This is a genomic window from Lysinibacillus sp. NPDC097868, assembly GCF_044761135.1.
Lineage (GTDB): Bacteria > Bacillota > Bacilli > Bacillales_A > Planococcaceae > Lysinibacillus.
The window spans coordinates 1-115,343 of record NZ_JBIWBS010000006.1 but is presented as its reverse complement, the minus strand read 5'-3'; the positions used below and the strand labels follow the sequence as shown (position 1 = coordinate 115,343).

Annotated in this window: 103 protein-coding genes, 1 rRNA gene and 3 riboswitches (1 of these 107 running past the window's edge); of the genes, 25 read left to right on the top strand and 79 right to left on the bottom strand. The window is 36.9% G+C overall.

Annotated features, from left to right (window positions below):
- Both rlmD (ACIQXJ_RS22140) and ACIQXJ_RS22135 read left to right on the top strand, forming a co-directional pair.
- Positions 1-1,172: the 3' portion of a 23S rRNA (uracil(1939)-C(5))-methyltransferase RlmD gene (gene rlmD, locus ACIQXJ_RS22140; protein ID WP_403057728.1), read on the top strand. The gene continues 205 nt to the left of window position 1, outside the view; 1,172 of the gene's 1,377 nt are visible here — the last part of the coding sequence; its start codon lies beyond the left edge, outside the window; it ends in the stop codon at positions 1,170-1,172.
- Between the two features lie 402 nt (positions 1,173-1,574).
- Complete coding sequence (locus tag ACIQXJ_RS22135; RefSeq protein ID WP_403057725.1) at positions 1,575-1,772, top strand: hypothetical protein; 198 nt, start codon at positions 1,575-1,577, stop codon at positions 1,770-1,772.
- A gap of 202 nt (positions 1,773-1,974) precedes the next feature.
- Here the strand turns inward: ACIQXJ_RS22135 and ACIQXJ_RS22130 are convergent, their stop codons facing one another.
- A complete protein-coding gene (locus ACIQXJ_RS22130; protein WP_403057826.1) occupies positions 1,975-3,156 on the bottom strand; it encodes an MFS transporter in 1,182 nt (393 codons plus the stop codon).
- 368 nt (positions 3,157-3,524) lie between these two features.
- Between ACIQXJ_RS22130 and ACIQXJ_RS22125 the strand changes: the two genes are divergently transcribed.
- On the top strand, positions 3,525-3,710 hold the full coding sequence (locus tag ACIQXJ_RS22125; RefSeq protein WP_173479575.1) for an SE1561 family protein: 186 nt from the start codon (positions 3,525-3,527) through the stop codon (positions 3,708-3,710).
- 45 nt (positions 3,711-3,755) lie between these two features.
- On the opposite strand, the gene ACIQXJ_RS22120 is transcribed toward ACIQXJ_RS22125, so the two are convergent.
- On the bottom strand, positions 3,756-4,556 hold the full coding sequence (locus ACIQXJ_RS22120) for a YwqG family protein (protein ID WP_403057722.1): 801 nt from the start codon (positions 4,554-4,556) through the stop codon (positions 3,756-3,758).
- A gap of 226 nt (positions 4,557-4,782) precedes the next feature.
- Between ACIQXJ_RS22120 and ACIQXJ_RS22115 the strand changes: the two genes are divergently transcribed.
- Positions 4,783-6,324: a fumarate hydratase gene (locus tag ACIQXJ_RS22115; protein WP_403057719.1), complete on the top strand. Its 1,542-nt coding sequence runs from the start codon at positions 4,783-4,785 to the stop codon at positions 6,322-6,324.
- A gap of 345 nt (positions 6,325-6,669) precedes the next feature.
- Positions 6,670-8,574 carry a heavy metal translocating P-type ATPase gene (locus tag ACIQXJ_RS22110; protein WP_403057716.1) on the top strand — a complete coding sequence of 635 codons (1,905 nt, stop codon included), beginning with the start codon at positions 6,670-6,672 and terminating at the stop codon, positions 8,572-8,574.
- Positions 8,575-8,770: 196 nt separating this feature from the next.
- On the opposite strand, the gene ACIQXJ_RS22105 is transcribed toward ACIQXJ_RS22110, so the two are convergent.
- Together ACIQXJ_RS22105 and ACIQXJ_RS22100 are read right to left on the bottom strand one after the other, a co-directional pair.
- Positions 8,771-9,694, bottom strand: a complete 924-nt coding sequence (locus ACIQXJ_RS22105) for a YihY/virulence factor BrkB family protein (RefSeq protein WP_403057713.1) — start codon at positions 9,692-9,694, stop codon at positions 8,771-8,773.
- 24 nt (positions 9,695-9,718) lie between these two features.
- Positions 9,719-10,045 (bottom strand): YtxH domain-containing protein, encoded by a 327-nt coding sequence (locus ACIQXJ_RS22100; protein WP_403057710.1) that lies wholly within the window; start codon positions 10,043-10,045, stop codon positions 9,719-9,721.
- Between the two features lie 180 nt (positions 10,046-10,225).
- Between ACIQXJ_RS22100 and ACIQXJ_RS22095 the strand changes: the two genes are divergently transcribed.
- On the top strand, positions 10,226-10,447 hold the full coding sequence (locus ACIQXJ_RS22095; protein ID WP_340822324.1) for a DUF1128 domain-containing protein: 222 nt from the start codon (positions 10,226-10,228) through the stop codon (positions 10,445-10,447).
- A 66-nt stretch (positions 10,448-10,513) separates the two neighbouring features.
- On the opposite strand, the gene motB is transcribed toward ACIQXJ_RS22095, so the two are convergent.
- Both motB and motA read right to left on the bottom strand, forming a co-directional pair.
- Positions 10,514-11,290, bottom strand: a complete 777-nt coding sequence (motB, locus tag ACIQXJ_RS22090) for a flagellar motor protein MotB (RefSeq protein ID WP_403057707.1) — start codon at positions 11,288-11,290, stop codon at positions 10,514-10,516.
- Positions 11,274-12,077, bottom strand: coding sequence for a flagellar motor stator protein MotA (motA, locus tag ACIQXJ_RS22085; protein ID WP_340822322.1), 804 nt, complete (start codon positions 12,075-12,077; stop codon positions 11,274-11,276). Before motA ends, motB begins: the two co-directional genes overlap by 17 nt.
- Positions 12,078-12,275: 198 nt before the next feature.
- Between motA and ACIQXJ_RS22080 the strand changes: the two genes are divergently transcribed.
- From ACIQXJ_RS22080 to ACIQXJ_RS22070, 3 genes are all read left to right on the top strand, one after another.
- Entirely contained in the window at positions 12,276-13,511 is a 1,236-nt protein-coding gene (locus ACIQXJ_RS22080) for an aminopeptidase (protein ID WP_403057704.1), read from the top strand.
- A gap of 142 nt (positions 13,512-13,653) precedes the next feature.
- A complete protein-coding gene (locus ACIQXJ_RS22075) occupies positions 13,654-13,788 on the top strand; it encodes a hypothetical protein (RefSeq protein WP_401013685.1) in 135 nt (44 codons plus the stop codon).
- A gap of 181 nt (positions 13,789-13,969) precedes the next feature.
- A complete protein-coding gene (locus tag ACIQXJ_RS22070) occupies positions 13,970-14,530 on the top strand; it encodes a beta-class carbonic anhydrase (RefSeq protein ID WP_340822317.1) in 561 nt (186 codons plus the stop codon).
- Positions 14,531-14,650: 120 nt separating this feature from the next.
- On the opposite strand, the gene ACIQXJ_RS22065 is transcribed toward ACIQXJ_RS22070, so the two are convergent.
- Positions 14,651-15,727 (bottom strand): helix-turn-helix domain-containing protein, encoded by a 1,077-nt coding sequence (locus ACIQXJ_RS22065; RefSeq protein WP_403057701.1) that lies wholly within the window; start codon positions 15,725-15,727, stop codon positions 14,651-14,653.
- Positions 15,728-15,863: 136 nt separating this feature from the next.
- Between ACIQXJ_RS22065 and ACIQXJ_RS22060 the strand changes: the two genes are divergently transcribed.
- Entirely contained in the window at positions 15,864-16,613 is a 750-nt protein-coding gene (locus ACIQXJ_RS22060) for a class I SAM-dependent methyltransferase (protein WP_403057698.1), read from the top strand.
- Between the two features lie 302 nt (positions 16,614-16,915).
- Here ACIQXJ_RS22060 and ACIQXJ_RS22055 read toward each other — a convergent pair whose 3' ends face one another.
- A complete protein-coding gene (locus ACIQXJ_RS22055; protein WP_403057695.1) occupies positions 16,916-17,503 on the bottom strand; it encodes a GNAT family N-acetyltransferase in 588 nt (195 codons plus the stop codon).
- Between the two features lie 113 nt (positions 17,504-17,616).
- Positions 17,617-18,450, bottom strand: a complete 834-nt coding sequence (locus ACIQXJ_RS22050) for a polyphosphate kinase 2 family protein (protein WP_403057692.1) — start codon at positions 18,448-18,450, stop codon at positions 17,617-17,619.
- 207 nt (positions 18,451-18,657) lie between these two features.
- Here ACIQXJ_RS22050 and ACIQXJ_RS22045 point away from each other — a divergent pair, with 207 nt between their 5' ends.
- A complete protein-coding gene (locus tag ACIQXJ_RS22045; protein ID WP_403057689.1) occupies positions 18,658-19,371 on the top strand; it encodes a hypothetical protein in 714 nt (237 codons plus the stop codon).
- 47 nt (positions 19,372-19,418) lie between these two features.
- Here ACIQXJ_RS22045 and map read toward each other — a convergent pair whose 3' ends face one another.
- Together map and thiT are read right to left on the bottom strand one after the other, a co-directional pair.
- Positions 19,419-20,174, bottom strand: coding sequence for a type I methionyl aminopeptidase (gene map, locus ACIQXJ_RS22040; RefSeq protein ID WP_401013667.1), 756 nt, complete (start codon positions 20,172-20,174; stop codon positions 19,419-19,421).
- 255 nt (positions 20,175-20,429) lie between these two features.
- Positions 20,430-20,990 carry an energy-coupled thiamine transporter ThiT gene (thiT, locus tag ACIQXJ_RS22035; protein WP_403057686.1) on the bottom strand — a complete coding sequence of 187 codons (561 nt, stop codon included), beginning with the start codon at positions 20,988-20,990 and terminating at the stop codon, positions 20,430-20,432.
- A 121-nt stretch (positions 20,991-21,111) separates the two neighbouring features.
- A riboswitch (TPP riboswitch) is annotated at positions 21,112-21,219 on the bottom strand.
- A 128-nt stretch (positions 21,220-21,347) separates the two neighbouring features.
- Between thiT and ACIQXJ_RS22030 the strand changes: the two genes are divergently transcribed.
- Entirely contained in the window at positions 21,348-21,680 is a 333-nt protein-coding gene (locus ACIQXJ_RS22030) for a magnetosome magnetite crystal formation protein family (RefSeq protein ID WP_403057684.1), read from the top strand.
- A gap of 28 nt (positions 21,681-21,708) precedes the next feature.
- Positions 21,709-21,831: a hypothetical protein gene (locus ACIQXJ_RS22025; RefSeq protein WP_255639590.1), complete on the top strand. Its 123-nt coding sequence runs from the start codon at positions 21,709-21,711 to the stop codon at positions 21,829-21,831.
- Between the two features lie 181 nt (positions 21,832-22,012).
- Here ACIQXJ_RS22025 and ACIQXJ_RS22020 read toward each other — a convergent pair whose 3' ends face one another.
- From ACIQXJ_RS22020 to ACIQXJ_RS21980, 9 genes are all read right to left on the bottom strand, one after another.
- Entirely contained in the window at positions 22,013-25,093 is a 3,081-nt protein-coding gene (locus tag ACIQXJ_RS22020; RefSeq protein ID WP_403057682.1) for an AAA family ATPase, read from the bottom strand.
- The gene (locus ACIQXJ_RS22015; protein WP_403057679.1) at positions 25,090-26,247 is read right to left on the bottom strand and encodes an exonuclease SbcCD subunit D; all 1,158 of its coding nucleotides are present in this window, start codon (positions 26,245-26,247) and stop codon (positions 25,090-25,092) included. Before ACIQXJ_RS22015 ends, ACIQXJ_RS22020 begins: the two co-directional genes overlap by 4 nt.
- A gap of 697 nt (positions 26,248-26,944) precedes the next feature.
- The gene (locus ACIQXJ_RS22010) at positions 26,945-27,877 is read right to left on the bottom strand and encodes an SGNH/GDSL hydrolase family protein (RefSeq protein ID WP_403057676.1); all 933 of its coding nucleotides are present in this window, start codon (positions 27,875-27,877) and stop codon (positions 26,945-26,947) included.
- Positions 27,878-27,909: 32 nt separating this feature from the next.
- Entirely contained in the window at positions 27,910-29,139 is a 1,230-nt protein-coding gene (locus ACIQXJ_RS22005) for an aminopeptidase (RefSeq protein ID WP_403057673.1), read from the bottom strand.
- Position 29,140: 1 nt separating this feature from the next.
- Entirely contained in the window at positions 29,141-30,289 is a 1,149-nt protein-coding gene (locus ACIQXJ_RS22000) for a DEAD/DEAH box helicase (protein ID WP_403057670.1), read from the bottom strand.
- Positions 30,290-30,436: 147 nt separating this feature from the next.
- Entirely contained in the window at positions 30,437-31,138 is a 702-nt protein-coding gene (gene cuyB, locus ACIQXJ_RS21995; protein WP_403057667.1) for a cysteate racemase, read from the bottom strand.
- Positions 31,135-32,364 (bottom strand): carboxylate--amine ligase, encoded by a 1,230-nt coding sequence (locus ACIQXJ_RS21990; protein WP_403057664.1) that lies wholly within the window; start codon positions 32,362-32,364, stop codon positions 31,135-31,137. Before ACIQXJ_RS21990 ends, cuyB begins: the two co-directional genes overlap by 4 nt.
- Positions 32,365-32,466: 102 nt before the next feature.
- A complete protein-coding gene (locus ACIQXJ_RS21985; RefSeq protein ID WP_403057661.1) occupies positions 32,467-33,450 on the bottom strand; it encodes a C39 family peptidase in 984 nt (327 codons plus the stop codon).
- A 147-nt stretch (positions 33,451-33,597) separates the two neighbouring features.
- Entirely contained in the window at positions 33,598-35,094 is a 1,497-nt protein-coding gene (locus ACIQXJ_RS21980; protein ID WP_403057658.1) for a class I adenylate-forming enzyme family protein, read from the bottom strand.
- Between the two features lie 323 nt (positions 35,095-35,417).
- Here ACIQXJ_RS21980 and ACIQXJ_RS21975 point away from each other — a divergent pair, with 323 nt between their 5' ends.
- On the top strand, positions 35,418-36,029 hold the full coding sequence (locus ACIQXJ_RS21975) for a metallophosphoesterase family protein (RefSeq protein WP_403057823.1): 612 nt from the start codon (positions 35,418-35,420) through the stop codon (positions 36,027-36,029).
- Positions 36,030-36,666: 637 nt separating this feature from the next.
- On the opposite strand, the gene ACIQXJ_RS21970 is transcribed toward ACIQXJ_RS21975, so the two are convergent.
- The 5 genes from ACIQXJ_RS21970 to ACIQXJ_RS21950 all read right to left on the bottom strand — a co-directional run bounded on the left by ACIQXJ_RS21970 (position 36,667) and on the right by ACIQXJ_RS21950 (position 40,175).
- Positions 36,667-37,245 (bottom strand): DUF305 domain-containing protein, encoded by a 579-nt coding sequence (locus ACIQXJ_RS21970; protein WP_403057655.1) that lies wholly within the window; start codon positions 37,243-37,245, stop codon positions 36,667-36,669.
- Between the two features lie 94 nt (positions 37,246-37,339).
- A complete protein-coding gene (locus ACIQXJ_RS21965) occupies positions 37,340-37,522 on the bottom strand; it encodes a cysteine-rich CWC family protein (RefSeq protein WP_403057652.1) in 183 nt (60 codons plus the stop codon).
- A gap of 84 nt (positions 37,523-37,606) precedes the next feature.
- Positions 37,607-37,801 (bottom strand): gamma-type small acid-soluble spore protein, encoded by a 195-nt coding sequence (locus tag ACIQXJ_RS21960; RefSeq protein WP_403057820.1) that lies wholly within the window; start codon positions 37,799-37,801, stop codon positions 37,607-37,609.
- Between the two features lie 25 nt (positions 37,802-37,826).
- Positions 37,827-38,036 carry a hypothetical protein gene (locus ACIQXJ_RS21955; protein ID WP_403057643.1) on the bottom strand — a complete coding sequence of 70 codons (210 nt, stop codon included), beginning with the start codon at positions 38,034-38,036 and terminating at the stop codon, positions 37,827-37,829.
- A gap of 666 nt (positions 38,037-38,702) precedes the next feature.
- Positions 38,703-40,175, bottom strand: coding sequence for a helix-turn-helix domain-containing protein (locus ACIQXJ_RS21950; protein ID WP_403057649.1), 1,473 nt, complete (start codon positions 40,173-40,175; stop codon positions 38,703-38,705).
- Between the two features lie 422 nt (positions 40,176-40,597).
- On the opposite strand from ACIQXJ_RS21950, the gene ACIQXJ_RS21945 reads away from it, so the two are divergent.
- Positions 40,598-40,882: a hypothetical protein gene (locus ACIQXJ_RS21945; RefSeq protein WP_403057646.1), complete on the top strand. Its 285-nt coding sequence runs from the start codon at positions 40,598-40,600 to the stop codon at positions 40,880-40,882.
- Between the two features lie 985 nt (positions 40,883-41,867).
- Here ACIQXJ_RS21945 and ACIQXJ_RS21940 read toward each other — a convergent pair.
- Positions 41,868-42,077 (bottom strand): hypothetical protein, encoded by a 210-nt coding sequence (locus ACIQXJ_RS21940; protein WP_403057643.1) that lies wholly within the window; start codon positions 42,075-42,077, stop codon positions 41,868-41,870.
- A 43-nt stretch (positions 42,078-42,120) separates the two neighbouring features.
- The gene (locus tag ACIQXJ_RS21935) at positions 42,121-42,345 is read right to left on the bottom strand and encodes a hypothetical protein (RefSeq protein WP_401013811.1); all 225 of its coding nucleotides are present in this window, start codon (positions 42,343-42,345) and stop codon (positions 42,121-42,123) included.
- A gap of 160 nt (positions 42,346-42,505) precedes the next feature.
- Here ACIQXJ_RS21935 and ACIQXJ_RS21930 point away from each other — a divergent pair, with 160 nt between their 5' ends.
- Positions 42,506-44,179, top strand: coding sequence for a ribonuclease J (locus ACIQXJ_RS21930; protein ID WP_403057640.1), 1,674 nt, complete (start codon positions 42,506-42,508; stop codon positions 44,177-44,179).
- A 76-nt stretch (positions 44,180-44,255) separates the two neighbouring features.
- On the opposite strand, the gene ACIQXJ_RS21925 is transcribed toward ACIQXJ_RS21930, so the two are convergent.
- Positions 44,256-44,924 carry a restriction endonuclease subunit S domain-containing protein gene (locus tag ACIQXJ_RS21925; RefSeq protein WP_403057637.1) on the bottom strand — a complete coding sequence of 223 codons (669 nt, stop codon included), beginning with the start codon at positions 44,922-44,924 and terminating at the stop codon, positions 44,256-44,258.
- Positions 44,925-45,138: 214 nt separating this feature from the next.
- Here ACIQXJ_RS21925 and ACIQXJ_RS21920 point away from each other — a divergent pair, with 214 nt between their 5' ends.
- Entirely contained in the window at positions 45,139-45,528 is a 390-nt protein-coding gene (locus ACIQXJ_RS21920) for a helix-turn-helix domain-containing protein (protein ID WP_340822280.1), read from the top strand.
- A gap of 698 nt (positions 45,529-46,226) precedes the next feature.
- Here ACIQXJ_RS21920 and ACIQXJ_RS21915 read toward each other — a convergent pair.
- Positions 46,227-47,111 (bottom strand): radical SAM/SPASM domain-containing protein, encoded by an 885-nt coding sequence (locus tag ACIQXJ_RS21915; protein ID WP_403057634.1) that lies wholly within the window; start codon positions 47,109-47,111, stop codon positions 46,227-46,229.
- A gap of 206 nt (positions 47,112-47,317) precedes the next feature.
- On the opposite strand from ACIQXJ_RS21915, the gene ACIQXJ_RS21910 reads away from it, so the two are divergent.
- Positions 47,318-47,755 (top strand): hypothetical protein, encoded by a 438-nt coding sequence (locus ACIQXJ_RS21910; RefSeq protein ID WP_403057631.1) that lies wholly within the window; start codon positions 47,318-47,320, stop codon positions 47,753-47,755.
- A 69-nt stretch (positions 47,756-47,824) separates the two neighbouring features.
- Here ACIQXJ_RS21910 and ACIQXJ_RS21905 read toward each other — a convergent pair whose 3' ends face one another.
- The 3 genes from ACIQXJ_RS21905 to ACIQXJ_RS21895 form a co-directional block, all read right to left on the bottom strand.
- Positions 47,825-49,225, bottom strand: coding sequence for a SpoVR family protein (locus ACIQXJ_RS21905; protein WP_403057628.1), 1,401 nt, complete (start codon positions 49,223-49,225; stop codon positions 47,825-47,827).
- Positions 49,226-49,274: 49 nt separating this feature from the next.
- Positions 49,275-50,441 carry a sporulation protein YhbH gene (gene yhbH, locus ACIQXJ_RS21900; RefSeq protein WP_340822275.1) on the bottom strand — a complete coding sequence of 389 codons (1,167 nt, stop codon included), beginning with the start codon at positions 50,439-50,441 and terminating at the stop codon, positions 49,275-49,277.
- Between the two features lie 167 nt (positions 50,442-50,608).
- The gene (locus ACIQXJ_RS21895) at positions 50,609-52,504 is read right to left on the bottom strand and encodes a PrkA family serine protein kinase (RefSeq protein ID WP_401013808.1); all 1,896 of its coding nucleotides are present in this window, start codon (positions 52,502-52,504) and stop codon (positions 50,609-50,611) included.
- Positions 52,505-52,705: 201 nt separating this feature from the next.
- Here ACIQXJ_RS21895 and ACIQXJ_RS21890 point away from each other — a divergent pair, with 201 nt between their 5' ends.
- A complete protein-coding gene (locus tag ACIQXJ_RS21890; protein WP_403057625.1) occupies positions 52,706-53,701 on the top strand; it encodes a M23 family metallopeptidase in 996 nt (331 codons plus the stop codon).
- A 337-nt stretch (positions 53,702-54,038) separates the two neighbouring features.
- Positions 54,039-55,733, top strand: coding sequence for a methyl-accepting chemotaxis protein (locus tag ACIQXJ_RS21885; protein ID WP_403057622.1), 1,695 nt, complete (start codon positions 54,039-54,041; stop codon positions 55,731-55,733).
- Between the two features lie 44 nt (positions 55,734-55,777).
- On the opposite strand, the gene ACIQXJ_RS21880 is transcribed toward ACIQXJ_RS21885, so the two are convergent.
- From ACIQXJ_RS21880 to ACIQXJ_RS21870, 3 genes are all read right to left on the bottom strand, one after another.
- Positions 55,778-56,473, bottom strand: a complete 696-nt coding sequence (locus ACIQXJ_RS21880) for a hypothetical protein (protein WP_403057619.1) — start codon at positions 56,471-56,473, stop codon at positions 55,778-55,780.
- Positions 56,474-56,669: 196 nt separating this feature from the next.
- Positions 56,670-56,864 (bottom strand): hypothetical protein, encoded by a 195-nt coding sequence (locus ACIQXJ_RS21875; protein ID WP_401021872.1) that lies wholly within the window; start codon positions 56,862-56,864, stop codon positions 56,670-56,672.
- 153 nt (positions 56,865-57,017) lie between these two features.
- On the bottom strand, positions 57,018-57,518 hold the full coding sequence (locus tag ACIQXJ_RS21870; protein ID WP_403057616.1) for a YehS family protein: 501 nt from the start codon (positions 57,516-57,518) through the stop codon (positions 57,018-57,020).
- 192 nt (positions 57,519-57,710) lie between these two features.
- Between ACIQXJ_RS21870 and ACIQXJ_RS21865 the strand changes: the two genes are divergently transcribed.
- Positions 57,711-57,911, top strand: coding sequence for an alpha/beta-type small acid-soluble spore protein (locus tag ACIQXJ_RS21865; protein ID WP_401013582.1), 201 nt, complete (start codon positions 57,711-57,713; stop codon positions 57,909-57,911).
- Positions 57,912-58,333: 422 nt separating this feature from the next.
- Here the strand turns inward: ACIQXJ_RS21865 and ACIQXJ_RS21860 are convergent, their stop codons facing one another.
- From ACIQXJ_RS21860 to ACIQXJ_RS21830, 7 genes are all read right to left on the bottom strand, one after another.
- A complete protein-coding gene (locus tag ACIQXJ_RS21860; protein WP_403057613.1) occupies positions 58,334-59,575 on the bottom strand; it encodes an MFS transporter in 1,242 nt (413 codons plus the stop codon).
- 95 nt (positions 59,576-59,670) lie between these two features.
- On the bottom strand, positions 59,671-60,624 hold the full coding sequence (locus ACIQXJ_RS21855; protein WP_403057817.1) for a tRNA dihydrouridine synthase: 954 nt from the start codon (positions 60,622-60,624) through the stop codon (positions 59,671-59,673).
- Between the two features lie 446 nt (positions 60,625-61,070).
- Complete coding sequence (gene ltaS, locus ACIQXJ_RS21850; RefSeq protein WP_403057610.1) at positions 61,071-63,017, bottom strand: lipoteichoic acid synthase; 1,947 nt, start codon at positions 63,015-63,017, stop codon at positions 61,071-61,073.
- Positions 63,018-63,530: 513 nt separating this feature from the next.
- Positions 63,531-64,376, bottom strand: coding sequence for a methyl-accepting chemotaxis protein (locus ACIQXJ_RS21845; protein ID WP_403057607.1), 846 nt, complete (start codon positions 64,374-64,376; stop codon positions 63,531-63,533).
- A gap of 20 nt (positions 64,377-64,396) precedes the next feature.
- Positions 64,397-65,851: a benzaldehyde dehydrogenase gene (gene yfmT, locus ACIQXJ_RS21840; RefSeq protein ID WP_403057604.1), complete on the bottom strand. Its 1,455-nt coding sequence runs from the start codon at positions 65,849-65,851 to the stop codon at positions 64,397-64,399.
- A gap of 449 nt (positions 65,852-66,300) precedes the next feature.
- Positions 66,301-67,083 (bottom strand): SDR family oxidoreductase, encoded by a 783-nt coding sequence (locus tag ACIQXJ_RS21835; protein WP_402765601.1) that lies wholly within the window; start codon positions 67,081-67,083, stop codon positions 66,301-66,303.
- A 17-nt stretch (positions 67,084-67,100) separates the two neighbouring features.
- Positions 67,101-67,871, bottom strand: coding sequence for an SDR family NAD(P)-dependent oxidoreductase (locus tag ACIQXJ_RS21830; RefSeq protein WP_403057601.1), 771 nt, complete (start codon positions 67,869-67,871; stop codon positions 67,101-67,103).
- A gap of 140 nt (positions 67,872-68,011) precedes the next feature.
- Between ACIQXJ_RS21830 and ACIQXJ_RS21825 the strand changes: the two genes are divergently transcribed.
- Complete coding sequence (locus ACIQXJ_RS21825) at positions 68,012-68,605, top strand: TetR/AcrR family transcriptional regulator (protein WP_403057598.1); 594 nt, start codon at positions 68,012-68,014, stop codon at positions 68,603-68,605.
- 101 nt (positions 68,606-68,706) lie between these two features.
- Here ACIQXJ_RS21825 and ACIQXJ_RS21820 read toward each other — a convergent pair whose 3' ends face one another.
- Both ACIQXJ_RS21820 and ACIQXJ_RS21815 read right to left on the bottom strand, forming a co-directional pair.
- Positions 68,707-69,690: a bile acid:sodium symporter family protein gene (locus ACIQXJ_RS21820; protein ID WP_403057595.1), complete on the bottom strand. Its 984-nt coding sequence runs from the start codon at positions 69,688-69,690 to the stop codon at positions 68,707-68,709.
- 11 nt (positions 69,691-69,701) lie between these two features.
- Positions 69,702-71,087, bottom strand: coding sequence for an FAD-binding oxidoreductase (locus tag ACIQXJ_RS21815; RefSeq protein ID WP_403057592.1), 1,386 nt, complete (start codon positions 71,085-71,087; stop codon positions 69,702-69,704).
- 224 nt (positions 71,088-71,311) lie between these two features.
- Between ACIQXJ_RS21815 and ACIQXJ_RS21810 the strand changes: the two genes are divergently transcribed.
- Positions 71,312-72,022, top strand: coding sequence for a FadR/GntR family transcriptional regulator (locus ACIQXJ_RS21810; protein ID WP_403057590.1), 711 nt, complete (start codon positions 71,312-71,314; stop codon positions 72,020-72,022).
- Between the two features lie 106 nt (positions 72,023-72,128).
- Here the strand turns inward: ACIQXJ_RS21810 and ACIQXJ_RS21805 are convergent, their stop codons facing one another.
- Positions 72,129-73,211, bottom strand: a complete 1,083-nt coding sequence (locus ACIQXJ_RS21805) for a LuxR C-terminal-related transcriptional regulator (RefSeq protein WP_403057587.1) — start codon at positions 73,209-73,211, stop codon at positions 72,129-72,131.
- A 163-nt stretch (positions 73,212-73,374) separates the two neighbouring features.
- Between ACIQXJ_RS21805 and ACIQXJ_RS21800 the strand changes: the two genes are divergently transcribed.
- The gene (locus ACIQXJ_RS21800) at positions 73,375-74,268 is read left to right on the top strand and encodes a 3-hydroxyacyl-CoA dehydrogenase (RefSeq protein WP_403057584.1); all 894 of its coding nucleotides are present in this window, start codon (positions 73,375-73,377) and stop codon (positions 74,266-74,268) included.
- A gap of 158 nt (positions 74,269-74,426) precedes the next feature.
- On the opposite strand, the gene ACIQXJ_RS21795 is transcribed toward ACIQXJ_RS21800, so the two are convergent.
- The 20 genes from ACIQXJ_RS21795 to ACIQXJ_RS21700 all read right to left on the bottom strand — a co-directional run bounded on the left by ACIQXJ_RS21795 (position 74,427) and on the right by ACIQXJ_RS21700 (position 100,224).
- On the bottom strand, positions 74,427-75,770 hold the full coding sequence (locus ACIQXJ_RS21795) for an APC family permease (protein WP_403057581.1): 1,344 nt from the start codon (positions 75,768-75,770) through the stop codon (positions 74,427-74,429).
- A gap of 13 nt (positions 75,771-75,783) precedes the next feature.
- Entirely contained in the window at positions 75,784-76,500 is a 717-nt protein-coding gene (locus ACIQXJ_RS21790; protein ID WP_403057578.1) for a cysteine hydrolase family protein, read from the bottom strand.
- A gap of 160 nt (positions 76,501-76,660) precedes the next feature.
- A riboswitch (Lysine riboswitch) is annotated at positions 76,661-76,845 on the bottom strand.
- Positions 76,846-77,263: 418 nt separating this feature from the next.
- On the bottom strand, positions 77,264-78,472 hold the full coding sequence (locus ACIQXJ_RS21785; protein WP_403057575.1) for an MFS transporter: 1,209 nt from the start codon (positions 78,470-78,472) through the stop codon (positions 77,264-77,266).
- Between the two features lie 985 nt (positions 78,473-79,457).
- Positions 79,458-80,312: a malate synthase gene (locus tag ACIQXJ_RS21780; protein WP_403057572.1), complete on the bottom strand. Its 855-nt coding sequence runs from the start codon at positions 80,310-80,312 to the stop codon at positions 79,458-79,460.
- Between the two features lie 582 nt (positions 80,313-80,894).
- A complete protein-coding gene (gene rlmD / locus ACIQXJ_RS21775) occupies positions 80,895-82,259 on the bottom strand; it encodes a 23S rRNA (uracil(1939)-C(5))-methyltransferase RlmD (protein ID WP_403057570.1) in 1,365 nt (454 codons plus the stop codon).
- 210 nt (positions 82,260-82,469) lie between these two features.
- Positions 82,470-82,592 (bottom strand): cytochrome bd oxidase small subunit CydS family protein, encoded by a 123-nt coding sequence (cydS, locus tag ACIQXJ_RS21770; protein ID WP_403057567.1) that lies wholly within the window; start codon positions 82,590-82,592, stop codon positions 82,470-82,472.
- Positions 82,593-82,604: 12 nt separating this feature from the next.
- Positions 82,605-83,630 carry a cytochrome d ubiquinol oxidase subunit II gene (locus ACIQXJ_RS21765; protein ID WP_403057564.1) on the bottom strand — a complete coding sequence of 342 codons (1,026 nt, stop codon included), beginning with the start codon at positions 83,628-83,630 and terminating at the stop codon, positions 82,605-82,607.
- Positions 83,627-84,973 carry a cytochrome ubiquinol oxidase subunit I gene (locus tag ACIQXJ_RS21760; protein WP_403057561.1) on the bottom strand — a complete coding sequence of 449 codons (1,347 nt, stop codon included), beginning with the start codon at positions 84,971-84,973 and terminating at the stop codon, positions 83,627-83,629. Before ACIQXJ_RS21760 ends, ACIQXJ_RS21765 begins: the two co-directional genes overlap by 4 nt.
- A 355-nt stretch (positions 84,974-85,328) precedes the next feature.
- Positions 85,329-86,243: a diacylglycerol kinase gene (locus ACIQXJ_RS21755; RefSeq protein WP_401013524.1), complete on the bottom strand. Its 915-nt coding sequence runs from the start codon at positions 86,241-86,243 to the stop codon at positions 85,329-85,331.
- Between the two features lie 177 nt (positions 86,244-86,420).
- Complete coding sequence (locus ACIQXJ_RS21750; RefSeq protein WP_403057558.1) at positions 86,421-86,981, bottom strand: thioredoxin family protein; 561 nt, start codon at positions 86,979-86,981, stop codon at positions 86,421-86,423.
- A gap of 167 nt (positions 86,982-87,148) precedes the next feature.
- Positions 87,149-88,576 (bottom strand): Asp-tRNA(Asn)/Glu-tRNA(Gln) amidotransferase subunit GatB, encoded by a 1,428-nt coding sequence (gene gatB / locus ACIQXJ_RS21745; protein ID WP_403057555.1) that lies wholly within the window; start codon positions 88,574-88,576, stop codon positions 87,149-87,151.
- A 1-nt stretch (position 88,577) separates the two neighbouring features.
- On the bottom strand, positions 88,578-90,041 hold the full coding sequence (gatA, locus tag ACIQXJ_RS21740) for an Asp-tRNA(Asn)/Glu-tRNA(Gln) amidotransferase subunit GatA (RefSeq protein ID WP_401013515.1): 1,464 nt from the start codon (positions 90,039-90,041) through the stop codon (positions 88,578-88,580).
- Between the two features lie 24 nt (positions 90,042-90,065).
- The gene (gene gatC / locus ACIQXJ_RS21735) at positions 90,066-90,353 is read right to left on the bottom strand and encodes an Asp-tRNA(Asn)/Glu-tRNA(Gln) amidotransferase subunit GatC (protein WP_024364473.1); all 288 of its coding nucleotides are present in this window, start codon (positions 90,351-90,353) and stop codon (positions 90,066-90,068) included.
- 336 nt (positions 90,354-90,689) lie between these two features.
- Positions 90,690-91,826 carry a CamS family sex pheromone protein gene (locus tag ACIQXJ_RS21730; protein ID WP_403057552.1) on the bottom strand — a complete coding sequence of 379 codons (1,137 nt, stop codon included), beginning with the start codon at positions 91,824-91,826 and terminating at the stop codon, positions 90,690-90,692.
- Positions 91,827-91,933: 107 nt separating this feature from the next.
- The gene (gene ligA, locus ACIQXJ_RS21725; protein ID WP_403057549.1) at positions 91,934-93,931 is read right to left on the bottom strand and encodes an NAD-dependent DNA ligase LigA; all 1,998 of its coding nucleotides are present in this window, start codon (positions 93,929-93,931) and stop codon (positions 91,934-91,936) included.
- A gap of 14 nt (positions 93,932-93,945) precedes the next feature.
- On the bottom strand, positions 93,946-96,198 hold the full coding sequence (gene pcrA / locus ACIQXJ_RS21720) for a DNA helicase PcrA (RefSeq protein ID WP_403057546.1): 2,253 nt from the start codon (positions 96,196-96,198) through the stop codon (positions 93,946-93,948).
- A gap of 31 nt (positions 96,199-96,229) precedes the next feature.
- A complete protein-coding gene (gene pcrB / locus ACIQXJ_RS21715; protein ID WP_403057543.1) occupies positions 96,230-96,919 on the bottom strand; it encodes a heptaprenylglyceryl phosphate synthase in 690 nt (229 codons plus the stop codon).
- 108 nt (positions 96,920-97,027) lie between these two features.
- The gene (locus tag ACIQXJ_RS21710) at positions 97,028-97,348 is read right to left on the bottom strand and encodes a YerC/YecD family TrpR-related protein (RefSeq protein ID WP_004225717.1); all 321 of its coding nucleotides are present in this window, start codon (positions 97,346-97,348) and stop codon (positions 97,028-97,030) included.
- Positions 97,349-97,364: 16 nt separating this feature from the next.
- The gene (locus tag ACIQXJ_RS21705; RefSeq protein WP_403057540.1) at positions 97,365-98,417 is read right to left on the bottom strand and encodes a DUF3048 domain-containing protein; all 1,053 of its coding nucleotides are present in this window, start codon (positions 98,415-98,417) and stop codon (positions 97,365-97,367) included.
- An 85-nt stretch (positions 98,418-98,502) separates the two neighbouring features.
- A complete protein-coding gene (locus tag ACIQXJ_RS21700) occupies positions 98,503-100,224 on the bottom strand; it encodes an adenine deaminase C-terminal domain-containing protein (protein ID WP_403057537.1) in 1,722 nt (573 codons plus the stop codon).
- 311 nt (positions 100,225-100,535) lie between these two features.
- Here ACIQXJ_RS21700 and ACIQXJ_RS21695 point away from each other — a divergent pair, with 311 nt between their 5' ends.
- The gene (locus ACIQXJ_RS21695; protein WP_401013495.1) at positions 100,536-100,976 is read left to right on the top strand and encodes a hypothetical protein; all 441 of its coding nucleotides are present in this window, start codon (positions 100,536-100,538) and stop codon (positions 100,974-100,976) included.
- 92 nt (positions 100,977-101,068) lie between these two features.
- Here the strand turns inward: ACIQXJ_RS21695 and purD are convergent, their stop codons facing one another.
- The 14 genes from purD to rrf form a co-directional block, all read right to left on the bottom strand.
- Positions 101,069-102,325, bottom strand: coding sequence for a phosphoribosylamine--glycine ligase (gene purD, locus ACIQXJ_RS21690; protein WP_403057534.1), 1,257 nt, complete (start codon positions 102,323-102,325; stop codon positions 101,069-101,071).
- A gap of 262 nt (positions 102,326-102,587) precedes the next feature.
- Positions 102,588-104,114, bottom strand: coding sequence for a bifunctional phosphoribosylaminoimidazolecarboxamide formyltransferase/IMP cyclohydrolase (purH, locus tag ACIQXJ_RS21685; protein ID WP_403057531.1), 1,527 nt, complete (start codon positions 104,112-104,114; stop codon positions 102,588-102,590).
- Positions 104,115-104,299: 185 nt separating this feature from the next.
- Positions 104,300-104,869: a phosphoribosylglycinamide formyltransferase gene (gene purN, locus ACIQXJ_RS21680; RefSeq protein ID WP_403057528.1), complete on the bottom strand. Its 570-nt coding sequence runs from the start codon at positions 104,867-104,869 to the stop codon at positions 104,300-104,302.
- Entirely contained in the window at positions 104,869-105,924 is a 1,056-nt protein-coding gene (gene purM, locus ACIQXJ_RS21675) for a phosphoribosylformylglycinamidine cyclo-ligase (RefSeq protein ID WP_403057525.1), read from the bottom strand. Before purM ends, purN begins: the two co-directional genes overlap by 1 nt.
- Before the next feature lie 179 nt (positions 105,925-106,103).
- Positions 106,104-107,528: an amidophosphoribosyltransferase gene (purF, locus tag ACIQXJ_RS21670; protein ID WP_403057522.1), complete on the bottom strand. Its 1,425-nt coding sequence runs from the start codon at positions 107,526-107,528 to the stop codon at positions 106,104-106,106.
- Positions 107,504-109,738 carry a phosphoribosylformylglycinamidine synthase subunit PurL gene (gene purL / locus ACIQXJ_RS21665; protein ID WP_403057519.1) on the bottom strand — a complete coding sequence of 745 codons (2,235 nt, stop codon included), beginning with the start codon at positions 109,736-109,738 and terminating at the stop codon, positions 107,504-107,506. Before purL ends, purF begins: the two co-directional genes overlap by 25 nt.
- Positions 109,725-110,408 carry a phosphoribosylformylglycinamidine synthase subunit PurQ gene (gene purQ / locus ACIQXJ_RS21660; protein WP_340822209.1) on the bottom strand — a complete coding sequence of 228 codons (684 nt, stop codon included), beginning with the start codon at positions 110,406-110,408 and terminating at the stop codon, positions 109,725-109,727. Before purQ ends, purL begins: the two co-directional genes overlap by 14 nt.
- 2 nt (positions 110,409-110,410) lie before the next feature.
- Entirely contained in the window at positions 110,411-110,659 is a 249-nt protein-coding gene (gene purS, locus ACIQXJ_RS21655; RefSeq protein ID WP_024364458.1) for a phosphoribosylformylglycinamidine synthase subunit PurS, read from the bottom strand.
- Between the two features lie 2 nt (positions 110,660-110,661).
- Positions 110,662-111,372 (bottom strand): phosphoribosylaminoimidazolesuccinocarboxamide synthase, encoded by a 711-nt coding sequence (gene purC / locus ACIQXJ_RS21650; protein WP_403057516.1) that lies wholly within the window; start codon positions 111,370-111,372, stop codon positions 110,662-110,664.
- A 127-nt stretch (positions 111,373-111,499) separates the two neighbouring features.
- Positions 111,500-112,795 carry an adenylosuccinate lyase gene (gene purB / locus ACIQXJ_RS21645; RefSeq protein ID WP_403057513.1) on the bottom strand — a complete coding sequence of 432 codons (1,296 nt, stop codon included), beginning with the start codon at positions 112,793-112,795 and terminating at the stop codon, positions 111,500-111,502.
- Positions 112,796-112,808: 13 nt separating this feature from the next.
- Positions 112,809-113,933 (bottom strand): 5-(carboxyamino)imidazole ribonucleotide synthase, encoded by a 1,125-nt coding sequence (gene purK, locus ACIQXJ_RS21640; RefSeq protein ID WP_403057510.1) that lies wholly within the window; start codon positions 113,931-113,933, stop codon positions 112,809-112,811.
- Positions 113,930-114,418: a 5-(carboxyamino)imidazole ribonucleotide mutase gene (gene purE, locus ACIQXJ_RS21635; protein WP_401013469.1), complete on the bottom strand. Its 489-nt coding sequence runs from the start codon at positions 114,416-114,418 to the stop codon at positions 113,930-113,932. The genes purK and purE overlap by 4 nt, the downstream gene beginning before the upstream one ends.
- Positions 114,419-114,630: 212 nt before the next feature.
- Positions 114,631-114,729: riboswitch (purine riboswitch) on the bottom strand.
- Positions 114,730-114,820: 91 nt separating this feature from the next.
- Positions 114,821-115,015, bottom strand: coding sequence for an NETI motif-containing protein (locus ACIQXJ_RS21630; protein WP_401013466.1), 195 nt, complete (start codon positions 115,013-115,015; stop codon positions 114,821-114,823).
- A 233-nt stretch (positions 115,016-115,248) separates the two neighbouring features.
- Positions 115,249-115,343 (bottom strand): 5S ribosomal RNA (gene rrf / locus ACIQXJ_RS21625); the annotation flags it as partial.

Below are 115,343 nucleotides of genomic sequence, written 5' to 3'. Positions count from 1 at the left end.
CACAATTTCGTCAGGAAGCACCCTGCCCAGTTTACAATGAATGCGGTGGGTGCCAGCTTCAACATATGACATACGAAAAACAGCTTATAGAAAAACGGGATATCGTTATTCAAGCGTTAGAACGCTATGCTAAGCCATTAGCAGAAGCCGTTGAAGTTCGCAATACACTTGGTATGGACAACCCTTGGAATTATCGCAACAAAAGCCAATTCCAAGTACGCAAAGAAGGCAAACGTGTCTATGCCGGGCTTTTTGCAGAAGGCAGCAACAAACTACTGAATATTAATGATTGCCTTGTACAACATCCAATCACATCGAAAATTACTGTAGCGACACGTAAAATCTTACAAAAGCTAAATATTACGATTTACGATGGTCGTACGCTCGATGGTTTAGTGCGTACGATTGTTGTACGTACAGGGATTCGCACTGGTGAAACACAAGTCGTGCTTGTTACGACTCGTAAAGACATCCCTCACCTTGCTGAGCTTTTAACGCGTATTAAAAAAATCGATCCAAGTATCGTATCGATTGCACAAAACATTAATCGTGAAAAAACATCACTTATTTTTGGTGATGAGACGATTGTTCTTGATGGCAAGGAAACAATACATGAGGAACTAGGAGAATTGGCATTTGATCTATCTGCTCGTGCATTCTTCCAATTGAATCCAACACAAACTGTACATTTATACGATGAAATTAAAAAAGCAGCGGCATTAACGGGCAATGAAACCGTTGTTGATGCCTATTGTGGAGTTGGTACTATCGGTTTATGGCTGGCTGATAAAGCGAAAGAGGTTCGCGGTATGGACGTAATTCCAGAAAGCATTCAAGATGCACGAACAAACGCGCGCAACCATGGCTTTAAACATACGAAATATGCAGTCGGCACAGCTGAAAGTGTTTTAGCTAAATGGCGCAAAGAGGGCTTCACGCCTGATGTTATTACAGTAGATCCGCCACGTACAGGCCTTGCACCAGAATTTATCCGCACTGTCCTTAAGCTAAAACCGAAACGTTTTGTCTATACGTCTTGTAACCCATCTACATTAGCTAAAGATTTACAGGAATTATCAAAGCTTTATGATGTAGAATATATCCAACCAGTAGATATGTTCGCACAAACCGCACAAGTGGAATGTGTTGCTAAGCTTGTGTTAAGAAAATAAATTTGTTTTGGAGCATCTCAATTTTTTTTGAGATGCTCTATTATTTTAAATCAAAAAAGAGCTTCTTTCGTAGAATTCAGGTCTCCCACCAGAGAATCAACTCTCCTTTCCCGTTTAAAAAAAATGATTTAACGCCTTAAAACTGAATGCAACTTCAGAAGGTAGGTGTAGACTGCCGATAGTCTCTCCTCTAGGTTCCTAATCCTCTCCAGAAATCAATGCCACCACACTTTTCATTGAAAAAAACTTATCATCAAGCAGTTTTCCTAGATTATCGTATTCTCTCTACTATGTAATATAGTATTTTTTCGACCTCAAGCATTAAAAGTTCATATTACTTTCCTTGCATTTTATTTTTTAATAAGTCGAAATATTTACAAACAAAAAAGGAGGGTTATTCATATGGGAAATAAAATATCAAAATTGTTAGCATTGTTATTACTTTTAGTTTTTGCTTTCTTACCTAACACAGGATTTGCTCAAACTCAAGAATTCCTTAGTCAACAAGAAATTGATAGGTTATTAAACGACAATGATGTAATGTCACCCACACGTAGAGTTACTACTTTAGACGAGATGAATATAATAGAGAATTACTAGGCATGGCATTATAATCTAATTGCTTTTATGATTGCTTGTCTGTATAATGTATTTCTAGGTGCCAAACCTACGTGGCATGGACGGAACATCCGTGTCACACCGAAAAACGCCATTACAGCACGGATTTGCTGGGCGTTTTTTGTTTTATGAGCGGGAGATGAGCCCCGCTCTTTTATTTTGTATTTAAAAAGCGACCATGACATTAAACAGTCACTGATCGCTTATTTTTATTTTTCCCAAATACGAGTAGAACTGTCGCTACAGCTAGTAATAGAAGTGCTACAAGTAAAAGGAAGCTATAATTTTTTACAAATTCTAAATAAACTCCACCTAAAAACGGCCCTGTTAAACTACCGATACTTAGGGCAATACCACAAAGAAGGTTTCCGGTTGGTAGTAGCTCTTTAGGCGTTAAATCAGCCATATATGTAATACCAAGAGAAAACATCGAACCGACCAATGTACCTGCGAAGAAAAACGCGATGGCTACAGCCATTTGTGAGTGCTCTAAAAAACTAGCAATACTAAATAAAATAGCACCTCCAAATGATCCGAACATCAGTATATTCCGTCGTCCAATTTTATCGCCAAGTGAACCAAGTGGCACTTGCGTTAAAATGCCCCCAAATGTAAAGACTGATAAAATAATCGGAATCATGTCTACCTCAAAACCTATACGTAATGCGTATACTGGAAATAAGGCGTTTAATGAAGATTCTAAAAATCCGTAAACAAACGGACCTAAAAATGCTATCCATCCAAATACAATTGCCACCTTATAGCGATTCCATCCTCTTGCATTCATATCACCCGTTAAACGCTCTGGCTTTTCATTGCGTAAGAAGAATACAAATGACCAAGCAAATAAACACATAATCGATGACACAATAAACGGCAATGCTTCTGCAATTTGTATAAGCTGTACCATTAATGGCCCTACCGCAAAGCCCATGCTAAAGGACAAACCATAAATAGCCATACCTTTGCCTAAGCTTTTATGATCAGCTGTGCTCGTAATCCATGTTTGTGTAGCATAATGTAGCGCATGATCTCCGACACCTATTAGCAAACGTAACACAAACCAAAATGTGACACTTTTCCATAAAGGGAATATGATAAGTGATACAAAGACCAATGCCCCGCCGATTAAAATAATTGGTTTGTAGCCCCATTTTCGTAAAGGCTGTTCGATAAATGGTGAGATTAATAAAGTTCCTATGTATAGTCCCGTCGCATTTAAACCATTTAAAGCGGAGGATACACCATCACGCTCAAAAATAATGGAGATAAGCGGCAGTAGCATTCCTTGTGAAAATCCCGATATAGATACAATTAACACTAAAATAGTAAATCTTTTTTTGCTGTAATCTGAGAAGTAATTCATTTTTTCCTCCAACATCAAGTCTTCTTCCACATTACAGCATACCAAAAAGCCTTAGCGCTCACCACATGTGATTTTACGCTAAGGCCTAACTAACACTTATCTTCATTCAACTTGTATAAACACGAATTTCGGCTTTTTTATTTGACCGATTACTTGTTTAAACTCCCTCCTTTTCGAGTTAGAGTTCACCGTTTTGTACCATCAGCTCCTTTACTATTTCTTAAAATAACTTTAACATACAACATCAATATTGTAAATATTCTGTCTATTGATTTTTAAAAATAATCTCTAAGTCCTAGGTGTTACCCTAGGCATTGAAATTTAGTCCCAAATCAGCTACTATGTAAGGGACGAAATGAGGTGTATGCATGTCAAAGCCAATCACGGATAAAGAACAACAAGTGACTTACTTAAAAGAACGTCTTGAAATGTTTTTAGAAGTATTAGATGCCATCGACCCAGAAAAAACTGAATTACAAGATATTGATCGTTTAATTCAAATGATGGATGATTTAGAAGATAAAATGGAGCAATTCAACGCTCGTGAACAATAATAACAATGAAAAGCAAGCGAGCATATAAATTGCTCGCTTGCTTTTTTAATGACAATCCCAATTGTAAACAACCTTGCTAAAATCTTTATTTTTAAGTTCTTCCTCTGTAATGAAGAAATTGCAAACACCACAATCCCCCCACATAATATGATCTCCTTCACTATCTATTTGAAGTAACATCGTTGTTGAATCCGTATAATTACCGTATGCTCTAGGATCCTCCTGCGTAAAGAAAGGATAACCTCCAATTTTATGACCATCACCAGTTAATACATCATATAATACATCTGTCAGCTCTTCGTCTTCTTCAGCAGCTGTTTCGATGCTTGCATATATTTCATTGCTTCTAAAGTCATCCATAGATAAAGGTTCAAATTTTGCTTTAAAGGACAATGCCATTTCCTTATCTACTGGAAAATACAATTCTTCTTCCTGATTTTCTACAAATGAGAAATCTTGAATAAGCTGCGATTCATCCTTGACGATTGTATCGTGGAAAATAACTCGAAAACCATTTTGATTTTTCCCACTATCAAAATCCATTCCAAGTACGTCATCATAGCCATCAATATAAAATTGCAGTATCCCCTCGTTAGGGAAATGAGGTAAGTGCTTAGGTACATCCGCAAAATTAATTTGGGCTAAAAGCTTTAATGGTTGTTGTTCCGCGTTTTTTGGATATTCCATAGAAAGTGGAAAATACGGATTACCTGCAAACTTACTTTCAAATAAAGTCGTTTCCTTTTCATGGGTTTCAATTACAACAACAGGCTCCATTGTTCCTTCTATTATATTTCGAAATTGCTCAACTTCCTTTGGTAACTTCAACGATATTGTTTCAGACATGAAATATCCTCCTTAAAGTAAAGTTAATTCCATTTTAGAACAAACGTTCCTAATAATCAAATACTATTTTCTTTGAACATTTAAAGGTTAATGAATAAACATTACAAAATCTATAAAAATAATCGCTAATTCCTACCACAATTAGATGGACTCTTTTTTTCATTAGTGGAAAAGAGTATAATGTATCGTGGAAATAATCAATTTTTCATTGGGGGGCAATATCAAAATGAATCTTCAAACTTTGGAGAAAAGTCTTTACAATTTAATTACTGAAACATCAACAAACTTACCAAAAGATGTACGTCGCGCCATTAAAAAAGCTAAAGAAGCTGAAAATGCGGGTACTCGCGCAGCAATGAGTTTAGAAACAATCTCAAATAATATTATTATGGCAGAAGACAACGTATCACCAATCTGTCAAGATACTGGTCTACCAACATTTAAAATCTACACTCCAGTAGGTGTAAACCAATTAGAAATTAAAGAAGCTATTAAAAAAGCAATTAACGATACAACAGCTGATGCAAAATTACGTCCAAATGCCGTTGATTCTTTAACTGGTGCAAACAGTGGTAATAACCTTGGTGATGGTCTGCCAGTTATGAAATTCGAGCAATGGGAAAAAGATTATATTACGATTAAATTAATTCTTAAAGGTGGCGGCTGTGAAAACAAAAACATCCAGTATAGTCTACCATGTGAGCTAGAAGGTCTTGGCCGAGCTGGTCGCGATTTAGATGGTATCCGTAAATGTATTTTACACTCTGTTTATCAAGCACAAGGACAAGGCTGTTCTGCAGGCTTTATTGGTGTAGGTATCGGTGGCGATCGCTCTTCAGGGTATGATTTAGCAAAAGAGCAATTATTCCGTCATGTAGAAGATACAAATTCAAATCCTGATCTTGCAAAATTAGAAGAATATGTTGTGAAAACTGCAAACACTTTCGGTATCGGTACAATGGGCTTCGGCGGTGAAGCAACTTTACTTGGCTGTAAAATTGGTGTAATGCACCGTATTCCTGCTTCATTCTACGTATCAGTAGCATATAACTGCTGGGCATACCGTCGTATGGCAGTTGATATTAATCCTGAAACAGGCGAAATCATCAACTGGCACTACCAAGAAGGTGAAAAAATTACATTTAAAGAAGCTGAAGAAGTTGCTGCAACAACAGATGAAACGTTGACAAATGTAGTAGAGCTAACTGCTCCAATTACAGAAGAACAAATTCGTTCACTTAAAGTAGGAGACGTTGTATCTATTACTGGTCGTATGTACACTGGCCGTGATGCAATTCACCATCATTTAATGAGCCATGATGCACCAGTTGATCTTAATGGACAAGTTATTTATCACTGTGGTCCTGTAATGGCAAAAGACGAAGAAGGTAACTGGACAGTGAAAGCTGCTGGTCCAACTACTTCTATTCGTGAGGAGCCATATCAAGGCGATATTATGAAAAAATTCGGTATCCGTGCTGTAATTGGTAAAGGTGGTATGGGTCCAAAAACACTTGCTGCTTTAGGCGAACACGGCGGTGTATACTTGAATGCAATTGGCGGTGCTGCTCAATACTACGCAGACTGCATTAAAGGTGTAGATGGTGTAGACTTAATGGAATTCGGTATTCCTGAAGCTATGTGGCACTTAAATGTTGAAGGGTTCACAGCTGTAGTAACAATGGACTCTCACGGTAAATCGCTTCACGCTGATGTAGACAAATCTTCTCTAGAAAAACTTGCTCAACATGCAGAAAGAGTTTTCTAATCTAGAAGAACATTTTTAACTAAAGAGATTTATCTGTTACGTACACAAAATGTAAAGGCACAGAATATTCCTAGTGAATATACTGTGTCTTTTTCTGTTCTCAATACAATGTTCAGAATGGAAAAATCAACAATCAGTTTCTTGAACACATTATTATATTTAATTGATATCTTTCCTAGACCATGTCCTCTAAAAGTTATTGCTTTCATTTTCCAAAAACCTTTGTTATAATAATTCTAAATTAGAAAAGATATAATTGAAAGTGATTATCAACTACAACAATGTTTATGATTCCTTATTTTATAAGGGTTTTGATATTGATTTTCATTATCAGGGGGGATATTGATGGAATACTCTAATCGAGAAAATATAAGTTTAATTGAGAATATTAAGGTGCATGCTGAACTGATTGCTGCTGTTATGGCTGGATTATTTATTTTACTTGCATGGCGTTTAGATACAAATGATCAAACAACAGCTTCTATTCTCTTATATGTTGTTGCTTTTTGTGTAGGAGGATTTGCAAAAGCAAAAGAAGGCATTGAAGAAACGCTAGAAGAAAAAAAATTGAATGTAGAATTACTTATGATATTAGCCGCAGTCGGCTCTGCTGCTATTGGCTATTGGACAGAAGGCGCAATCCTTATTTTTATCTTTGCTGTCAGTGGTGCCCTTGAAACATATGCTATGAACAAGAGTCATCGCGAAATTTCTGCTCTTATGAATTTACAACCTGAAGAAGCTTGGCTAGTACGTGGTGGATTTGAACCGATGAAGGTTGCTGTCTCCACATTAAAAATTGGTGATCATCTACTTATTAAACCTGGTGAACGTGTGCCAGCAGACGGTATTATCTTTAAAGGACAGTCGTCTATCGATGAATCAGCTATTAGTGGCGAGCCACTACCTATAGCTAAATTTGAAGGTGACGAAGTATTTGCAGGAACAGTTAATTTAAATGGTGCAATTACGATGGAAATGACAAAACCAAATTCCGAAACTTTATTCCAAAAAATTATTATGCTTGTACAAAATGCTCAAAGCGAAAAATCGCCTTCTCAGCAATTCATCGAAAAATTCGAAGGCACATATGTAAAGTTTGTATTACTATCTGTAGCACTTATGATGTTTCTTCCCCACTTTTTACTTGGTTGGGATTGGACGACTACATTTTATCGAGCAATGGTGCTCTTAGTTGTTGCCTCCCCTTGTGCACTCGTTGCATCAATAATGCCGGCAACATTAGCAACGATTTCAAATGGCGCTAAAAATGGGGTGCTATTTAAAGGTGGCTTGCATTTAGAGCATCTAAGTGTATTACGTGCATTAGCTGTCGATAAAACAGGTACTCTTACACAAGGAAAACCAGTTGTTACAGAGTTTATCGTACGCGAAGGCTTAGATCGACAAGAAGCATTAGCTCTTCTTGCAGGTATTGAAGCACAGTCAAATCACCCATTAGCCCAAGCAATTACAAGCTACGCAAAAGCACAACTTATTTCACAGTTTGCGCAAGCAACAATTGAAGATATCCCTGGTTGGGGCATGAAGGGCTACATTAATGAAACAGAGTATCTTATCGGTAAACCTGATTTTGTAGGAGAGGATGAAGCCAATGCTTTTGCGAATAACGCATTAGCGAAGCTTACCTCAGAAGGTAAAACGGTAATTTTCATGCGTGACAAAGATGGTATTGTTGCACTTGCTGCGTTAAAAGATACAGTTCGTGATGAGGCGAAGAAAGCCGTCACATTATTAAAAGAATTGGGTATAGATGTCGTCATGCTTACTGGCGATAATGACAAAACAGCAAAAGTTATTGCGAAAGAAGCTGGCGTTACTGAATACGTTGCAGAGTGTCTTCCAGAAACAAAAGTTACTGAAATGAAACGCCTACTTAAACAGCATAACTTTGTAGGAATGGTTGGAGATGGCATTAATGACGCACCTGCATTAGCGACAGCTACTACTGGGATTGCAATGGGCGAAGGTACTGATGTTGCTTTGGAAACGGCAGACGTTGTGTTAATGAAAAATGACTTATCTAAAATTGCTTATGCAGTACGTTTATCTCGCAAAATGCAACGAATCGTCAAACAAAACATCTTCTTCTCTATTGGTATCATTGTTTTGTTAATTGCCTCTAACTTTTTACAAGCTGTTGATTTACCACTAGGTGTCATCGGACATGAAGGTAGTACAATTCTTGTAATATTAAATGGCTTACGAATGCTTAATAAAAATGTATAAAAAAAGGGTGGTCTCAAACTGAGACCACCCTTTCAATGTATAGACAAACCGTCGATTTCGTTCCATATAAAGTGCCTGGCACTCAAACAATTCTGAATTTTACGTTTTAGAAGCCGATATTATGCCCACGAAAATCAACGGCAGTTAACTGTAAAAAGAAGGGTGGTCTTCAATTGAGACCACCCTTTTTCTAAAGTTATTTAATAGCACCTTCAGCTTTTAGCAAGGCTCTTTTTTGCATTGTGGCATTTAACACACCACCAAAAATTAAAATCATCCCTGTAAAATACAGCCATAACATTAAAATAATAACGCCACCAATACTACCGTATGTAGCAGAATAGTTTCCAAAGTTACTTATATAAAAAGAAAAACCATATGTCACAACGAGCCATGCAAGCGTAGAAAATATTGCTCCTGGCCATACACCCATTATTTTCAATCGTGGGCTTGTATTCGGTACTAACCAATAAATTGCCATCAACACTAAAAAGATCAGTAATGGCGGCATTGACCAACGAATATTACGCCAAAGAGATTCAAACTCATCTTCAATGCTAACAATTGAAAACAAAAAATGCCCAATTTGCTGTCCAAAGACAGGTAATAGAAGAGCTACTGCAATGACAATAACTAAAGCAATAGTAAATACAAGTGAGAGCCCTCTGTCCACAAAACCTACTCTACCTTCCGTATCGTACGCTTTATTTAGAGCTCTTATTAACGCATTTATTCCTTTTGAAGCAGACCAGATCGTCCCTAGTACCCCGATGGATAATAAACTACTATTGCGATTAGTTAATACTTCTTTTAATGTACTTTCAATAAGCCTATATACTTCATCAGGCATTAGATTAACTAAAAACGAGTACACTTGCGTTGTCTCTAAGTTTAAATATGGCAATAGGGTAACAAGGAAAATTAATAGGGGGAAGAAAGAAAGTAAAAAGAAATAAGCAAGTTGTGCTCCAAGAGCTGATATTTCAACGCGTTGTATGCGAAGCATTAAATCTTGGATAAAGCCCTTCGATGTCATTACATCTACCGCATCTTCATTTGGTGAGAAAAACGCCTTAACCTCACCAATCGTTGAACGTATGGATGCTTTTCTCTTTTCCATTTAATCCCCTCCTTTTACTACAGCTTATTCTTTATCTGGCGAAGTGAAGGCTGATTTAGTATCGCTAATCATCCCTTGAATTGTAGAAGGCAATTCTTTAAACTCATCAACTTTCTCGGCTAGCGTGTTGACATTTTCTGATACGCTATCGCAAAGTACTTTTGCTGCTAACACCTTTTCTTCAATTAGGTCTTGCAGTTCACTGCGATGTGATGCGTAATAAGATACTGCTTCTTTCATTCTTTTTGTAGTAGCGACTGTTTTTTCTCGTGTAGTACGATCAAACATGCTTATTGCGGCTCCTACAGCTGCGCCTACGACGATAGATGCTAATAATTTACTTTGTCCCATATTATTTACCCCCTGCTTGTTTAATGTGTATTCCCTTTTTTAAAAATAACTAAACAGCTTATTGCACTTATTCTACCCAATAACAATGCATTTTTAAAGCAACGCCCAATTACAGTATTGACATTTTTTTTATTCAATGAAATGATATTGGCTAGGATTATGAAAGGTAGGTTTAATTGAATGGATTTATCAGTGCCGTCAAAAGAAAACGTTATTTATATGGTCGATCAAATGAAAGATAAGCTCCGCATGGTAAATGTAGATGCTATGAAATCTGAGAATTTTGATGAAGCAAATTATGAAGATTTAGTCTATCTGTACGAAATGGTTATGAAACGTGACACATTTAGCCCGAGTGAAATGCAGGCTATCGTTGCCGAATTAGGCTCTTTACGCAAATAATTGTTCAGCTCACTAAAAAAGCTATTAGCAAGGACATCGAGTCTATTGCTAATAGCATTTCTTTTATTACTGTGCGTTTTTCGCTGCAGAACCGTCTTCGGCAACAAGTGGTTGAATTAACACTTCCACACGACGATTTTTTGCGCGACCTTCAGCCGTATTGTTTGGTGCGATGGCTTTATATTCACCATATCCTTTTGCACTAAAATAAACCGGATCAAGATTTGAGTTACTATCCACTAAAATTTTCAAGAAATTCACTGCACGCATAACCGATAATTCCCAGTTCGAAGCAAATTCGGGACCTGTTTGAGGCACGTTATCAGTATGACCAGTAATGACAATACTACGAGCAGGATCGGATACTAATACACCTGCAAGTTCCTTAGCTATTGTATTATACTCTGGCTTAATGGTTGCTCTCCCTGGGTCGAACAAGATGCTATCTCGAATTGTTACTAGCAATCCCTCATCAGTCATTTCAGTTGCGAACTGACCTTCCATCTCATTGACTGCGATAAAATTATCTACACTATCTTTAATTTCAGCTAACTCCTGTTGATCCTTTAAATACGCTGAGTTTTGCTGTGGCTGTTGCGGTGTTTGGTCATTATTTGCATCAGGCGTTGGCAGTGGCGATGGCTGTTCTAAAAAGCTCGTACCACCATCAAAAACCTGATTAAATACTGCTGACATACGATCTAGCTTTTCTTGGTCAACTGAACTGGATGCAAAAAGTACGATAAATAACGCTAGTAATAACGTTAAAATATCTGCATACGGTACTAACCAAGACTCATCAACATGCTCTTCATGCTTCTTTTTCTTAGCTTTCTTTGCCAAGGCCGCCCGCCCCGCTTTCACCCGAAATTTGACGACGCTCTTCCATCGTTAAATAAGAAGATAATTTTTGTTCAATAACACGTGGAGCCTCCCCTTCTAATACAGAAAGGATTCCTTCAATCATCATACGTTTTTGTTTCACTTCAACTGCTGATTTACGCTTTAACTTGTTGGCAAATGGATGCCATAATACGTAACCTGTAAAGATACCTAATAATGTTGCCATGAAAGCAGCTGAAATGGCATGTCCTAACTTATCAATATCGTTCATATCTGCTAACGCTGCGATTAAGCCTACTACCGCACCGAGTACCCCTAATGTTGGGGCATATGTACCTGCTTGTGTAAAAATGGCTGCGCCACTTGTATGTCGGTCTTCCATCGCCTCTACTTCTTCCGTTAATACGTCACGGATATAATCTGCGTTTTGACCATCAATTGCTAATGTAAGACCATTTTTCAAAAATGGATCTTCAATTTCTGAAGCCTTACTTTCTAACGCTAACAAACCTTCACGGCGTGCTAAATCGGCCCATTGTGAAAACATCTTAATGATTTCAATATCATCCGCTAGTTTTGTTTCTTTAAAAAGAATTTTAAACAGCTTTGGCACCCGCTTTAATTCTTTCATTGGGAAAGCAATTGTTACAGCAGATATTGTACCGAAGATGATAATTAAAATAGCCGCTGGGTTATAAAAGGCACTTAAATTTACACCTTTTAATACCATCCCTGTTAACAGGGCGATAAACGCTAAAATTACCCCTACTACTGACGATAAATCCATTCTCGAACCTCCAAATCTTCTATCTTACTTATTTTCGTCCAATTTTCCATAATTTAAATAAAGATATTATATAGTATAAATGTATTTCACTAATTTTTCGATGAAATAAATGCTTTTTATTCACATTTCGACCATATTTGATTATATTGAATTAAGAATAATACACTAAATTGTCTATAATCGAGAGGGGTTAAGAATTTGTTATTATCATTTAACACAAAATTACTAAGATATGCCGAATTAGCTGTGAAAATAGGTGTAAATATCCAGAAAAATCAATACCTTTATATGAGTTGTTCGACCGATAACTTAAAATTAGCAGAAATAATTACTAAAATTGCCTATGAAAATGGTGCAAAACAGGTTTTTGTCGATTTATCGGATGATAGACTTGTTCGTACACGCTATGAAAAAGCACCAAAAGACTCATTTGATTTCTTCCCTCCATGGAAAATTCAAGAACGTGAATGGCTAGCTGAGCAAGGTGCAGCCTTTTTAAGTATCGTTTCACAAAATCCTGACCTTCTAAAGGATATAGATCACGAAAAAATTATGACTTTCCAAAAAGCCTCAGGTAAAGCACTAGTCAATTATTATAATATGATGCAGGCAGACAAATTTAGCTGGACAGTTATCGCTGCTCCTTCTAAACCTTGGGCAGCTAAAGTATTCCCACATCTACCAGAAGAACAACAAGTGGATGCCTTATGGGAAGCAATTTTTGCAGCAACACGCACAGACCAAGAACATCCTGTAAGTGCATGGGAAGCACACGATTTACAGCTACATAACAAAGCTGACTACTTAAATGGGAAACAATACAAATCCCTTCGCTATACAGCTCCAGGTACAGACTTAACGATTGAATTACCAGAAAAACATGTATGGACCGGTGGTAGTAGCGTCAATACACAAGGACAGACATTTATGGCCAATATGCCAACTGAGGAAGTTTTCACAGCACCTCTAAAGACAGGTGCTAATGGCTATGTATCAAGTACGAAGCCTTTAAGCTATGGCGGAAATATTATCGATAACTTTAAATTAACATTTAAAGATGGCCGTATTGTCGATATACAGGCTGAACAGGGGCAAGAGATTTTAGCGTCGCTAGTAGCGACAGACGAAGGTGCTCATTATCTTGGAGAAATAGCACTTGTTCCACATCAATCACCTATCTCGCAATCAGGGTTATTATTTTACAATACATTATTCGATGAAAATGCTTCTAACCATTTAGCAATAGGTAATGCCTACGCATTTTGTATTGATGGCGGCAAAGAAATGTCTTCGGAGGAACTACTGAAACATGGTCTGAATCAAAGTTTAACGCATGTTGACTTTATGATTGGCTCAGCTAATATGGATATTGATGGCATTGCAGCTGATGGTCAAATTGAACCGATTTTCCGCAATGGTAACTGGGCCTTTTAAGAAAATAGTCAGTACTATTAATATTATTCTAGGCTAGGTATCTTATGGATGTCATAAATTATCCTTACATTTTCCTAGCAACCTATTGTATAATTAGTATAGTTCTTATAGTAGATTATTTAAGTAGAGAGGAGCTTTTATTATGTTCATCACAACTGTACTTGGCTTTTCAGCCGTATTATTAATTTCTACAGGATTCTTCATCCACTACCTACAAGTTGGTTTAGATACTAAATCTTCAGTAACTATAGACCCACAACCAAAAGAAAAATATTAATCATATTAAAAACAGCTACTTTACGTAGCTGTTTTTTTGCATATATGGATTGCCTTATAATTCGCTAATTAACTAAGCAAACTTCTTTTTTTTTCATAAAATTGCATGAATATTGTTATTATTATTTGCATATTTACGTTTTTGCTCTAAAATATTTCTGTAGGGAAGGGAGCAAACTTTCATGACAATGTTAAATGATATTTTAAAGTTTAATGAAGATTTCGTTCAAGAAAAAAAATATGAGCCTTTTATTACAACTAAGTACCCAGATAAGCGTATCGTTGTTTTATCTTGTATGGACACTCGCCTTGTAGAACTATTACCAAAAGCGATGAACTTAAGAAACGGCGACGTAAAAATTGTAAAAAGTGCTGGTGCTTTAGTAAGTCACCCATTTGGTGCAGTAATGCGTAGTTTACTTGTTGCTGTTTATGAACTACAAGCTGATGAGGTGTATGTAGTTGGACATTATGACTGTGGTATGAGCGCAGTTGATCCAGATGCAATGCTTAGCAAAATGGTTAACCGAGGTATCAAACCAGAAACTATTAAGATGATGGAATACTCAGGTATTGATTTAAAAGACTTTTTACGTGGTTTCGGCGACGTAGCGACTAGCGTTAAGAAAAGCGTTGATACGATTCGTAATCACCCACTAATGGTACAAACTGTACCTGTTCATGGTTTAGTAATTGATCCGAATACTGGTCGACTTGATTTAATCGACGATGGTAGCAAATAATATACAAAATTAACTGAGCTTACTTATAGCTCACTGTTCTATTGGCAGACAATCATTCAATAAAAAAAAATGTGTCTATTGTATCGAAAGGTCGAACGATAGACACATTTTTTTGTTGCCCTATTTAATTTTATTTATAAGCTCTACATATTGTGTGTCACCATAGCCTACTGTTGGAAATAGAGCAAATAATTGCTTCAATAATTCGGTTGTTGGCACATCTTTATTTTTAGCAATAAATTTTACTACTGCATTATCTTCGTTTAGCATATCTAAATATATGCTGATTGCCTGATACATTACGGGTAGTACTTCGTTAGACGGCTTATTGTGGTTGACCAATACTTCGTTGTATACAGCATCATAATGTCCTAATTGAAGCTCAGTTTGATTAACTTTAAACTCGTCCTCCCTGAAACTATTTAAGAACACTTTCCCTTCATAGCCTGACTGTTCAAGATAAGACAATATAGTCAGAAGGTTCATTTGACAAAACATGTCTTCACCAAACCATAAAACGATACATTTATACTCTTTGTTAAAAAGACTCTCTAATGGTGCAATTACCTTCTGAATATAATTCTCTATAGAATCATGATGTCCGTCAGCTCGTTTGTTTATAAACGCTTTATTAAAAACTTGTGTAGTAGTGGCGTTTACACACATAGCTTCATTAAATGGAGCGTAATCGGAATCCCCCATTAGTCTATTATTCTTAAATTCCTCATACATCATTTGTCCGTTCAAAATGTTAAGTACGTCCCTCTCAAACAACTCCCTTTTCGTATTTTGTAACCGCTCTACCTCAACTTTTTGATTAACATTCATTCCATACCATTCTCCGTCTTTATTTATAGTGAGTTTAACAATTGACTGAACAGGCAACTTGTTAAGTTGATATTCTTTCGGGCTAATACCAAAAATAGTTTTAAAGGCTCTGCTATATGCTTCCTGTGAAGAATAATCGTACTCAAAGGCGATGTCAATTATCTTCCTGTTTTGCGTCAAATCTTCTGTAGATAAATACAATCTTCTTAGATGAATATACCGTCTTATACTTATACCTGTTACTTGGTGAAATTTAAAAGAGCAATAGTAAGGGGAGTAGCCCATGAAATTAGAAAGCTCATTTAATGAAAATTGATTTTTTAATTTACCTTCAATCCACTCAATCATAATTTGTATCTGTTCATCCATTTATTCACCCCCCAATAAAATTATAAGTAGCATCCATTTCTTTTATATGATATTTCTTGTGTTTTTTAAAAATAAATTAACTAAATTATGTATAATAATACTATAAATTGTAAAAATAATTTAGTTGGAGGAACATATGCAAACTTATCATTCTATTTCAGCAGAAGTTTATAATCTTGATAAACCAATTGGCAGTTCGTTTGGAGATGTTGAATACTATAGCCAAAGACTTTCTCATGTGAAAGGAAAAATATTAGAGCCAGCTGTTGGAACAGGCCGTATTTTAATTCCATTACTTGAGCAAGGATTGGCAATTGAAGGTTTCGATCTTTCCGAAGAAATGTTAGCGTACTGCCGAGACAATTTAAAGATGGCAAATAAAGAAGCAAACATCTTTCTAGCCAATATGGAGACCTTTAAGTCAGAACAACAATATGAAGCAATAATTATCCCAGCAGGAACATTTTTATTAATTGATGACGATGAAAAGGCTTTTCATATACTAACTAATTTTTATCATCATTTAAAATCAAATGGGAGATTAATAGTAGATTTATTTTTGCAACCCGATTTTAGTGAAGGTAGCTCACACTATCGAACGTTTACAAACAATCAATGCGAATTAATTACATTGCAAGTAACACAATCTGAAATAAATTATATTAATCAAACGACTACTTCGCATCATCGCTACGATAAATGGAAAGATGGTAAATGTATCGAAAGCGAATTTGAAATTTTCACTTTGAAATGGTATGGGATCAATGAATTTAAAAGGCTTCTAATGCAAATTGGTTTTAGAGATATCGTTATTTCAGCTGACTATTGCTATCAGCAATACCCAACAAATCGAAATCAAGTCATAACATTTGAAGCTGTTAAATGACTTTCAATGCCAAATGAACATCTAAAAAATGTGGGTGGGACAATACTTTAAAATTTTATAAAGAGTGAGCACTAGTTGTTGGTAGCGGAGGTGGCGACTCCTGCGGGAACGCACAAAACGTAAGACGTAACAGACCGCGCGTAGCGAGGGTTGCGGCTTACGGTGTGCCCGCGGAAAGCGCCCGCCGTAGCGGACAACAACGGCATTGCAAAAAAAGTGTTAAATTGATTGTAGTCAATCTAACACTTTATCTCTTTTACCATTGCCACATTTGCACTTTTTAATAGCTTATAGCCTATTCATCATGATGGCTCTAAGCGGGCATACATATAGTGATCTACCCATTGGCCATTGATGTACAATAATTTTCTTAACAAGCCTTCTCGTTGAAAACCTGATTTTTCTAAGACGCGGATAGATGCATTATTTTCAGTTGATACATAAGCCTCCACACGATGTAATCCTATTTGTTCAAAGGCAAATTGCACAACTAATTCTACAGCTTCTGTAACGATCCCTTTTCCAACATAGATTTCATCCATTGCGTAACCAACAAATGCACTTGAATACGGTAAACGTTTGATAGCGTACAACGAAATGTGTCCTATTAAATTATTTGTACCTAGCTCATATATACCAAATGTATATTCCCTCTTCGAGTTCATTAAATATAAACTTTCTTGAATTTTTTTATATTGTGCATCAACTGTATAGTATTCAGGACGCTGTAACGGCTCATATGTAGACCAAAAATATTTATTTCGACTTACAAGACCCATTAAGCTTTGTGCATCTTTTTCTTGGAATGTGCGAACGTAGCATTTTCTCCCCTGAATCGAGACCACATTTCCACCCTTTTTCCTTAATAAATTCCAAATTTTAAGCACCATTTCTCCCCCACAAGCCTTCCGATAAATGTCAATACATATTCATTGTATGTAAAAAAAGATGCTGCTACAACTAAAACAGCCTTGTCTTGTTATCACAGCATCAGTCAATTTATTTACTTGTTTTTACTTGTTTTTACTTGTTTTTTAGAATGTATTTGTAATTCAATACTTGATGATTCAGCGTCTTCTATATGGGACTTATCTAAAACATTTGATAGATGTAGACCTCTTTTTTGTGCCTCGCGTTCAATATGTGCAAGTGTTTCTTGTAGCACCTGTACTCGTGCATGTTTTTTATCGTTTCCTGCCACCAAAATCCAAGGAGCATTTTTCTTATCTGTTTTTGCAAACATTTCATTTGCCGCTTCTATATACTCAGGTGTTTTCTCACGATTTCTCCAGTCTTCATCTGTTAACTTCCATGATTTATATGGATCCTGCGCCCGCTCATTAAAACGCTTCAACTGCTCTTCATCTGACACATGTAACCAAAATTTTATAATAATGTAGTCTCCAGCAGTTAAAATCTTTTCAAAGTTGTTAATCTCTTCATAAGCACGAGACCATTCATCCTTTTTTGCAAATCCTTCAATACGCTCTACTAGCACTCTTCCATACCAAGAACGATCGAATATAGCGATTTGTCCATGTTGCGGTAACTTTCTCCAAAAGCGTTGCAAATAGTTATAGCGTAGTTCGTGAGGCTGTGGAGCTGAAATTGGATGGACTATGTAACCTCGTGGGTCTACACGTTCAATTAGACGTTTAATGGCGCCACCCTTACCTGCTGCATCCATTCCTTCAAATACTAGAATAAGTCCGATTTTATTGTTTAGTAAAAATTGCTGTGCATTTAACATTTCGTATTGAAGTACTTTTAATTTCTTTTTATATAATTTTTTATCTAGTTCAATCGATAGGTCAAGATTTTTAAGATTTTGAGCCATAAAAATTCCACTCCTTCAAATTGGTTATTTCTATTGTACTAAAGAAATATTTGGATGCATATTCAAATGGTAAATTGTAGATTTTTTAAAGCAAATTCATATGATACATTGTAAGGGTTTTCCGCTATAATAAAATAGATATTATGTGACAGTCATATACTTATTTGTCTTTTCCCTATACAATTTAACACGAAGGGAGAGGAATCCTTGCCTAAGTTTATTTTAATGACAATAACCTTTATTGTCTCGCTCATCCTAACCTTTTCATCCTATTTCATAAAAATAAATGGTCAATCTTCGTTAGAAATCTCAAATCGTTTTCCCGTAATGTTTGCACCTATTAATATTAGTTATATGATATGGATATTAATTTACATTTTACTCGCTTATTGGTTAGTTATGAATTTTCAAAAGACATCTATTAAACAGACTGTTCTCTTTAGCAATGTATGCATTTTACAGGCGCTCTCTATTTTATTTTGGCATTATGAATTATTCATCGTATTTTTCTGTTGTTCCGTAATTTTAGTATTGTACTTGTTTATCCTTTACAATACTTACCCGCATACAAATAATGCTTTAACTGGTCGTTTGCCCATTTCAATTTATTTTGCCTGGTCTACATTTATCATGATGACAAATGCAAGTTTTACGCTAACATCTTATGAATGGCATGGTTTTGGACTTAGCAATCCACTTTGGGCAGTTATTTTACTGTCAATTGGTGTAGCCATCGCCTTACATATTCGCTACTATCATTTCGATATTGTTTATCCTAGCGTGTTTATATGGGCTTATATTGGCATTGCATTCCATAATAACCTTGATGAATTACTTGTGACGACAGCGGCTTTATTTTTATGTGGCGTCCTAATTGTTGGTATCCTATTTGTCAAAAAAAAACCTGCTCACCGAAAATAAATCGGCAAGCAGGTTTTTCATTTAGCCTTGTTTATCACTTGGCTATTTTATGCTTCATCTAACGAAGTTAAAATGATTGGTTTGTCTTTTGTAACAATAATAGAATGCTCAATTTGGGCAACTAATGATTTGTCAGGTGTAACAAATGTCCAGCCATCACCAGCTTCAACGATATGTTCTGCTTTCGCAGAAATAAATGGCTCAACTGCTAGCACCATACCTTCTTTCATAATTGTTGAATCCCAAGCATCGTAATAATTTAAAATATGGTTTGGCTCATCATGCAATGAACGACCTAATCCATGACCTGTTAAATTCATAATAACAGTTAAATCATTTGCATAAGCTTCACGCTCTACAGCTTTCCCAATTTGGTTTAATTTAGAACCTGCTTTTACTTTTGTCATAGCGCGATCAAAGGCACTTTTTGCTACGCGGCAAAGTTTTTCTTTATCCTCGTAACCTGCCCCTACTACAAATGAAATACCTGTATCTGCAAAATAGCCATTTAGAGAACCGGATACGTCAATATTTACAATATCCCCTTCTTGTATAACACGTTGTCCTGGAATACCATGGGCAACCTCCTCATTGACACTAATACAAGTGTATCCTGGGAAATCATATTCACCTTTAGGACCAGAAATAGCTCCTGCTTCAGCAAACATGCTGCCTGCAATTTCATCTAATTCAAGTGTTGTCACACCCGGTTTTGTAGCTGCCTTCATTGCCTCACGAATTTCTGCACAAATACGACCAATTTTTTTAAAGGCTTCAATTTCTTCTTGCGTTTTTACAATCATTTTTAACGTCCCTTTCATCTAATATCTATTCATTAATATAACATAACTTTATATGTCCATAACGCCAAACGCTTTAATTATTCTATGCCAACATTATTTCATAAGTACCATACAAATAAAAAACAGACCTTTTTAGAAGTTCTTCGACTAAAAAAATCGACCAAATTAATGTGGAGACCTTGAATTATATAAAAAAATAGCATACTAAGTAACACTTAGCATACTATTTTCACTTTTAGGACAGTCTTATAGTGTTTAAGATTTCCGCTGCATTAATTGTGGCGCAGCTGTAAATAATAGCACACCAACAATTGCTGTTAAAATTGTTGCTGGAAGCATGTATGTTCCATTGTATATGATTGAATAAATCCATGCGTTTTGCTCACCTGCATATTCTGCAAAAAATACTGCACCTGCAATTGTATGAGCTAAATAACGTAGGAAGCCTGCTAATACCGTACCGATTACAATGTAAAGGGCCATTTTCTTTTTGTTTAAGGCTATTGTCGCTTTAAATACTGGTCCGCGTACTACTGCCGCTATTCCAACTACTTTAAAAGCTACCCCGTAATCTAGTAATCCTTGAAGCCAATGCACAATGTACGAGTTAAACATCGTTTGCATAACACCAATCAGTAAACCTGTTGTTAGCCCAGCAAAGAGACCCCAACGAAATGCCATTAAGATGATTGGTATCATTACTAAGCTTACTGAGCCACCTTGTGCCCATACTTTAAAGGAAACTTGATCGAGTACAAGTCCTACCGCTGCGAAAATTGCAATTTCCACCAGCATGAGTAATCTTTTTTTGTCCATATTATTATTCTCTCCTTTGTTCCGATGTAGGATACAAGAGCAGGAATAGAAATCATTTTGAGATGCATGTCAATCCGGCATAAAAAAACGATGCCAGGACAGAGCCTCACATCGTAAAAGTGTCGGTTTCTATCCACATCCCTACGCAAGCGTTAACTTACAGGTTCGAAGAGTAAAGGCATTACGTGCCCAGTCTCAGCTGACATCATCAGCTCCCCTTGTGGTCGTTACATCTAATTTTTTTGTTGAACACCCTCATTGTACGCAAACACTTTTGCAATTACAACCTTTTCAACATTAATTTTTTTGAAACTTTCGAGTTTTCTATGCGTAAATAATTAAAAAGGAGGGACTACTATGGAGAACCAAAAAATTTTATCTGCCTTTAGTTATCTCAGTATTTTTTTTGCACCATTTATCGTTCCGTTAATCGTTTATTTTGTATCAAAAGATAGTGATGTCAAAAGACACTCCATCAAAGCACTTATTTCCCATTTAATACCATTTGTCTTTGGTGTCATTTTCTTTATCGTCTTTATATTTTCTACTATGTCATTGAACACGTTTGATCCTTCTTCTAATGGGAATACATTTATTATCATATGGTTTGTATCTTTTGGTATTTATTTACTCGTTTCATTAGGCATTGTCATTTGGAATATTGTTCAAGCTGTACGAGTTATCCGTTAAAATTTAGTACTAAGGAGCTGTCGTATTTATGAAAGTATCAAAGGTAGTTAAAACTGCTATAAAATTAGCGCCCATCGTTATTCCGATTGTCAAAAAAGTGGTCGCAGCAAAAAAAGGAACTACACCAAACGTAACGACACACAAAAAATAATAGCCAAGAGGCTCCTATAACGTAAAAACCCACTTCGCTTTCCGGCGGCGCAGCATTCTTTAAGCCGCAGGAGACTTTGTGGGTTTTTACTTTGTAAAATTGTTTGAGTGACTGGCACTTTTGTTTGTCTAACCCTACTGGCAGTGCCATAAAAATTCAGAATTATTTGAGTGACTGGCACTTATTTTACTTCAAAATGGGTTGTACTATGTCCGCTCAACGTTTTTTCAACGTGTAGTACTGCCGGCATTGCAGCCTTTAACTCTGCCACATGTGAAATAACACCAATCATTCTTCCAGAGTCTTGTAAATCAATTAGCGTATCAATCGCTTTATTTAACGCTTCCTCATCCAATGAGCCGAAGCCCTCGTCAATAAACATTGTTTCGATACGAATATTGCCTTGGAAGCTTTGAATTACATCGGCCATACCTAATGCAAGACTTAGCGATGCATTAAACTTCTCTCCACCAGATAATGTTTTGACATCTCTTAATTGATCTGTATATGCATCATAGACATCCAGCCCAAGCCCACTTTGCTTTGCATGTTTCTCTAACCGATCTGAACGGCGCAGTTCAAACTGTCCATTCGATAAATGGAATAAACGAATATTTGCAGCCGCGGTAATTTTATCTAAATAATTGATTTGAATATAACGCTCAAAGGAAAGTTTTTTCGGATTTTGACCATTCAACACTGTGTAAAGCTCTTTTACACGACCTGCTTCTTTTTCAAGGACACGGATTTCCTTTGCCGTTTCCTCTACTTTATCAATAAAGTCCGCACATGCCTTTGCATAGTTTTGCGTCTGTTGTAAGGTTTTAAATGCTTCCTCATATGTGGCACGGAGCATCTCAAGCTTTTCCTCTAATACTGCTAGATTTTGCTTCTCTTTTCCTTCAAGATGCTTTGCTCCATCTTCAATTTGTTGCTGTAAGGAATGTAGTTGTAAGGCATAATCACGACATTCTTTACGTAAATCATCAATTTGACTAATGCTACGCTTTGCAGCAGCATAGTCTTCATAGGTTGCAAAACCAACATCTTTCATGCTTACTAAAAACTGTTCACGCTTGTCATTCAGTTTATTTAGCAATTCCTCATATGCTGTTTTAGCTAGTTCTTCTGCCATTGATGCTTTATTTATTGCTTCCTTAGTCGCTTGTAAGTTTTGTTGTATTTCGTTCCAAGCTGCCTGTAACGCCATTTTTTGCGATCCCACATCAGCAATTGTTTGTTTTAAAGCTCGTAATGACTGTACGTGTTCTGGTATTTGCTTTTGCTGTTCTTCTACAATCGCTTGCTGTTTTATTAACTCTTTCGATTGCTCTGCAAAATGTTGCTCTAATTGTAATTGTTTTTGTTGTAGCTGTTCATTTTTTTCGCGTTGCCCCCTTAGCTTAGCTCGCGCGACAGACAGTTGGTCATTCACTATTTTTAAAACAGTAACTTGTTGTTCAATAGTGTGTAAAGATGTTGTTAGTTCTAATCGATCAGCTACTGAAATATGATAAGCATCTAATTTTTCAATTGCCTCTTGAAGCAATTTTTTAGTCGATTTTAACGTCGCCTCTTGTTCCAAATATTTACGCTCAATTGCATTGGTCATCGCTCGTAAAGATTCTAGCTCCGCCTCATCTACTACTTCTAACGGTTCTCTATGTGTTAGTTGATGTGTTGTGCTACCGCAAACAGGGCATGAATCTCCGTCCTTTAACTTAGCTGCTAATATGCTTGCCTGACCGGTAATCCATTGCTGCTCTTTTGTTTGCAGTGCTTGCTTACTTTCTTTGTATTGTTGATGTGCATTATTAACAGCTTGCTCAGCTACTTCAATCGCTCGCTCATATTTTTCAATTTGGGCTAATAGTGTTACTTGCTCTTTCAGTAAGGGAAGCTGTTCTAAATAGCCTGCATATGGTTCCATCTGTTTTTCATATTGCTCAATCGTTGCTGTTAATTGTCGAACTTGCATTTGTTCTTTTTCTAAAATATCAAGATTATCAGTTACTGCACGCTTGGAACTTTCGACAAGCTGTTCTGTTATTTCTAATTGTTGCTGATTACTTTCAAATGCCTCAAATTTCGGCACCAATGCTAATAGCTCTATTTCGCGTTGCAATATTTGCTGACGCTCAGGCTCTTTTGCTTCTTCCTCTGTATACATATGTTGCGATTTCTTCAGCTGTTCTACTGCATTTTGATGATTCATTGTAGCTTGCTGATAAAGTTGTTTTTTACGATCTTGCTCTGTCCGTAAATCTACACATTGTTGTTCAAGCATAATGAGACGATCTGCTTGCTCAGCTAACTGTATTTCCTGTTCCATAGCTGTATACTTTTCTCGTTGTTGCATCAGCAATTGCAAACGTGCTTGCCGTTGTGCCTGTTGATCGAATTGTTCATTGAGCGCCTTTGCCATACTGTAATATTCTTGTTCTTTTTGATGATTTGCATAAGCTTCTTCATAGCGCATTTGTTCCGCTCGGATACTAGCACTATAAAAGAATTGCTCCTCCTCAAGGGCATTTTTTAGCTGATGCATATTGTCGGTATTATTGCTTATACATGTAAACAGTGTTGATGATCTGTGTGGTAAAGCGCCTGCAATTTGTCCAAGTAAATGCTCTTTTAATTGCTGGGCTCGTTCTAAATCCTTTTCTGCTTCTTTTCTTTTAAGATCAAGCTTTTTTGTCATTGCACTGAAACGATCCGTTTTAAAAATCTTACGTAAAATCACTTCTTTATTGGTAGAATCTGAAGTTAAAAGTTTGCGAAACTCTCCTTGTGGCAACATTACAATTTGACTAAATTGATCTTTTGTCAGCCCGATAATTTCCAGTAACTTTTTATCTACTTCATTTGTTTGCTGCTTTTCTACAATACTAAAGTCAAATTTACCATCCTTCATTTCTGCTAATTCAACTTTTTTTCCTGTAACACTTTTGTTTTTTGCTTTAACATGGCCCGGTTGACGTACAATTTGATAAACTTTACCTCTCATTTCAAAAACTAATTCTACTGAAGTATAAACATCATCTGCAGCAAAACCGCTTCGAAGCATCGCTGTATCCTGACGATCTTCTCCGCTTCCTGATCCATAAAGTGCATAACAAATGGCATCAAAAATTGTCGTTTTACCAGCACCTGTTTTTCCTGATATAGCAAATAATCGATAATCACCAAGCTGTTGGAAATCAATAATCTCTGTATGCTTATAAGGACCGAAAGCAGTAATAGTTAACTTGAGTGGTTTCATCGAACTGCCTCCCGTTCCTCTTCTAATAATTCCTGTAGCATATCTATAAATAAACGCTCAGTTTCTGAGTCAGGCTGTTCACCCAAAATATCAGCATAAAATCCTCGAAATAAATCAATGTCCTCTACTTTTTCCATTTCAATTGCTTGTATTTCATGGTCTTCTTGCATTCGTGACGCTTTTCGTTCAATATGCATCGCATGTGGAAATACTGTACGAATTCGCTCCATCGGGGAAGCAACGGGTGTTGTGTCTGTTAAACGTACGAAAACATAATCATCACATGGTGGTAGTTTTAATAAATCGTCCATCGAGCCCTCTACCACTCGTAGATCACGTCTTGGCACAAGTTTTTGTTTAGTGACTTCTACGTTTCCACTTGCATCAAGTTCTACAATTAGAAAGCCTTTTTCATGTAAATGTTCAGACAACGAATATTTTAAAGGAGAACCCGCATATCGAATCGATTCATTCAATACAAAATGGGCTTTATGGAGATGACCCAGTGCTGTATAGTTGAAATGTTTAAATAGCGCTGCATCCACACAATCAGACCCACCGATAGATAGTGGACGCTCTGAATCACTCGTGTTCTTTTCCTCATAGCCGTATTTCGTCACAAATGCATGTCCAATAAAAACATTACGCTTTGTTGTATCCATCGTTTGTTTGATATGTTCGATAATTTTTTGCATTGCATCTTGATGTGATTGAATCGTATCATCTTCTAACATAGTACGGACTGAAGCTGGCTCTGCAAACGGCACAAGGTGAAAATGGACCTCACCGAATTCGTCGGTTAGTACTATAGGTGATTGTTCTTTTGTGAACCGTCCTACTATATGTAATCCACTATCACGCATTACACGACTACCAAAATTCAATCGACCTGCACTATCATGATTTCCGGCGACCGCTAACACAGGAATTTTCTTTTCCAGTACAATTTCTGCTAAAACATCATTCAGTAAATTAACAGCCTCTACAGGTGGCATTGAGCGATCATATAAATCTCCTGCTACAATAATTGCATCCGGTTTTTCTTTATCAATGGCTTGCATAAATTGTTGTAAAATATAGTGTTGATCCTCAGTCATATACATCCCTTGTACAAGCTTGCCTAAATGCCAATCGGCTGTATGGAATAATTTCATTGTATTTGCGCCTCCTGTCTTTTTCTTTTATTTTATTTTATCATGCATTTAACTATATTCTTGCTTTAAGAGAACATCTTTTATTTGGTAAAAGTCTCAATTGTTTCAGTGCCTGTCACTTGGCACGGGCACTTAACAATATTTCAGTCTTCTATTTCGTAAAAATCCACTTCGCTTTCCGCGGGCACCGTGTAAGCCGCAACCCTCGCTGTCGCGCGGATTGTTGCGTCTTACAACTGGTGCTGTTCCCGCAGGAGTCTTCGTGGATTTTTACTAAGATATTAGAAACGCCCTACTAACAAATTTCAGAATTGTTTTGGTGTCTGGCACTCGTTACAGCACTTGGCACGGGCAACCTAGCAATATTTCAGCATTCTCTTTCGTAAAAATCCACTTCGCTTTCCGCGGGCACCGTGTAAGCCGCAACCCTCGCTGCCGCGCGGATTGTTGCGGCTTACAACTGGTGCTGTTCCCGCAGGAGTCTTCGTGGATTTTTACTAAGATATTAAAAACGCCCTACTAACAAATTTCAGAATTGTTTTGGTGTCTGGCACTTGTTAAATTCAGAATTGTTTCGGTGCCTGGCACTTTATGAAATAAAAAAGCATGCTAAGTTACTTGAATTGCCTCTAATTAGGAAGCAGTTCATTTACTTAGCATACTTTTTTACTTTGCAGCTTTTTGTATCTTTCATGTCCTAGATTCGTTGTAGTTGTAAACGCTGATTAGCTCTGGCTTTTTCTATGAAAGTAGCATAGCCAATAAAGCCCTGAATGTTTCTGACGGTTGAAACTTTCTCCTGTTTCGCTTCTACTGAATTTTCTTTGGACTCTGCCCGTTTCTCTAATATTTCCCGAAATGTCTTTGGATTAGGCTTTGGTAATTCAGTTGTAGAGATTGCTAACATATCACTACCACTATAAGATTTTAAAAAGGCATTCGCCATTTGACGATAACCTTCAAAATTAGGATGGACATCTGCAATATTTGGCAAAAACTGAGTAGCTTGCAATCCAAAAGCATCGTAGACATTAATGTAAGTCATCCCTACCCGCTCAGCTTGTTGCTTTAAAATCGTATTTAACTTCATGAGCTGTGCATTTGTTCCCTCTTTTTGTGTTGGATGCACATTTGGATAGGCAAAATAATAACCCATGACGTACACTTTCGCATTGGGTGCACGTAATTTTAACTCTGCTAACATATCTTCCATATTTTTTCGGGCTACATTTAAAGCGTAGTCTACCTGAAGCTGCGAAAACGCTAATGTACCAGCCGTTGGGTTGATCTGCACAAGACGTAGTAAATCATTAGCACCTGCTGAAATTGTAATAAGTGTTGCGTTTGCTAATACCTCACTTGCCTCTTCTGATTTTACTCGCTCTAAAACGTCCGCTGTTGTGAAGCCTGGGAAAGCGAGTTCTTTTGTATAGTGACCCAGTTGTCCCATCTTTACTAAACGTAACGCGATAAAATCACTATAGCCTGCATCAATTTCCTGATACGGTGTTTGACCAGCAGCCAATGAATCGCCAAGTGCCACATAATTTTCAGCACGTGCAAAAGCAGATGAAACACCGAGTGTCAACGAAAGTACTGTTATACTTACTAGGCTCAATAGTCGTTTCATCTGCTCACCTCACATTTATTTACGTTAGTCTACTAAAAAGCCCAGCTACCCTTACGGAAAATCGGCTCCACAGTACCATCTGGTAAAATACCGTCAATATCCATATCACCGCTACCAATCATAAAGTCCTCATGTGTAACTGAAATATTCGCCCCTAACGCTTCCAGTTGTCCATTTTCTAAATCTCTTCCACCTTCTAAACAAGTTGGATAAGCTTCGCCGATAGCTAAATGGTTTGAAGCATTCTCATCGAATAATGTATTGAAATACAATATCTCTGAAGCTGAGATTGGGGACTCATGTGGGACAAGTGCTACCTCTCCTAAATAACAAGAACCCTCGTCGACTGCAATTAACTCTTGTAAAAGGTCTTGCCCTACTTGTGCTTTCGCTTCAATAATTTTTCCTTCTTCAAATGTAAGCTTAAAGCCGTCAATAATATTGCCTTGGTAAACTAATGGTTTTGTATTGCTAACATAGCCATTTACGCCTTGCTTCATTGGCAACGTATAAACTTCCTCCGTCGGCATATTAGCGATGAAAATAGTATCATCAGGAGTTTTACTGCCACCTGTAAGCCATTTATGCTGAGGTGCTAATGCGATCGTTAAGTCAGTACCTGGTGCAGTATAATGAAGCTTTGCATACTTTTTATTGTTCAGTAATGTAGCGCGAGATTCTAAATTTGCAACATGTGTACGCCAGTTTTCAACAGCGTTCCCCTCACCAATATGCACCGTTTTAAAGATGGCTTCCCAAAGAGCTGGTACTTGTTTTTCAACTTCTAAATTCGGGAATACTTTTCCCGCCCACTTTTGTGAAGGTACTGCTACGATAGACCATGCAATTAAATCCTTCATGACTGCATTACGATAGTTTTTCAATGCTGCGCCTGATACCTTTTGATGTGTTGCTAAACGGTCTGCTGGAATACCAGTTAATTTATCTGGATCCGCAGCATCTATCCATAATAATGCCCCTTTGCGTTCGATTAGCTCATCACGCATTTTAACAACCCATTCTGGAAAACGATTAAATTCCTCATCAGACGCATGCTCGAAATAAGCACGGTCCATTTCATCATCTGAAAAATTAACATGAACACGACCAGCTCCAGCTTTGTATGCCTCCTTCACCACTAGACGAGCAAAGTCTAAAGCTTCCACCGATGTATTCACTAATAAGTATTGCCCTTGTTGAATATTGACACCAACCTTAACCGCTAGTTCTGCATATGCCTGTAATTTTTCTTCAAATGTCATATTAGTTCCCTCGCTTTTGTCCAATTGTTTTTGAATTACCTTCTACGAGCTTGCCATCATGCCATACCTTCTGCACTGGTTTGCCTGGAATTTCACGTGTCCACTTTTTATACGTTTTTTCATCATGGTATGATAACAATGTTAGTACTTCACCATCTGCACCTGCACGACCAGTACGACCAGAGCGATGCAAATACTGTTCAATTGTACGTGGAACATCGACATGAATAACATGTGTTAAACCGGCAATATCTAAACCACGCGCTGCAATATCTGTGGCAATTAAAACACGCGCATCTCCTTTACGAAATGCGTCTAAAGCTTTTTTACGTTCTTCCTTTTTCATGTCAGAATGTAATGTCACAATTGGTGCTGAACGATATTGTAGCTTCGTTTCTTTCATTAGCAATTGATCGATATTATTGACGAAAGCAAGGGCACGTAAACCTTCTGTATGTGATAGTCTACGTAGGAAGTCTGTTTTATCACGTTCTTCTACTTTCAAGAACGAATGCTCAACTTTACCAAACTTCACCATATCCTCAGGTTTAATTTTAAAGCGTAATGGCTCAAACATCATACGGCTTGCGACTAATTCAATTTCCTCAGTAATTGTGGCAGAAACAACAACTACTTGGCGACCGAACGCTGACCCTTCGATAAATGATTTCACCACAACGCGATACTCGCGGCTTAGCAGCTGATCACACTCGTCTAAAATAACTGTTTCAATTTCTTTTAACTTTAATTTACCCGAACGCACTAATTCATTTAAACGACCTGGTGTACCAACTACGATTGTTGGCTTTTTCTTTAGCTTTTCAATTTGTCGTGCAGAGTTTGCACCACCAATAAGTTGTTGTACGGTAATATCAGTACCCGCTATCCATTCACGAATTACTTCGACGATTTGCATTGCTAATTCCTGAGATGGCGCAACAATCAGACCTTGTGTTTGCTTTTTCGATCCATTTACTTTATTAAGTAAAGGCAACACATAGGCCAATGTTTTCCCTGAGCCTGTTGGTGATTCTGCTACAATATCTTTGCCTTCAAGCATTGCTGGAATCATTTCTTCTTGAATTTTCATTGGTTCTTCAAAGTTCCATTTTGCTTGTAATTCTTCTTTTAATAAATTTATTACTGACATGTTAATTCCCACCTTATTATCCTGCTTGACATTAGTTTAACACACTAGCTGTGCACAAGCATTTTCCTTCTATATATTGTGCAATACTCATTCATCTTTTAGACATGGATTAAAAAAGCTCACCTTTTACAACAGGTGAGCCAAATGTTACTCTACTAATTCATAGCCGCATGCTAAAATAGCACATTCAGCTAAAACGATTAATGAATCTATATATTTGTCACTTAATTTTAAGTCTCGATTGACGATTGATAACTCTGTACAGCCTAGTACGATACGATCACAATTCAAGGCTAGCATCGCTTCTTCGATAGGTAGCCAATCTTCTTGTGTAACATCCTTACCAGCCTTCACATAATCGTAAATAATCGCCATTACTTTTTCTTTCATTTGATCATCTGGTATTACTGGTATAATGCCAAACTCCTCTAATGCATCTTGATACATGCGTGACGTTAACGTACCTGTTGTCGCTAAAATACCAACACGCTTTGCCCCTAGATCATTTGCACGCTTTGCCGTTTCACGAATCATGTGTAACACAGGAATTGGAGAGCCTTGTGCTATTTCATCATAAAAGGTATGTGCCGTATTACACGGAATGGCAATCAAATTTGCTCCAACAGAGGCTAGTTTTTTTGCATCCTCTATTAAAACTGGAACAGGGTTTTCTTTTGTTTTATCTAATATAAAAGCCGTTCGATCAGGAATATTTGTATCATTATCAATAATGGTATGTACATGCTCCTGATCTTTTGTTGCCTTTGTACGTCTTACAATCATTTCGCCGATAAACATTGTTGCCAGTGGACCGACGCCACCAATTATACCTAAAGTTTGTTTTTTCATGAGTTAGACAGACCTTTGTTGTTAAAATATTTCTTGTATTTGCGATAGAAGCTTAAATTATCAAGCGTTACATTCAACCAACGCTTCGCATTCATATCTTTATAATTAAAAATAGAATCCGTTGCTAAACCTTGTCGAATCAAACTTTTAGCTTCAATTACAAGTTGTTCATTTAATACGTATTTAAATAATACACCATTAGGCACAATCGTCCAAAGGTGCTTGTTCTGCACATATGTTAGCTGCTGTTTACTTCCCCGAATAAAATCATCCGCTACATACTGCATTAAATTATAGCCGCTTGCTGTCACATAATAATTCGATAGTTCATTATGTAATTCCATACTTAATAATTTGTACAGTCCATCACGTTCATCATATTTCATATCAAATGTAGCAAAGCCTTGAAATTGTAGCGCCTCAAGAAACGTTTTAACACAATCCATTAGTTCCTTGTCATAAGTCGTCATAATGGCGACATAGCGTCCAATACCGTCCGGTGAATGCTCTTCTAAAATCGGGTTCCCTACAGATAGTAGCTTGACTTTGTGATCTTGTCCAACATAAGCATTTACAACACGCATATTGGCATCTTCACCTGGAATATATTGTTGCACCATTAAATCATCACGGTAGGCAGATTCCTTATATATTGCGTGAAAAATAGCATCTTTTTCATCTTCATTATGTGCAGTATATACCTTTTTCTTACCAGGGAAAATACAACTTGCGTACTTTGTCATATTCATAGGCTTAATGATAACAGGATAGTCAAATGTCTTTAATTGCTCGTAGTCATTTACCGTACAAACATGCATTGCAGGATAATGGAAGCCATACTCTGCACAAAGCTGATACATACTTTCACGCTTTAATAATTGATTGGCAAGTGGTTCATCGACATAGGGAATAACAAAAAAACTCGATAATTCATCTTTGTGCTGCACAATTTTCTTTACATAAAATTCATCACAAGCTAAAAGTAATAATTTCTTTTCTGAAAATTCTTCTGCGATAGCTTTTAAAGCAACAACAAAGCGCTCTTCAATATGCAATCTTGGTACTTCACGAAAAGTTAATAAATCACTTTGTTGAATTTTTTCCATATTCGTATGATTTAATGCAAGTGGTTTAACGCCATAGGACTCGTAAAATGCTCGCGCCATGCCGTAAGCATTCATTTCATCGCCCAATAAAACTGGTAAAAAAGCGTGCTCAATGGCCATTCTACTCAACTCACTTTAGCTTTTTTATTAGTGTAACATATTTTACTGCAGTCAAAACTACGCTCCAATAGCTTCTCTAATATAGAGCGCTTGCGAAATCCGTTATTTATGAACCGCTACCGCTTGCATATTTAGCTCCTGATAGCTCTTGAAAAATTCGTCTACGTTGTATGAAACATTGCCCTGTAATGGGTCCATGACGACAACTTGCTGATCTGAATGACCAGTTAATACTACGGCATGTAAGTTTAAGTACGCAGCATGCTTCACCGTTTCACCTTCATAAATCCAGCCTTTATTTGCTGTTGTTTTAGGTGTCGATAAATCAAGTGTAACCCATACGACAACCGGAACTCCCTCTTCTACAAGGTCTAACATCTCACTTTGAGATGCACCGCTCATATCCGTTACACGAAGGTTGGCCTGCTTATCTGTAATAGCGGCTTCCGCAGCTTTGACAATAGGCGCTGCAAAGACGTACATACCATTTGCCTTATCCCGTGGATTTCCTGCATACGCAAGCGCGGGGTTCGGGCCGTAGCGTTGACCGCCAGATGTGTATATATTTTGTTTAGGCAAATAGTTATCCGCCATTTCAAGCTTTGTAACATCCATGCCGTAATAATTTAAAACAGCTGTTAGTGCCGTAATTTCACAACCTTGGGGAAGCTCTGGTTTCTGCATGATTACTGGAACAGCAAGCTCCTGCTCTGCTCTTGAGGAATGCGTTGGCAGTCGATAATACGGCTTTGTCACATCATACGTAAATTTTTCAATTGTCGTATAGCCATTATCATCCTTGCTACTTAGCGTTGTTGCGGTAATCGTATATTCTCTGCCCTCTACAAGGTTTGAAAAAGTAGCTTCACCCTCTTCAGAGCCTACTGCTTCTTCAATTTTCCTACCGGTCTCCGTATCTGTCATTGTTATATAGAGACTCGGAATTGGTGCACCACTATTAAATTCTACCGTCAAAACAGTTAATTGATTCTTTGGTCGACTCTGCTGTGTTAATTGATTACAACCAGAAAGTAGCATGATAATCATAATACTTACTATTAAAAGGCGTTTATAATCACTCCACAAGACAAATTCCGCTCCTATCTCATTCGAAGAAATATATCATCTTCTATTCTATTTTTACAATTTGTCGTAGCTTTATTATACGCTAATTTAATAGGTGTTCATATTTTATCCTGCTACTTTTCAATGTATTGACAAAATCCTCTACTTTTAAGATGTTGCTATTTTAGGTCGAAGCGTATGTTTTAACACCTTTCCTGATGCATTACGTGGTAACTGTGCTAAAAATTCTATTTCAAAAGGCACTTTATATTTTGCAAGCTGTGAACGACAATAGACTAAAATAGAGTCTTCATCTAACAGCTTCCCTTCTTTTAATACGACAAACGCTTTTGGTACTTCACCATACACCTCATGTGGTAAGCCAACAACTGCTGCCTCCAAAATTTCTGGCAATTGATATAATACTTCCTCAATCTCAATTGGATAAATATTTTCCCCACCGCGAATGATCATATCCTTTTTACGATCGACTATATATAAGTAACCTTCTTCATCAAACCGCCCTAAATCTCCTGAATAAAGCCAACCATCTTGAATAGCTCGGGCTGTCTCTTCATCATTGCGCAAATAACCTTTCATTACCTGTGGTCCTCTAACGCAAATTTCACCAACTTCTCCTGCTGGCACTGCTTCTCCATAGCTATCTACAACACGTACTTCTGTTTGTGCTAACGGTTTTCCGACTGAACCGATTTTCGACAATGCATCTGCATCTAAAAGAGAGGTAGCAGCAGGTGAATTTTCTGTTTGACCATATAAATTTTGAACTTTTACATTCGGCAAAGCTTCTTTAACTTGCTTCACAAGCTCATATGGCATTGGTGCTGCACCATAACATAATAAACGTAAATTCTTAAAGGAATGATCCTTAAATTCAGGTGTATTTAATATCATCGTATACATGGAAGGTACACCAAAGAAAATAGTGGCCTGTGTTTTTACAAGTTGTTCTAACGTGTGCTTTGGTGAAAAACTTTCCTCTATAATTACCGTACCGCCTTTATAGAACATTGGCATCGCAAATACATGGAGTCCTGCACAATGAAACAATGGCGTACAAATAAACATGCTGTCCTCATTCGTCATATTCATAGATGCTGACCAAATATCTGCTGTCGAAGCAATATTTTGATGCGTCAGCATTACCCCTTTTGGCTTCCCTGTAGTACCAGACGTATACATTACGACAGCCGTATCATTAGCTTGTAATTGTAGTATCTTTCTTTGCCCTTTATAGTTTTCGATAACCTCTTTCATATCTTTTAATCCGATTACATGTTGAAATGAATACGGAACATCAGCTAGTACTTCTTCTATTCTCTCGTCATAAATGAGTCCTTTTGCTTCTGAATGATTGACGATAAAGTCAACCTCTCGTGCTGCAAGTTTTGTATTGATAGGCATCACAATATAACCGGCTAGTTGGATACCGATGTAAGCAATTAAAAACATATCGGAATTTAGTGTATATAGCGCAATGACATCATTTTTCTCATAGTCCTGCTCTTGTAAATATGCTGCAAACTTTTCTGCATACTTATAAAACTCGCTATAAGTTACCTTTTCACCTTCATAAATCGTTGCAATCGCATTAGGTTGCTGTGTAGCGCATTTTTGTAAAATATCCGTCATAACTATCGTCATCATATACCCCCTCATTTTTAGTTGTTACTTACTCCTCAGCGAATTAGCGTTTTGAGCTAGTCAATAGCTATTCCACATACAGAGATGGAATATTTCTGCTAAAACAATTTAAAAGCTTTAAATAGGAATCCACTAACATTATTCAGAAAATTTAGATTACACAAACTATTTTATCAAGCAACCTATTTGTTAGCAATTTTCCCACACATTCAAAATATGTAAGTTGTGTCACAAAATATTCTGATACATATTACTTTTCTATCAAATTCTGTTAGGTGTATGATACTTGTAAAATTATTTTGAAAATGAAAGGCATGATTATTATGCTGTATGCACTTTTAGGAGATTTACATTCTAATATTGATGATACAAAGGCAGTATTAGCTCAAATACAACAAACAGCAAAAGATGCTGAAATAATAGGATTAGGCGATTTATATGAATGTACAGTAAGCAAGAAAAAAGCAAAAACGATATCAGGCTTGTCTTTGCAAAAGGCCGCTATTATAGATAATGATTTTGAAAAACTACTGACATTCCCGTCTATTAGAGGCAATCAGGAAGAACGTATTTCTCACGTTACAGGAATTGAGCGCTTTATTTCATTGCCTGAAACAATGGACATTGAAGGTGCCATGCTTATTCATGGACACCAATTTCAATGGAGTGTTTCATGGCAGCCTAAGTTTCCTTCAATCGATAAGCAGCTTCTTTTTTTCGGACATAGCCACGAATCAGGAATCTATCGTCAAAATAAAAAGTTGCCGATTCGTATTCATTTCGGTCAACCAATTGAGTTGCAAGCAAAGCAATATCGCATCAATGTGGGCTCTGTAGTTGATCACCGTGAATGGTGCCTATACGATAGTGACAAGCGAACAGTCACTTTTATGTGCGCATCGTCCTTCGAAGCTAAGGATGCAGTTGGCATTTAAATTACAAATACTTAGAAACCAATATAATTCCTTCAATCTCTCATAACCTTTCAAACTTTGAGAATCTACGTTGAAAAGTGAGACAGGCATATTTTTACTTTATATTTTTTGTGGGTTAGAGCGAAATATTAAGTAGGGTTACTAGTTGCTGGTAGTGAAGGCGGTGACTCATGCGGGAACAGCACGCAACGTAAGACCCAGCAGTCCACGCGTTAGCGAGGGTTGCGGCTTCCGGTGTGCCCGCGGAAAGCAACCGCCGTAGCAGACATCAACGGTCTCGTAGACCTATCCTTTATTACATCCATACGTGCTACAAGGAAAGTCCATCTACTTATCAATATGGAGAATACTAGTTGGTTGGATTGGAATACGCGACACTCCTGCAGGAACAGCACGAGCGAAAAATTAGTGGGAGCCATATCGGCGAAAAGCAAGCGTCTGGAACGGAAACCAACTTGTACTAAATGTAGTGTAATGAACTTAAGCTTTAATCCCGGTAAGGAGATTGAAGCCAAGCCCGCGAAATGCGTCCAATCGGAGCAAAAATCAAACACTATGATGTTTTAATACATTTCAATTAACTCTATTATCAACAACATAAAACGCTAAAATTGCGAACAATTTTAGCGTTTTATTTTTAACAATCACAATCTTGTAGCGCATCAAGTAATTTTTGCATTTCTTCAAGTTGACAACATAACGTTTGAATCATACATTGAAGAATTGGAATTAACTCTTGGCATATGCAGAATCTTTGAACGTTTTGTACTAATCTTACACCTGCTTGATGATGAACAATCATATCTTGAATATAATTTACATTGATACTATTAGAAGTTGGTGGTGAGCATAACGCTTGGAACATTGTTTCAGCAATTTCTTTAAATGTACACATATATTCATATAATTCATATTCTGTATTTTGTACAATACAGCATCTGTTTTGTATTGCTTCTAGACTCTCGACTATTTCAGTATGAGTTTGTATAACTTCTAATGCGAAATTTTGAACGGGAATATTCGTTGTATATTGCAATACATTTTCTGACATTCTAATAGCGGCAATTTGATGGGGAATTATTTGTTTAATAAAGTTTTCCGATATGCTACATGTTATGGTTACATAGGTCATACCTTGCATCATCTTATTGATTATTCTTTTGTTTTCCTCTAAATATGCCTGGGTTACATTACTAAGTGGAATTGGTTTAGTCATTAGACACACTCCTTTCAGAGTAATGTATGCCAGGTAGGTTGTTGTGCGATAGACATTTGTACCATCAAATACCAAGATAATAAAACAGAGAAAGCTATATGTTTTTATATGTATGTAAACATTTTTGGCAAATGCACTTTTTAGGTTCGTTAGAGACTGCTCCTATTATATCTTCAGGAAATTTTTCGTCCATACACCAGCATGCCTCCTGGCCTTCTGCTACAACACATTGATTTTCTTTCCCACATAAAGGACAACATTTTTCTTCATATAGCATATAGTTACACTCCTTTCTACGATGGTTGTACTGTACAACAAAAGGAGTACGAAATACAGGCTAAATTTCGCACTCCCTACACTATCACATATTACGCATTGATTGATTATTTTGCGCCTTCACTTCTTCACTATCTGTATCACTATATTTGGCAGTACCATGCCCACCCGTTTTAGCTAGTAGCTCTTTTACTTCATTATAGGATAAACCCGCTTCTGTATTTTTCCGTTTTACATCATTAATATTCGTACCTGATGCCGTAAATTGTTCTTCATTCATTTGATTCAAGTGAACTCATTCCTTTCTATAATTCATCTGGCTGCAATTCAATCAATTCATCGCCTTCTCTTTTCACTCTTTTATTGAGCTCTTCAATAGGAATGATGTCGACCGTTTGCATATCTTCATGCAAATCAAAAATACTAATGGTATCCGAATCAACCATATCAGGTTTGTCTTTACTTGATAAATTCATAAACATTCTTTTCTCTGGTGGCACATTTTCTTTATTCATGTTGTCACACTCCTTTATCGTTAATGTGTGTAAACGTACAAAGATTATGTGTCCTTCGTTTTATCAACCCGATGATATTCGGAAACTTGAACAACGCATCCATTTCTTGATACATTGTATTTACTGATAGAGTTTAGGCATTTCGGCATTTCTAACCACGTATATTGTTTTTAGCTGTGTTGCATCCTTAATAGATTTCACTTGATAAAAAAATGGACTACCTGCATAAAAATCATAGTAAGCACTTATGTTTGCGTCATTTCTTTTTTGTATGCAAATACAAAAAAACTGCTTTCAAAAGTGGGATTAGATGAAAAAGTAGCAGTCAAAAATAGGACATATCAAAAGGGTTGGATAACTTTGAACAGGAGATTTAACAAAGACTAGATTTACACGCTACTTCGTTATTTCCAAAAAGGCGTATAGTACAGATTGTAAGGTTATTGACACAATTGATAATTAATCACGCAGTTTTGATAATGCAAGGAATAATATTTTAAAAATAGATTCTTAAGGCATATAACCCCCACCCTAAGTTGTACGCTATCTTTTTATATTAAACAAAATTTAGGGGATAATGGTTCTTTTATAACTTCTATGATTGTAGAGGGGAATCTAAAATTTCGCTCAAATATTTACAATGCACATAGGCATATCGAAATTATGTTAAAAAACAATTAACTCAGTATGTTTAGTCATTTTTTTATTTAAAAGTTCATTTATTTTATCATCAAGTTTGCTTTTATCAGAGTTACTTAATATAGGAGAAATGGTTAAGCTTTCAACGCCTTTGAAAAGACTATTGTTATTCTCCATATTTATTAACAAATCATATTCTTGATAAAATATATTCTTTTTAAAAGCGTATAGGTTTAATGAGTATATTTGTATATTTGTTCCATATTTAAACTTTAAGTATTCTGATATACTTTCTTGTTCAAATTCTGATTCAGTTATTATAGCTATCGATACAGATTGTATCTTTTTTATTCTAAGTTGGCTTATTGAGAGAAAATAGTAAAGAGCAAATATATCAATTTCTTTAATTTCAGGTAGAAAATTATATTGCTTAAATAACTTTAATGCTGCTTCTTTTACAAGAAAATAAAAAGGATGATTTTTACAAATATTTATGTAACCGCTTAACTCATTTAACCTATTATTAGTTCCTAAACGTAAATCAATATAGTAGAGTTCAGTATATCTACTTAACCCTTCAACGAGTTTTATATCAGAAGAAAAATCAAAATAAAATTTTTCAGATATATATTCTAAAAAATCAAAAATCATACTATAACGCATACTAGTATCTTTTAAAGAATAAATTTCACCTATTGTTAGCTTTCTCTTGCGTATTAAGTAGTTATATAAATTCGTTGCATAATAAATAATCTCACATTGTTTAATGTTTTTGTCCATATAAGTAGGAAAAAACGATTGTAGCTTTTTAGTAATATTTATATAAAGAGAATTTTCTTCAGTTGGGAAATTTTCATATTGAATATACCTTGCAAGTCGACTCCTTATATGCAAAATTTCCATGGAAATTGACAATTTTCGTAGACCTTGTGGTGTCAAATTGAAACTATTCAAAATACAAATTTCGTCAATTTTCTTCACAAAGAGCTCCTTGTTAAAGAATCTTATTTCTGATAAAGAACGAGATAGATAAAAATCATAAAATTGTTGCATCAAATTTCTAATATTTTTTTCATCACCTTGAATTGTTAGCACTGGAGTAGTAACTAATTTTATTTTATATTCGTGTAGCCATTCTTTTATGACTTTAAATTTACGGTACACTGTAGATTTACTCATATTCAGGATATTTGTAATCTCACTTATAGAATATATATTTTTTTCGAAAATTATTGTTATTATTTTAAAAAACACATTATCTTTATATAGTAACTTCAGTGCATCATCTATTAGTGAAGGAGAAATTATATCTAAATGGACTTCCCCAGATTTTATAAAAAAACTTGTGTTACTTAATGTCTCCATTAAAAAATGAAGTTCTTTTTCTATAGTTGATCGTCCAACTTGTAAATGTTCTGCCAACTCATCAATCTTTGCTTGTCCGCTTTTACAATAAAGATAAATCAGTATTTTTTCTGGGCGATCTAAAAATCTTTCCATAATCTATCAGCTCCTTTTTATTTTATCTAAATATTAAAATTTAAAATTAAAACACGATGATACTAAAATTTCTTAAAAAACATAAAAACAAAGCCATTATAGACTTTGTCTTTATGTAAAACATATTGATAATAGTTTATTACAATATTACTAAAGGCAAATATTTATTGAATGGAGCGTCTTATCAATCTCACTTACTTTATTGAAATTTTGTATCAGCTAAACACCAACAACTATACTTTTGAGACCATTCCCAATTTCTTTAATTTAAATTCAACGCCCTTCTAAAGTACTTTTGCTGTTGATACTAATTACATATATATAGCAGCATAAAATCGGTACCTGATTCTTGGGTTAAATCAGTATTTGATACCGCTCGCTCTGCAAATACTTCCATTTATTCACCGACTGATACTGTTGTTGTGCCAACAACCATTTCTTTTGTATCGACACCTGTTCTAGTTGCAACGGCAGATACACCCGACGCTGAGCCAGCAACTGGTGTTGGTGGCTTGATGAAAGATTCCGTTGTTGAACCAACAACTGATTTTGTTGCGACAACAATTGGTTTTGTTGTGTCAATAAGTGATTTTGCTGTAACAACAAGTTGTTTTGTTGTAACAGTAACTGATTCTGTTGGTTTGGTTGCTGATACTGTTGTTTTGTCAGCAACTGGTTCGCTCCATATAGAGAAGATTTCCTTTTGATCAGTAATTGATTAAATGACATCAATTGAGTTACCACCTCTGTCTATCCCTTTCATGAAAATTCTTGGTCTCATTTAAAAATTTAGCTTGTTCTTTAACACTACTTCTTGAAAGAACAAGTGGTGTCCCTAATTTTCTTCTCTTCTTACTGGCTTCATAATGGTTCCGTAGAGTAGTCTGAAGTAGGGACAGTAGTAGTACGATCACTATTGTGAATTGTATTTTTTCCGCCTGTTTTTAACTAAACATCTACTCCTTGATCTGAGTCTGTTAAATCATAGATGTCGTATGTTACCGATTTTTTTACTATAGACTCATCCGGTAATGTTCTTTGTATACGTAACGCACTGCCACACCTTTGGCCAGTTACCTCTATTCTCATGTGAAGGTCTGTTTTTACTTCAAATATCCTCCATTGAGTATGCGTAATGGCTTCCGAGGTAATTGGAGTTACTATTATTGGTGTTACTAATGCAGCAGCAAAAATTGCAGTTTTTTAAAATATATTTCTTTTTTCTTCATTCTATAATTAGACCCCTTCCTTAAATTTTTTTGCATTTATTTTTTCAATTCTGCAATTAACTGAACTATATATTATTTTAATAGCACGTAAGAATCTTATTTTTTCCTCCTATATCTTTTTTTTGAGAAAATTAAAAAGGCTAAATTACTACTTTTTAGCAAAATATTAAATATTACAAAAGTTGATATTATAAAAATTGATTGGTTTTGCATTTTTTAAATAAAGTTTTAATAACAATTTTTTGTATTGTGACTTTATTAAAAATCATTTTTTTCTTTTTAATTTTTTATTTTTGATAAAAAAGAAGTAGGGTCAGTCGTCCAACACATACATACTAAAAAAACGAAAACTAGACGGTTTAAGTCCAGTTTTCGTTTTTGCTATTTATATATGTTAAACATCACATGTATGTTGGATTTCACTTAGTTCTTCATTTGAATGACAAAAACGCATTCTTCCTTTCTATAATTCATCTGGCTGCAATTCAATCAATTCATCGCCCTCTCTTTTCACCCTTTTATTGAGCTCTTCAATTGGAATGATGTCGACCGTTTGCATATCTTCATGCAAATCAAAAATACTAATGGTATCCGAATCCACCATATCGGGCTTGTCTTTACTTGATAAATTCATAAACATTCTTTTCTCAGGTGGCACATTTTCTTTATTCATGTTGTCACACTCCTTTATCGTAATGTGTGTAAACGTACAAAGATTATGTGTCCTTCGTTTTATCAACCCGATGATATTCGGAAACTTGAACAACCCGAACATTTCTTGTATGCAATTCATGGTATATTCCTCTGCTATCTGTAAAAGCAATATATTGATCGCGTTCACTTTTAACCAATTGTTGTGCTTTTTCTTGTGACTCAATATGAATAAAACGCCTAACATAATGAATTTCATCAAAGAAATAGGTTATTTTAAATTCCTTCATTGTCAAACAGCTCCTCCATTAATGCACTTATCATATCCAATAGCTGTTTTTGTCATTCCCTGCTCATTTCATAACTCTTTAAAGGTTAACAAAAGTATAAGATTGAAAACCTGAGCAATAATAAAACTTATTGGAATACGTTTAAACGGAGGTAATAAAATTGAACGCAACAAATCAAGCATTATCTATTTTTGCACTAGGTGGCATTAATGAAATTGGTAAAAATATGTATGTTATACAATACGGAAATGATTTACTTATTGTCGATTGTGGGGCAAAGTTTCCAGATGAAAGCCTACTCGGCATTGATTTGATTATCCCTGATATCACGTACTTACAAGAGAACAAAGAAAAAATTAAAGGATTGATTGTAACGCACGGGCATGAAGATCATATTGGTGGCATTCCGTACCTTTTAAAGAAAATCAATGTTCCGATTTACGCTACCAGATTTACATTAGGGTTAATTGAGTTAAAACTAAAGGAGCATAAGCTTTTAAGAGAGACTGACTTAATAGAGATTCGCTCCGATTCCTCGTTACATTTCGGACAGATTGATGTTAGTTTCTTTAAAACAAACCATAGTATTCCTGACTGTTTAGGTATCGTTTTTCAAACACCTGAAGGAAATGTAGTGCACACTGGGGACTTCAAGTTTGATTTAACACCCGTAAATAATCAATTTGCTGACATTCACAAGATGGCAGCTATTGGATCTGAAGGTGTTTTATTATTAATATCTGAAAGTACAAATGCAGAACGACCAGGATTAACACCATCGGAAAAACTTGTAGGTCACCATATCGAAGAGGCTTTTCTTCATGCCGAACGCAAAATAATCATTTCCACCTTTGCTTCCAATGTAAATCGAATTCAACAAATTGTAGACGCCACTATTGCAACAAATCGTAAACTTGCGTTGCTAGGTCGCAGTATGGTGAACGTTGTAGATGTCGCCTTAGAGCGCGGGTATTTAGCGATGCCTGATGATTTGTTACTTGATGCCCGTGAAGTGAAGTATCTCCCACCAGAAGAAGTTGTTGTATTATGCACAGGGAGTCAGGGAGAGCCATTGGCTGCACTTTCCCGTTTAGCTAGTGGCAATCATCGTGAAGTAAAAATTTTACCCGACGATACGGTTATTTTAGCCGCCTCTCCAATACCAGGTAATGAAAAAGGTGTTTCGCGAATTGTCGATAATTTATTTCAGCTTGGTGCTAAAGTAATTTATGGATCATCCAGTAACACAGGCATGCATGTTTCAGGACATGGTTATCAAGAGGATTTAAAGCTTATGCTAACACTTATGAAACCAAAGTTTTTTATTCCCATTCATGGAGAATTTCGAATGCTCCATCAACACCGTTTGTTAGCAGAATCTGTCGGTGTCAAAAAAGGACATACCTTTATTATGAAAAATGGGGATGTTGTTGATATCGAAAATTCGAAAGCTAGGCAAACACGGAAAATCCCATCTGGTGATACGTATGTTGATGGTATCGGCATTGGTGAAGTTGAAGGAATTGTATTACGTGATCGTAAACAACTATCTGAGGATGGTATGCTTGTCATCGTGTTAACACTTAGTAAGACAGATGGGTCTATTATTTTAGAACCGGATACTACATCACGAGGATTTGTTTATGCAAAAGAGTCAGAAGAACTTCTTCATAAAGTGAATGATCTTGTAAAAGTAACAATTACCGAACTACAAGAGGAAAGTAAACAACAGTTATTTGTTTTAAGACGAGAAATTAAAAAAGCGGTTGGCCAATATTTGTTTGCACAAACGAAACGCAAACCGATGATTTTGCCTATTATCATTGAAATTTAACTTCATATCGCTTTATGTTAACAAGTCGGTGTTAGGCTTTCCTTTTCACACCGACTTATTTTTATTTAGTGTGAGCTCAAGGCTTCCTTTTAAAATTGTTGTTGTGGAACTGATATAGCTCTCCCGTAAAGATTTTGTGAAGTGCCAAATGATATAACGTTTGAATTTGGTCAAATCCGTCATTTATATGGCTAGTATGTTGTTCAGTTTGCTTTGAAATGTTCTGGATATGCATTGGTAGCTCCTCCACTACAGCTAGCAATGATTTTTTATGTTTCAATAAAAGCTGACTTGTTTTTAACAGCTTTACAATATTTGTTTGTATCTCTAATGCAGGTAAATCTAACATTATCTGATGCAATTGTCTCCAGTCTTTATTTGGCTGATACCAATGAAGAAAAAAATATAAATAATCACTTAAAATAATTGATTCATTTGGAATAATCGCTACTACATCATTGGCAATATACATTTCTTGTTCACATTGAAATATATATTTTTTATTACGACCCAAGTCACTTTTCGCAAGAATAATTGTTTTTGCTGGCACCTTCGTACACTTAAAATGAATATTAACTGTATCATTCCATTTAGATAATTTACGAATATCTCCGTCTAGTGCTAACCATTTTAAATTTTTTGCAGTAATAAGAGGCTGAGCTACGTTTGAGTAATCTGAAATATTAGGTGTTGTTAAACTAGCAACAATAAGAGCTACTTCATCTAGTCTATAACGCTCCAACAAGTTTAGATCCTCCATTCTTAAAGAGCTTTAAAAATTCGTACAATCAATCAAAAAATGCTCGTGTAGACGGTACCAAATACTATAAATTCTTTTAAATCACATTATTATAATGATTATTGTACCATTTTAATGTAACATTATCTACATTATATAACTTTAATGGTATATGCATATTCATTGTTTTTCACTAGCTTTTTACATAGAGGTGAGTGATATGTCAGACTTTTTAAAGCTAGTAGGTGAACAACTCCGTATCATTAGAGTTTCCAAAGGGCTTAGTCAAGAAGAAGTAGCAGAGAGAACGGGGAAGTTAGGTTTTAGTAAAGGTCGCATTTCTAATATTGAGCATGGGCAATCAAATATTACGTTAAGTACTTTAGAGTTGCTTATGAAAGCGTTAGATATTGCACCAGAGGAACTTTTTAATTTCCAACGATTATCGGGTGTTACTGATATTGAAGAAAAAAATCTTATGCTCGACATTCATCGCTCATTATTAAGAGAGCGCAATTTAGACGAAGTAAAATATGTAGTACGCATCACAAGAGATTTTCTAAATACGATTGATGCTCAATCAAAGAAAAACAGCTCCAATGTTGAATAACATTGGAGCTGTAAGACTGTAGAAGTGCCTTGTCCCTTTCAAAGTGTTAATTGATTTCCGTTACGGGTTGCTCGCTTTCCGCGGGCGTGGCTTAAGCCTCCTCCTTCGCTGCGCTACGTGCGGGGTCTTAAGTCTCACCCTTATCCCGCAGGAGTCGAGCAACCCTCCACTACAATCACATAGTCTAGTATCTGCTAGCCATTTCATTTATAAAGTGAAGATTTTTAATGCAATTGAAAAGAGCAATGTGAAGATTGCCCTGCAACTTTCAAAATGCATTTAAAGTTGATTGAAGCGAAGTGGATTTTTCCGTTTTAGGAGCTATTCTTATGCCATTGGGCTATGTGGCGTGCCAGTCACCCATACAATTTCTAAACTTTGCATTCTAAACTAACAAAGGAAAAATCCACGTAGACTCCTGCGGGAACGCACACAGCGTAAGACGCAACATGCCGCGCGTTAGCGAGGGTTGCGGCTTACGTGTGTGCCCGCGGAAAGCGCAGTGGATTTTTCCGTTTTAGGAACTACTACTCTTATGCCATTGGGCTATACGGTGTGCCAGTCACTCATACTATTTCTATGCTTTGCATTCTAAACTAACAAAGGAAAAATCCACCCACAGAAAGCGACCGTCCGCAACGGATATCGACGGTCACAGCAAGATTAGTGCAGTCAAAGTAACACTTTTCTCTTTTACCCTATTCGCCTTCCATACCGAATTTTTGTCGGTAGCCACATTTTCTACATAACTCTTCGACCGCTTCTCGTCTTGAAAAACCATCAACTAAATTATTGGCACGCTCGCCTTCTACAATTTCACTAAAGGACTGCTCATGTACATTCCCCAAATTAATAACACCTTCTCCATCAAGACAACATGGCACAACTGTACCATCTACAAGAATGGCTGCTTGGCTGCGTAACGCATGACAGAAGCCTTTGCCTTCATCCTCTGGCGCAAGCAAGCTTGGCCATCTAAATTCATGATCCTGATTTAAATAAACATTGTTCGCAATTTTTACGCCCTTGCCCGGCTGAACTTTTTCCTCAATGCGAAAATCGAGATTATATTCATTTTCTAATATTTCTAATGTCTCACGGTTTCTTCTAGCAGCTAAATCTGAAACATGATCCTGCTGTAAATTCCACAGACGATACGAAATAATTGTGCTAAATTCTTTTGCTTCTCGGACAAAATCTAAAATATCCCCTAAATATTTCTCACGATTTTCAGAGCCCTCATGGCCATCAAAGCTGTGTAATGAAAAATTAATTTGTCTTAGTGCTGGCTTGCCCAAAAGCTTTTCACGATTCTTTTTAATAAGTGTGCCGTTCGTAGTAATATTTACCTTAAAGCCCTTGTCATGTGCCGCGTCTAATAGCTGATTAATACGCGGATGCAAAAGTGGTTCACCTTTAACATGCAAGTAAATGTATTTAGTATGAGGACGTATTTCATCAAGTATTTTATTAAACTGTTCTACCTTGATAAGCCCTTTTGCACGCTCAGTTGGCGGGCAGAAACTACAAGCTAAATTACATACACTTGTTATTTCTATATAAACCTTTTTAAATGTTTTCAACGTTTATTCACCGTTCCAGTTCCATAGATATTCATATAATCTTATTCATTTTAACAAATTTTCGTTACGTCGCGCAGAAATTCATTATTAATGTCTTTTGCTTTATATAATATCTTCAATATTTCCTATGTATAAGGCTACACGTACAAGTGAACCCCTAAAAATTTAATACTTTAATAATAATACGTAAAGAAAGGGGAGAAACTATGACAGGTTATAATAATGCCTCTAGAAATTCCAATCACTCTGAGGAACCAGAAAGAGATAAAGAAGGAAAAAATAATATAACTATAAATATCACGTTTAATATTGGCAACACCGAGAACCATTTTGAGCAAAGAGCTGAAGGTGGCGGTCAAATCAATAAAGATGTTGGTACAAATGCCAACCAAGGCGGACAAAATGCGCTCAATCATAGTCAAACAAGAAATCTTAATTCTAAATTCGCTGATGGAAATGGCAGAAGTGGTATTGCCGGAGATGATAATGATGAAGCAGGCGGACAACAAGGTATTAAGGTTCGCGATAGTTTAGTCGTTGATAGTGATATACATTCGACTTCTAATCAATCACAAGACGTTGAAGAAGAATTACAAGATTCAGCAATTGAAGAGCATCCTTCTAACATTGAAAACAATGAATAAAGTTATCACAATTTAAAAATAAAACTTCTATCTGTAGGTTTTTTCATCCTACCTGATAGAAGTTTTACTTTAGACAGAGCGCTTATAATTTTTTGTACCATCATACGAATAAAGCATCGGTTTTCCCTCAACAAACGTCTCTAAATGCACAGGACGTCCCCACAATTGATAAATATACGGCAATACATTTTCTAAATAATGTGGATCTAGCTCCATTCCCTCATAACCATGCACTAGATATAACTCCCCGTTTCGTAGATAATCGCCGTTTTTCACAACGATATATGGGAACCCTCCATTGACACGCATCGATACAAGTTGATCTCGAACCATTTCATGATCTTTGTCTGTAATGCGATATTCATTGCCCTTTTTTTGGAACAAATATAAATCCTCTTGCTTTGCCAAATCCTTTGTTAAATAGTTGCGAATAAAGGAAATATCCGATTCAATTTCGCGCACCTCAAACATCTTTTCACGTCCGCTATTTGGTAGTACCCCTAATCTTAGCATCTCTTCACTTGGATTATTATAGCGTTTTTCAATATCCTCAAATATTTTCAAGCCCAAATAATAAGGATTGATTGATGTTTTTGATGGCTGCACTACACCAGCGTTTAACTTGGCATATTCAATCGTCTCTACTGTTGTTAAATTGAGCTCACGCATGATGCGCTGATGCCAAAAGGAAGCCCAGCCTTCATTCATTATTTTCGTTTCTAATTGAGGCCAAAAATATAGCATTTCCTCACGCATCATTGTTAAAATATCACGTTGCCATCCCTCTAGTTCACGACTATGCTCCTGGATAAAAAGTAATAAATCCTTTTCCGGTTTCATTGGAAACTGTTTAATTTTTCTACGTACCGACCTTTGCTCATTTTCCTTATTATCTAAACTCCAAAGATCATCATACGGCGATCTGGAAGTAACAATTTCTTCTTCATCCTTCTCTTCATCTTCCGATGACAGCTTTGGTCTTAATAAGGAAGGATCGATATGTTCTTGAATAGCTAATATTGCATCTAAAAACTGTTCTACCTCTTCCTTACCATATTCTCTTTCATACCCCGCAATACGCTCTGCAGTTGCTGTCATACTCTCTACCATATCTCGTCTTGTATTAGAAAACCGTACATTGTTTTTAAAGAAGTCACAGTGTGCTAATACATGCGCAATAATTAGCTTGTTTTGTGTGAGTGAATTCGTATCAAGTAAAAATGCATAACACGGATTTGAGTTAATAACAAGCTCATAAATTTGACTTAGCCCTAAATCATATTGCAGCTTCATCTTATGAAATTGCTTTCCAAAGCTCCAGTGGGAAAAACGCGTAGGCATACCATATGCGCCAAATGTATAAATAATATCTGCAGGACATATTTCATAACGCATTGGGAAAAAATCTAAACCAAACCCTGTTGCAATTTCTGTTATTTCATCAATCGCACGGTGAAGCTCCTTCTCCATTTTTCAACCTCCTCCTCTGGAAAAATGAATGCTTCGCACCTTCCTCATATTAATTTTCATTTTGCAACTCATGTTTTTGGAAAAAGCTCTTTAAGGCATCATAGACATCGCCTTTTTTCTTTAAAATATGATACCTAAACTTTGGATCATCAATTTTTTTATACGTATACATTAATGTCGAAAAACGATTATGTTGATTTACTTCGCCATATCCAAACATGCTTGATACGTCCATCAATTCATTAACTAGCTTTAAACATTTTTCATTATCCATTGAAATGTTTTCACCATCTGAAAAATGCACAGGATAAATATTATAACGACTTGGATTATACTTCTCACGAATTAACTCTAACGCTTTTATATAAGCAGAAGAACAAATCGTTCCGCCACTTTCCCCTTTTGTGAAAAACTCTTCCTCTGTCACTACTTTTGCCTCTGTATGATGTGCTATAAATTCAATTTCAACTGTTTCATATTTCGAACGTAAAAATCTCGTCATCCAAAAGAAGAAACTTCTAGCACAATACTTTTCAAAAGCACCCATAGAACCACTTGTATCCATCATTGCAAGGACTACAGCTTTTGATTCAGGCTTCTCCACTTCATCCCATGTTTTAAAGCGTAAATCATCATTATGAATTGGTGTAATTTGCGCCTTTCCTTCCATGGCATTGCGTTTTAGCGCATTCAATATTGTGCGCTTCTTATCCACATTACCCATAAGCCCTTTTTTCCTTATATCATTAAATTCAATTTTTTCGGTTTTAATATCTGCTTTTTCTTTTTGCTGTAAATTAGGAAGCTCCAGCTCTTTAAATAACACACTTTGAATTTCTTCCATACTTACTTCGGCTTCATAATAATCTTGACCTGGCTTGTCACCGGCTTCTTTCCCATTGCCCTGCTGATTGCTCTTGCTACCGTCACGCGCGACAACATCCCCTACGCTACTATCACCTTGTCCTTGACCTACATGCTTCGAATTATCATAATTGTATCGAATTTTATATTCATCGAGGGAGCGTATAGGTATTTTAATTACCTCACGACCATTTGACATGACAATACTTTCCTCGCTAACTAAATCGGGTAAATTATTTTTAATCGCATCTTTAACCTTTTCCATATGACGTTGCTGGTCTTGGTGCCCTTTACGATGGAGGGACCAATTTTCCTGAGAGATGACAAAACCCTTATTTTCGTTTTCAGTCATTTTTATCCTCACCCATCTATCAAATTCGCTTTTTCTATACTATGCTAGTGATCCGCTTTATTGAACTTTTTTTAGAGAAATAAAAGGAGTGCCCTAAAATTGGGACACTCCTATTACGTCTATCAATTACGCTTTTGGCATAATTGTGGCTGCCACTAAAATGAAAATTAACGATTCAGTAAGCTTCCTACATATTGTAATAATTCATTTGCTGACGTTGTATTATAGCCATGTTCATCGACAAGTCTTGCTACAACTTCATTAATCTTTTTCAACTGTGACTCATCAGGCATTTTTGAAGAAGTCGTGATTTTTACAACATCTTTTAAATCAGCAAATAATTTCTTTTGAATCGCTTCTCGTAATCTTTCGTGAGAATTGTAGTCAAACCGCTTTCCATTTCTAGCGTAAGCCGAAATACGAATTAAAATTTCCTCACGGAATGCCTTTTTCGCATTTTCAGAAATACCAATTTGTTCTTCAATGGAACGCATTAATTTTTCATCTGGATTCATTTCTTCACCAGTCAAGCGGTCAAAAATTTTATTTTTATTACAAAATGCCTCTACATTATCAAGGTAATTATTCATTAACGTTTTTGCTGATTCCTCATACGAATAAACAAACGCTTTTTGCACTTCATTTTTGGCAATATCATCATACTCTCTTCTTGCCACAGCTATATAGTTCATATATTTTTCGCGATCTTCCTGCGATATAGAAGCATGCTGATCAAGACCATCCTTCAGTGCTCGCAAAACATCCAATGCATTAATCGATGGAATTTCTTTTCGAATAATAGCTGAAGAAATACGATTTATAATATACCGTGGATCAATACCGTTCATGCCTTCGTTAGGAAACTCTTTTTTAAGCTCCTCTAAGTCAACGGAATTAAATCCCTCCACATTTTCTCCGTCGTACAAGCGCATTTTCTTTATAAGATCCACACCTTGTTTTTTCGGAACTTCCAGCCTTGTTAGGACCGAAAAGATTGCTGCGGCCTTCAATGCATGTGGCGCAATATGAACATGTGACATATCACTTTCATTAATCATTTTTTCATAAATAAGTTCTTCTTGGCTCACTTTTAAATTATAAGGGATTGGCATTACGATAATTCGCGAGTGTAATGCTTCGTTCTTTTTATTAGAAATGAAGGAACGATATTCAGTTTCATTAGTATGGGCTACGATTAACTCATCCGCACTAATTAAGGCAAATCTTCCTGCCTTAAAATTCCCTTCCTGTGTCAGTGACAACAAATTCCATAAAAACTTTTCATCTAATTTCAGCATTTCTTGGAATTCCATCATCCCTCGGTTTGCCTTGTTTAACTCTCCATCAAAGCGATAAGCACGAGGGTCTGACTCTGAGCCAAATACGCCAATTGTCGAGAAATCAATGCTACCCGTCAAATCCGCTATATCTTGAGATTTTGGATCAGAAGGTGTGAAGGTTCCTATACCCACACGTTTGTCTTCAGAAAAAGTTATACGTTCAATGATGACATTCTCAATACGTCCATCGTATTCTTTTTCAAGACGCATCGTATTTAAAGGCGATAAGCTGCCCTCAATTCGTATTCCATACTCTTCAAAAAATTCATTACGTAAATGATGTGGAATTAAATGCAGGGGATCCTCATGCATTGGACATCCTTTAATTGCATAAACTGCTCCCTCTTCCGTACGCGAGAACTGTTCAAGTCCACGCTTTAACAAGGTCACGATCGTTGATTTTCCTCCACTTACTGGCCCCATTAATAACAAAATTCGTTTTCTAACATCTAACCTTCTAGCTGCTGGATGGAAATATTCCTCCACCAGTCTTTCAATTGCTGACTCAAGCCCAAAAATTTCTTGCCCGAAAAATTGATACATTTTTTGCCCATCGCGTTCCTCTACTCCAGCGCTTTTAATCATATTGTAGACGCGAGAATGGGCTGTTTGAGCAACTTCAGGTCTTTCCTTCAGAATGCTTAGATAATCTGCAAATGTACCTTCCCACTTCAGTCGATTTTCTTCTTCGCGATAGCTTTTCACTTTATCTAAAATGTTGATAGCCTTCCCTCCATTCAGGGCTTGATTTATAACATAGTATGAAGTTAAAGACATTATGATACCCATTACTTTTTCTTTGATTAAGTTTCTTCTTATTGTTCCTTTTTTTCTTACTACAAAAAAAGGCATTTACTGTATTTAAAGCGGACTTATGAAATATAAAATTTCGGTTATTCTAATCTGTAGAAAGGAGGTTCAATTTTGAGTCGTCATTTTATTTTCCTTCTGACATGTATGCTAGTGTGGAGTTACTTCTTTCCAACAGTTACTTTGGCAAATGAAGGACCTAGTAATGAAGAAATTTTACAACAACGTATGTCTTATTTTGTTCAATACGATGAATTACTGATTCCATGGCACTTCTTAGCAGCCATCGACCAATATGAGCGCAATCTCCAATCTGTTCGCAAAGATATTCCTAAGCGAGATGGCTACATTGCGATTCAATTTTCTGATGAATATTGGTCAGGCGCACTAAATCCTGTCAAGGAAGATACGATACCCGAAACAATCAGTTACTTCGGTGGAATGGGACTTGATGGTAATAATGATGGGATTGCTAGTCCTAAAGATGACGTAGATGTTATATACTCCATGGCAAGCTATTTAAGTAAATTTGGTTCTACAGATGAGGACTTCAAACTGGCTTTATGGGAATATTACAAAAGTGAAGAAGCTGTCAATCAAATCGTAACAATTTCTACTTTGTATAAACATTTTAAAACAACTGAGCTAGATGCTCATACATTCCCCATTCCAACTCGCTACAATTACAGCTTTAGAGGTACTTGGGGCGACAACAGAGGCTGGGGCGGTAGGCGTATCCATGAGGGAACTGACATATTTGCCAGCTACGGGACACCAATACTTTCCACTTCCTATGGTGTAGTCGAAATCAAAGGCTGGAACCAATTTGGTGGATGGCGAATTGGAATCCGAGATAATCATAATTCTTATCATTATTATGCCCATCTTGGTAGCTATAATAAGGACATTAAGGTTGGAGATGTTGTAGAGCCAGGAACAATACTCGGCTATGTCGGTAGCTCTGGCTATGGGAAAGAAGGAACTTCAGGAAAGTTCCCACCACATCTTCATTATGGAATATATAAATTTAATGGTCGAACAGAATGGGCATTCGATCCATACCCATCCCTTTTGCAATGGGAGCGTCAGGCCAAAAAGGATAAGCAATAATGAACTTACAAAGAGCAATTTTTTAGCGTTAATAGACATTTGAGCAAGCCCACACGAAAACCATAGTGGTGGGGCTTGTTTTTTTATATATCTTTTCGAACACGTCTGCAACGATGTAGGAAATTGATAATTTTCCGCTTTCTAAAAATGACATTAACATAGGTAAATAGATATACATCTTTTGCAATCTGACAAAAATATAAGAAAATTGTAAATTAATTATGCCAAAAAACCTTTTTTAGTATTTTTAACAAAAAAATTCTACTTTTCTTATGAAATAGTAATAAAATAAAAAAGATAGGACTAGTTCTATAGAAAATGCTAAAGGATGGAAAAAATGAACCATTTATTTCAGTTTAAATCAATAAAAGCGCGCATTTTAAGTAGATTTATAATTTTATTAGTATTATTTGTGTGTTTTACTACTTATACTTATTTTTCTAATACAAACATGGAGAAGCAAGCAACAGGACTTGTTAAGGAAGATTTAATTGTTTTAGAAGCAAGTAAAAATCTATCTATGTCTATAAGCGTACGATTATCTGCAGCCTTAAATTATGTTGTAACGGGCGATGAAAAATACATAGATACTTTTAATAAGTACCGTCAAATTGCTGAGGATAATAACCGTATCGTAGAGCAATATGAAAAAACGGCTGAACGTGAAAAGCTGGTAGAGATGGCTCGTGAATGGAGCAGCCGTGTGAATAGTGAAGTATTTGAAGTATATAAGAAGGGCGATAAACAATTAGCATTAGAAAATTTAACATCTATTAATCAACTCGTAAATGAAGTTCGTGATGGCTATGAAGAAGTAGCTGATAAACGCGCTGAATCGATTACGCAAGTCGGCAATGATGTCGTTTCAACAAGTTCAAACAATAAATCAATTGGGGCTACTGTAAGTCTAATCTTAATTGTTGCAGGCATTCTTTTAGCGATTTTTACAGCAAGTCGAATTTCTAAACCAATTACGATTGTTTCCAATCGTATGAGAGAATTAGCTGATGGGAATTTGCGTCATGATAAGTTTTCAGTAACAAACCAAGATGAGATTGGGCAATTAATGCTTTCTGCCAATGACCTGAATGAGAAATTAAAGGATACTATAAGCTCTATTCATAATGTTTCTGAAACGGTCGCTGCTAGCAGCGAGGAATTAGCGCAATCTGCCAATGAAGTTCAGACGGGTACAGAACAAATTTCTTATACTATGCAAGAGCTTGCTACGGGAACTGAAACACAAGCATCTACAGCTAGTGATTTAGCAGAAACTATGACAACTTTCCAACGTAACATTCATGAAACAACGCAAGAAGGAATGGAGTTAAAAGAACATTCGGGGCATGTACATGATTTAACAACGTCAGGTAAAAAATTAATGGTTCAATCAACAAAACAAATGGCAACTATTAATGACATTGTATTGGATTCTGTGAAAAAGGTAGAAGGCTTAAACGAGCAGTCTGCTGAAATTTCAAAGCTCGTTTCAGTCATTGATGAGATTTCAAACCAAACGAATTTGCTTGCTTTAAATGCTGCAATTGAAGCGGCACGTGCAGGAGAGCATGGCAAAGGCTTTGCGGTTGTTGCCGATGAGGTACGTAAGCTTGCCGAACAAGTGCAATTCTCTGTTACTGATATTTCAACAATTGTTCACCGCATTCAAAACGAAACAGGAAATGTAACAAATTCACTACAATCTGGCTATGAGGAAGTAAGAAAAGGTACTGCGCAATTAGATCAAACAAATAATACTTTCGATCAAATTTCTCAAGCTATTGTAGATATGAATGACAATATCAATGTCATTTCAAATAACCTAACAAAAATTTCTCAACACTCTGAAATGATTAATGGTTCTATTGATGAAATGGCTTCTATTTCACAAGAGTCTGCTGCAGGCGTAGAGCAAACAACTGCAACTGTCGAAGAAACAGCCGCGACGATGGATGAGATTTCAAAGAGTGCAAATCAACTTGCCGAAATGGCTGAAGAGCTTAACACACAACTACAAAAATTTACTTTATAACCGTATTACAAGCTATCCGAAATATTTTCGAGATAGCTTTTTTATTACTGCCACCTTCGAATTGGCACTCTTTCAAGTTCATAGCGCTTTATAATAATACTGATTTTTTGATACCATTGCTCACATAACTCCATTGCCTCTATATACATATCATCTTCTTTTGAAATCGCATCCTCTTGTTCCAAAAAGGCATATTCAATAATCGGAGCAGTAATATTATCTACCACCATCTTTATAGCTAATTGTGAAACCTCCTCCATTTCCTCATCATCTTCTTCCTCAATCTCGTCTTCTTCTCCTAAAGAGCTTTCGTCTTCTTCTAGTAATGATTCACTAAATAGTCCATTACTCGTTCTGGCAATGATATGACCATCTTCAAAAATGGCTACTTCATAAATTTCATTAAAATGGACTTCCTTCTTTGTCAACTCAGCTTCCCAATCTTCTTTAACAGCCACTAATAGTGTTTTTGTATGCTCATTGAGCAATAATGCATGTAAACCGTCACTGGCGATTGTGCCATGTGTATGCGGGATATTATTTAACTCCTCTTCACTTGCTCTTTTTAGCTCTGTCATTATTTTATAAGTATGATATTTCCATTTAATATAACGAATGACCCCAACAATGACTAATGCAATTCCAATTAAAAAATACGCTTTCTTAATTAGTATGGCTTCCATTGCATTTGCTAAAAACAAATAAATTGTACCTAACAATAATAGAAAGACTGTTTTCATTATTATCCCACCTTCAAAATAAATAATAGATAGGAAAAATACATCTATATACTAGAAATCTTATTCAGTAATCTCTCTTTTCATTCTTCATTTGAATAGCTGACCACTACAAAAAAAAGCAGCGACAACGTTTTTTAAGACGTGTCGCTGCTCAAATATTAATAAACACTTACCCCTAAATGTTTATTGAATAAAATCATGCAAATTGTGTTACGAGTAACACAGATGGAATAAAGGATAAAGCAAAAACAAACATATACCATACTGAAGTACGGCGTAATGAAAAACGAACTTTTTTGTGTTCTGCATAAAAAATATCTAACATGATAGCTACTATTAATGGAATACTAATGCAAGAAACAACAATTAAAATAAGATCAAAAAATATCATAAAAGCACCCCTCTGTTCATGAACATTTCTTTTCCCTTTTGTGACAACATTGTGTCAATTCAAGTGTACACAATTTCGTCACATATTGCAATGGTCAAAAGAAAAAAATGGTACTTTTACAATATATTTTTTAATTAAGTAATGATTGTTGTTTTAGTCTCTATATTTATATGTTAAACCTTTTAAAAAATTCCTTACGAATCGATCACCACATTCTTTGTAATTACGATGGCTTGGATTTCTTAAAATCGCACCGAGTTCCCCTTTCGATACTGATACGCCACCTTCAGCTAAAAGCTCAAGCATATCCTCAGTTGTTAAAGCTAGGGCAATTTTCACTTTTTTCATCAGCATATTATTTGCGCTTTCATTACCAGTCACCGGAGGGGGTCCTTCTTGTTGACCTGGTGTTGATTGTTGCGGGCCTCGTTTAAATGTAATTAAACCATTTAGAAATGCCTCTAACATTTTGTTATTACATTTGATGTAATTCTCTGGGATGTTCTCTTCTTCTTCATCTTTAATTTTTATTAGCATATTTAAAACATCTTCTTTTGAAAATTTCATGCCACCTAGCTTAAAGATTTCCACCATATCCGTATTTTTAATATCTAGTGCATATCGTAAACGAATCAAAATATCATTATTCGTCATATCAAAACCTCCTCGATCTTCTAGCTAAACCTTAATTTTAAGAGCCAGGATTTATTATAACAGAGTGAATTGCATTTTTAGCTAGCTTTCCTGTTATTCCTAACTATAGTATATAGTTTGCACATTTCCTTCTTTTTAAATGTATGAAAAACAAGCTCGCGACCATTCTAATATCACAAGGAGGTGAGAAAAATGGCTAACAACAATCGCAGTTCAAATAAGCTTCAAGTTCCTGGTGTACAAGAGGCTGTCAATCAAATGAAATATGAAATCGCACAAGAATTCGGTGTACAACTAGGGCCAGATGCTTCTTCTCGCGCAAACGGTTCAGTAGGTGGAGAAATTACAAAACGACTAGTAGAAATGGCTGAAAAAAGAGCAAAAGGTTTATAAATAAAAAAAGTGCCCGGCACTAAAACAATTCAGAATTGTTTTAGTGCCGGGCACTGCAATTACTTCTTCTTCGCTCCATTAATCATGACGATAATGAAGACTAATAAAAGAATAAGTAATCCACCTATAATTACGTATCCGACCATACTAGTTATACCCAAAACGTTGTTGCTCCTTCCCATACGTAAAGTGGAACAAAATCTTTCCTATAATAATGAAGTTGTTAAAAATCCACTTTAGTTTACCTATTTAAAATAACCTTCTACTTCTATTTCTTCAACTAAACTGCTCTATTACTATAATAAATTCAACCACTACAACTTTATTTTTATTCACATTAATTTCATTTTTCCCGATAAACACGAATTATAATCTTCTACCTATGCTTGTGGAATATGATTTCATTTTAGAAGACCTGTTTCTTATTGCTTTTCTTGAACGAACAACACGCCAAACAGACCAATGATGGAGAATAGTACTGGGGCAAAAAAACCATAGTAGTAGCCATCGCCTAAATTACCTGTAGTAGATTGAAAATAATCCAATAAATATCCGAAAATAATCGGTAGTAAGACAGCACTTAGAAAACCACCTGTATTCGCAAACCCTGAAACTACCCCAGCTTCATTTAACGGGAATGATTGTCGTACAGCAGCAAAAGTTAAAGCACTTGCACCGTATCCAAAGCCAATAATAAAAAATAGTATCATTAATAAGATTAAAGATGGATGCCCATTGACGAAAAGGAACGAACACCAACCGAGTAAGACGATAATATGAACGGCAATATATGGCCTTTTTATTGTTTCTAACTTACTTGAAATCCAAATAGTTAAAGGAGCTCCAATAAGTGCCCCTATTAGACCTACCATAATTAATTGACTTGCATCCGAACGTGTCATGTTATACATATTCGTCCCATATGGTACAGCCCAAGAACTAATAAATCCCACATAGCCTCCTACTACACCAAAATGACAGAAGAATAGAGCCCACGCTTGTGGATTTGAAAATATTCTTTTCACTAAGACGAATGGTTTTTCACGTTGTCCTTCTGCTGTGACAACTACTTGCTCATCCATGAAGAGTGTTTTCGGCTTTTTAACAAGTACAAAATAAAGAACAATGCCGCATAAACATAATAATAACCCCGCTGAGAAAAATGCCGCTCTCCAACCAAGTAAATCTATCCATTCGGAAAAAGGGACTGTCGCCAATAAAAACCCAAGACTCCCTGTCATACCTGCTAAGCCAATTAACCGAACAAATTCCTTTCGATAAAACCATTGAGCTAAAATGAGCACCATATTAACCCATATGGTCGCATCCCCTATCCCAGTAAGTATTCTGGAAAAGAACAGTACAAATTCATGTGTACCAAAACTATAAATGATTGTGCCTATACCTGTAAGCGTCGCACCAATAATTAAGAAAAAGTTCGGACCATAACGATCAGCCAAAATCCCCATTGGAATTTGCAAACTTGTGTATACAAAAAATTGTATACTTGTTAACAAGCCAATCGTTGCTGCTGTGACATGAAAATCCCGCATCAATTGCTCTGTAATTAATCCAGGAGCTGTTCGCTGACTTGCCATCAACAAATAAGTAAATAATACAACAACAAATACAATCCATCTGTATTTGCTATTTTGTTTGTCCATTAATATCTACTCCTATTGGCTTTTACTAAAATATATGAAAAAGTGCCAGTCACTAAAACAATTTAGAATTGTTTTAGTGACTGGCACTCATCTTTTTATTCAAATCTATCTAGCAATGCACGTACTTCATCTGTTGTCTTTGTATTCATCAATTGATTTCTTAATTCACCTGCTCCACGGAATCCTTTAACATAAATTTTGAAGAAGCGATGAAGTGCTGTAACTGAACGTGGCAGTTCCTCTGCATATTTATCCTGAAGATCAAGCTGTAATCTTAAAAGATCTAAATATTCCTTACTAGTATGTTCTTTCGGCTCTTTTTCAAAGGCAAAAGGATTTTTAAAAATACCTCGACCAATCATAACCCCATCAACACCATATTGTTCAACAAGCTTCATGCCGGTTTCACGATCAGGGATGTCCCCATTGATTGTTAACAGCGTATTAGGTGCAATTTCATCTCGTAATTTCTTAATATCCGGAATTAGCTCCCAATGTGCTTCTACTTGGCTCATTTCCTTTCTCGTACGTAGGTGGATAGAAAGGTTTGCGATATCCTGTTTTAAAATATGTGTGAGCCATTCCTTCCACTCATCTACATCAGTGAAACCAAGTCTTGTTTTAACACTTACAGGCAGACCGCCCGCTTTTGCTGCTTGGATTAGCTCCGCAGCAACTTCTGGGCGTAAAATTAGTCCACTACCCTTTCCTCTCGTTGCCACATTCGGTACAGGACAGCCCATGTTAATATCTACGCCTTTAAAACCTAGCTCTGCCATTCCAATACTCATTTGACGGAAATATTCAGGATTGTCTCCCCATATATGTGCAACCATTGGCTGTTCATCTTCAGTGAAAAGTAGACGCCCTCGCACACTTTTCTGTCCCTCTGGGTGACAGTAGCTATCCGAGTTTGTAAACTCTGTGAAAAATACATCTGGTCTACCTGCCTTACTTACGACATGACGAAAAACAACATCTGTCACATCTTCCATTGGTGCAAGTACAAAAAACGGTCGCGGTAAATCCCGCCAAAAATTATCTGTCATCTTTACTTCAATTCCTCTCATGATGGGATACATTAGTAAGTTCTGCTCCCTACAATGCTTCTACTTTTGCACATTTGTGCCATGTTTAATACCTAAAACGTGCCCGAACAAAGGGCAAAATGTTAGGTTCAAGTAGTTAAGTCATTATTATAGTATAACCTAGCTTTTTTAATTTATCTTCACACAGATTCATCTTTAACTAGATTTTCATTTTGATTTATTTTTGAAACTTAGAAATAAAAGCAGATGGCCAATTAGAAATGCATGTTTGCACTTTTAAACCGTCTGCTTTTTATGCTTTCACGAAAATTAAAATAGGAATAGCCCCGTGTGTATTCATACTAAAAAAGGGCAATACAAGTAGACGGGAAGATATCCTAAAGCAGTCTGATTATAAACGCTTTGATATCCAACACATCTTCTTGAACTGCCCTCTTAACTTGTCATTATTTAGATTCTACACTCTCATCTTTGCTGTAGTTATACTTAGAAGAATCTACTGGCGTGAATCCTGTTGGCGTATAAAATCTCAATAAGTCACCATTCACTACTTTGTCAGATAACCCTAACTTAAAGTCTACTTCTTTTTTCATAGCTTTCGCTGACTCTAATTGACTATCATCTAATAGTAAACCTGTTTTGTTATCGTAATATTTTTCATTAATTGAATAAATCGAAGGACTAACAAAATCACCATTTCTAAATGGTACAATTTCATTGTGCTCTTCTGATAATAAATCTGAACCGAATTGAACATAATTTTGCGTTTCAATTCCTAGTAAATGTAATAACGTTGGAAGAAGGTCTGTTTGACCACCATAAGTATGGTTAGTTTCACCTTGCATTCCTGGAACATGAATGAATAGTGGTACGCGTTGTAAATTAGCACTTTCATATGGTGTAATTTCTTTACCCATAACTTGTTCCATCGCTGCATTATGATTATCTGAAATACCATAATGGTCCCCATAAAGAACAATCATCGTATTATCATATAATCCTGATTCTTTTAATTGATTGAACATCTGCTCGATTGCTTCATCTGCATAACGTGCAGTTTGGAAATAATTATCTACACTTGCATCTCCAGTAGTAGCTTTATCGATTGTTACTAAGTCTTGATTCATTTTATATGGATAGTGGTTCCCTACCGTAATTAACTTTGTATAAAACGGTTGTGGTAAAGAACTTAAAAGACTTTGAGATTGTTCAAAGAATGGTTTATCTAATAAACCATATTCAGCCATGTTATCTGAAGAGGCTGTGTCATAATAACTAGCATCATAAAACTTGTCGAATCCAAATGATTTATAAATGACATTTCGGTTCCAGAAGCTTCCGTTGTTGCCGTGGAAGACAGCTGAAGTATAACCATAATTTTTTAAAATACTTGGTGCTGCTTGGTACGTATTTTGTGCTTTCGTAATATAAGCAGAACCTTGTGGTAATCCGAATAAAGAGTTTTCTAACATAAATTCTGCATCAGATGTTTTACCTTGTCCTGTTTGATGGAAGAAATTATCAAAATACAATGTATTTTGATCTTTTGCTAATGAATTTAAAAATGGCGTAACTTCTTCACCGTTTAATTTATAATCGATAAGGAAGTTTTGGAATGATTCTAAATGTAAATAGACAACGTTCATTCCTTTTGCTGCCCCAAAATATTTTGGATTAGGGTTGGCGTAGTTAGATTTTGTATAGTTAATTACTTCTGTAATATCACTACTATCCGCCAATGCTCTCTCTGAAGATGCTTTCATCGTTTCTACTGTGTCATAAATAGTATAGTTATACATTCCTAAATATTTCACAATATAGTTTCTATCAAAACCTCTAGATAAAAGTTGCGGACGACTAGTTTCAGCTAATCCTAAATTTACAATTGATACTGCTAAGGCAAATGCAATAATTGCAAATGCTTTTTTATATCCAACATGATTTGTTTCTTTTTCTATTTTTCTTGAGAAACGTAGGTATATCATGACAAATACATCGACAAAGAACAAAATATCATAAGGTTTTAATAAAGATAGAATACTACCACCTAAATCGCCAAAGTTCTGTGTTTGGAAAATTGTCGGTAATGTAATGAAATCACTAAAAAATCTGTAATACACAACATTGGCATATAAAAGAATAGACATAAGCGTGTAAATTACAACAAGTGATGTATATTTTTTCTTGCCTTTAAATAAAAATGAGAACCCTAGGAATAGCATTGCTGAGCCTAGTGGATTTAATAGTAAAAGGAAATGTTGAAGTGCTCCTTCTACACCTAAATCAAATTGTGCTGTTTGAGAGATGTATGTTTTAATCCATAACATTAAAACAGCTAATATATAAATCCCTAAAAATTTGTTTAATAAGTTTTTACTTACTAGATTTTTCATTTTTGCACCTACCTATTACTTATTTAAAAATATATCTAGATTAGAATATAAGTATAAATTTCGGAAAATTATTACTTCACTATAGCTTTTTTTCGGTGGCTAATGTATAATACTCCCGTTTTTACACTTCTGTCAAGTTGTAGACGATATTGCAATAGAAATAGTTTCGTTTCTCTCTATTACTGGAATCATTGCCATCAAAACACCCCGCAAACGTTAGTTTTTTCTAATATTTGCAAGGGTGAATTTACCTTTTCATTTCTATTAAGTTCAACCACTCCACAGCCTTAAAATATGTGTTGGTGGTTTCAATTGGCCTAATTCCTACTACTGTAGAAAAAAGCTTTTTTTATCATCAAATAGTTTTTCTACGACTTAAGCACGCCGTTAGCTTAATAAACTAATTATGTTCGTCAAAATTCATATATTAAACAGTTGCAACGTCTAGGATAATGAAAAAAGATTAAAGACACGCTCTTCCTTGAGCTCGTCTTTAATCTTTAATATTTCTCTCTATTTTTTTTCCTTATCGTATAAAATCTCTTCTGCAAATTGTGCTAATTGTTGAGCTTTTAAGCTGATTTCTTGAATCGTTGAAGAAAACTCGTAGATAGAACCAGATTGCGTATCTGTTAATGTGTTGACTTCTGCAAATGATTGATTTAACACTTTTAGAAGCTGTTGAATATTTTTTGTAATATGATTAATTTGATCTGCATTTTGCTTCGAATTTGTAGCAAGCTTACGTATTTCATCGGCCACTACTGCAAATCCTTTACCATGTTCGCCTGCACGTGCAGCCTCAATTGCAGCATTTAAACCCAATAAATTACTCTGATCTGAAATTCCTTTTACTACAGAAGAAATCTCACCAATTTCCTCCGCACTTGAACTCACATCTTTCATTGAAGAGGTCATATCTTTCACGCGGTCGGATAAATTGCCTACTGAGCCACTAATTTCTTCAATAGAAGCAGCCGTTTGCTCTACAATCGCAGAGAAACTTTCAGCCATTTCAAATAGTTTATGAGCTTTTTCCAAACTTGTTCCAATGCCAACGCCACCAATTACTTTCCCAGTACTATCGTGAAGCGGGATAGCTCTTGCAACAAGTGGGAAGCCGAATAATTCTTTCGGTATAACTGCTGATAAAGATTTATTCGCTTTAATCGCATTTGTGATTACATCACCTTCAACAAGTGGATCCCCTGGTGTAACATTTAAAGCGAATGTCTTCGCTGGAATATTAATGATTAATTTCTCAGTATCGTAAATGCCTACCGTAATATCGTCTTGAATAAGCCCATTTAACAAAGGAGCTACTTTAATAAACGCACTAATTACATCTGCTTCTTGCATATTTTCCGACCCCTTTGTCCTTAATAAGGTAAAATTCTTTTGCTATAGTTTACAGAAATCCATTTTAAAGTTGTAAACTCTTCAAGGCTCCATTCTCCGTTTAAACGACCGATACCTGATTGTTTTTCGCCACCAAATGCAACATTTGGTTCATCATTGATTGTTAAATCATTTACATGAATCATACCTGTATGTACTTTCTTAGCCATTTCAACACCACGTTCAAGGTTAGTCGTATGAATTGCACCGCTTAATCCAAAACGAGTATCATTTGCGATTTGAATAGCTTCTTCTTCCGTTTCGAATGGAATAATACAAACAACTGGGCCAAATAGCTCTTCTTGTGCCACACTCATGTCTGTTGTTACATCTGCTAAAATAGTCGGCTCTACCATTCTACCTTTAATATTACCTTTAATAACGGCTTTAGCGCCTTCAGTAATGCCCTTTTCAATCATTGCTTCTAGGTTTGCTGCTTGGCGGTCATTAATGACTGGGCCAATGATTGTTTCAGGATCTCTTGGATCACCTACTTTAAGTGAAGAAACTTTTGCAACATACTTATCAAGGAACTCATTGTAGATTGATTTCTGCACTAAAATGCGGTTTGCTGACATACAAATTTGCCCTTGGTGTGTGAAACGACTAAATGTCGCAGCACCAACTGCGTAATCCATATCTGCATCCTCTAATACGATAAATGCACTATTGCCACCTAACTCTAATAATGGCTTTTTGAAATTTTTAATCGCTACTTGACCAATGTAACTTCCTACCTTTGTTGACCCTGTAAAGGAAATAATTCTTGGAATCGGATGCTCAACAAATGCATCCCCGATTTCATTAATATCCGTTACAACAACATTCATTAATCCTTTTGGTACACCAGCTTCTTCAAAAATCTTACCAATTAATGTTCCACCTGTAATAGGTGTATCTTCATGAGGCTTTAATACGACAGCGTTCCCAGCACCTAATGCAGGTGCTACAGATTTCATTGATAAAAAGAAGGGGAAGTTAAATGGACTAATGACGCCAACAACGCCTGCTGGAATGCGATATAGTCTGTTTTCTACATCATCGATTGTTGAAGGTAAAATCTTACCTTCCATACGAATTGGGAATGTTGCAGCCTCTTTAATAATATTCTTAACAAGACCAATTTCAAAAGCAGCCTTTAATCTTGTCCCACCTAATTCATCCATAATAATCGATGTAATGGCCTCTTCGTTTTCTTCAATATATTTCACTGCATTTTCAAGAATATCACGCTTTTTATATGGGTTTACTTTGTCCCATTCTTGCTTAGCTTGTTGCGCGGCTTGATATGCATAATCAATATCAGAAACGTTTGCTAATTTAAATTCTGTTATTATTTCATCAGAATAGGGATTTATGTCATGTAAAATGCTATTACTTTGTCCTTCTCTCCATTCCCCACCTATAAATTGATTTCCTAATTTTTTTATATTCATTTTATAACCTCCAAATTAAAACGATGTGTGTAATACAAATATCGACAAATATTTATAAAAATTTATAAAAATTTATAAAATATCAAAAAAATTGAAGGTTTTTCATTTTAATTACAATATGCTTTGTCCCTATTTTTAAAAATCCCCCTCTACAAAAAGGACCTTATCGATTTAAATTTCTTTTCAATATAAAATCTTTTTTACTTATTACATTTGACCCAAAGTCGGTCAAGTTGGTAATGATGGGCGCTCCTTACTCATCTAACCGATAGCCTGAATTAGCATCTTCTTCGTACCCACGGCGAATATATGGTTAGTTTATTGTTAGTAGCATTAATAAGAATGTTGATGTATCGCTAAAACAATAAAAAAAGAGAAAGGTGAAATTGAACATAGTCAATTTCACCTTTCTTACTATTGAAGATTGCTATCGTAGCTCTCCAACATAATTAGTATTTATATGATTGTCCACCATCGATTGGCACAACAACACCATTTATGAAGTCTGCTTGATTAGAAAGTAGGAAGGCAACTAAGTAACCAACCTCTGCTGGTTTACCGAAGCGGCGCATTGGGTTTGGTTTTACGAATTCTTTACCTACCTCTTCCCAATTATCTCCACCGATTTGACGTAAAGAGCCCTCTACCATAGGAGTCATGATGGCACCTGGTGCGATTGCTTTAATAGAAACACCAAATTGTCCATATTCAATTGCCGAGTTACGTGTTAATCCGACAACACCATGTTTAGATGCTGCGTAGCCTGATTGATTACCAACACCACGAATACCACCTACAGATGCTGTATTGACAATTGATCCTGACCCTTGTTCTTTCATTACTTTTAAGACGTATTTCATGCCGTAGAATACACCATTTAAGTTAATAGACACAACTTTTTGGAACTCATCAATACCAAAGTCCTCTGTTAAATTTTGTTTTCCTTCGATGCCTGCATTGTTAAAGAAACCGTCAATTTTGCCGAACTTTTCAACAGTCGCATCTACAAAACCTTTGACAGCATTTTCATCTGCTACGTTTGCTGCAATCAATAACAGTTCAGCCTGTGGTGAGATGGCTAACACTTTTTCCTCTGTTTCTTTTAAACCCGCTTCATTCAAGTCAACTAAGACTAGTTTAGCACCCTCTTCTGCTAATTGAAGTGTTGCTGCTTGGCCAAGACCAGATCCTGCTCCTGTTACAATGACTACTTTCTCTTCAAAACGTTTCATATTATATTCCTCCGTTATTAAATATTATATAGTGACCCATCTACTGTGTAGGATGAAGAACTTACATAAGAAGCTTCGTCTGATAGTAAAAATGCAATGACATTTGCTACTTCATTTGGTTCACCATAGCGCTTCATTGGCACTGCATCTTGATATGCGGATTGCGCTGCTTCTGCGGCACCTGGTGCAACTTTTGCCTCAATCTGGCGCATCATTTGTGTATTAATAACACCGGGATTGACTGTATTCACTCGCACATTATATGGAGCAGCTTCTAATGCAGCTACTTTATTAATACCCATTAGAGCATGTTTTGACGAATTGTATAGCATCATATTTGGCGAACCAATTAATCCAGCAACAGAAGCTGTATTGACAATTGAACCTGCTTTTTGCTGTTTCATAATTGGCATTACATATTTTAAACCGTAGAAAGCACCTTTTACGTTAATGCTATATACGAAATCGAAATCTTGTTCAGTAATTTCTTCTAAAATTTTCGCTGGACCTTCAACCCCTGCGTTATTTGCAAATCCATCAATGCGACCAAATTTTGATACAGTTTGTTCAACATAATTTTTTACTTCTACCTCTTTAGAAACATCTGCCTTTAAAGTCAGTACGCGATCGTCACTTAAGTTAAGCTCCTCTGCAACCGCTTTCACAGCAGCTTCATTTAAATCCACTAATGTTAACTTAGCCCCTTCACCTGCAAGCTTGCGAGCAATCTCTTTACCGATACCTCCTGCAGCACCTGTAATAATGACAACTTTGTTTTCAAATCTCATTTTTTGTACCTCCCCTAAAGATTGTTGTTACATTTATAGTTTAATCCGTTTCACTTTCTGTAAGCCATCCTTAATATTTGCTATAATGTCGAAGAAACCAACACTTTTTATCAATCTGTCTAATGTAGGAGATAAATTTGATGAAATCTAATTCTAATCAAGCTTTACGTACAAAGCATTTCTTGAAAAAGGCATTTATTGATATGGTACATAAAAAGGGATTTAGTGCTGTTACAGTGAAGGATATTGTAGATTATGCTCAATATAATCGGACAACCTTTTATGTGTACTATCAAAATATAGATGATCTTGTTGCAGAGTTAATGGAAGAAATGTTTGAAGCTATCCAATATAACAGCATGTCTAAGTATGAAAGTAATAGTCGTGTGAAAGTACAGGAGTTGACTACCCATTCCTTTGAATTGTTGTATTACATTTACGATCACCGTGATTACTTCACATTACTACTTTTAGAAGATACGTTACCACGCATTCACCAGCAATTGCCTGAAGCGATATTTAATTTACTAAAAGATAAATTTGATATTCAGTATGGCGTGTCTATTGTAGATGATCACTCCCAAAAGCGCTATATGGCTTATGGGACAGCTGGGTTGATTTTGGACTGGATTGCACAAGATTTTGATGCGACTCCTGGTGAAATGACAGAGCGTCTCAATCGAATTTTCAACACCTTTGCAAGAGGCTTTATTATAAAGGAAATCGATAGTTAACAAACAAAAGAACGAATTCCACCGTCGGAAATTCGTTCTTTTAATTATTATTAAGCTAACTTCACCCATGCAACATGGAAGCGAACATTTTAATTTTACATTTAAATATGTGTTCCGACGTTGCTTTCCTGTATGTTTTTACTAAGATGATTCTCTACATTCTCCGTTTTTTTCGACCAATACGTGGCTAGAATTGGACCAGAAATATTATGCCATACAGCACCAAGAACACTCGGTAAGGCAGCTAACGGACCAAAATGGGCAGTCGCTAACGCCACCCCAAGACCAGAGTTTTGCATACCTACTTCAATTGAAATAGCTCTTCGATTACTTTCATTTAGTCCTAACACAAGCGCTGTTAAATAGCCCAGCAGCAAACCGAATGCATTATGAAGCATTACTGCCGTAAAAATAATAAATCCAGCTGAAGCAATACTATCAACATTTCCGGCAACAACCGCAGAGACAATAATTATAATAGCAACTACAGAGATAAGAGGAATGACGTTGATGCTCTTTTCTACAACTTGAGGAGCAAATCTTCTTATAACAATACCTAGAATAATCGGCAAAATAATTACTTGAATAATTGAAGTAAACATTGCCATTGGATCTACAGGCATCCATTTACCTGCAAGTAATAGTAGTATTAATGGTGTTGCAATTGGGGCTAGTAACGTCGAAAAAGATGTCATTGTAATTGATAACGGTACATTACCTTTAGCTAAATACACCATAACGTTTGAAGCAGTACCCCCTGGAACAGAACCGAGAAGGACTAGCCCCGCAGCTAATTCCGCTGGTAAGTTCATAATATAAGCAATTAAAAAAGCTGTCAGTGGCATAATAATATATTGAGCACATACACCAATAATGACTGGCAATGGATTCGTTAAGATCAGTTTGAAATCAACCGCTTTTAACGTCAACCCCATACCAAACATAACGATGCCTAGCAAAATCGTAATATATCCTCCAAATATTAAAAATGGATCAGGAACTATAAAGGCAATAACAGCTATACAGATAACCCATACGGCAAAGTATTTTCCCGCTATCGTACTAATGGCTTCTAAAATTTTCATATTTCCACTCCCTATTTCTTTATTTTTAATATTTTATTTGGATTTAAAAGAGCGTCAGGATCGAGCGCTTGCTTAATCTTTTCCATCACAAGCAATGCTTTTCCATGTTCTTTCTCTTGGTATTTCTGTTTCCCAATACCGACACCATGTTCTCCTGTACAAGTTCCCCCTCGTTCAAGTGCATACATTACAATCAATTCATTGAATTCATCAGCTTTTTTTATTTCATCACAATCATTCATATCAATCATTAATAGAACATGGAAATTACCATCACCAACATGGCCGACAATTCCCCCTGTAAGTGCTAATAAATTAAGGGCTTCTCTTGCATGTTCAATGGCCCCTGCTAACTCTGAAATTGGTAAACAAACGTCGGTCACCATAAGTTTTTTTCCTGGGTGTCCATGGACATAGGCGTAAGCTAAATTATGACGAGCTTCCCACAGCTGATTGCGAGCTGCATTATCGGACTCAAATTCAATATTTTCACAATTGTGCTCCACTACAATTTCTTTCATAAAGTCAACGTCTTGCTTTAAGCCAGCTTCATTTCCATGAAACTCTAAAAATAAGGTTGGCTGCTCCTCATAAGCTGTTTTACTATGCATGTTCACTTGTTTCATCGAATGCTCATCAACTAGTTCTACTCTTGCAATGGGAATTCCCGCTTGTAAAATACTTACGACTGCTTCAACAGCATCATTGACTGTTTTGAAGGATGCTCGAGCAGCCATTTCATGTTCAGGAAGCCCATAGACTCTTAGCGTCAATTCAGTAAAGCAGCCAAGCGTTCCTTCAGACCCTACAAATAAACCGTTTAAATGATAGCCAGAGGATGATTTTTCTGCTAAATTTCCAGTATGAATTACCTCACCATCTGAAAGAACAACTTCTAAATCTCGAACTTGGTCGCGCATCACGCCATATTTAACAGATGTTGTTCCACTAGCATTTGTTGCTGCCATCCCGCCGAGTGTTGCATCTGCTCCAGGATCGACAGAGAAAAACAATCCGTATTTTTTCAATTCTTTATTCAACTGCGAACGCGTTACCCCTGGTTGTACTTTTACGAGAAAGTCCTTCTCCCTAACTTCTAAAATTTTGTTCATGTTGGAAAAATCAATCGTTATCCCGTGGTCGTAAGGAATAACATGCCCTTCTAAGCTTGTTCCTCGACCAAATGGCACGATTGGTACTTTGTATTGGTTTGCTATGTTTATTGTTTTACTCACTTCTTCCGTCGTTGTCGGAAACACAACAATATCCGGTAGACTGACACTATGATATGATTCATCACTACTATGTTGTTCTAAAATCGTTTGATTGATTGTTACTAGGCTTTCAGAAAGAGCGCTTCGTAGAGCTATCACCAATTCTTCATTTGTTGCAATCATTTTTTTCTCCCCTTTGTACTCTCATTCCCTCAAGTTTTTCGTTGTTTGAATTACACATGTCATACCAATTTATCAAATCATAAAATTGGTCCAACCATTATTATTATACTTAATATTCTGAAAATATCAATAATTATTAATTTTCTTCAATTGATAACAATGAAGTATTTCTGTATGATTAAAGCGTTTATAATACTAGGTAATCGAGGGGAAGGACATAGGTAATGCTGCAACCAAGAAAAAAAGCCTATCAAGTAATTGTTGATCAAATAAATGAATATTTTTTAAATGGGGAATTACAACCTGGAGAAAAACTCCCGACAGAAAGAGAATTAGCGAGTCGATTTAATGTTAGTCGAACATCGGTTAGGGAGGCACTTCGGAAGCTTGAAATAAAAGGAATTATTGAAATTAAACAAGGCAGTGGCAGCTTTGTTAAAACACAGGAAAGCCATTCATTAGGAGCAGAGCTTTCTTCCACAATCTTAAAAACTGAAAAAAAATTAGTATATGAAATGTTAGAGCTACGCCAGACACTTGAAGTAGAATGTGCTTTTTTAGCTTCACAACGTGCCACTTCAGAAGACTTAGAACGAATTGGTCATGCATTGGAAATGATGGATCAAGTTAAAAATGATGTGGAACTAGGCATACAAGCGGATCTTAGTTTCCATATTAATATTGTTCTCGCCTCACATAACTCAATCTTCTCGCAATTGTTCCAAACCCTTAGCGAACATATGCAAGATACAATCCGAGTTACACGAACACAGCGATTGAAAGATGTAGAACGTACGCAAGAGACTATTGATGAACATAAAGAAATTTATTTGGCAATAGCAGCTGGCGAAGCAAATCAAGCTAAACAACTTATGGAAAAGCATATTAAGCAAATAAGAAGAGAATTGACAGAGTCACTTTTTAATCATATTTGAGAGCTAATCAAATAAAGTGCCCTACTCTCTATAGATTTACTTCTCTTTAAAACTAAAAAAACGAATCCCTTCTCTTAGGATTCGTCCTTTCATTCAAAGCTTTAATTTATTCTAAAACAGCCATTCGAAAAGCCGTCGCAATTATTTGTGTACGGTTTTTTGCATTAAATACAGTTAGTAGCTTTTGAATATAGTCACGAATTGTGTACTCACTGACAACGAGAAGCTCTGCCATTTCTTTATTACTGAATCCTTCCGCTAATAAAAATAAAACCGCCAAGTCTTTATCTGTTAACTTTAAGTCATGCAGTAGCCGTTGTGTACTGCGTGTCCGTGAAAAGTAACAGCCTAATAAGTTCCCTGCTTCTTCAAGTAATTGCATTTCTTCTTCATTATATGAAAAGGGCGTTCCACATTGGTCAAACGTTAACCAACCAAATAATTGTCCATTTTGCTGAATTGGAATAAAAATAATCGTAGATACATTCAATAATTCAATTGCAATAGGATTTATATATGGCGCTGGTTGTTCTAAATAAAGAGGTTTTTTGATAGCGAATACGGGCTCATCCTCCAGCTTACCTTTTAGCATTTGTACTTTGTGTAACTCAGAACCGTATACACCTGAAAATTCATTAAGCCATGGATTATAACTATGAAATGTGACACGTTGATAGCCGAAGTTTTCCTGTGCTTTCGATAAAATGGTTGGCATATGATCTACACCATCTAATTGAATGAGCAATTTGCTAAAGCGCTGTAACTTTAGCAAACTTTCAAGACTTATTTCAACCTTGATTGGAGATTGTAATACTTTACTGTTTATAAGGCGTAATACATCTAGTACTTTTTCGTGATACTTTAACATTTCATCTGTATACGGATGCTTAATTTGTATAAGTACATCTTTTGTTGCGTAATAAGACAATGAAGGAAATGTTGTTAGTAATTTTTCTGGTAAAAGTCGACTATGCATAGTAGCCCAGTTAATTAGCTCCTCCCGTTGAATCGTTTTATTTTTTAACTGACCATTTAAAAACGTCAACCAAGAGCGGTACCAATAACCAATTTGAATAATTTCCTGCTCACTTAACTCTTTTCTTGATTGCAAATGCTTATTCCACGCATATGCAATATCTTGATGGTGCATTTTATGAAACAATACATACTGAAAGTTTATTTTAGTCATAGTACACCTACATTTACATGTTCGTTTTGAATGAATATACCCCCAATTACAGGTATCTTTGCATTTACTCTATCATTTACACTCTAAAAGTAACAACTTTATTTTGTTATTTAGTTCAACTATTTATATAAGGGTATTCTAATCAAGAAATGAGGTACTAAATATGGAATTTAAAAAAATATTAGTCGCAGGTAGCGGAGTATTAGGAAGTCAAATTGCTTTTCAAACTGCGTTTTTTGGATATAAAGTAAATGTATATGACATTAATGATGATGTAATTGCAACAGCGCAACAGCGCATGGAATCGTTATCAAACACATACGGAGATTATTTTAATGATACGGCACGTGCAGCTAAAGCGTTAGAAGGCTTATCGTTTTTCACAGATTTAGCGCAGGCAGTATCTGAGGTAGATTTAGTTATCGAAGCGGTACCGGAGCGTATTGAAATTAAACAATCATTTTATGAGCAACTAGCAAAAGTAGCACCAGCAAAAACGGTTTTTGCATCTAATTCTTCCACTCTGTTACCTAGTCAATTTGCACAATTTACAGGACGACCTGAGAAGTTTTTAGCATTACACTTTGCAAATACAATTTGGAAAAACAATACAGCCGAAGTGATGGGTCATGAAGGAACTGATCCACAGTACACTGAACAAGTAGTTGAATTTGCACGTACTATCGGTATGATTCCATTCCATTTAAAGAAGGAACAACCAGGCTATATTTTAAATACACTGTCTGTACCCTTTTTAAGTGCTGGTATGGGGCTTTGGGCAAATGAAATTGCAGACCCACATACAATTGATAAAAACTGGATGATTTCAACTGGGTCACCATTAGGTCCTTTCGGGTTTCTAGATATAGTTGGCATGGAAACACCATATAACTTAAATGTGATGAAGGCAGATATTGATCCAATTGCCAAAATCATAGCAGAAAAAATTAAAGCAGAATATATCGATTTAGGGAAAATGGGTGTTTCTTCAGGAGAAGGTTTTTATAAATATCCTAATCCAGCTTATTTAGATAAAGACTTTCTCAAACAAAATTAATTAGGGGCAAAAAAGAAAAAGTGCTAGATTGACTACATCAATCTAACACTTTTTGCATCACCGTTGAGGTCCGCTACGGCGGTGCTTTCCGCGGGCACACCGTAAGTCGCAACCCTCGCTAACTGAGGTATGCTATTTACTGAAAGCTTTTCGGTTTTTTATAATTCCGAAAAAGTTGGTGGTTTCTTTTTGAAGCCTTTCGTCGTAATGAAAGCATAGATAAAACCGATTGCAAGCCATAAAAAGCCTATCTTCAATGTCATCGGTGATAAATTAATGAATAAGTAGAAACAAATTCCGAACCCTAACCCTGGAATTAATAAGTATCGAATTATTTTCTTTTCTTTTTTACGGAAGAAGTAATATACGATTACTGACAAGTTAACAAACATAAATCCTGTCAGGCCTCCAAAGTTCATTAACTCTGCTACGAAATTTGCTGATAAAAACAGCGCTCCTAAAACACTAATTGCACACATCAATAAAATATTGTATATCGGTGTTTGATATTTTGGATGTAAATGTGTGAAAAACTTTTTCGAAAGTACCTCATCACGTCCCATACTAAACATTAAACGAGATGCACTTGCTTGCCCTGTTAAACCAGCTGTCACTGTCGATACAATAATCGCAACCGTATAAAGCGTTGCAAGAACTGCACCTCCTGCTTTTTCCGCTATATCAAATAAAGCCGTATCAGCTGAGCTAAAGTTTGTAACATCCGGCCAAACGAGCTGGGCTACATAAGCTTGTCCAATAAAAATAAGTCCTCCGATTAAACAAGCTAAAATAGCTGCCTTCCAAATATCATCTTTTGGATTGACTGCCTCTTCAGAAAGAGTTGTAATCGAATCGAACCCTAAAAACGAGAAGCAGGCCATTGCTGCACCAGAAATAATTGCAGACATAACGAATTTTTCATCGTTGAAGAACGGCACAACAGTAAAGAGCGACGTACCACTTTCTCCACCGACAATTGACTTGACACAAAAAATCACAAAAATAACGACTACAATTCCCATAAATATAACGAGGATTTGATTTGTTTTTGCTGCGATACCAATACCTAAAATATTTACAGTAGTTATAATAGCTGCAATTAGTAACACCCATACCCAATACGGAACAGATGGTATTAATGCGTTCGCATATGAAGCACCTACCATAAATACAATGAGTGGCACTAATACATAATCCATAAACATTGCCCATCCTGCAAAAAATCCTAAATGTGGATTGATGGCACGTTGCGTATATGTATAAGTTGACCCTCCATTTGGAAAAACAGCAGCCATTCGACCGTAACTATAGGCAGAAAACATCATTGCAACCATTGCAATCAAGTAAGCTAATGGCAACATCCCACCTGTAGACTCTGCTGCAAAGCCATAAATATAAGCTGGCGCAATCGGTGTCATAAAAGCAATTCCATAAATGACTAAATCTTTTAATGTTAAAACACGCTTTAACTGTGGTGTATGATCATTGGGTGTTTGACTCATAGTCTATGTCCTCTCACACATTCACTGGGTTGCGTTTTGAAAGTTCTTCCGTTACTAAATCAATTACTTCATCTGTGCTCATTACTTGGCAATAAATTTGATTCATAATCATAATTTCAGCGTCATGAAGCTGTTGCGTTGCAGCTGCACATGCATCTTCAACTAAAATAACTTCAAATCCTGCGTCAGCTAAGCTTCGAACTGTTGAAGCAACACATTGGTCAGTTACAACCCCTGTACAAACTACTGTTTCAATGCCCATATTGCGCAATAAAAATTCATAATTCGTTCCACTTAATACGCTATCTGTCGTTTTATTTACAACAATCTCATCATCAAGAGGCTTTAATTCATCCACCATCTCCGCTCCTGGGTCACCGATTGGCAATAAAATATTGTTCCATCCTGGACGGCGTTGTACAGGAGAACGGTCTCGTCCATCTTTATGATGGCAAGCAATGCGACCAAATGTTACTTCTAATTTATTAGTACGGAAAAAATCTAAAAGCTTTCTATTGTTCGGAATTGTTAAATTGTCGATACGATTAAAGAAGTATTCCCACTGTTCAAACATGCCCTTTTCTCTTGCAACCTGCGCGTCTAAACCGTCTCGACTAATAAACTGGTGTTGCATGTCTACAATTAGTAATGCTGTTTTATCTGGCTCCACGTTTATTTTTTGACCGTCAGTCGGTAAAAATTCATAATATAATGTTGATGTATTATCCATAATAATTCCTCCAAAATACCTCTAATTCCAAAATGTTTAGACAAATAAAAAAACAGACTCTTTGTGCAAAAGAATCTGTCTAACACAAAAATGACCTACTCATTTTTAAAGCTAGAAACTAAAAATGAATCGACCATTTAAAATTCCCACTGTTTGTCTAAACAGAGATAGCACAACTTCATAAACATGTATGTTTACGAAGACAGTCCTGTAACTATTCGCTACAGACCCAGCATATGATGGCGAGAACTCAACACATACTTCGGCGACACTTCCTTCTACCTAACATCTTCATCTTCTCGGACTCCATTAGGTACTGTTAATTGTCGCGCCTCTACCTCACTATCGAAAAAGTGAGGTTTATTTAATTGTTTGAAATAATTATATTATTGCGTTTTTTCTATGTCAACTTTAAATTTACTATATTTCATAAGATTTGTAGCGCAAATCTTCAAAAAAATAACATAATAAATACTTTTATACAATAATTATTTGCAATAAATATAATGATGAACCATAAATTGTATAAAATCTTGACTATCCATATTCTAATAATCCGATTCACAATATAATTTATAAAGTTGGTACTTCTTCTTTCAGCATGACATGAGAAACTTCGAAGCAATTCCTTTTTTATAAAGCATCGGACTTAGCTCGTGAGAACAGATTGCGTCCTCAGGAATGGAGTAATCTCTGATTTTAAAAAAACCACCAATTAAAACGCAAATGCATTTCAATTGGTGGATAAATAAACTTACGTTGTTTATATAGTTTCGCTTACATTCCCTATATTATCTTTTTTAAGCATTAACATGACAATAAAGGAAATACAATATAAACCTGCTAAATAGAGCATCGCAACTTTCATATCATAACTTTGTAGAATATAGCCGACAAGGATTGGTGAAAAACCGCCTATAGCTCGACCAAAGTTAAAAATTGTATTTGTTGCCGTACTTCGAATTTGCACGGGATATAGACCACCAATCAACGCTCCATATCCGGCAAACATACCATTTGAGAAGAATCCGACAATTGCACCACCTATTAGGACACCAACACTTCCCGTAGCATAAGAGTATACAAACACAGCACATGCTGAGGCAATAAGGAAGACGCCAAAGGCACGCTTTGCGCCAAATCGATCTAGGAATAGTCCAAAAGTTAACATACCAATAATCATGCCAACCGCTGTACTAATTGTCCAGATGGCAGAGCTTGAAACAGATAAACCTTGGGACTGTTGCAACATCGATGGTAACCAAATCATTAATCCGTTATAACCGGCAATTTGAACAGTTGCCATTATGATTAAAGAGATTGTTGTAATCGCTGTTCGAGGCGTTTCAAACAATTGTACCAGCTTACCCTTTTCATCTTTCTTACTTGCCTTTTTATTTTTCTGAGCAGCGAGCCACTCAGGTGATTCATCTAAATTTTTCCTTACGATAAAGGCAAAAATAACAGGTATTACACCAACAAAGAATAATGCTCTCCATCCTAAAGTAGGAAGAATGATGGCACTTAGTAATGCTGCTAAAATAACACCATATTGAGCACCTACACTGACATATGAAGACGCACGCCCTTGTTTATTTTTCGGCCAAGCTTCTGCAACAAGCGCCATACCAATACCATATTCTCCTCCGGCACCTATTCCTGCGATAAATCTAAATAGGTACACTTGTTCAATGCTAGTGGCTAATCCTGTTAAAGCCGTACCAATTGCAAACAAGATGACGGTATAGGTAAAGACTTTTACCCTTCCATACTTATCTGCTAAAACTCCGAAAACAATTCCTCCTAATAGCATCCCTACATTCGTTATAGAAGAAATAAGTCCTCCAGTTGCTAAATCAATGTTAAATTCTGCAATAATCATTGTCATCGCAAATGAGATAAACATGATGTCCATGCCTTCTAATGTTAAACCAGCTACCGATGCGACCACGGTTTTTTTTCGATAATCCATTCTACTCTCCTCCAGTATGTTCTAGATGAAATAAATCTCTTTTATTTACGAATGAATGGATGTATCTATATAAATATAACGTTTCCATTCTCCTTTTAAGCCTCACTGGACTTCCTTTAAAAGAGGTACGTTAGTTGTGTAATCACAGCTAAAATGCAAAATAAATGCCCTTCCGTCAGACAGACAAAAGGGCATGAATAAACAAAGATATTACTAACATAATAGCTTAAAGTATCATATAGCCCTTTTCAGCCTCTCTGGACCGTATTAAAGGTAAATTATTTCAAAAGATATCTTAGCAAAATTATTTATATTTTCATACAAGAAAATTTTGGTAAAAACTCAAATAAGCCCGTTCTAGTAATGCTTTTAACTCATAAAATAAATTTCAATAGTTGACCTCACGAAAAAAAACTATTCAAGATACGCGGCGATTGTTTTATTAATACTTTCAGCCACTTATACTTATATATGGAAATTACTCCACTCAACCTAACTGACTCCGCAAATACTTAATCGAGCGGATTACTTGTACTCACGAAGATAAACTCCATATAAAAAGGCAACTAACGCAAGGTTAGTTGCCTTTTTTAAAATTAAGTTGTTAGGCGTTGGTCAGCTAATTTAAGCCACGCCAACTGCTTCACAATGTGCGGAGTGTATGCGGCAACACATGGGTGTTGTTGGGTATAGTTTTATAGGCTCAACTCAAAATCAGTGGAATCGAGCCTATTTTCTTCATCATATTTGGTTTTTGCTTATTCTATTAAAGCCCCACTTCGTTAGCTCAATAAATTCAACAAAAAATATCTTTAGTTATTTTTTAATACAAAAAGAACGAATCCCATTAATAAGAATTCGTTCTTGATAAATAATTATATTAACTCCACTCGTTTATTAGCAGACAGAGCCAGGCACTGTTCGGCATTAGTGTTAGATAGGAGAATATGTCAGTGTCCTGTCATTCTTATCTTTGGGCTAAAGTCTAAATACGCATTAATGCACCATTAGGCTTTGGTAAATCTTGATCTGTTATCTGATTCATTTTACAAAAATGTTTAAAAAATCGTTGTGCTAGCTCTTTTTCTGTTGGTTCACTCTTCAACGAAACTATATCAAGTAAAATTTGAGCCATCCATAAATTATCAAAATAACGGTATTTGCCTGTATTCCATGTCATTTTGTCAGGGGATTTTTTATCTGTATAATATTTCCACAAAAGTAGTTGATTCGATTCCTGTTCTGTAAGTTGGAGTCTGTATTTTGAATGGGCAGGAATATTTCCATCTTCACACAGCTTACCGATAAAATCTTCATTCACCATATAGACACCTAAGATACGTCTGTCTTTTTCAGGCATGCCGGCATCTAATGCTGTTAACAGGACAGCGCTATTTTGGTGCATGCGAATAGGTTTGTTTGGCTTCCCTTTGTTATTACCACTTTTTATTGCACCTGAAAAAACCTTCCACTCTGAAACAGAACTATTTTGTTCTTCAATGTCACATCTAAAAACCATTTGTGATTCAGGATGGAGTTTATGATGTTTCATAAGTTTTTCGTGTTCTAAGCGAAGTTTCTGGTTTTTTCGTTGTAGTTTTTTTTCTTCTTCCTTCTTCCTTTCTTCTTCCATTCGTTCTATTTCCTTTTTTTGTATTATTTTTTCAATTAAATGAGCATCACTTTTATCATGTAGTTTTAGGTACTTTCCAAATACATCAGGGAAAACAAACATTTTATTTTCCGATGCAAAATGTATTTCAATAATAGACTCATTATGTTTAACTATACTACCCATGCCAAAACGCTTATGTGTAACTTTTTTATTGATTAGATTCATTATTCTAATCCTCCTTTTGGAATAAAAACGCGGTTACTATTAGATAGTAAATTAATTAGTTAATTCAACAACCTATTATTTTAAAAGCTCAAATAACTGTTTTAATTTTTTCCTTTTGTCTTAATAAAGGATATAAAAAAAACGTATCCAAATTCTATCTGCAAAAAAGGTCAGTGGAATTCGAAATACGATTTAAAAAAAACAACTATAAGACTATTATAACATTTTTTTATAAAAATCACAATTTTATTATTGACACCAAGTTTTATTATGATGTAAAATTAAAAATTATTCTCTAAATCCTCATGAAATAACTTTCAAATAAGAACGTTATAAAAAGTCTCGAAACCTCTGGAAAGCCCCTATAAAAAACAACGGATTTCCGTTGATAAGCATAGGATATCTTCATGAAATAAATCAATGATATTCTTCAATTAAATTCCATATAAAAAGACCCCAATTTAGCAAAAGTTATTTGCAAGAAAATCAGGGTCTGTATAAAAATTTTTTACTTTTCAAACTATATAGTAAAACTTATAAATTATCAGAATTGTTTAGGAATTAAATGTGTACCCCCGTATATTACGATAACTCCAACCACGCAACCGCTTCACAATGTGTGGAGTGTGGGAACATATCGACTGGTTGGATTTCCTGTGTTTTGTATCCGCCATCTTCCAGAATGCGAAGGTCACGTGCAAGTGTAGCTGGGTTACATGATACATAAACAACTCGTTTTGGACGTTGCTCTAAAATTGTTTGTAAAAGTGCTTCATCGCATCCTTTACGTGGTGGGTCTACAACAAGGACATCTGCTTCCTTGCCTTCCTTATACCAGCGTGGAATCACTTCCTCTGCAGGGCCTGCCTCGAAGTACGTATTTGTAAAGCCATTAAGCTCTGCATTGCGTTTTGCATCCTCAATTGCTTGTGGTACAATTTCGACGCCCATAACAGCCTTCGCTTTTTGAGCGAGGAATAAAGAAATTGTACCAATGCCACAATAGGCATCAATGACACGTTCATGACCTTGTAAATCAGCATAGTCTAGCGCTTGCTTGTATAGCACTTCCGTTTGCTGAGGATTTACTTGGTAGAACGAGCGTGCCGAAATTTCAAAACGCACATCACCGATAGAATCAATGATTACATCATTGCCCCAAAGGTTGATCGTTTCATCACCAAAAATAACGTTTGTTTTATCGCTATTGATGTTTTGCATTATCGATGTAACGTTTGGCAATAGCTTTAATATGCTTGCTACGGCCGATTCTTTTTGCGGGAATTTTTTCTTTTTCGTAACGAGTACGACCATAACCTCACCTGTTGCACGTGCCGTACGGATAACGACGTGACGCAGCATCCCTTCATGTGAAGCTTCATTATAAGGTTGAATACCGATTGTCGTTAATTCTTTTTTTAGTCCCGAAAGAATTGCGTCCGCTTCACCTGTTTGAATTAAACAGCGGTCCATATCGACAATTGTATGCGATTTTGTTTTGTAGAAACCAGCAATGACTTGTCCCGCGTCATTTGTAGAAAATGGAATTTGAGCTTTATTGCGATATTGCCAAGGCTCCTCCATCCCCTTTACTGGTAAAACTGGTGCGTCAATTTTGCCTAAGCGTTGCATAACATTACGCACCATATTTTCCTTCCACTTTAACTGCCCCTCGTACGATAAGTGCTGTAACTGACAGCCACCGCATTGCTTAAAATAATCGCAAGGTGCATCTACTCGATCAGGTGAAGGTTTAATTATTTCTATCACTTTTGCAAAGCCATAATTTTTTAGCGTTTTTAAAACATGAATTTCTGCTGTTTCATTCGGTAATACACCTTGAATAAATAATGGATAGCCATCGACTTTTGCGACGCCATTGCCATCATGTGTTAAATCTTCTATATAAACTGTGAGTTGGTCATTCTTTTTTACGGGTGCTGACATTCGTACATCCTCCATTTCAATCTTCTTATTGTAGCATGTGATAGCGGAGGAAAAAAGAACAAGGCATGAATTTATCACGCTATTCTAGCTGTGCTAAAAAATAATGACCTGGAGCGAGCACAACTCGCAATGTGAACGAGCTCCCCGTTTTCCTTAGCGTATCTTCATTTGATAGTTAACCTTAGCCCAGACAGTGCTAAAAAAGAGCCGCTATTCGCGACTCTTTTCATTGTTTTTCGTGACATAATCATCTTTTGGTGCCCACCAGAACATAACAATAATCCCGATAATGACGACAATAAATGGTGCATAAAACATTAAAAACTTTTCCATCGCTATAACCTCCTATGCATGATGGTCTTCTTTCCCTGTCACATAATTTTTGTTGAATAAGAATAATTTCAGCAATAAATATAGTGAAGGTAGAAGCAGGCATAATCCTAAAACAAATACGATAACTAATGCAATGGCCATTTGTGTGTTTGTAAAGCTATCATAAATCGTCAAATATGGATACAGTAAATATGGATATTGGGCGATACCATAAGCAAAAAACGCAACCGCGAACTGAGCGATTAATAGTCCTACAGCAAGCCCATAATTTTTCCGCATCCATAACAATATAACAGTAATAATAAATAATACTGCGGAAATAGCAAACATCCACCATAAGTTGACCATATGCTGATAGCTTTCAGGGTTAATGGATTTCATTTCATACATAATCCCAAGTGCACTAATCATTAATGGTGCTGCCCAAATTAATGCATATTTTCGCATTAAGTTTGTTGCCTCTACATCTGTTGCTTTATGTGCATACCATGTTAAAAATACTGCGGATATATAAAGGACAGCTGCTATGCTTAATACGACAATACTCCAAGCAAATGTACTCGTATATAGTGTCCAATAATTTAATACTGGTTGCCCTTCCACCATATCCACATAGCCGCCACCTGCAATAGCAAATACTACAGATAATGAGGCTGGAATAAGTAAACCTGTTAAGCCATATGTCAGAGAATAACCAATATGTCCACGTGCACCATACGATTCAAATGCATAGTACGAGCCACGAATCGCAAGCAACACTAATGAAATACTTACCGGTACAAGCAAAATTGTTCCATAGTAAAATGCTGTTTGAGGGAAAAATCCTACAATCCCTACAAAGAAAAACACTAAAAAGACATTCGTTACTTCCCATACAGGCGATAAATATCGTTTAATAATATTCGTTATGATATGGTTTTTCCCAATAAGTAGACTGTAAGCATTGAAAAAACCTGCGCCAAAATCAATGGATGCGACCATCACATAACCAAAAAGGAAAATCCACAATACTGAAATTCCTAATACCTCTAATGTCATATGATGTCACCGCCTTTTTCTATATTCCGATCTTCAATTTCACGCTCAATCGGATTCTTTTTAAACATCCGAATTAATACAACAGTACTACCGATTCCAAGTACGGCATAAACACCTGAGAATAACAGCATCATTAAATCTACATGATCACTCGTTGTTGCGCCCTCTGGTGTTCGCATAATACCGTATAATATCCACGGTTGACGACCAACCTCTGCAAGCCACCAACCTGCTTCAATCGCAATTATGGACAGTGGCGCACCGGCAACAATAATCCATTTATATAACCGTGAATGAATAAATCGCCAACGACGTAGTTTCCCTACTACATAAACTAGAGATACTAATGCCATAAACATGCCGATAAAGACCATGATGTTAAACAGATAGTGAATATAAAGCGGTGGTCGGTCTTCCTCCGCAAATTGATCTAAACCTATTACTTCTGCATTTGGATTATTAGCGGCCAGTATACTTAAAGCGTAAGGTACTTTAATGGCATACTTTACTTCCTCGCCATCTAATACACCGAATAAAATAAGTGACGCTTTATCTGTTGTTTCAAAATGCCATTCTGCCGCAGCTAATTTTTCTGGTTGGTATTCCGCTAAGTATTTGCCTGAGAAGTCGCCTATTATTGCAGCTGAAATCGATGTAACCAGACCAATCTTCATTAGTAAAAATAATGATTTTTTATGGTAAATATGATCAGAGCCTCTAAGCATACGATAGCCTGCAATTGCTGCCAACACAAATGCTGATGTCATGTAGGCTGTTACAAGCACGTGCGCTACTTTAGTTGGCATAGCTGGGTTAAACATTGCTAAAAATGGTTGAATATTAACGAGCTGACCGTCCACTATGTCAAAGCCTTGTGGTGCGTTCATAAAGGCATTCACGATTGTTATAAAAACAGCGGACATTGATGCACCTAAAGCAACAGGAATTAGAAGGAGCATATGTTTTTTCTGACTATCGAAACGATCCCAAGTGTATAAGTAGATACCTAAGAAAATGGCTTCAAAGAAGAATGCAAAGGTTTCCATAAAGAGTGGTAATGCTATAGTTTGCCCTGCAAGTTGCATAAAATTCGGCCATAGTAACGATAATTGTAATCCGATAGCTGTACCTGTAACGACCCCTACAGCAACGGTAATAACGAAACCTCGTGCCCAACGTCGTGCCATTAAAATATAATGCTCATCATTCTTTTTATATCCAGTCCATTGCGCAATCATAATCATTAACGGCACGCCGACTCCAATCGTTGCATAAATGATGTGGAACGATAACGTAAGCTCCGTTAATGCACGACTCCAAAAGACTGCTGATTCATTAATCATCTCAATACCCTCCTAACTACCAAATATTCTTCCCAGTATGGAAAGTAGCATGATAATTGCAACACCAAAGCTTAACCAAATAAGCTTTCTTTCCTGTGACTTATACAAATTGCACCACTTCCTTTCCTTATCCATACCCATATTTTCCACTATTTCAACGCAAAAAACCTTTATAATGGACCGAAACTTCGGCCTATTATAAAGGTTTCAAATTTTGTTCATTTAATATACGCATATTCGCCAAACATTTTTCTTAATTCGTTCACAACCCCATTTAATGAGGGGATTATAAACAAATAAGTGTAAATTTACAAAACTTATTTACACTTTTCTGCAATTGTTCCATAAGAGTAATTTAAATTCGATCTTCCTCACGAATATCTTCGATTGGTACAAAAATTTCAATATGGCGCTTCAAGTTTTCAAAAGTTGCAGGTGCATCTCCACCATATTCGCCATCTAGATTTAAATGCACTTCGTTTTCCGTCGTAACTTTCACAACACTTGCCTTTTTATAAATAACACGATCATCCTTTAAATGTTCGCCTCGCAACGCCATTGCCGCAAGTTGAATAAATTCGGGAAGGCTCACTTTTTTCAATACTAATAATGTAAAGTAACCGTCGTTTATGCTCGCATCTGGCGCAAGCTTTTCAAAGCCTCCAACAGAATTCGTTAAGCCACATAAGAACATCATCGCATCTCCATCAAATACTTCACCATCATATTCAATACGCATATGTGATGCCTTAATAGATGGAATCATTTCAACCGCTTTTAAATAGTAAGCTAACTGTCCTAGCATTGTTTTCATTTTGCTCGGCACTTCGTATGTTAGCTCAGTAATACGTCCCCCAGCAGCGATATTGATGAAATAGCGTTCTCCATTTAACAATCCAACATCAACTGGTAAGGTATCGCCTTTAATAATAATATCAACGGCTTCATCAATATTTCGTGGAATATGGACGGCACGTGCAAAATCATTCGTTGTTCCCATTGGGATTAAGCCAATCTTTGGACGTTTATCAAATTGGCCTACACCAGAAACAACCTCATTTAACGTCCCATCTCCACCAACTGCTATGATAATATCAAATCCACGTTCTACTGCGTTTTTTGCTGCTTCTATAGCATCGCCTTCACAAGTTGTTGCGTGACAGGATGTCTCATAGCCCGCCACCTCTAGTTTCTCCAATACTTCTGGTAAATGCTTTTTAAACGCTTCCCGACCAGATGTAGGATTATAAATGATTCTTGCTCGTTTCATAACATACCTTCCTGCTTCATAAGATTCTAATACTTTCAACGAATAAACCATTGAAATGTTGCACTGGTGATTAAATAGGCAGTTCTACGCCTTGCAACTCAAATTCACCATATGCTTCCAATACGCCAGTATGAGCGCATATTGTACGTTATACCATTGCCTAAGCAAATTGCTCCTTTATTGCAATGCTGCTGTTACATGTTTTTTGAAATCTTCGTATACATATTCCCAATTTGCTTTATTCGTAATATTATCTTCACGTATTTCAGTGTAAAGTGCTTTTTGTGCTTCCTCAAAAGTTGGATCTTCTTTGTCCGGTAATGTAGTTCTTTTCTTCACAACAATATCCTGTAACTCAGGCGCACGTGGTCCCCATTTACCTATAACTTGGCCTGATTCGTTAAGTAAAATATACATTGGAATTGCACGGCCACCGTTTGTTAAGTAACGGTCGATTAAATCTGTGTCTGCATCGCGTAAAACAGTGCGCATATCTAATCCAGCTGCCTCTGCAACACGGCGAATAATTGGATTATTTAGCATCGCATCTCCGCACCAATCTTCAGTAATTGTTAGTATTTTAGGTTGCTTGTCTTTTAATAAAGCTACAAAACCATCGTTCATTGGCACTTCAAAGCCATCATAAATACGGAAGCTATCTTCTTTAAGCGTTGTCATGTTATCCATATATTGTTGAATTGAAATGGCTTCTTCAAAATATTGTTGTTCAGTTTTCATATACTTATCCCCTTTTTAAATGAAGTGTTTGTTCTATTCTATATTTTGCTATGAATACTCTTTTTAGACAACTATTTAGTGTTACGATTTGTTAGTATGTACAATCTTTGCATTTAAAAAGCCAAGAAAGTGAATTCACTCTCTTGACTCATTGTAATAACAAAAAATTAGCGTTTTGCAATTTCTTGTTGTAATAATTTGTTGACCATTGGTGGGTTCGCTTGGCCTTTTGTAGCTTTCATAATTTGTCCAACTAAGAAGCCAATTGCACGATCCTTACCGTTTTTGAAGTCTTCGATCGATTGTGCATTGTTATCTAATACTTCTGTTACGATTGCTAATAATGCACCCTCATCCGAAATTTGAACTAATCCTTTTGCCTTCACGATGTCATTAGCTGAACCGCCGTTTTCAACTAACTCAGTAAATACTTTTTTACCGATTTTAGAAGAAATTGTACCGTCCGTAATCAATTTCACCATGCCTGCTAGGTTTTCTGGAGTTAACGCAGTATCTTTAAGATCTTTCTGTTCAGCATTTAAATATGCAGAAACATCACCCATCAACCAGTTTGCAGAAAGTTTTGCATCTGCACCTTCAGCTATCATCGCTTCAAAGAAATCAGAAATTTCTTTAGAAATAACAAGAACGCCAGCGTCATAAGGAGTTAATCCTAATTCTTCAACATAACGTTTTTTACGAGCATCAGGAAGTTCAGGAATCTCTGATTTCACGCGTTCTAACCACTCATCGTCGATTGACAGACGCACTAAGTCTGGCTCTGGGAAGTAACGATAATCATCTGTTCCTTCTTTAACACGCATTAAAATAGTTTTACCAGTTTTTTCATCAAAGCGACGCGTTTCTTGATCAATCACGCCACCTGACAGTAATACGTCCGCTTGACGTAACTCTTCGTGCTCAATACCACGACGAACGTAGTTAAATGAGTTAAGGTTTTTAAGCTCTGTTTTTGTACCGAATTCTTCTTGGCCATATGGGCGAATCGAAATGTTAGCATCACAGCGCAGTGAACCTTCTTCCATTTTACAGTCTGAAACATCTGTATATTGGATAATTGATTTTAATTTTTCAAGGTAAGCATACGCTTCATTTGCTGTGCGAAGATCTGGCTCAGAAACGATTTCTACAAGCGGTGTACCTTGACGGTTAAAGTCCACTAATGAATGGTCACCAGCATGAGATAGTTTACCAGCATCTTCTTCCATATGAAGACGAGTAATACCGATACGTTTTGTGTAACCATCTACTTCAATATCAATCCAACCGTTTTTACCAATTGGCTTATCGAATTGTGAAATTTGATATGCTTTCGGATTATCCGGATAGAAATAGTTTTTACGGTCAAATTTTGTTTCTTGCTCGATTTCCATGTTTAGTGCAAGTGCTGCTCGCATCGCGAAATCTACAACATTTTTATTTAAGACAGGAAGGACACCAGGATAACCTAGGTCGATTACTGTTGTATTTGTATTTGGTTCAGCACCGAAGTGAGCTGGCGCTGGCGAGAAGATTTTTGAGTTTGTTTTTAACTCAACGTGTACTTCTAAACCAATGACTGTTTCAAAGTTCATGTTATTTTCCCTCCCAAATTTGAGGAACTTCTTTATGGAACGCAGTAGCTTGCTCGAACGCATGCGCTACACGGTAAATTGTTGCTTCATCGAAGTATTTACCAATGATTTGCAAGCCTAGTGGTAGACCGTTTTCAAAGCCACATGGAATAGAAATTGCTGGCACGCCCGCTAAGTTCATAGGAATTGTTAAAATATCGTTCGCATACATCGTCATTGGGTCATCAACATTTTCACCAATTTTAAATGCTGGCGTTGGTGCCGTAGGTCCAATGATTACATCAAAGTCTTCGAATACTTTGTCGTAGTCTGCTTTAATAAGTGTACGTGCTTGCTGTGCTTTTTTGTAATAAGCGTCGTAAGTACCAGCGCTAAGTGAATAAGTTCCTAGCATGATACGACGTTTTACTTCATCACCAAAGCCTTGTGCACGTGTTTCTTTGTAAAGGTCCATTAGGTTATTAACGTTTTCTGCGCGGAAACCGTAACGGATACCATCAAAACGAGAAAGGTTTGATGACGCTTCAGAAGAAGAAAGGATATAGTACGCTGCAAGTGCATATTTAGAATGAGGAAGTGATACTTCTTCTACTGTCGCACCTAAGCCTTTTAGTACTTCTAGTGCATCAAGTACTGATTGACGTGCCGCTTCGCCAACACCTTCACCTAAAAATTCCTTTGGTACAGCAATACGTAAACCTTTTACATCGCCAGTCAGTGCTGCTGCGAAGTTTGGTACTTCTACATTTGCTGAAGTTGAATCGTTAGGGTCTAGTCCTGAAATGGCTTCTAGTAAAAGTGCATTGTCTTCAACATTACGTGTAATTGGTCCGATTTGATCTAACGAAGAAGCGAATGCCACAAGTCCAAATCGAGATACACGACCGTATGTAGGTTTCATCCCTACGACACCGCAATATGCTGCTGGTTGACGGATTGAACCACCTGTATCTGAACCAAGTGAGAATGACACTTCTCCTGCTGCTACTGCTGCCGCAGAAGCACCTGAAGAACCACCTGGTACATGATTTAAGTTCCATGGATTTTTTGTTGTTTTATAGAATGAGTTTTCATTTGAAGAACCCATTGCAAACTCGTCCATGTTCAATTTACCGATTGTAATCATGCCAGCTTCGCGTAGCTTATGAACGACTGTCGCATCGTAAATTGGCATAAATCCTTCAAGGATTTTAGAAGCACAAGTTGTTTCTAAGCCTTCTGTTACGATATTGTCTTTTACACCAATAGGAAGACCAAAAAGTGGTCCACGTTCTTCAAATGGCACTTTGTCCATTTCAGCTGCTTGTGCAGTTGCTTTTTCTTCGTTTGAAGCAAGGAATGCTTGTACATCGCCATCAAGCTTTGTTACGCGTTCATATGCTTCTTTTGTTAAGTCAGCGATTGTTAGGTTACCAGCTTTAATCTCAGCTTGTAGCTCCTTTGCTGAACGTTCAAATAACGTCATGAGGAATCCTCCTATTTTTTAGTATTACATGATAGCTGGTACTTTTACTTGACCATCTTCTTGTTCTTTCACGTTTAACATCATTACATCACGGTCTAGACCTTTTGTTGCCACATCTTCACGCATTACGTTTACCAGTGGTAAAACGTGTGTTGTTGGTTCAACATTTGTAGTATCTAACTCGTTTAGCTGCTCTGCAAAGTCAGTAATTTTCCCAAGTTGCTCAGCAAATTTTTCCGCTTCTTCTTCAGTAATTGCAAGACGTGCTAAATTCGCCACGTGCTTAACTTCTTCTTTTGTTAATTTTGCCATTTTTTACACCTCCGAATACGATCCAATTCATTGTTTTTGTTGATAACAATAGGGTTGAATAAAGTTAACCATGCCAATAATCATAACATTTTTCCTATTAAAAATCACAACTTTCACCAAAAATACAGAAACTTTCACTACTATAACAAAGTGTTGTCCCAAGATGTCTTCTTTTGTTGAACGAACACTATCATTGTTAGCTGATTTGGATTTCAGAGAAGCCTTACTAGCCATTACTTACGTATGATGTACATTGTCCAAATTCTATTAAATGAACATCTATTGGATTTAAGCGCAATTATGCATAAAAATAGCCAGCACAAGGCTGACTATTTTTTACTCATATACGTGTACATACGGGTCTTTATCATTCGCTTCTTTCATAATTAAAGCCTCCGGACCATTAATTGAAGTAATGCTCACTTCGACATTTATATTATCAAATTGATTGATTAGGGCACCCGTTAAATATTGTGTAAAGCCAATAATTTCAGCAGTGCCGAAAAATTGGATTGGAATTTCAATTGTTAGCTTTTGTATTTTTTTATTTTGATAGAAGCCTGTGCCAATAACACTTGTATAGTTGGAAAAATATTTATCGACATCTTGCTTGAAGTTTTTGAAGTTATTGCTAACATCTCGATAAGTATCATGTGTATCATCTGTTGGGAACATCACATATTCTTCGTCAAGAGGTTGCCAATCGCCTATATCATTTTGCCCCTCTTTTGCAACACCATAAGTAAAATACGTACCTGGAATAATTTCATTGCGGGCCTGCTGTTTAAACAACCCAACGACTATCGGTACATCTTTTAATTCATCACGTGTACGCATACGGGAAACGATTTCAGCCGCCATTTTTTTGCCTTGCTCAACAAGAGCTGACTCAGGAATAGGCTCCTCGTAATACTCACCATATTTTTCTTTTTGATAATAATAGATAGAATTTAAAGATAGCCCTATTGAAATACCAGCTAATTTCACCTTATTATCATCTGTTTTCTTTAAATAATTTTGCTCAACAATATGAGATAAATAAATAGGTGCTTTTGTTGCACGTTCTTCTGGTGTCATAGCATCTGTTGCTGGAGGATTTAAACCATCCTCCGTTTGTGAACTACGCGCTAGCCAAGAGCTTACTGTGCTTTCAGCTAAATATTGGCCTTCTTGGAAGTAATAATTTTCAGTGTCAAACTCATTTTGAGAAAGACGCATTAATCCTGTTTCTACTTCCTTCATATCGTACTTCGTGTAAATATTCGAAACGACTAACCCACGGCTTGCACTTTCTTTATATGGTATTAGTGTTTTATAGAAAGATTCATCAATCTGTAGACTTGGAATAATCGTTGTTTCCGCTTTTTCCTGTTGCGTTTCCTGTGTAAGCTCTGTCTCCTTCTTGTTCGAAGGCACACAGCCGACTAGCATTGCAGCAGCTACAATTGCTGGAATGAGTCGAAATGACTTCATTATTTTAGTACCCCTTTACTAATTATCAGATTCGCCTTTGACAAATTTTCTATTACGCTCTCATTTAAGAGCAAACATCTGCCCATGCTGTATCTTTTACGTATTGTTTAAGTTAGTTGCTCAATTAGGTCGTCTTCATTCCAAACTTCAATACCTAATTGTTCTGCCTTTGTCAGTTTAGACCCTGCATCCGAACCTGCAATAACAAGATCAGTTTTTTTACTGACACTTCCTGTGACAATTCCACCTAACTCTTCTATTTTCGCCTTTGCATCGTTCCGTGTCAATTGCTCAAGTTTACCAGTTAGCACGATTGTCTTGCCTGCAAATGGATTGTCACCTACGACTACCTCTATCTTTTTGCCTTTATACGTCATATTGACACCAGCCTCAGCAAGACGCTGAATAACAGCACGTGCATCTTCATTGGCAAAATACTCAACGAGTGAAGATGCCATTTTATCGCCAATTTCATGAATTGCTACAAGCTGCTCCTCAGTTGCACCCATCACCGCTTCCATCGTCTCAAAATGCTCTGAGACAATCTTTGCCGCCTTCTCACCAACATGTCGTATCCCTAAACCAATGAGTAGACGTTCCATCGAATTGTCCTTTGATGCTTGAATAGCATTCACTAGGTTTGTAGCTGATTTTTCGCCCATACGTTCTAGCTCAACTAACTGCTCCACTGTTAACTGATATAAATCAGATACATCATGAATTAAATCTGCATGCAACAGCTGCTCAACAACTTTTTCACCAAGTCCGTCAATATTCATGGCGTTACGGGAAACGAAGTATTTAATGCTCTCAGCAATTTGTGCAAAACATGCTGGATTCACACATCGCAGGGCAACCTCTCCCTCAATTCGAATAAGCTCACTATCGCAGACAGGGCAATTTGCAGGCATTTCATATGGAATTGAATCCTCTGGGCGTTGCTCTAGTAATACACCGACAACTTGCGGGATAATGTCGCCAGCTTTTCGGATAATGACTGTGTCCCCAATACGAATATCTTTATCACGAATTAAATCTTCGTTGTGTAAAGATGCTCGTTGCACAGTAGTTCCCGCTACTTGTACAGGTGTTAAAATCGCCGTTGGTGTCACGACGCCAGTTCGACCTACTGTTAAATCGATATCAAGCAACGTTGTTACAACTTCTTCTGCGGGGAATTTATAAGCAATTGCCCAACGAGGGCTTTTTGCTGTATAGCCAAGTTCATCCTGCTGCGCAAAACGATCAACCTTAATTACAATACCATCTATTTCATAGGCTAAATTCGGGCGATTTTCTGTCCAAGTTTCAATAAAGGATAAAACCTCTTCAATCGAAGCACAGCGTTGACGTTCTTTATTTGAAGGGAAACCAATCCCTTCCAAATAATCTAACATCTCGCCATGCCCATCAATGCCATACGCTTCACCATCTCCTCCAATTGCATAAATGAAGGTTGATAGTTGACGACTTGCTGCAATTTTTGGATCTAATTGACGTAATGATCCGGCAGCAGCATTTCGAGGGTTTGCAAATAATTCTTCACTGTTTTCAGCGCGCTGTGCATTTAATTTTTCAAACGACTTTTTAGGCATATATGCTTCGCCGCGTACTTCAATCGTAATTGGTTCTTTTAATCGAAGTGGCACAGCACGAATTGTTTTTAAATTTGCTGTTATATCCTCACCAATCACGCCATCACCGCGTGTTGCTCCTTGGACAAAAACACCATTCTCATATTTAAGAGAAATCGCAAGACCATCTATTTTTAGTTCGCATACATAAGAAAAATGATCTCCGATTGCTTGACGAATTTTACGGTCAAACTCACGCAAGTCCGCTTCATTGAATGCATTGGACAGACTTAGCATCGGATAATCATGCGTCACTTTTTTAAATCCCTCTACGATAGCACCGCCAACACGCTGCGTCGGTGAATCTGGGTAAATTAGTGAAGGATTTGCCTCTTCTAATGCAATAAGTTCGTGTAATAGTTGGTCATATACACTATCTGCAACAAGAGGATTATCTAGCACGTAATACGCATGTCCATATTCATGCAATAATTTATTTAACTCCGCTATGCGCTGTTCAATTTCGTTCATTTAAGTTCCTCCGCTTACGCTTTTTCAATAGGTGCAAATTGCGCTAGTAATCGCTTAATACCAATTGGTTGTGGAAAAGCAATATCTAGTTCTGTACTATCACCCTCACCTTTTACGCTAACAACCATACCTGTTCCCCATTTTTTATGAATCGCTTTATCTCCAGCTTTCCAACCAAACTGGTCACCCCCAGTTGCTTGTAGGCGTGCCGTTGATGGTTGTGTATGTTGTTGTGCGCCAAGTGTCCGTTTTTGATAACCACTTGCCGAACGATTACTTGAGCCAAATGGAACTTCAGGCTTTGAACCACCTTTTGAGATGGATTCTAAAATATCCTCTGAAATTTCACGTAAGAAACGGGAAGCATTGTTAAAGCTTGAACGACCAAAAATCGTTCGAGATTGCGCACATGTTAAATACAACCGTTCCTCTGCACGTGTTATGCCGACATAGGCGAGGCGTCGTTCCTCTTCCATTTCATCAGTATCATCAAGCGAACGAGAATGTGGGAAAATATTTTCTTCCATGCCAATAATGAAAACTACAGGGAACTCTAACCCTTTAGCAGCATGCATCGTCATTAAAATGATATTGCCTTTAGATGCATCTTCCTTATCAAGCGCATCAATATCTGCAATTAGAGCTAAATCTGTCAAGAAGGCAATTAAGCTCTTCTCTTCACTACGTTCTTCAAACGCTTTTGTCACAGATAAAAATTCTTCAATATTTTCTAAACGACTTTCCGCTTCAATGCTCTTTTCATTTTGTAGCATCGCTCGATAGCCTGATTTCTCAATAACTTGCTCTACAATTTCTGTTACGGACAAGTAATTTTGCATTTCAGTAAAGCCTTTAATCATCGCATAAAAATGTTCGGCTGAAGCAGCGGCTTTCCCTGTTAATCCCATAAACACAAGATCATTCATTGCATCAAAAATAGAGCGATCCTGATCAATTGCATAGCGTGCCATTTTTTCGAATGAGGTTGCACCAATACTACGCTTCGGTTCATTGATAATACGCGCAAGCGATAAATCATCGTCATTGTTCGCAATAAGACGTAAATAGGCTAATAAATCCTTTATTTCTTTACGGTCATAGAACTTTGTACCACCGACAATTTGATAAGCCATATTAGACTTAACTAACACTTCCTCCATTACACGAGACTGTGCATTCGTACGATATAAAATGGCAAAGTCATCAAATGTACGATTTTCCTTTTCCATCAGCTGTTGAATCGTTTGTACGACAAACTGTGCTTCTTCCTGCTCATTATAAGCTTTGTACAAAGCAATCTTTTCACCATGTGCATTTTCTGTGCGCAGCTCTTTTGGGTAACGGCTTGTGTTATTTTGAATGACGTCATTTGCAGCTTGAAGGATGCGTTTTGTTGAGCGATAATTTTGCTCTAGCATGATGACTTTCGCATTCGGATAATCCTTTTCAAAAGACAGGATGTTCCCAATATCTGCGCCACGCCAACGATAAATTGATTGATCCGAATCCCCTACTACGCAAATATTTTTAAATTTCTTCGCTAGTAATTGCACGAGTAAGTATTGGGATTTATTCGTATCTTGATATTCATCAACATGGATATATTGAAATTTATTTTGATAAAATTCAAGCACTTCAGGTACTCGCTTAAATAATGTAATCGTCGTCATAATTAAATCATCAAAATCAAGTGACTGATTGCGACGTAATCTTTTTTCATATCCTTTATAAACACGAGCTACCGTTTTTTCATAAGGATTTTGTTCATTAATTTGCCCTGCATATTCATCTGCAGTTATGCATTCATTTTTTGCTGAGCTGATCGCATTTAAGATTGCACGCGGTTCAAAACGCTTAGGGTCAATATTTTCATCCTTCAAGACATTTTTTATGACAGAAAGTTGGTCAGTAGAATCTAAAATCGAGAAATTGCGCGAAATGCCAAGCTGCTCAATATTACGTCGTAAAATGCGTACACACATTGAGTGAAATGTTGATACCCACATGCTGTCGCCAGTTCCATTTCCGAGAATGCCATCTATACGCTCACGCATTTCACGAGCTGCTTTATTCGTGAACGTAATGGCTAAAATCTTCGATGGGTATACTTCTTTTTCTATGATTAAATACGCCATACGATGCGTCAATACTCTTGTTTTTCCTGAACCAGCACCTGCCATAATTAGTAATGGCCCTTCTGTTGTTTTCACTGCTTTTTCCTGTTCAGGGTTCATACCTACTAATAAGTTTTTTGTTAAATGCTCCATTTCGCACCACCTTACAAACATTTGTTCCTAATTATATCGCATTTTTTACTGCCTTAACAGTCGCAAGTGCAGCTTTTAAATCTTCATAAATAATATTCCCTACAACGACCGTATCAGCAAACTGTGCCATTTCTGCAGCTTGCTTTGTAGAAGTGATGCCACCTCCGTAAAATAGCTTTGTATTTTGCAATTCATTTTTTACAGCACGTACCATTTCAATGTCGCCATATTCACCGCTATATTCTAAATAAAATACAGGTAGCTTAAAGAAATTTTCAGCCATGCGTGCATAGGCAACAACATCATCTACTGATAAATCTGTCTTTGCTTGTGTTACTTCTGCAACTTTACAATTTGGATTTAAAATACAATAACCTTCAGCGACTAACTCATCCCACACCATGATATCTCCGTATTCTTTAATCGCCTCATGGTGCAAATTTTTAATCCATTTCGGATCATCACTATTTAACACTGTTGGAATGAAATAATAATCATAGCCAGGTGTTACTGAATCAATCGTTGAAATTTCCAGCGCTATTGGTACTTCAAAGCGACGAACTCGGACAAGTAAATCTAATACACTATCTAATGTTACCCCATCTGTTCCACCAACTAAAATGACATCTGTTCCAGATTCACAAATTTTTTCTAATGCTTCATCCGATATATCCTTTGCTGGATCTAGCTTGAACACATGTCTCCACTGTAAATAATCCATCTATTTTACCACCTATCATTTTCTATCTACTCGTTTACAAGTATAGCTTATGACTCTCGACAAAAAAATAAAAAAGCTGAGCAGAAACTCTACCCAGCCTCTTATCTACTATTCTTTTGGTGCTTGGAATGGCTTTTCATCTGGATACAAACGACCTAACATTTCATCATATGTATCATTTCCATAATCAAAGCATCGACGTACACGAGAAATCGTTGCTGTACTTGCCCCAGTCTCCTTTTTAATGGATTCATAGGTTTTCTTTAAACGTAATAAATGCGCTACCTCAAATCGTTGTGCTAGCGATTGAATCTCACTAATCGTACATAAATCATCAAAAAATTTATAGCATTCTTCAATGTCCTTCAGTTCTAATACTGCTTTAAATAACTGATCTGTTTGATGCCCTCGAATTTTTTCGATTTGCATGCAGTTTTCCTCCCTCTTAAGGCTGCGTTTTCACCATTGCTTCTAACCCTGGTGAAGCTGGTACGAAATGAACCCATGTCTTTCCTGGAACTAGCTTCACAAGTTCACCAGTCTCTTCGACAGCCGTTGGTAATCCATCGATATTAGCCCATTTTACTTCTCTTAAATAACCATTTTGAAATACATACGCATTTCCACCAGAGGTTAAATCAATATCTTGGCGACCTACATCATCAATTGTTTGATGCTTCATTTCAAAAAATAAAACATTTGCAAATGTTAATGCTTCACCTGTTAACATATCCTTTGTTTCAACGCCTGCCGATTGTCGTCCATAACGATTTGTTTGATGATCATATACATACGTGTTGTGGAAAGAATTACTATTCCCATAGTAAATGTCAACTTGACTTGTTTCAACGCCTATTTTACCACGTTCATCGGGTTCATAAAAAGCCTGATGCACTTTTTCACTGTAATTCATTGAAGCGCCTACTTTTTCAGCGCCATTTAATATATTTTCAGAAGTGATATAGGAATTATGTGGGGCTACACGATCGTTAGAACGTTTAAATAGTGTGCCATCATAGTTCATTCCATTAATATTATCAACAACATTATTGCTAAGCATCGTTTTCGCCTCTGGACTATAGCCGTGTGCTACATAAAATGCACCAAAGCTCTTTGCCATATCAATAAAATAAGAACGAGCACTTCTGACCGGTCCAATATTTTCTGGTAATTCGCTTTGATAGACGGCTAGGAAGCGAGTGACATTTCCTTCTGCTAGCATTTCGTAAATAATATCTGCTGCTGCCAATCCTGATTGAGGACGAGCAGCAGGATGATTGTTAACAGTCACAATAATTGGACGCTGTGTCACTTCTTCTTTGACAGCCTCTCCCGTTAATGGGGCCAAAATTGTCTCTTCCTTCACAGGCTCTTCAATAGCTGGTTCATCATCTACTTTAGTTACGTCCTCTTCTTGTTCAGAGGCATCTTTAGAACATCCGCCGATAAACAAGGCGCTAAATGCTAGGCCAACTAATAGTTTCTTTGATTTCAACACTTGCATTACTCTCCTTTAGTCAATACCGCCTCGATGTAAAAGTGTATGCTACTGCTCTGGCGCTACAAAAAATGTGCTACTACACTTAACGCATAACTGCAGGTAATAATAATTTATTCTTCATTACATCAAAAATCCCTTTAGGTGTAATTCGAATATACGGTAAATGCGTAGATTGTAAAAATAGTAAAGTATAAATAGCGTCGCCTAGACGATAGCCACGTTCTGCTAATGCTTGCTTTAAGGCAAGCTCTTTTACTGTAAGCTCCTCCACGTCGCCTTGATATAGAAGACCACCAATTGCTAACGGAACGGATGCTACAACTTCTCCTTTTTCTACAAGGACAATACCTCCACGCATAGCCTTCATCTCTTCAAACGCTTTAAGCATATCGTCTTTATTTTTCCCGATAAGCAAAATATCCCCAGTATTTGAATATGACGATGCAAAGCCTTGAACATTTGTTGCAAATCCTTTAATCATCGTATTAACATGCCAGTTTCCACTTCGGTTAATGAGCATTAAATAGCTTTCATCATGGTTTGCAAGCTGTCCTTCTCTAGTGATTAACGAATTATAAGGTTTCGTAATAACATCATTTACTAATTCAATCCCAAATGGCATGGAGAATTGGAAGTCATGGGAAGTTAGTGAAAAATCCAATTCGAATGATGGAATTGCTTTATAGTCGATTGCATTAAAGCGATGCACACGTGCGCCATCACGTTTTAACCAAACACCTTTTGACAGTACACTTTCTGGGACTGGATGCCATTCATCTTGCAAAATATTAAGAGAGGCAAAGCGACCCGTCGCAATAAAGCCATGTAAGTTTGACATATTGTAATAACGCGCAACATTATATGATGCCATTTGGTAGGCATCTATTGGTGAGACGCCTGCATCTAAAGCGACCTGAATGCATTTATCCATTACACCATCTTGATGGAATGAAGGCGTTGAGCCATCAGTTGTCATCATTAAATGGTCGAAAATAGGTAGTTGTTTTTCTACGATTCCTTTTAATAGATTCGGTAAATCAGGGCGAATAGAAGAATGACGAAGCGTTACTGCAAATCCTTGCATAATTCGTCGCTCTACTTCTTCCACCGTCATCGCTTCATGGTCGCCATCTGCACCAAGTAATTTCATACGCGCTAGAGTACGCTCTGAAGCACCTGGGAAGTGGCCTTCAATCTTTTTGCCATGCGCCTTGGCCATTTGCATGCGATACAGCATTAAATCATCACCATGCAATAATTTTGGCCAACCAGTTAGCTCGCCACCTAACAATACATCATCACGTTGTAACCATTCTAAAATAGAAGTATTTGAAAAAATCTCCTCTTCCTGTTCCATTTCAGTCTGTGAGTCAAACCGCGTCCACCAATAAAAAGCGAACGGTAACTTCTTCAACTCATCTAATATTGAAAACGCTTTCTTATTCTCTAAAGATAATACAAAACTTAAATTATCTGAGATAAAAGCGGTAGTACCTAGTTGCCCACAAAAATCAGCAAAGGACTGTGGATGGTACAACTGGAACGGATGAACATGAGGTTCAATATATCCTGGAACAATCGTTTTATTTGTACAATCAACAATTTCTGTGCCTTCTATTAAAGGAGGCATTCTGTCCCCCGCATAAACAATACGGTCTCCTGAAATCCAAATGTTTCCTACCACCCATTGCTTTAACATGCTATGTAAATAACGTGCATTTTTCAAGACAATATTAGGCGCTTTTTTGCCATCTATGACAGCTATATGTTGACGCAATTGCGAAATTCTCCATGTCGAATCCATGTAAATCGCTCCTTCCTAATTTGCGTAAAATTTCATTGTGTAAATCCTACTTGAATTCACATACTACTATTGCATAAACGCTTATTTGTATTCATTGCGCCTTTTGCGTAATGATTCGCATTTTGAATAGGACTTATTATTTGATGCCTTTCAAAATCCGTGCCACATATCTTCTTTTATTTTATCTACTAAAAGACGATAAAATAATGCTGCTTTATGCAATCATCTTGTTTCAATCGTAACACAGCACTTTCATAAAGCAAAGTGCACCCCGCTTTATTTTTTCCACTATGACTAAAGGAGGAAATTATATGATGCAACAAGCAAATCTAAGTGATAAAAATGCCTTTTGCCGCTTTGCCCTTGGGACAAGTATGACGGCGTTTGGTATCGCTAAGGTATCTAGAAATCCTAGCTGTATGAAAGGACGACTTATGATTGCATTAGGAGCCATGAAAATGGCTGAAGGTATTTTTAAATATTGTCCTTCGAAGGCAATGTTGAACACAAATGTGGAAAATGCCATGAACACCTCTATGCAAAGTATGTTCAGTGGGCAAAATTCTATGTCTTCTGAACAAAATTCTATGTCTTCTGAACAAATCAGTAAACTTATGAAGGATTTCTCCTCTGCTATTACTGGAAATTCGTCAGAAATGACAGCAAGTTTTAATTCATCTGACACCAGCACTTCAACACAAAATTCCTCGGATAGTAAAAATTCTACAAATAAAGCACAAAATCCTTCTTAGTCAAAGAAGCCGTCTCAATCAACATGAGACGGCTCCTTACTTTTTTAGAGAAATGATATGTCTATGAAAAATAATTATTTCAGGTAAAACTGTTATTTAAATGTACGCCAGCCGATATCTTTGCGGTAGAAAAAATTATCCCATTCTGCTGTTGCGATACCAGCATAAACTTTTTCTTGTGCTTCCTGTAGAGAAGATGCTTTAGCAGCAACAAGTAAAACTCGCCCACCATTCCCTACAAACTTTCCATCTACAAGCTTCGTACCTGCATGGTAGACTGCATGTGATGCAGATAATGCTTCTAAGTTCGGTAAGGCATTTCCTTTTACTACATCACCAGGATAGCCTTCAGCAGCAATGACAACACCTAACATAGCTTCGTTTGACCATTGCAAATCAAATGGTTTTTCATCCATTAGTGCGCTCATAAACGCACCGAAATCCGATTTCATGCGTGGTAATACGACCTGTGTTTCTGGGTCACCAAAACGAGCATTGAACTCGATTACTTTAGGACCACTTTTTGTTAAAATAAGACCTGCATATAAAATCCCAGTAAAGGATACCCCATCTGCTTCCATGCCTTTAACAGTAGGTTCAACAACAGTCTGATACGCTACATCAACTACATCCTGTGAAATTTGTGGTACAGGTGAATATGCACCCATTCCACCAGTATTTGGTCCTTTATCGCCGTCATATGCACGTTTATGATCTTGTGCAATGACCATAGGATAAATTTGACCCTTGTGAACAAATGACATAAAGGAGAACTCTTCACCATCAAGGAATTCTTCAATGACAACACGAGATGAAGATTCACCGAAACGTTGATTACCAATCATATCTTGCACTGCTTCAATCGCTTCTTCTTCCGTCATCGCTACAACAACACCTTTACCAGCTGCTAAGCCGTCTGCTTTAATAACGATTGGTGCTCCTTGTGCTTTAATATAGTTAATCGCTAGTTCTGCTTCTGTGAACGTCTCGTGGGTTGCTGTGGGGATATTATATTTATTCATAATATCTTTTGCATATGATTTGCTACTTTCAATTTGTGCTGCTGCCTTCGTCGGACCAAATACGCGTAGACCACGATGTGTAAAGAAATCTACAATTCCTTCTGCTAGTGGTTGCTCTGGACCAACAAATGTTAAATCTACTGCATTTTCTTTAGCAAATTGTGCAAGACCTGCAAAATCCATTGTATCAATAGCAACGACCTCTACATCTTCTCGCATACCGTCGTTACCTGGCGCAACGAATACTTTTTCTACGGACGGAGAAATGCTAAATTGTTTGGCAATTGCATGCTCACGACCGCCACTTCCTATTACTAATACGTTCATAATTAGTGAATCCTCCTCATTAAAGGTAAGGACTGTCTCCTAAATCGCTCCACACTTCTTTCTAGAAAAGTCCACTTCGCTTTCCGCGGCACAGCATTGGTTACTTGCTGTTTAGCGCTTCTTACTATCTTGTGCTTCTTCTACTTTAGTCGACTTGAAATTGGATATGAAAAAATAGCATACTAGAAACACGTCCAGTATACTATTTTTTCTATTAGGACAGACCCTTTGTTTTTTCTATTGGTTTATAATTGCTTATCGATTAATGCTTGAAGTGACGTACACCTGTAAACACCATAGCAATGCCGTATTCATTTGCTTTATCAATTGAATCTTGGTCTTTAATAGAGCCACCTGGTTGAATAATTGCTGTAATACCTGCCGCATACGCGGCCTCCACAGTATCACTCATTGGGAAGAATGCATCAGATGCTAGTGAAGCACCTTTCGCCTTATCACCCGCTTGCTCGAAGGCAATTTTCGCAGCACCTACTCGGTTCATTTGGCCAGCACCAACACCTAAAGTCATTTGCGAATCTGTTACAACGATTGCATTTGATTTCACATGTTTAACTACAGACCAGCCAAGTTGTAATGCTTCCCATTCTTCCTCAGTCGGTTCTCTGTCTGTCACTACTTTAATGTCAGCATCTGCAAAGCCATAGCTATCTGGCTCTTGTACAAGTAAACCACCTTCAACAGAGACAACGTTAAATTGATCTTTTTTTGCTTGTTCAAACGGAATTGTTAGTAATCGAATATTTTTCTTTTGTGTTAAAATATCTAATGCTTCTTGAGAGAAAGCAGGTGCAATAATAATTTCTAAGAAAATATGGCTTAACTTTTCTGCAGTAGCCGCATCTACTTCCAGATTCAATGCAATAATACCACCGAAAATTGACGTAGAATCAGCTGCATATGCTTTATCAAAAGCTTCTTCTAATGTTACGCCTGTACCAACACCACAAGGATTCATATGCTTCACAGCAACGGCTGCAGGCATTTCAAACTCTTTTACGATTTGAAGTGCCGCGTTCCCATCTTGAATGTTATTATATGATAATTCTTTTCCGTGCAGTTGCGTTGCATACGCTAATGAGAAATCGGACCCAAGGCGTTTTTGATAAAAGGCTGCTTTTTGGTGAGGATTTTCGCCATAACGTAAGTTTTGTTTTAACTCGTAAGTAAGCGTTAAGCTTTCAGGGAATGCTTCTTCAGTTAAATGATTCGAAATATAAGAATCATAAGCTGCTGTGTGACGGAAGACTTTTGCCGCTAGCTTACGACGTGTTTCAATTGTTGTAGCGCCAGTTGCTTTCAGTTCTTCTAAAACTTGCGCATAGTCATTGCTATCTACAATAACTGTTACGTATTGATGGTTTTTAGCAGCAGAACGTAGCATAGTTGGCCCACCAATATCAATATTCTCGATGGCATCATCCCATGTTACATTAGGCTTTGAAATTGTTTCAACGAACGGATAAAGATTAACACATACAATTTCAATTGGTTCAATGCCGTGCTCATTCATTTGTGCTTGATGAGAAGCATCATCAAATTTCCCTAATAGTCCACCGTGAATCATTGGATTTAAAGTTTTCACACGACCATCTAAAATTTCTGGGAATTTTGTTACTTCATCCACTGCTGTTACTGCGACATCATTGTCCTGTAACATTTTTTTTGTACCACCAGTTGATAAAATTTCATAACCTAATGCCACTAATTCTTTTGCAAATTCTAAAATACCATCTTTATTGGAAACACTGATTAATGCACGTTTTGTCACAACGAAATCCTCCTAATTTGTCTCGTGTTTAGCCACGAAAATGTCTAGCCAATTTGATTTAGCGGTGTTAGGTGCTAATTGAACGACTCGTTCTACTTGAGCGGAGTTCATCATGAATTGATCGAATCTTACGGGAGTAATTAGCGTTTCCCGTTACAATAAGCAAGACCTAACTACCTACCAATCTACTTTAATAATTGCTGTAATGCCTTTGTATATAGTACATGTTCTTCTTTATGAATAGCAGTTTCAGTTGCCTCGCGATTCCCTTCGATAACTTCAACAGCAGCTTGTGCAATAATAGGCCCTGTATCCATGCCTTCATCCACAAAGTGCACCGTAACACCTGTCACCTTAACACCGTGCTCTATTGCTTGGCCAATCGCATCTTTTCCTGGGAAGGATGGCAATAGTGAAGGGTGGATATTAACGATACGCTGTGGATATGCCGCCAATAGCACTTCACTAATTAAACGCATATACCCTGCAAGTACAATCCACTGCACACCACATTCACGTAAAGCTTCAATAATAGCAGTTTCATATTCTAATTTCGAGGCAAATTGTTTTGGGCTCAAAGCTAGCACTGGGATGCCAAATTGTTTAGCACGTGTAATGACAAATGAAGTAGGCTTATCTGTTACAACAAGCTCAACCTTTGCTTGTAGTTCTCCACGTTCAATGGCTTCTTGTATAGCTTGAAAATTACTGCCGCTCCCTGAAGCAAATACGGCAATTTTAACTGGTGCAGTCATTACACTAAACTCCCATCATGTGAGCCGTTAAATACAACACCCTCGCCTTTCACAACGCGACCGATTTTGTACGCTTTTTCACCATTCGCTTGTGCTGTCGCAATTACTTTATCTGCCTCTGCAGCGGGTACAGCCAATACGAAACCAATACCCATATTGAAAACATTGTATAAATCTTTGTCCTCCAGCTGACCTTTTTCCTTTAAAAATTCGAAAATACGAAGAACTGGCCAAGAACCTAAGTCAATTTCTGTTGCTAAGCCCTCTGGCATCATTCGTGGAAGGTTTTCATAGAAGCCGCCACCTGTTACGTGTGCGCAACCATGCACGTCAGCTGCTTTTAATGCTGCAAGTACTGGTTTTGCATATAACTTAGTCGGTACTAGAAGAGCTTCACCAATTGGACCTAAATCTTCGAAGCCTTCAACAACTGCGTCTACTGCATAGCCATTGTCAGCAAAAACAATTTTACGTACTAATGAATAGCCGTTTGAATGGACACCACTTGAAGCTAATCCAACAAGCACGTCACCTTCGACGATATTTTCACCAGTTACGATTGCTGATTTTTCACAAGCACCTACAGCGAATCCTGCTAAATCATATTCATCTTCTTCATAAAGGCCAGGCATCTCAGCAGTCTCACCACCGATTAAGGCAGCACCAGATTGTACACAGCCATCTGCAACACCTTTCACGATTTGTTCGATTTTTGCTGGTTCTGCTTTACCAAGTGCCACATAATCTAAAAAGTAAAGTGGCTCTGCACCTTGCGCTACGATATCGTTTACACACATAGCAACACAGTCCACGCCAATTGTATCGTGCTTGTCTACCATGAATGCTAATTTTAATTTTGTCCCAACACCATCTGTACCTGAAATGAGAACAGGTTCTTTAAGATTTAGTTCTGACAAGTCAAACATACCACCAAAGCCACCAAACGTACCCATCACACCTAGTCGATTCGTACGTTCAACGTGAGATTTCATTCGTTTTACAGCTTCGTAGCCCGCTTCAATATTTACACCTGCTTGTTCATATGCCTTTGACATGCAGAAATCCTCCTTTAAATTATTTACGCAGCAGTCCATTACTTTTAAAAGTAGAGGATATGTGCATGTTCAACATTCAGCGAGGAATAGTAATCCTTACTCAATGTAATTTCACCTTCAGCGGATACCCACCAAATAACTGTGGGCAGTCCGACAAGGATTCATCCATTAACATCCACTTAGCGTAAAAGCTCTTTTTCATGTGGTAAGATTGTATCTGGGAAAATTTCAGTTGGGTATTTGCTTGTAAAGCATGCTAGGCAAAGACCTTTGTTCTCATCCTCAAATGGACGTGCTATCGTTTCTACCATACCTTCAACTGAAAGGAATGTTAGTGAATCAGCACCAATGGTATCTCGTATTTCATCCACATTATGACTTGAAGCAATTAACTCTTCATGTGTCGAAGTATCAATACCGTAATAACAAGGGTCAGTCATTGGTGGAGAAGAAATCACTACATGCACCTCTGCTGCACCTGCATCTTTTAGCATTTTGACAATTCGACGTGATGTTGTACCGCGAACAATCGAATCATCTACCATCACAACCCGTTTTCCTTTGACAACTTGAACAACAGGTGAAAGCTTCATTTTTACACCGCGTTCACGTAATTCTTGCGTCGGTTGAATAAACGTACGGCCAACATAACGATTTTTAATTAAACCTAACTCATATGGAATACCGCTTTCTTCAGCAAAGCCAATTGCTGCAGAAATACTTGAATCTGGTACACCTGTTACCACATCCGCTTCAATATGTGCACATTCACGTGCGAGTTGTTTCCCCATACGTTTACGTGCCATATGCACATTAATACCGTCAATATCAGAATCTGGACGTGCTAAGTATACATATTCCATCGCACACATTGCGCGATTTTCCATATTAGCAAAACGGTCAGATTTTACGCCCTCATCGTTTATAATTAATAATTCCCCTGGTTCCACAGAACGAACAAACTCTGCCCCTATTAAATCAAACGCACAAGTTTCAGAAGCAACAACCCAACCATCTCCTAGTTTTCCAAGAGATAATGGACGTAAACCATGTGGATCACGTGCAACAAGCATTTCATCTTTTGTCATAATTAAGAACGAATACGCACCCTTTAGTAATGAAAGGGCATTTTTCACCTTCGCTCGGAATGGTGAATGCGAGCTTTTCTTAATAAGATGCGCTAACACTTCTGTATCTGAGCTAGAGTGAAAAATACTACCTTGACGCTCTAGATATTGCTTTAAGTGTGTCGCATTGACTAAGTTACCGTTATGAGCAATTGAAAGGCTACCTGTAGATGAATGAAATAGTAATGGCTGTACATTTTCGATACCGCCACCACCAGCAGTCGTATAACGAACATGCGCAATAGCCGCTTTTCCGTCCACTGCCTTTAACTTCTCTTCATTGAAAACATCATTCACTAATCCTTCGCCTTTCACCGCGCGAAGGTGAAGACCGTCAGAAACGACGATACCAGCACCTTCTTGTCCACGGTGTTGAAGAGCATGAAGCCCGTAATAACTAAGGTGTGCTGGATTTGGATTGCCCCAAATACCAAACACCCCACATTCTTCGTTTAAGCCTCTGAGTTCAGCAAGCATGGGATTGCTCCTTTCCAATTAGAACGGAATTCCTCCACTGTACCTTCTACCAGCACACCGTTGTCCCCGTTGATTTTAACAAGCGCATCGTTCGTTACGACACCGATTTTTAGTGCACCTTCTACTATTTCTACAAATGCAGCTGCATTTTCTTCTTTGACAGTTACAACAAAACGGGATTGTGTTTCACTGAATAGAGCCGTTGTTGCAGAACCTGTTAAAGTTACATCAATACCAAGGCCTGGCGCACCAAAAGTAGTTTCTGCAAGTGCTACAGCAAGTCCACCCTCTGCTACGTCATGAGCAGATTGTACAAGTCCCGCTTTAATCGCTTTCAGCAATGCTTGTTGGCGGGCTGCCTCCACCTCTAAGTCTATAGCTGGTGCTTTTCCTGAGATTACACCATTATTTAATAATTTTTGAAGCTCAGAGCCACCGAATTCAGTTTTTGTTTCACCAATAACGAATACGACATCACCAGCCGCTTTTACATCTTGCGTTGTTACATGTGCTAAATCTTCTATTAGTCCTACCATACCAATTGTTGGTGTTGGATAAACAGCTTCTCCTGAACGTTCATTGTAAAGTGATACGTTACCACCGATTACTGGTGCATTTAATGCTGTACAAGCAGCAGAAATACCATCAGCAGATTTTTCAATTTGCCAGAAGATTTCTGGTTTCTCTGGATTACCGAAGTTTAAGCAGTCTGTTATTGCAAGTGGTGTACCACCCGTTGCCACGATGTTACGAGCCGCTTCTGCTACTGCAATGGCACCGCCCACTTCAGGGTCAAGATAAATGTAGCGAGAGTTACAGTCTGTTGTCATCGCAAGACCTTTGTTCGTACCACGCACACGGATAACTGCAGCATCTGAACCAGGTGCCACAACTGTTGACGTACGTACTTGGTAATCGTATTGATCATAAACCCATTCTTTTGAAGCAATTGTAGGTGCTTTTAAAAGTGCGTTTAATGTTTCTTTGTAATCTGTTATAGCTGGCTCAGCGTTGTCCATTGCTTGGAATTCTGCATAGTATGCAGGCTCAGCAGATGGCTTATGGTAAACTGGCGCATCTTCTGCAAGTGCATCTGCTGGTACATTCGCTACAACTTCACCGTTGTGAAGTAAACGAAGCATTTTATCGTCTGTAACGACACCAATAGCTACTGCATCTAAATCATATTTATCGAATATCGCTTTAATTTCATCTTCGCGACCTTTTTTCACAACTAATAACATACGCTCTTGAGACTCGGATAGCATCATCTCGTAAGCAGTCATGCCTGTTTCACGTTGAGGTACTAAATCTAGGTTCATCTCTACACCAGATCCAGCTTTAGAAGCCATCTCTGCTGAAGAAGAAGTAAGACCCGCAGCACCCATATCCTGAATACCAACTAGAGCATCAGATTTTACAACTTCTAAGCAAGCCTCAAGTAGTAGTTTTTCCATAAATGGGTCCCCTACTTGCACAGCTGGACGTTGATTTTCTGATTCCTCTGTTAATTCTTCAGATGCAAATGTCGCACCATGAATTCCATCACGACCAGTTTTTGCACCTACGTACATAACTGTATTTCCTACACCTGCGGCAATACCGCGTTGTATATCTTTGTGGTCAATTAAACCAACACACATTGCGTTCACTAGTGGATTTCCTTCGTAGCAAGGGTCGAATTGAATTTCGCCACCAACAGTTGGAATCCCAATACAGTTACCATATCCAGCAATACCTGCAACAACTTCTTCAAATAAATATTTACCACGTGCTGATTTCAACTCACCAAAGCGTAGTGAATTTAGCATCGCGATTGGACGCGCACCCATTGAGAATACGTCACGAATAATGCCGCCTACACCTGTTGCTGCACCTTGATAAGGCTCGATTGCTGAAGGATGGTTATGTGATTCCATTTTAAATACAACTGCTTGCTCGTCACCAATGTCTACAATACCTGCACCTTCACCAGGACCTTGTAATACTTGTGGTCCCTTTGTAGGGAATTTACTTAAAACTGGTTTCGAATTTTTGTATGAGCAGTGTTCAGACCACATTACTGAGAAAAGACCTGTCTCTGTCCAGTTTGGTAGACGGCCTAAAATACCTTCTACCATTGCAAATTCTTCGTCTGACATCCCCATTCCAGCGTATAGCTTTTCATCTTTAATTTGCTGTGCTGTTGGCTCAAACTTAGTTGTTGACATGATTTTCCCTCCACTGCTTCACAATTGATTTAAATACTGCTAGACCGTCTGCTCCGCCCACTAGTGCATCGACAGCTCTTTCTGGGTGAGGCATCATTCCTAATACATTTCCGCGCTCGTTAATAATCCCTGCGATATCTTCTAAAGAACCGTTTGGATTTTCTCCTGAGTATGTGAACACGATTTGATTGTTATCTTTTAGTTTTTGTAATGTTTCCTCGTCACAGTAGTAGTTGCCTTCACCGTGTGCGATTGGAATATTAATTACTTGACCTTGCTCATATTGATTTGTGAATAATGTATTGTTGTTTTCAACTTTAAGCTGGATTGTACGACACATGAATTTAAGATTTTTATTGCGAAGTAAAGCACCTGGCAATAACCCTGCCTCAGTAAGAATTTGGAACCCGTTACAAACGCCTAATACGGGCTTACCGGCATCTGCTGCTTTTTTAACTTCAGCCATAATGTTTGATTGGTTTGCCATAGCGCCACAACGCAAGTAGTCGCCATAAGAGAAACCTCCAGGTACTAAAATACCGTCAAAGCCACTTAAATCTGATTCTGTGTGCCATACATATTCTACTTCTTCACCTAGTTCGTCTTTAATCGCATGATACATATCGATGTCACAGTTTGACCCAGGGAATACGAGTACTGCGAATTTCATGATTAGTTAGCCTCCTCGACTTCGTAACGGTAGTCCTCAATTACTACATTCGTTAAAACTTTTTCACACATTTCTTTAACTAGAGTATCTATATCACGCGCTGAATCTCCGACAGTTAGTTCAAGATATTTACCGATACGTAAATCTTCTACTTCACCATAGCCCATTTTTGCTAAAGAACCTTGTACTGCTGAACCTTGTGGATCTAGAATACTCTCACGTAATGTTACGTAAATTTTAACTTTTTTCATTGTTATTTGCCTCCGAGTCTAGAAAGAATAATAGTATATACTTCAGTTAAATTGCCAAGGTCTCGACGAAAGACATCTTTGTCCAACTTTTGCTTTGTTTTTGTATCCCATAGTCTGCACGTATCTGGTGAAATTTCATCTGCCAATAGGACATCTCCGTTTGTGTCCCGTCCAAATTCCAGTTTGAAGTCAATTAGCGTGACATCTACATCAGCGAAAATCGGTTGCAGTACTTTATTAACTGCTAATGCACCTTCATACATAGCTGTTACTTCTTCTGCTGTTGCTAAGTCAAGTACATCAATATGCTCCGTTGTAATAAATGGATCGCCTAACGCATCATCCTTATAATAAAATTCAACGATTGGGCGTTTTAATGGTGTGCCTTCTTCAAAGCCAAGACGTTTTGCTAAGCTACCTGCCGCAATGTTACGTACGACAACCTCAATTGGAATAATATCAACCTTTTTCACTAGTTGTTCCGTAGCAGACAATTGTTTTACGAAATGTGACGCAATTCCGTTAGCTTTTAATTTTTCGAAAATTAAGGAAGTAATGCGGTTATTTAACACGCCTTTGCCTTCAATCTCTTCTTTTTTCTCACCATTAAATGCAGTTGCACTATCCTTGTATTCTACTAATAGTATAGTAGGCTCTTCTGTTGCATATAATTTTTTGGCTTTACCTTCATACAAAAGTTGGTCTTTCGTCATTTCGTCATTCCCCCAGATTATTATGAAATACGCCTCGACGTATTGATGTTATGGATTTTGAATCTGGGATAAGATTCAAAACCCGTAACATCCGTCGTGGCACTAACTGTCTATCATTTCAATACGGTTAGTTAAGTCCAAGACGTTCAAAAATCATATCTACATGCTGTAAGTGGTAGTTGTAATCAAAGCACTCATCTAACTCTTCTTTCGTTAAGTATGAAGTGATTTTTTCACTTCCATCAACTAACGTACGGAATTGTACTTGCTCGTCCCACGCCTGCATCGCTAATGGCTGAACTGTATCATAAGCTTCTTCACGTACTAATCCTTTATCGATTAGTGCTAATAAAATGCGTTGAGAGTAAATCAGCCCAAATGTTCGACCCATATTACGTTTCATGTTTTCAGGGAATACTGTTAAATTTTTTACGATATTACCGAAGCGATTTAACATATAGTTCAATGTGATTGTCGCATCCGGTAAAATAACACGCTCAGCAGATGAATGTGAAATATCACGCTCATGCCATAACGCTACGTTTTCATAAGCTGTCACCATGTAACCACGCATTAAACGTGACATACCAACCATGTTCTCAGAGCCGATTGGATTACGTTTATGTGGCATAGCAGATGAACCCTTTTGCCCTTTCGCAAAGGCTTCTTCTACTTCTCTCGTTTCAGATTTTTGCAAACCACGAATTTCAGTTGCGAACTTTTCGATTGATGTTGCAATTAATGCAAGAGCACCTAAATATTGTGCATGTCGATCACGCTGTAATGTTTGCGTAGAAATTGGCGATGCTGCAAGCCCTAATTTATCACAAACATATTGTTCAACTCGTGGGTCAATATTTGCATACGTGCCAACTGCGCCAGACATCTTACCTGTTTCAATCACAGCTACAGCTGCATCAAAGCGTTCTAAGTTACGCTTCATCTCTTCGTACCATAAGCCTAATTTCAAACCGAATGTTGTTGGTTCAGCGTGCACGCCATGTGTACGGCCCATCATAACGGTATGCTTATGCTCTTTTGCTTTTGCCGCAATAATATCAATAAAATTCACAATATCTTTTCTTAAAATATTATTTGCTTGTTTAATTACGTAAGAAAGGGCTGTGTCCACAACGTCTGTTGAAGTTAAACCGTAGTGCACCCATTTACGTTCTTCGCCGAGTGTTTCAGATACAGCACGTGTAAAGGCAACCACATCGTGTCTTGTCTCTTTCTCAATTTCTAAAATACGATTTACATCAAATGAAGCATTTTCACGAATTTTAGCTACATCTTCTTTTGGAATATCGCCAATTTCTGCCCAAGCCTCACATGCTAAAATTTCAACCTCTAGCCAAGCTTGGTATTTATTTTGTTCTGTCCAAATTGCACCCATCTCAGGTCTTGTGTAACGTTCAATCATCGCTTATCTCCTTCTATTCTGACCAAATGCCAGAACTCTCGATTTGTTGTAGTGTTGCTTCTAAGTCTTTTGTCATAATCGTTACGTGGCCCATTTTACGGTTCACCTTAGCTTCAGCTTTCCCATAAAGATGTAATGACCATTCAGGATATTTTGCAATTGAGTTACTAAGTGGCATAACATGCTGCCCTAATACATTCACCATTATAGATGGCGCCCAAAGTTGTGGTTTACGCAGTGGCCAACCACAAATAGCACGGATATGCTGATGGAATTGTGATATATTACATGCCTCTATCGAATAGTGACCAGAATTATGAGGTCTCGGTGCTAGTTCATTAATAATAATGTCGCCATTTTCTAAAACAAACATTTCTACTGCCAGCGTCCCTACTAGATTTAAGTAATCAGCTATTTTTATAGCCTCTTGTTCAGCAACCTGTGCTGTCGCCTCTTGGATACGAGCTGGTACAATTGTTTCGTGTAAAATATGATGAACATGAATGTTTTCACCAACTGGCTGACAATATAATTCGCCATCACCGTTTCGTTGTACAATAACTGATACTTCTTTCACAAAAGGTACGAAACCTTCAGCAATACATTGTGAATGAGCAAAAAGCCCTTTTGCCAATGGTAAATCTGCTGCTGAATTTAGAAGTTGCTGCCCTTTGCCATCATAGCCACCTCTTGCAGTTTTTACGATACATGGGTAGTTGATCTGGTCAATGCTAGCTACTAACTCCTCATATGTATTGGCTACGATATAAGGAGCTACGGGACAACCTGCTTTAACGATTGCTTCCTTCTCAGTCACTCGGTTTTGTGTAATGCGTACTAATTCTGCTCCTTGTGGTACATAAGCCATTTGAGTTAAACGTTTTAAGCCTTCGTAATCGATATTTTCAAACTCATACGTAATAACGTCACTGACTTCGGCAAGTTCCTCGAGTGCGGCCTCATCATCGTAAGGTGCCACAATTCGAATGTCTGCAACCTGTCCACATGGTGAATCCATTGTCGGTTCAAGAACAGCTATTTTAAAGCCTGCTTCCTTAGCTGCTAGTGCCATCATACGGCCAAGCTGTCCTCCTCCGATAATTCCTATCGTTTGTCCAGGATAAATAATTTTTGTCACACTAAGTCACCTGTGCTTTCCAATACTTGTTGCTTCGTCGCCTCGCGTCTAGCATCTAGTTTATTAGCAAGCTCTACGTCTGTTGTCGACAAAATTTGCGCTGCAAGTAATCCAGCATTTGTTGCACCTGCTTTTCCAATTGCCACAGTTGCTACAGGTACACCACCTGGCATTTGTACAATCGATAAGAGTGAATCAAGACCATTAAGTGCACGAGATTGTACAGGCACCCCAATGACAGGTAATGTTGTTTTAGCTGCTACCATACCCGGTAAATGCGCTGCACCACCAGCACCAGCAATAATCACATGAATACCTCGCCCACGTGCTGCCTCTGCGTACTCAAACATTAAATCAGGAGTACGATGTGCAGATACTACTTTTTTCTCGTACGGTACTTGTAATTCATCTAAAATATCACACGCATGTTTCATAGTTTCCCAGTCACTTGAACTACCCATAATGACACCGATTTTCGGATTCATGAATTGTCGCTCCTTTTAAACGATAGAAAAATGATCGATTATTGTGCAAGCCTCTATTATTCAATAGTCACTGCATTTCTTTACTTTTTGAACAAAGAAAATCCTCAAATAAGCTACTCTCTACAATACACGTGAAAGCAGCTTACTTGAGGACTTATTATGAAAAGAATATGCAGATTTAGACATCTGTACACACACCTTCCCGTAACATGCCAAAAGTTGCTTTCCCGCATAGTCCAGCATTTACGGTGCCGGGTAGAGACACTAGAGCCAATCCTCTAGCATATATGGGGATTTAATTGTTTTCCTTATCACATTTTAACAATTGCAAACACTGACGTCAATGCTAAAATGCGAACAATTTATTTTAGGTATTAAATATTGTTCGGTTTTAAGTCGTATTTATTCAGAATCTTGACACAACATCGCTTTAAATTGTATTTTTTGACGTAAATACGTTGGTTCACCATTCACTAGATGGAAGACAGGTTCTTCTTTCCGTCCCATCGCTATATAGCCATCCTGGCGCATTCTTTCTAAACATTGATCAATTGTTTCATTTTCTTCTACTTCATACCAAATTTGCTTTTTCCCCAAACTGTTCTTCCTTCCAATCGTTTGTCATTTTTATTCTTCCTTACTTGTACTCCATTATACCCGATTTGACACATCCAGAATGCACGAAAATGTAACAATTACTAACGCTGCAATAATTCAAAAGTGTGTAAACAACACCAGAAGTTATCCTCGTTTTTCATATATTGTTATTACATTCTAAAAAAATTGAAAAAACAAAAAAGCCAAGGAATATATCCTTGGCTTTTTTTATTGCCTAGCGACGTCCTACTCTCACAGGGGGAAGCCCCCAACTACCATCGGCGCTAAAGAGCTTAACTTCCGTGTTCGGTATGGGAACGGGTGTGAC

What these genes read in the sequence shown, in the direction of transcription:
- ACIQXJ_RS22135 (WP_403057725.1), top strand. Translation starts at nt 1,575, where the DNA reads ATGGGAAATAAAATATCAAAATTGTTAGCATTGTTATTACTTTTAGTT.
- ACIQXJ_RS22130 (WP_403057826.1), bottom strand. Translation starts at nt 3,156, where the DNA reads ATGAATTACTTCTCAGATTACAGCAAAAAAAGATTTACTATTTTAGTG.
- ACIQXJ_RS22125 (WP_173479575.1), top strand. Translation starts at nt 3,525, where the DNA reads ATGTCAAAGCCAATCACGGATAAAGAACAACAAGTGACTTACTTAAAA.
- ACIQXJ_RS22120 (WP_403057722.1), bottom strand. Translation starts at nt 4,556, where the DNA reads ATGTCTGAAACAATATCGTTGAAGTTACCAAAGGAAGTTGAGCAATTT.
- ACIQXJ_RS22115 (WP_403057719.1), top strand. Translation starts at nt 4,783, where the DNA reads ATGAATCTTCAAACTTTGGAGAAAAGTCTTTACAATTTAATTACTGAA.
- ACIQXJ_RS22110 (WP_403057716.1), top strand. Translation starts at nt 6,670, where the DNA reads ATGGAATACTCTAATCGAGAAAATATAAGTTTAATTGAGAATATTAAG.
- ACIQXJ_RS22105 (WP_403057713.1), bottom strand. Translation starts at nt 9,694, where the DNA reads ATGGAAAAGAGAAAAGCATCCATACGTTCAACGATTGGTGAGGTTAAG.
- ACIQXJ_RS22100 (WP_403057710.1), bottom strand. Translation starts at nt 10,045, where the DNA reads ATGGGACAAAGTAAATTATTAGCATCTATCGTCGTAGGCGCAGCTGTA.
- ACIQXJ_RS22095 (WP_340822324.1), top strand. Translation starts at nt 10,226, where the DNA reads ATGGATTTATCAGTGCCGTCAAAAGAAAACGTTATTTATATGGTCGAT.
- motA (WP_340822322.1), bottom strand. Translation starts at nt 12,077, where the DNA reads ATGGATTTATCGTCAGTAGTAGGGGTAATTTTAGCGTTTATCGCCCTG.
- ACIQXJ_RS22075 (WP_401013685.1), top strand. Translation starts at nt 13,654, where the DNA reads ATGTTCATCACAACTGTACTTGGCTTTTCAGCCGTATTATTAATTTCT.
- ACIQXJ_RS22070 (WP_340822317.1), top strand. Translation starts at nt 13,970, where the DNA reads ATGACAATGTTAAATGATATTTTAAAGTTTAATGAAGATTTCGTTCAA.
- ACIQXJ_RS22065 (WP_403057701.1), bottom strand. Translation starts at nt 15,727, where the DNA reads ATGGATGAACAGATACAAATTATGATTGAGTGGATTGAAGGTAAATTA.
- ACIQXJ_RS22060 (WP_403057698.1), top strand. Translation starts at nt 15,864, where the DNA reads ATGCAAACTTATCATTCTATTTCAGCAGAAGTTTATAATCTTGATAAA.
- ACIQXJ_RS22055 (WP_403057695.1), bottom strand. Translation starts at nt 17,503, where the DNA reads ATGGTGCTTAAAATTTGGAATTTATTAAGGAAAAAGGGTGGAAATGTG.
- ACIQXJ_RS22050 (WP_403057692.1), bottom strand. Translation starts at nt 18,450, where the DNA reads ATGGCTCAAAATCTTAAAAATCTTGACCTATCGATTGAACTAGATAAA.
- map (WP_401013667.1), bottom strand. Translation starts at nt 20,174, where the DNA reads ATGATTGTAAAAACGCAAGAAGAAATTGAAGCCTTTAAAAAAATTGGT.
- thiT (WP_403057686.1), bottom strand. Translation starts at nt 20,990, where the DNA reads ATGGACAAAAAAAGATTACTCATGCTGGTGGAAATTGCAATTTTCGCA.
- ACIQXJ_RS22030 (WP_403057684.1), top strand. Translation starts at nt 21,348, where the DNA reads ATGGAGAACCAAAAAATTTTATCTGCCTTTAGTTATCTCAGTATTTTT.
- ACIQXJ_RS22025 (WP_255639590.1), top strand. Translation starts at nt 21,709, where the DNA reads ATGAAAGTATCAAAGGTAGTTAAAACTGCTATAAAATTAGCGCCCATC.
- ACIQXJ_RS22020 (WP_403057682.1), bottom strand. Translation starts at nt 25,093, where the DNA reads ATGAAACCACTCAAGTTAACTATTACTGCTTTCGGTCCTTATAAGCAT.
- ACIQXJ_RS22015 (WP_403057679.1), bottom strand. Translation starts at nt 26,247, where the DNA reads ATGAAATTATTCCATACAGCCGATTGGCATTTAGGCAAGCTTGTACAA.
- ACIQXJ_RS22010 (WP_403057676.1), bottom strand. Translation starts at nt 27,877, where the DNA reads ATGAAACGACTATTGAGCCTAGTAAGTATAACAGTACTTTCGTTGACA.
- ACIQXJ_RS22005 (WP_403057673.1), bottom strand. Translation starts at nt 29,139, where the DNA reads ATGACATTTGAAGAAAAATTACAGGCATATGCAGAACTAGCGGTTAAG.
- ACIQXJ_RS22000 (WP_403057670.1), bottom strand. Translation starts at nt 30,289, where the DNA reads ATGTCAGTAATAAATTTATTAAAAGAAGAATTACAAGCAAAATGGAAC.
- cuyB (WP_403057667.1), bottom strand. Translation starts at nt 31,138, where the DNA reads ATGAAAAAACAAACTTTAGGTATAATTGGTGGCGTCGGTCCACTGGCA.
- ACIQXJ_RS21990 (WP_403057664.1), bottom strand. Translation starts at nt 32,364, where the DNA reads ATGGCCATTGAGCACGCTTTTTTACCAGTTTTATTGGGCGATGAAATG.
- ACIQXJ_RS21980 (WP_403057658.1), bottom strand. Translation starts at nt 35,094, where the DNA reads ATGACGATAGTTATGACGGATATTTTACAAAAATGCGCTACACAGCAA.
- ACIQXJ_RS21975 (WP_403057823.1), top strand. Translation starts at nt 35,418, where the DNA reads ATGCTGTATGCACTTTTAGGAGATTTACATTCTAATATTGATGATACA.
- ACIQXJ_RS21970 (WP_403057655.1), bottom strand. Translation starts at nt 37,245, where the DNA reads ATGACTAAACCAATTCCACTTAGTAATGTAACCCAGGCATATTTAGAG.
- ACIQXJ_RS21965 (WP_403057652.1), bottom strand. Translation starts at nt 37,522, where the DNA reads ATGCTATATGAAGAAAAATGTTGTCCTTTATGTGGGAAAGAAAATCAA.
- ACIQXJ_RS21960 (WP_403057820.1), bottom strand. Translation starts at nt 37,801, where the DNA reads ATGAATGAAGAACAATTTACGGCATCAGGTACGAATATTAATGATGTA.
- ACIQXJ_RS21955 (WP_403057643.1), bottom strand. Translation starts at nt 38,036, where the DNA reads ATGAATAAAGAAAATGTGCCACCAGAGAAAAGAATGTTTATGAATTTA.
- ACIQXJ_RS21950 (WP_403057649.1), bottom strand. Translation starts at nt 40,175, where the DNA reads ATGGAAAGATTTTTAGATCGCCCAGAAAAAATACTGATTTATCTTTAT.
- ACIQXJ_RS21940 (WP_403057643.1), bottom strand. Translation starts at nt 42,077, where the DNA reads ATGAATAAAGAAAATGTGCCACCTGAGAAAAGAATGTTTATGAATTTA.
- ACIQXJ_RS21935 (WP_401013811.1), bottom strand. Translation starts at nt 42,345, where the DNA reads ATGAAGGAATTTAAAATAACCTATTTCTTTGATGAAATTCATTATGTT.
- ACIQXJ_RS21920 (WP_340822280.1), top strand. Translation starts at nt 45,139, where the DNA reads ATGTCAGACTTTTTAAAGCTAGTAGGTGAACAACTCCGTATCATTAGA.
- ACIQXJ_RS21910 (WP_403057631.1), top strand. Translation starts at nt 47,318, where the DNA reads ATGACAGGTTATAATAATGCCTCTAGAAATTCCAATCACTCTGAGGAA.
- ACIQXJ_RS21905 (WP_403057628.1), bottom strand. Translation starts at nt 49,225, where the DNA reads ATGGAGAAGGAGCTTCACCGTGCGATTGATGAAATAACAGAAATTGCA.
- yhbH (WP_340822275.1), bottom strand. Translation starts at nt 50,441, where the DNA reads ATGACTGAAAACGAAAATAAGGGTTTTGTCATCTCTCAGGAAAATTGG.
- ACIQXJ_RS21885 (WP_403057622.1), top strand. Translation starts at nt 54,039, where the DNA reads ATGAACCATTTATTTCAGTTTAAATCAATAAAAGCGCGCATTTTAAGT.
- ACIQXJ_RS21880 (WP_403057619.1), bottom strand. Translation starts at nt 56,473, where the DNA reads ATGAAAACAGTCTTTCTATTATTGTTAGGTACAATTTATTTGTTTTTA.
- ACIQXJ_RS21875 (WP_401021872.1), bottom strand. Translation starts at nt 56,864, where the DNA reads ATGATATTTTTTGATCTTATTTTAATTGTTGTTTCTTGCATTAGTATT.
- ACIQXJ_RS21870 (WP_403057616.1), bottom strand. Translation starts at nt 57,518, where the DNA reads ATGACGAATAATGATATTTTGATTCGTTTACGATATGCACTAGATATT.
- ACIQXJ_RS21865 (WP_401013582.1), top strand. Translation starts at nt 57,711, where the DNA reads ATGGCTAACAACAATCGCAGTTCAAATAAGCTTCAAGTTCCTGGTGTA.
- ACIQXJ_RS21860 (WP_403057613.1), bottom strand. Translation starts at nt 59,575, where the DNA reads ATGGACAAACAAAATAGCAAATACAGATGGATTGTATTTGTTGTTGTA.
- ACIQXJ_RS21855 (WP_403057817.1), bottom strand. Translation starts at nt 60,624, where the DNA reads ATGACAGATAATTTTTGGCGGGATTTACCGCGACCGTTTTTTGTACTT.
- ltaS (WP_403057610.1), bottom strand. Translation starts at nt 63,017, where the DNA reads ATGAAAAATCTAGTAAGTAAAAACTTATTAAACAAATTTTTAGGGATT.
- ACIQXJ_RS21845 (WP_403057607.1), bottom strand. Translation starts at nt 64,376, where the DNA reads ATGCAAGAAGCAGATGTAATTAGTGCGTTTATTAAAGTAGCTCCTTTG.
- yfmT (WP_403057604.1), bottom strand. Translation starts at nt 65,851, where the DNA reads ATGAATATAAAAAAATTAGGAAATCAATTTATAGGTGGGGAATGGAGA.
- ACIQXJ_RS21835 (WP_402765601.1), bottom strand. Translation starts at nt 67,083, where the DNA reads ATGAAACGTTTTGAAGAGAAAGTAGTCATTGTAACAGGAGCAGGATCT.
- ACIQXJ_RS21830 (WP_403057601.1), bottom strand. Translation starts at nt 67,871, where the DNA reads ATGAGATTTGAAAACAAAGTTGTCATTATTACAGGTGCTGCAGGAGGT.
- ACIQXJ_RS21825 (WP_403057598.1), top strand. Translation starts at nt 68,012, where the DNA reads ATGAAATCTAATTCTAATCAAGCTTTACGTACAAAGCATTTCTTGAAA.
- ACIQXJ_RS21820 (WP_403057595.1), bottom strand. Translation starts at nt 69,690, where the DNA reads ATGAAAATTTTAGAAGCCATTAGTACGATAGCGGGAAAATACTTTGCC.
- ACIQXJ_RS21815 (WP_403057592.1), bottom strand. Translation starts at nt 71,087, where the DNA reads ATGATTGCAACAAATGAAGAATTGGTGATAGCTCTACGAAGCGCTCTT.
- ACIQXJ_RS21810 (WP_403057590.1), top strand. Translation starts at nt 71,312, where the DNA reads ATGCTGCAACCAAGAAAAAAAGCCTATCAAGTAATTGTTGATCAAATA.
- ACIQXJ_RS21805 (WP_403057587.1), bottom strand. Translation starts at nt 73,211, where the DNA reads ATGACTAAAATAAACTTTCAGTATGTATTGTTTCATAAAATGCACCAT.
- ACIQXJ_RS21800 (WP_403057584.1), top strand. Translation starts at nt 73,375, where the DNA reads ATGGAATTTAAAAAAATATTAGTCGCAGGTAGCGGAGTATTAGGAAGT.
- ACIQXJ_RS21795 (WP_403057581.1), bottom strand. Translation starts at nt 75,770, where the DNA reads ATGAGTCAAACACCCAATGATCATACACCACAGTTAAAGCGTGTTTTA.
- ACIQXJ_RS21790 (WP_403057578.1), bottom strand. Translation starts at nt 76,500, where the DNA reads ATGGATAATACATCAACATTATATTATGAATTTTTACCGACTGACGGT.
- ACIQXJ_RS21785 (WP_403057575.1), bottom strand. Translation starts at nt 78,472, where the DNA reads ATGGATTATCGAAAAAAAACCGTGGTCGCATCGGTAGCTGGTTTAACA.
- ACIQXJ_RS21780 (WP_403057572.1), bottom strand. Translation starts at nt 80,312, where the DNA reads ATGAATCTAATCAATAAAAAAGTTACACATAAGCGTTTTGGCATGGGT.
- rlmD (WP_403057570.1), bottom strand. Translation starts at nt 82,259, where the DNA reads ATGTCAGCACCCGTAAAAAAGAATGACCAACTCACAGTTTATATAGAA.
- cydS (WP_403057567.1), bottom strand. Translation starts at nt 82,592, where the DNA reads ATGGAAAAGTTTTTAATGTTTTATGCACCATTTATTGTCGTCATTATC.
- ACIQXJ_RS21765 (WP_403057564.1), bottom strand. Translation starts at nt 83,630, where the DNA reads ATGACATTAGAGGTATTAGGAATTTCAGTATTGTGGATTTTCCTTTTT.
- ACIQXJ_RS21760 (WP_403057561.1), bottom strand. Translation starts at nt 84,973, where the DNA reads ATGATTAATGAATCAGCAGTCTTTTGGAGTCGTGCATTAACGGAGCTT.
- ACIQXJ_RS21755 (WP_401013524.1), bottom strand. Translation starts at nt 86,243, where the DNA reads ATGAAACGAGCAAGAATCATTTATAATCCTACATCTGGTCGGGAAGCG.
- ACIQXJ_RS21750 (WP_403057558.1), bottom strand. Translation starts at nt 86,981, where the DNA reads ATGAAAACTGAACAACAATATTTTGAAGAAGCCATTTCAATTCAACAA.
- gatB (WP_403057555.1), bottom strand. Translation starts at nt 88,576, where the DNA reads ATGAACTTTGAAACAGTCATTGGTTTAGAAGTACACGTTGAGTTAAAA.
- gatA (WP_401013515.1), bottom strand. Translation starts at nt 90,041, where the DNA reads ATGACGTTATTTGAACGTTCAGCAAAGGAGCTACAAGCTGAGATTAAA.
- gatC (WP_024364473.1), bottom strand. Translation starts at nt 90,353, where the DNA reads ATGGCAAAATTAACAAAAGAAGAAGTTAAGCACGTGGCGAATTTAGCA.
- ACIQXJ_RS21730 (WP_403057552.1), bottom strand. Translation starts at nt 91,826, where the DNA reads ATGAAGTCATTTCGACTCATTCCAGCAATTGTAGCTGCTGCAATGCTA.
- ligA (WP_403057549.1), bottom strand. Translation starts at nt 93,931, where the DNA reads ATGAACGAAATTGAACAGCGCATAGCGGAGTTAAATAAATTATTGCAT.
- pcrA (WP_403057546.1), bottom strand. Translation starts at nt 96,198, where the DNA reads ATGGAGCATTTAACAAAAAACTTATTAGTAGGTATGAACCCTGAACAG.
- pcrB (WP_403057543.1), bottom strand. Translation starts at nt 96,919, where the DNA reads ATGGATTATTTACAGTGGAGACATGTGTTCAAGCTAGATCCAGCAAAG.
- ACIQXJ_RS21710 (WP_004225717.1), bottom strand. Translation starts at nt 97,348, where the DNA reads ATGCAAATCGAAAAAATTCGAGGGCATCAAACAGATCAGTTATTTAAA.
- ACIQXJ_RS21700 (WP_403057537.1), bottom strand. Translation starts at nt 100,224, where the DNA reads ATGGATTCGACATGGAGAATTTCGCAATTGCGTCAACATATAGCTGTC.
- ACIQXJ_RS21695 (WP_401013495.1), top strand. Translation starts at nt 100,536, where the DNA reads ATGATGCAACAAGCAAATCTAAGTGATAAAAATGCCTTTTGCCGCTTT.
- purD (WP_403057534.1), bottom strand. Translation starts at nt 102,325, where the DNA reads ATGAACGTATTAGTAATAGGAAGTGGCGGTCGTGAGCATGCAATTGCC.
- purN (WP_403057528.1), bottom strand. Translation starts at nt 104,869, where the DNA reads ATGACTGCACCAGTTAAAATTGCCGTATTTGCTTCAGGGAGCGGCAGT.
- purM (WP_403057525.1), bottom strand. Translation starts at nt 105,924, where the DNA reads ATGTCAAAGGCATATGAACAAGCAGGTGTAAATATTGAAGCGGGCTAC.
- purF (WP_403057522.1), bottom strand. Translation starts at nt 107,528, where the DNA reads ATGCTTGCTGAACTCAGAGGCTTAAACGAAGAATGTGGGGTGTTTGGT.
- purL (WP_403057519.1), bottom strand. Translation starts at nt 109,738, where the DNA reads ATGTCAACAACTAAGTTTGAGCCAACAGCACAGCAAATTAAAGATGAA.
- purQ (WP_340822209.1), bottom strand. Translation starts at nt 110,408, where the DNA reads ATGAAATTCGCAGTACTCGTATTCCCTGGGTCAAACTGTGACATCGAT.
- purS (WP_024364458.1), bottom strand. Translation starts at nt 110,659, where the DNA reads ATGAAAAAAGTTAAAATTTACGTAACATTACGTGAGAGTATTCTAGAT.
- purC (WP_403057516.1), bottom strand. Translation starts at nt 111,372, where the DNA reads ATGACGAAAGACCAACTTTTGTATGAAGGTAAAGCCAAAAAATTATAT.
- purB (WP_403057513.1), bottom strand. Translation starts at nt 112,795, where the DNA reads ATGATTGAACGTTACACAAGACCTGAGATGGGTGCAATTTGGACAGAA.
- purE (WP_401013469.1), bottom strand. Translation starts at nt 114,418, where the DNA reads ATGAATCCGAAAATCGGTGTCATTATGGGTAGTTCAAGTGACTGGGAA.